The sequence below is a fragment of the Agromyces sp. NPDC058110 genome (genome assembly GCF_042884735.1).
Taxonomy (GTDB): domain Bacteria; phylum Actinomycetota; class Actinomycetes; order Actinomycetales; family Microbacteriaceae; genus Agromyces.
The window spans coordinates 554,699-668,368 of sequence record NZ_JBHVTI010000001.1 but is presented as its reverse complement, the minus strand read 5'-3'; the positions used below and the strand labels follow the sequence as shown (position 1 = coordinate 668,368).

Below are 113,670 nucleotides of genomic sequence, written 5' to 3'. Positions count from 1 at the left end.
GGACCTGGCGGAACGCGTCGCAGGCGTCGGGGTGAAGACCGCGTACGGCGACAAGATCGAGATCGACGGCGTCGAGGTGGTGCCCGTCGCCCTCGGGTACTACGGGTTCGGCGGCGGAACGGGCAGCGGCGACGCGACGTCGAACTTCACCGGCAGCGGAAGCGGCGGCGGGGGCGGCGGACTCTCGGTGCCGCTCGGCGCCTACGTGGGCGAGGGCGGCCGCGTGAAGTTCGAGGCGAACCTGATCGGGCTCGTGCTGGTCGCGACGCCGTTCGTCTTCGTCGTCGGCCACGCCCTCAAATCGGTGATCCGCGCCCTCAAGCGCTGAGCGGTCGCGCCGGCGTGTACGCTGGTGCACGAACACGGGAGTCCGGTGAGCCGGGCTGAGAGGAAGGTTCTCAACCTTCGACCGTCGAACCTGATCTGGATCATGCCAGCGCAGGGAGGCATTCACATCTCAACATCCCGTGCCGCTTTCCTCGATCGAAAGGGCACGCCAGTGCACAACACGTCCACCGAATCCGCCGCGACCGCCGCGGCATCCGGAACCACCGTCACGACCTCGCCGCGCCTGCGCTGGCGGGTTGTCGACATCGTCGTCGCGAGCGTCATCGGCGTGGCCGTCGGCGTCGTCTTCTGGGCGTGGGGGGTGGTGTGGGGGCCGATCTCGGCGCCGATCGAAGCGTTGCTCCCCGGTCTCCAAGCGGCCCCGGCCGCGCTCTGGGTCATCGCCGGCGTGCTCGGCGGCCTCGTCATCCGCAAGCCCGGCGCCGCGCTCTACACCGAGCTCGTCGCGGCCGTCGTCTCCGCGCTCATCGGCAGCCAGTGGGGTGGCCTGCTCACGATCGAGTCCGGCCTCGTGCAGGGCCTCGGCGCGGAACTCGTCTTCGCGATCTTCCTGTACCGCAACTGGCGGTTCCCCGTCGCGCTGCTCGCCGGCGCCGGCGCCGGACTCGCGATGGCGATCAACGATCTCGTGCTGTACTACGCGGGCGCGGCTCCCGCGTTCGCGACGATCTACACGGTCTCCGCGGTCGTGGGCGGTGCGCTCATCGCCGGCGGACTCTCGTGGCTCGCCGTGCGCGGGCTCGCCCGTGCCGGGGCACTCGACCGCTTCGCGGCCGGGCGCGAGCTCCGGGAGGTCTGAGCCGTCGTGCCCGGCGAGACATCATCGCCCGCCGCATCGGTCAGAGCGCGCGGCTGGGGGTGGCGCCACGGCGGTCGGCGTGCCCCCGCCGTGCGCGGCCTCGACCTCGATATCGCGCCCGGCGACCGCGTGCTGCTGCTCGGTGCCTCCGGCGCGGGCAAGTCCACCTTCCTCCACGGCCTGGCCGGCGTGCTCGGCGGCGACGACGACGGCGAGACGCTCGGCGAGCTGCTCGTCGACGGCCGCCACCCGGCCGCGGCTCGCGGCCGATCGGGGCTCGTGCTGCAGGACCCCGACTCGCAGATCGTGATGGCGCGCCTCGGCGACGACGTCGCGTTCGGACTCGAGAACCTCGGAGTCGCGCGCGAGCACATCTGGGCCCGTGTGCGCGCAGCCCTCGACGCCGTCGGACTGGGCCTGCCGCTCGACCACGCGACCGCAGAGCTCTCCGGCGGGCAGCGTCAGCGACTCGCGCTCGCGGGCGTGCTGGCCATGCGCCCCGGCCTGATCCTGCTCGACGAGCCGACCGCGAACCTCGACCCAGACGGGGTGCGCGAGGTCCGCGACGCCGTCGCCGCCGTCGCCGACTCGACCGGCGCCACGCTCGTGGTCGTCGAGCACCGCGTCGCGACCTGGCTGCCCGTCGTCGATCGCGTCGTGGTGCTCGATGCCGCGGGCGGCGTGCTCGCCGACGGACGCCCCGACGCGGTGCTCGCCGAGCGCGCCGACGAGCTCCGCGCGGCCGGCGTCTGGCTGCCCGACGAGGTGCCGTGGCGTGCACCGGAGCCGCTGGCCGGCCACCGGCATCCGCTGCTCGAGGCCGCGGGGCTCGACATCGCGCGCACCCCCGACGTGCCGGTGCAACGCGCGATCGACGTGCGGGTCGACGCCGGGCGGGTGCTCGCGATCTCGGGTCCGAACGGCGTCGGCAAGTCGACGCTCGCCCTCACGCTCGCGGGCCTGCTCCCACCGATCGGCGGGGCGCTCGCGGCGACCGAGCGGCTCGCGCAGGGTCTTCGCCGCGAACCGTCGCGGTGGCGCTCCCGCGACCTCCTCCGGCGCATCGGCACGGTGTTCCAGAGCCCGGAGCACCAGTTCCTCACCGGCTCCGTCCGCGCCGAGCTCGAAGTCGGACCGCGTGCGCTGAAGCTCGGGGAACGCGAACGCCGCGATCGCGTCGACGAGCTCCTCGCGTCGCTCCGCCTCGAGCACCTCGCCGGCGCGAACCCGTTCACGCTGAGCGGCGGCGAGAAGCGACGCCTGTCGGTGGCGACCGCGATCGCCACCCGGCCCCGCCTGCTCGTGCTCGACGAACCCACGTTCGGCCAAGACGCGACGACCTGGCGCGAGCTCGCGAAACTGCTCGTCGCACTCCGCGACGACGGGGTCGGCATCGTCGCGGTGACGCACGACGAAGCGTTCGTCGAGTCGATCGCCGACGACCGGTTCGCCCTGCGGCCCGGGCGCTTCGACGAGTCGACGCCGGCCGGTGCGCGTCGCTCCGGAGGCGCACGATGAGCATCGCGAGCGTCCGTCCGGGGCTTCCGCTCGGCGACGTCAACCCCGTCGCCAAGGTCGCCGCGACGGTGCCGCTCAGCATCGTGCTGATCCTCACGCTCGACGTGGTCTCGGCGAGCGTCGCGATCCTGTGCGAGATCGTGGTGTTCGCGCTCGTCGGGCTGGGCGGGCTGCTCTGGTCGCCGCGAACCCTGCCGGTGTGGATCGCCGCCCCGCTCACCGGGTTCAGCATGGTGCTCTACGGTGCGCCGTCGGGTGCGACGCTCTGGGACTTCGGCCTCATCCACGTGACCGAGGGGTCGGTGCAGATCGGCCTGGCGACGACGGCCAGGGTCATCGCCATCGCGCTCCCGGCCGTGGTGCTGTTCCTGACGATCGACCCCACCGACTTCGCCGACGGCCTGGCCCAGACCCTCCGATTGCCTGCACGCTTCGTACTCGGCGCACTGGCTGCGCTCCGGTTGGTCGGCTCGTCGATCGACGACTGGCGCACGCTCGACCTCGCGAGGCGTGCACGCGGCATCGCCGATCGTGGGCCGATCGTACGATTCGTCGGGCAGGCGTTCGCCCTGCTCGTGCTCTCGATCCGGCGCGGCAGCACGCTCGCGACCGCGATGGAGGCACGCGGCTTCGGCGCAGCCGGCGAGCGCACGTGGGCGAGGACCGCCCGCTTCGGGCGCGTCGAGTGGGGCGTCATCGGGGTCGGATGCCTCGTGGCGGCGCTGTCGGCCACGGTCGCCGTCGTGACCGGCAGCTGGAACGTGGTGTGGTCGTGACGCGGTGGGCATGACGACCCGCGTGCCCGCCGCTGCGCTCGCGCAGGTGCGCGCGGCGCTTCGCGGCATCCGCCGGCCTCTCGTGCTGATCGACGGACCGAGCGGCGCGGGCAAGTCGACCTTCGCCGACCTGCTCATCGCCGACTGGCCCGGTCGTGCGCCCGATCTCGTGCGCCTCGACGACGTCTACCCGGGCTGGCACGGGCTCGAGCCGGCGGTGCGGCACGTGGAGCGCGAGCTCGTTCGACCCTGGCTCAGCGGCGAACCCGGACGGCGGCAGGGCTGGGACTGGGTGCTCGGTCGCCCCTCGTCGATCACGCACGTGCTGCCGGGGCGGGCCCTCGTGATCGAGGGCTGCGGCGCGCACCGCACCGCCGGTTCGTCCGACGCGGTCGTGCGGGTCCGGCTCGAAGCGGCGTATGCGGAACGGCGCGACCGCGCGCTCACGAGGGATGCCGGGGCGTTCGACCCGTACTGGGAGCTCTGGGAGGGCCAGTGGCGCCGTTCCGAGCGTCGAGCCGGCGCCGTGCAGCGGCGTTCGATCACCGTGCGGTTGGGCTAGCGGGAGCGTTCCCGCACGCCCGCCAGTCGGCACCCTCGCGAGCCGGCACGCCCGCGAGCCCGCGTACAGCCCTCAGCGGCCCTGGGCCTCGATGAACGCGCCGATGACCGGGAACGGGTGCGTGAGGCGCCAGATCGGGCCGGGATCGCGGATGGCGCTGCTCAGCCGGAGGGGTGAGGAGACGTCGTCGGCACCGGTCGTGACCGTGACACTGCCGACGTCGCGCGAGTCCGACGAGGTCGTGAACGGATCGACGGTCACGTTCGGCCGTTCGAACGTCGCACCCCATGGCGATTCGGTCCGGGTCACGGTCGCGACGACGTCGGACGATGCGCCCCAGGCGGAGTGGACCTTGGCGTACGCCGTGCCCTCGGCGATGACCGTGACGGGCACCGCGGCAGCGGTCACCGACGCGACGGCGGCTTCGATGGCGGGGTCGAGCGTCTCGTAGTCGGGCATGAGCAGCATGACGCCGATGATCCGGCGCGTGCCCTCGTCGGCGCCCTCGAGCTCGACATCGGCGGTGAAGACCGAGGAGAGCCCCGCCTGATCGGTGTAGCTGCGCGTGATCTCGCGCACGCCGTCACTGCCGGAGCGGTCCACGAGGTCGGGTGCGTCGTGCGCTCCCAGCGGCGACTCGTCGGGGTCGTCGAGCATCGCCGCGAGGCTCGGGTCTGCGAGCAGCAGCGCCGTGAGCTTCGCGAGTTCGTCGGCGGTGCTGACGTTGTCGCCCGACAGGCCGGTGGCGTCAGACACGTGCGTCGCCGTGAACCCCTGGTCGGCGAGCCAGGCGTTCGCGCCGTCGACGTAGGCGTCGACACTGCCGAACGCCCAGCGTGCGAGGGTGTCGGCGTGGTTGTTGCTCGACGTCAGCAGGATGGCGCGTACGACATCGCGCTGGGTCCAGGAGTCGCCGGGGGAGACCCGCAGTGCGCGCGACCCGTCGGCCTCGTAGCGCAGGTAGTCGGTGTAGTCCGCCGCGGCGATCTTGATCCGAGGGCCCTCGCCCTCGCCCGGCGCGGGCAGGGGGAGTGACTCGAGCGTGGCGAGGATCGTGACGAGCTTCGCCGCGCCGCCCATGGGCACGGCGTCGGCGCTGCCGGCGGTCGCGAGCACGGTGCCGCTGCCGTCATCGCCGACGATCGCGAGCGAGGCCGCACCGTCGGCGGGCAGCGCGAGCGGCGTCGACTCGGGCGCATCGGCCGATGCGACCTGTTCGACGGTGACCGAGGGGAGCGGACCGAGCAGCATGACCGGCGCGTACACGCCGACGGCGAGGATCGCGACCGCTCCGACGACGATGCCGAGCACGCGAGCGGGGGAACTCATGCTCTCAGCGTATCCGGGCGGGGATCACGCCCAGCCCAACTCGTGCAGCCGGTCGTCGTCGATGCCGTAGAAATGCGCGATCTCGTGCACGAGCGTGACGTGGATCTCGTCGCGCAGCTCGTCTTCGTCTTCGCAGATGGCCAGCAGCGGCTCGCGGTAGAGGATGATCCGGTCGGGCATCTCGCCGAGACCGTAGCGATCGCGTTCGGTGAGCGCGTACCCGTCGTACAGGCCGAGCAGGTCGAGCGAGCCGTCTTCGGGGCGGTCCTCGACGACGAACACGATGTTCTCGAGACCGTCGATCATCTCATCGGGCAGTTGATCGAGCTCATCGACCACGATCGCCTCGAAGGCTTCGGCGTCGAGGTTCACGGACGGCTCCGATCGAACGAATTGGGGTGAGTAACGGGGCTTGAACCCGCGACCTCCTGGACCACAACCAGGCGCTCTACCAACTGAGCTATACCCACCATGCGCCTGTCCGTCATGCGATCAGGCAACTCGACGAGCTTACTACACCTTGACGTCGAATTCGTTCACGACCGCCTCTGCGATCTCGTGGAGCTCGGCGCTGGTGGGCCCGGGGTCTGCCACGAACACCGCGCGCCGGTAGTACCGGAGTTCGCGGATCGACTCGAGGATGTCGGCGAGGGCACGGTGTCCGCCGTTCTTGGCGGGGGACTGGAAGTACGCGCGGGGGTACCAGCGCCGCGCGAGCTCCTTGATGGAGGAGACATCGACGTTGCGGTAGTGGAGGTGGCCGTCGAGGCGGGGCATGTACTTCGCGAGGAACGCCCGGTCGGTGCCGATCGAGTTGCCGGCGAGCGGCGCCTTCTGCTCCTCGGGCACGTGCTTGAGCACGTACTCGAGCACCTGGTACTCGGCGTCGGCGACGGTCACGCCGTTGGGGATCTCTTCGATCAGGCCCGACTCGGTGTGCATGTTGCGCACGAACTCGCCCATGTTCTCGAGCGCGCTCGTGTCGGGGCGGATGACGATGTCGAGCCCCTCGTCGACGGGGTTCAGGTCGTAATCGGTGATCACGACGGCGATCTCGACGAGTTCGTCGACCTCGAGGTCGAGGCCGGTCATCTCGCAGTCGATCCAGACCAGTCGGTCGCTCGCGGTTGCCATGCCCGCGAGTCTACCGGTGCGCTCCGACACGGGCGGATGCCGCGGCTCGGCGGCGCCGGTGGGCGGGTCGGGTCGCGGGGTTCCGTCGACGGCTCCGCCACCTGGTCACCGCGCGCAGGTCACCGGGCGCCCGCGATGGCCTCGACGCGATCCGCTCCGTGGCTCGCGCCGTGCTGGCCCCGGAGCCGCTCGCCCGTGTCGGCGGCGCGGGCGCGGAGCGCGGAGTCGGCCAGCATCGCGGCGATCGTGTCGCGGAGCGTCTCGACCGGAGCATCGCGGGGCAGGGCCCGGCCGATCCCGGCCCGCTCGACGACGGCGCCCGTCATCCGCTGGTCCGAGGTCGGGTCGAGCGGGAGCACCAGGATCGGGAGGCCGTGCGCCAGGGCGCGCATCGTGGTGGAGTGGCCGCCGTGCCCGATCACGAGATCCGCGTGCGGCATGATCTCGGCGTGCGGCGCCCGGCCGCGGATCTCGACGTTCGGGGGCGGCGCGAGCTCGCCGTCGACGTCGGCACCGCCGGTCGTGACGACGGCCCGCACCCCGGGATCGTCCGCGAGCTCGCCGAGGGCGGCGATGAGCCGTCGGTACACGTCTCCCTGGCCGCGCTGCCATGCGGAACTGAGGCTCACGAGCACGAGTGACGGGGCATCGGGGGACCGCGGCGCCGGTGGTGAACCGGCCTCGGTGATGCCGAGCCAGTCGAACGCGAATCCGGTGCTCGTGCCGCCGGCGGGATCCAGCTCGGGGTCGGTCGGCAGCAGCAGGGCGTCCACCTCCCCGAGCAGGCGGCGCGGGGCCAGACCGAAGGGGCGGAGCGCCGCGTTGACCGCGACGTTGCCGAGTCCGCGGCTCCAGAACGCGCCGAAGGTGTGGAACAGGGCTGCGGTCGGTCGATCGGCACGAACCGATTCGCGGATCGACCCGAGCATGGTGCCGTCGACGACGACCACGTCGGCGGGGTGCTCGGCGATCAGCGCTCGAACCTCTCGTCCGACCTCGCGACCCAGCGCCATCCGGCGCAGGCTCGGCGCGTGTCCGGTCGGGCCGGCCGGGCGGGTGACGTCCAGGCCGTCGAGCGCGCGGATCGGCACCGTCTCGATCCCGTCCGCCCAGGCGTCGCCCGCGCGAGGAGCGAGCCCGGCGATCGTGACCCGGTGCGTCCGAGCTGCGAGCTCACGGGCGATCGCGATCGTCGGCGGCACGTTGCCGCCGATGTCACCGCTGATGAAGAGCACGTCGAGCGTTGGCATCCCGGCCTCCCGTCGGCACGCGGGCGGGTGCGTACGCGGGTGGAACGACCCGTCCGGCGGGTTCAGCATCGCACCGTCGGCAGTTCGCGCGCGACCGTGCCAGCACTGAACGAGTCAGCCCGAGCCCTGGTGAACGGGCTCGGGCTGCTGCGGCACCGGATGCCGCTTCGGTGCCCCCGGCAGGAATCGAACCTGCGACCGACAGATTAGAAGGCTGCTGCTCTATCCGCTGAGCTACGGGGGCCGGCTCGCCAAGCTTACCGGGATCGGGCCGTCAGCCCTCGACGGGCACTTCGGTGTCGTCGTCGAGCGAGCGGCCCGCGGCATCCGGAGAGCGCTTGCGGAGGGCGAGTCCGATGAGGGGGAAGAGGAGCACCGAGATCATGCCGGCGCCGACCAGGGCAGCCGCGGTACCGGTGCCGATGTCCCCGGTATCGGTGCCGATTCCCGTCACGGCGACGATGACCGGCAGGCCCGTGGCGCCGAACAGCCCGGTCGCGGCGACGGTCAGCCGATCGGCCCCAGGGGGGGCGGAGAGCAGTGACGGAATGCCGCGCACGACCAGCAGCAGGCCGACGAACACGGGAACCAGGGCGAGGGTCTGCGGGTTGGCGAGCGCCGCCAGATCGAAGGTCACCCCCGTCATGATGAAGAACACCGGCACGAGGAACCCGTACCCCAGTCCCTCGATCTTGTGCTCGAGCACCTCGCGGTCGTGCTCGGGCGCCCCCGAGATCAGCAACCGGTACAGCACGCCCGCGGTGAACGCCCCGAGCAGCATGTCGAGGTCGAGCACGATGCTGAGGGCGAGGAGCGATATGAGCACCAGCATGACGAGGCGCACGCCGAACTGCGCGCTCGTGTGCATGGTCGCCGTGATCACGACGTGCAGGCGCTTGCCGTGGCCCTTCGCGGCGAGGGTGATGGCGACTCCCGCGACGACCGCGAACACCAGCAGCACGATCGCCGCGAGGGCCGGCGAGCGCCCGGTCAGAAACAGGGAGATCGCCAGCAGCGGGCCGAACTCGCCGATGGCGCCGAGCGCGAGGACCGAGAGCCCGAACGGGGTCTTCAGGTCTCCGGCGTCGCGCAGGATCGGCATGATCGTGCCGAGCGCGGTCGAGGTGAGGGCGATGCCGATGAAGGCGGCCGACGGGATGTCGGGCGAGAACGCGACGGCGATGCCGAAGCCGGCCGCCAGCGAGATCGCCCAGCCGATCGCGGCGCGGTTCAGCGGGCGGCCGCGGATCGCGCGGAAGTCGATCTCGTTGCCGGCCAGGAAGAACAGCACGGCGAGGCCGAGGTCGGAGAGGAGGGAGATGAAGTCGTCGGGTTGGATCCACCCGAGCACCGAAGGTCCGAGCAGGATTCCGAGCAGGATCTCGAACACGACGAGGGGCACGGCGACCCAGTGGCCGATCGCTCGAACGAGGAGCGGCGCGGCGACCGCGATCACCGGGATGAGCACCATCGTGCCGATCGAGATCTCCATGTCCGCTCCCGCCCCGTGCAGCGAAGTGCGCACCCGGCCGATGCTACCGGGCGGTGACCGGATGCACGTCGGTCGCGTAGCCCGGTCGAAACACACGGGCGGTATCGTCGTCGCATGCGAGACCTGCAGGCGAGCATCGTCGCCGAACTCAACGTGAAGCCCGTCGTCGAACCCGCCGAGGAGGTCCGCGCCAGGGTCGAGTTCCTCAAGGACTACCTGCGGGTCACCGGGGCGTCCGGCCTGGTGCTCGGCATCTCAGGCGGCCAGGACTCGTCGCTCGCCGGGAGGCTCTGCCGGATCGCCGTCGACGAACTCGTCGCCGAGGGACTGCCCGCGCGGTTCATCGCGGTGCGACTGCCGTACGGCGTGCAGCACGACGAGGCGGATGCCGCGCTGGCGCTCGAGTTCATCGAGCCGCAGGAGACCGTCGTCTTCAACATCCGCACCGGCGTCGACGGGCTGGCGACCGACTTCGCCGACGCGGCGGGGCAGCCGATCAGCGACTTCGGCAAGGGCAACGTGAAGGCACGCATGCGCATGGTCGCCCAGTACGCGCTCGCGGGCGAGTCCGGACTCCTCGTGGTCGGCACCGACCACGCCGCCGAAGCGGTCACCGGGTTCTTCACCAAGTTCGGCGACGGCGGCGCCGACGTGCTGCCCCTCACTGGGCTCACGAAGCGGCAGGGCCGTGCGCTCCTGCAGTACCTCGGGGCTCCCGACCGGCTCTACCTGAAGACCCCGACCGCCGACCTGCTCGACGGCGACCCCGGCCAGGCCGACGAGGCGAACCTCGGACTCGCCTACTCCGACATCGACGCGTTCCTCGAGGGCGAGGAGATCGACGCCGCCGTCGCGGAGCGCATCGAGGCCAGGTTCCTCCAGACCCGGCACAAGCGGGCGGTGCCCGTCTCGATGTTCGACGACTGGTGGCGCTGAGCGCGCAGCCGTGAACGCGAGAGGCCCCGCCCGGATCGGGCGGGGCCTCTCGCGTGGTGTGCGTGGTCGGGCGTCAGGCGCGCGCGTCGTCGAGCGGCTGGGCCACCGGGGTGGTCGTCGCCTGCGTGGGCGTGGGGGCCGTGTCGCGGGCCGGTTCGGCGGGCGACACGATCTCGGTGGCCGAGCGGTAGCGGTCGTGGTGCTGATCCGCGACCCAGGCGTCCTGCGCGTCGAGCTCGGCCTGCTCGGGCTCCTGCCGCTGCGCACGCCAGCGCGCGAGGTCGTTCTGGAACTGCTTGCGGGCGCGCGCGGGGTGGCGCTGCCAGTCGAGCATGCGGTCGCGGAACTCGGCGACCGCCGGGTCGAGCTGGTAGCCGAACGTCGCAGACGCCCGCTTGAGCTCGTGGAGCTGGTGCGCAGCCCAGTTCGCCGCGACATCCGAACCGCGGATGGGCAGCAGCCGCACGTGGATGTCGGCCTGCCCGACGGTGCGGTCGGCGAGCACCTGCTCCTGCGGCGTGAGGGAGTTCCAGACCGACGCTTCGGTGGCCGCATCGACGAGCGCGGCGATCGCCGCCGTCTTCAGCTCGCGGTCGCGCTGGTCGACGATGCGCCGAACGGCGCCCGTCGCGATCCATGCGCCGAGCAACGCCGCGACCACGACCGCGACGAAGAGCACTCCGGCCGCGAAGACGGTCGGTTCCGCCTCGCTCGAGGTGAGCCATGAGATGAGATCGTTCCACCACTGCATGAGCGAAGGCTAACGGCTGGCGCGGCGTCCGCCGGGCAGGGTGCCCGGCGTGCCGACGGGTGCGCGCGGATCTCGTCGCGCGCACCCGTCGGCACAGTGCGGTGGTGGGATGCGGTGCCGGTCAGCCGAGGACGGTGCCGTGCGCGGCGAACGGCTCGATGCGGGCGATCTCCTCCTCGGTGAGGGCCGGGGCGTCGAGGGCCGCCACGTTCTGCTCGAGCTGGCCGACGCTCGATGCGCCGATCAGCGCGCTCGCGACGAGCGGCTGCCTGAGCACCCACGAGAGGGCGAGCTGGGCGATGCTCTGGCCGCGTTCCTCGGCGATCACCGCCAGCCCGCGCACGCGCTCGAGGTACTCGGGGCTGATGCGATCGGGCGAGAGGAACCGGCTCGTCGCGGCGCGCGAGTCGGCCGGCACGTCGCCCGAGAGGTACCGGTCGGTGAGCAGGCCCTGCGCGAGCGGCGAGAACACGATGCTCGCGGCTCCGACCTCGTCGAGCACGGGGAACAACCCGTCTTCGATGTGCCGGTCGAACATCGAGTAGCGCGGCTGGTGGATGAGCAGCGGCACCCCCTCGGCGGCGAGGGCCTCGGCGGCCGCGGCGGTCTGCTCGGGCGAGTAGTTCGAGATGCCGACGTAGAGGGCCTTGCCCTGGCGCACTGCCGAGACGAGGGCGCCCATCGTCTCCTCGATCGGCGTCTCGGGGTCGGGGCGGTGCGAGTAGAAGATGTCGACGTACTCGAGCCCGAGGCGCCCGAGGCTCTGGTCGAGCGAGGCGAGCAGGTACTTGCGGGAGCCGTGGTCGCCGTACGGGCCGGGCCACATGTCGTAGCCGGCCTTCGACGAGACGATGATCTCGTCGCGGTAGGGCGCGAGGTCGGTCGCGAGGATGCGGCCGAAGTTCTCCTCGGCGCTGCCGTAGGGCGGCCCGTAGTTGTTGGCGAGGTCGAAGTGGGTGATGCCGAGGTCGAACGCCCGGCGCACGATCGCGCGCTGGGTGTCGAGCGGCCGGTCGTGCCCGAAGTTGTGCCAGAGGCCGAGCGACAGCGCCGGGAGCTTCAGCCCGCTGCGGCCGATTCGGTTGTACTGCATGTCGTCGTAGCGCGTCGGGTCTGCCAGGTAGGTCATGCGTCGACTCTATTGCCGGCGTCCGACGTGGCGTCCCGCAGCTCCGGGGTCGGACTCGACTCGTCCTCCCCGGACCGCGGTCGGCGCCGGCACTGCACCGAACGCCGTGCGTCGCCCCGGCCGCCACGCGGGGCGACGAGAGTCGGAGCACGCGGCATCCGGTGCTGAAACGGCACGAGGCGCCGGATGCCGCGGCCACCACCCCTCGGCCGACGACCTCGGCCTCGACGACAAGGAGCAGCAATGACCGACAACATCACCGTGATCGGCGCAGTCGGCAGCGACCCGCGCGTGCACACGACCCCCCAGGGCCTCACGATCACCTCGTTCCGGCTGGCCTCGACCCGACGCGTGTTCGACCGCGCGAAGGGCGCCTGGGAGGACGGCGACACGAACTGGTACACCGTCTCGACCTTCCGACAGCTGGCGAAGAACGCCTCGACCTCGATCCGGCGCGGCGATCGCGTCGTGGTGCACGGGCGGCTGCGGCTGCGCGCGTGGGAGAGCGGCGAGAAGACCGGCACGGCCATCGAGATCGACGCCGAGGCGGTCGGCCACGACCTCACGTGGGGAACCACCACGCTCGCCAAGACGCGACCGGGTGCGGCGGCGTCGGGCGGGTCGGATGCCGCGGCCGGCGACCCGGCGTCCGCGACCGGCGCGGACTGGCCGGCCGAATCGGCCGACGGCGGCGACCTCGACCGGCGAGCGGCATCGGCGTTCGCAGGGGAGGCCGACGGTGGCGAAGACGCAGCCGATGACGCGGATCGCGCCGTCGACGAGCGCATCGACGACGACGAGGCCGTGGCGCTGCCCTTCTGACCGCGCCCCGAAGCCCGCAGCGCCTAGACTCGCCTTCGGATGCATCCGAAGGCGTCCCGATGGGGGAACGATGGCACGGCACAGCGCTTCAGCGGCCCTGGCGATCGCCGGGGCCGCGCTGTTCGTCGCCGTCCTGACGGGGTGCACGGGCACGCCCGCGCCCGCGCCGACCCCCAGCCCGAGCTCGCGACCGCAGCCGAGCGGCGAGGCGACCGCGGCGCCGGTCGGCCTGCACCCCGACCTCCCCGCTGCCGAGAACCTGCCGTACTTCGACCAGGTCAACCAGCAGGTCGTCGCCGCGAACGCTGAGGCGGGCGGTCGCGACTTCATCGACGCGCTCGTGGCCGCGGGCTTCGACAAGGCCGCCATGCAGCTCACGTCCGACCAGACCTCGCTCGGCGAGCCGGCCGACTCGGTGCAGTTCGCCGTGCTCTTCAACGACGAGTGCCTCGTCGGGCAGTACGGGCCGAAGTCGGGCGGCTACCACGGCGCCGTCCAACCGGCGCTCGGCACCGGCGGCTGTCTCATCGGGCAGACACGACCCATAGACTGGTAGGCGACATGGCGGATTACATTTACTCGATGGTGCGCGCCCGCAAGGCGGTCGGCGACAAGGTCATTCTCGACGACGTGACGATGGCGTTCCTCCCAGGGGCCAAGATCGGCGTCGTCGGCCCGAACGGGGCCGGCAAGTCCACGATCCTCAAGATCATGGCCGGACTCGACCAGCCGTCCAACGGCGAGGCCAAGCTCACCCCCGGCTACTCGGTCGGCATCCTGATGCAGGAGCCGGTGCTCGACGAGACGAAGACCGTGCTCGAGAACGTCCAGGAGGGCGTCGGCGAGATCAAGGCGAAGATCGACCGGTTCAACGCGATCTCGCTCGCGATGGCCGAGCCCGACGCCGACTTCGACGCGCTGCTCGCCGAGATGGGAACCCTGCAGGAGGCCATCGACGCCGCCGACGCGTGGGACCTCGACTCCCAGCTCGAGCAGGCGATGGACGCCCTGCGCTGCCCCCCGGGCGACGAGCAGATCTCGGTGCTCTCCGGCGGTGAGAAGCGCCGCGTCGCGCTCTGCAAGCTGCTGCTCCAGAAGCCCGACCTGCTCCTGCTCGACGAGCCCACCAACCACCTCGACGCCGAGAGCGTGCTCTGGCTCGAGCAGCACCTCGCCAAGTACCCCGGCGCCGTGCTCGCCGTGACCCACGACCGGTACTTCCTCGACCACGTCGCCGAGTGGATCTGCGAGGTCGACCGCGGGCGTCTCTATCCCTACGAGGGCAACTACTCGACCTACCTCGAGAAGAAGCAGGAGCGCCTCACCGTCCAGGGCAAGAAGGACGCGAAGCTCGCGAAGCGTCTCTCCGAGGAGCTCGACTGGGTCCGCTCGAACGCGAAGGGCCGCCAGGCGAAGTCCAAGGCGCGTCTCGCCCGCTACGAGGAGATGGCGGCCGAGGCCGAGCGCACGAGGAAGCTCGACTTCGAGGAGATCCAGATCCCCGCGGGTCCGCGTCTCGGTGACATCGTGCTCGAGGTGAAGAACCTGAAGAAGGGCTTCGGCGACCGCACCCTCATCGACGGCCTCAGCTTCTCGCTGCCGCGCAACGGCATCGTCGGCATCATCGGCCCCAACGGCGTCGGCAAGACCACGCTGTTCAAGACGATCGTCGGCCTCGAGCCGAGCGACGGCGGCAACGTCAAGATCGGCGAGACGGTCAAGATCTCGTACGTCGACCAGTCGCGCGGCGGCATCGATCCGAACAAGACGCTGTGGGAGGTCGTCTCCGACGGGCTCGACTACATCCAGGTCGGCAAGACCGAGGTGCCGAGCCGTGCATACGTGTCGACCTTCGGCTTCAAGGGGCCCGACCAGCAGAAGCGCGCCGGCATCCTCTCGGGCGGCGAGCGCAACCGCCTGAACCTCGCGCTCACGCTCAAGCAGGGCGGCAACCTGCTGCTCCTCGACGAGCCGACCAACGACCTCGACGTCGAGACCCTCTCGAGCCTCGAGAACGCGCTCCTCGAGTTCCCCGGCTGCGCCGTGGTCATCACCCACGACCGGTGGTTCCTCGACCGCATCGCGACCCACATCCTCGCCTACGAGGGCACCGAGGAGAACCCGTCGTACTGGCACTGGTTCGAGGGCAACTTCGAGTCCTACGAGGCGAACAAGATCGAGCGGCTCGGGCCCGATGCGGCGAAGCCGCACCGGTCGGCCTACCGCAAGCTCACGCGCGACTGACCATGCGGTTGCACGTGCCCACCCCGTTGCGTTGGGGAGACCTCGACGCCTACGGGCACGTCAACAACGCCCGGATGCTGAGCCTCCTCGAGGAGGCTCGCATCCAGGCGTTCTGGGTGAGCGACTCCACGGCCGAGCACGCGGTCGGAGCATCGACCGCGGTGATCGACGCGACGCCGGGCTCGAGCACGCTGTCGCTCATCGCGCGTCAGGAGGTCGAGTACCTCGCGCCGATCCCGTACCACCGCCTGCCGCTCGACATCGAACTGTGGCTCGGCACCCTCGGCGGGGCGAGCCTCGAGGTCTGCTACGAGGTGTACTCGCCGGTCGGCATCGATCCGCGCGTGCTGCACACGCGGGCGGCGACCACGATCGTGCTGGTCGACGCCGCATCCGAGCGGCCGCGCCGCATCTCGGAGCTCGAGCGTGCCGCATGGACGCCCTACGTCGAGGCACCGGTCGTGTTCCGCCGCCGCTGAGACCGGTCGTCGTACGGTCGGCGTCAGTCCTCGAGCGGGGTGTCGCTGAACGACCCCTCCCACACGGCGCGGCTGCCGGATTCGCCGATCTGCACGACCGTCCAGATCGATCCCGCCGCGACTCCGATGGCGATCGCGGTCAGCACGATGCCCACGATGAGCCGGACGGCGCGCGACGGGCGGGCTTCGGCGGAGGAATCGCCCCCGGGCTCCGTCGTGACCGGGGCCGCTCGCCGGCCCGCGACCAGGGTGACCACCTGCCACGCCGCGACGAGCACGGCGACCGCCAGCACGGCGTAGAGCCACGGCACGATGTCCTCGCCCTGCGCGGTGTGCGCCTGGATGAGCGGCGCCTCGGGCACGCGAGCCTCGAGCCACTTGCCGGCCTCGATCGTCACGAGGCCGAGCGGCAGGAGCAGGGCCGCGGCGACGAGCGCCGGGATCCACAGCACGCGCCGAGCCGCTGGCCAGGCCCCGAGCACGACCAGCAACAGTGCAACGACCGGAACGGCGATGACCACCGCGTGCACGAGCAGCACGTGCAGCGGCAGACCCTGGAAGACGTACTCGACGTCGTCCATGTCAGGACGCTGCGACGATGCGGTCGCCGGAGACGGCGACCGAGACGGGGGCGAGCGGATCGATCGCGGGGCCCTGCAGCACCTCACCGGTCGCCGCGTCGAACGTGGACCCGTGGCACGGGCAGTGCAGTTCCGCACCGTCGGGCGCGACGACGCAGCCCTGATGCGTGCAGATCGCGCTGAAGGCCACGACCTGGCCCGCGGTGGGCTGGGCGAGGAGCACCGGCGCACCGTCGATGGTCGCCGAGAAGCTGCCGCCGACCGGGACGTCCGCCAACGCGGTGACGTCGGCACCGGTGGCGGGCTCGTCGGGACCGGTCGACTCGGACGGCTGCTCCGCGGTCGGCTGCGGCGGCGTCGACGCCGGGGTCGTCGGCGACGGCGATCCGGACGGCGACGAGGGTGCGCATCCGGCGAGCACCAGTGCACCCCCGAACGCTCCGGTCGCCCCGAGAGTGAGGATCGTGCGCCGGGCAGGCTGGCTGACTTCCGCCATGGGATCTCCTCGTTCGCTCCGTGTCGCGCGCGAGCCGCGCTGCTGCCATTGTGCGACGGAACCGCTCGCGACGCGAGAGGCGCGCGTGGTCGCGGCGGGGCACGACCCGCGAGTTGCGCGCAGTCGCGGAGCGCGTCGAGGCGACAGGGCGGCCCCTGCGTCGGCGGGGCGGCGAAGCGCCACGGCCGCCCGCGGCATCCGTCGGCCGGGGTCAGCGGGCTCCGGGAACCCGCACCATGCCCTCCTGGGCGACGCTCGCGACGAGCACGCCGTCGCGCGAGTAGATGCGGCCGATGGACAGGCCGCGCCCGCCCTGGGCGGACGGCGACTCCTGCACGTAGAGCAGCCATTCGTCGACGCGCGCATCGCGGTGCCACCACATGGCGTGGTCGAGGCTGGCGACGCGCAGACCGGGCGTCGCCCACGGGGTGCCGTGCGCACGCAGCACGGGCTCGAGGATCGAGTAGTCGCTCGCGTAGGCGAGCGCGGCCCGGTGCTGCTTCGGGTCGTCGGGCAGCCGCCCGACCGCCTTCATCCAGACGGCCTGCCGCGGCACCTGCTCGCCCTCCACGCTCAGGTAGATCGGCGAGGGGATGTGGCGTACGTCGAACGCGCGCTCCGACGACCAGTACTGCGCCATCGCGTGGTCGAGGTGGCCGATCACCTCGGCGGTGGAGGGCAACGACTCGGGGTCGGGGATGTCGGTCGGCATGTCGACCTGGTGCTCGACGCCGTCGTCCTCGGTCTGGAAGGAGGCGATGAGCGAGAGGATCGGCTCGCCCTTCTGGTACGCGTGGGTGCGACGCGTCGAGAACGACCGGCCGTCGTGCAGGCGGTCGACCGAGAACGTGATCGGGTGGTCGACGTCACCCGGCCGCAGGAAGTAGCCGTGCATCGAATGCAGCACGCGTGCCTCGTCGACCGTGTGCATCGCCGCGATGAGCGACTGGGCGAGCACCTGCCCGCCGAACACGCGCCCCAGCGGCATCCACTGGGAGGGTCCGGTGTAGATGTCCTCGGTCGTGCGAGCACCCGTGTCGGTCAGGCGCAAGGTGCTCAGGAGGCCGTCGATGGGTCCGTTCATGCTGTCTCCGAATCGATCGAGGTCGGCCGCGGCTTCCGATGACCGCCGGAATCGGCACGCGGGCGCGCACTTGGTAGTTTAGACAGCAGATGGTCTCTCAATTCACGCTTGCCGACAGCCTCTCGCTCGGCGATCTGCACACCTACCTGCAACGCGCGGGCCGGGTCGAAGACGGGTCGGTTCGACTCATCGCAGGCTCGGGCATCCTCGCGGTCTATACGGCGATCCTGTATCCGCGCGGCATCCTCGATGAGAGCCCCACCGTGCTCGGCCTGCGCACGTTCTCGCTCGTCGACACCGAGGACTTCGACTCGGTCGTGCCGATGCGCTCCCTCGTCGACCGCATCGTGCGCGCCCGCGGCGACCTCGCCGAAGACGACGAATCTCGGCCCGTCACGATGTCGCGCCCGCCCGAAGTCAACACCGTCACCTGGGCGGGCATCTCCCCGCCCCGCGGCGGGTGGCGGCCTCTCGGGGAGACGGATGCCGCGACGCTCGAGTCCGCGGCCCGCGCCGGCATCGACGAGGTGGCGGCCGCCATTCCCGCAGGCACGGGCGAGCAGCTCGTGCAGCGCGTGCGCTCCGAGGTGTGGGGGCGCGGCGTCGAGGGCGTCGAGTACGTGCCGACCGGAGCGGCGTTCGCGGCGTTCAGCCTCGGGTTCCTCGGTGAAGACGAGGTCAAGCTCTTCGAGACCGGCCCGTGGACGCGCCTCAGCTCGCGGCGGGGTCACGTGCTCGTGCGCCGCAAGCCCTGGACGCTCAAGGCGTAGGCGGTCCGGCATCCCGAGCGCTCCGGGTTCGGCGCACGCAGGGCCCATCGCGCTGAGACCGGTGGCCTGCCCCGGAACGATTCTGCTCCGGGGCACGGCCCCGTTTCAGCCGCGGGCGATCGCGCGCCCGGCGGTGCGGCCGGTGAAGAGGCATCCGCCGAGGAATGTGCCCTCGAGCGCGCGGTACCCATGCACGCCGCCTCCGCCGAAGCCGGCCGCCTCGCCCACCGCGTAGAGGCCGGGCACGGGCGTGCCGGTCGCGTCGAGCGCCTGCGCATCGAGGTTGGTCTGGATGCCGCCGAGGCTCTTGCGGGTGAGGATATGCAGCTTCACCGCGATGAGCGGCCCGGCCTTCGGGTCGAGGATGCGGTGCGGCGTCGCCACGCGGATCAGCTTGTCGCCGCGGTACTTGCGGGCGCCGCGCACGGCGGTCAGCTGCAGGTCCTTGGTGAACTCGTTGTCGACCTCGCGGTCGCGGGCCAAGATCTCGCGTTCGATGTTCGCCGTGTCGAGCTCGACCTCGGGGGAGAGGGCGCGCATGCCCTCGAGCAGTTCGTCGAGCGAGTCGGCGACGACGAAGTCGGCTCCGTGCTCCTTGAACGCCTCGACCGGGCCGGTGGCGCCCGGTCGCACGCGCTGGGCGAGCAGCTTCACGTCCTTGCCGGTGAGGTCGGGGTTCTGCTCACTGCCGGAGAGCGCGAACTCCTTCTCGATGATCTTCTGCGTGAGCACGAACCAGGTGTGCTCATGTCCGGTGGTCTGGATGTGCTCGAGCGTGCCGAGGGTGTCGAAGCCGGGGAACAGCGGCACCGGCATCCGATTGCCCTCGGCGTCGAACCAGAGCGACGACGGGCCGGGCAGGATGCGGATGCCGTGCATCGGCCAGATCGGGTCCCAGTTGGTGATGCCCTCGGTGTAGTGCCACATGCGGTCGCCGTTCACGAGGCGGGCACCGGCCTGCTCGGAGATGGCCAGCATGCGTCCGTCGACGTGGGCGGGAACGCCGGAGAGCATGTGCTCGGGCGGCGTGCCGAGGCGCTCGGGCCACGACTGGCGCACGAGGTCGTGGTTGCCGCCGATGCCTCCCGAGGCGACGACCACGGCCGGTGCCCGCAGCTCGAACTCGCCGACGACGTCGCGGTTGCTCGACTCGCCCCGCCCCGCATCATCGGGAGCGAGCACTGCGCCGCGCACGCCGACGACCGCACCGTCTTCGACGATGAGCTCGTCGACTCGATGCCGATGCTTGAACTCGACGAGCCCGGCCGCTTCGCCCGCCTTCACGCGCGCGATGAACGGGGCGAGTACGCCGGGGCCGGTGCCCCAGGTGATGTGGAACCGCGGAACCGAGTTGCCGTGGCCGATGGCGTTGTAGCCGCCGCGTTCGGCCCAGCCGACGATGGGGAAGAAGCGCACGCCCTTGGCGTGCAGCCAGGCCCGCTTGTCGCCTGCGGCGAAGTCGAGGTAGGCCTCGGCCCACCTGCGCCCCCACTCGTCTTCGTCGCGGTCGAACCCGGCGGTGCCCTCCCAGTCCTGGCGCGCGAGGTCGAGGGAGTCCTTCACGCCCATGCGGCGCTGCTCGGGGGAGTCGATGAGGAACAGGCCGCCGAACGACCAGTGCGCCTGGCCGCCGAGGCTCGCCTCGGGCTCCTGGTCGACGATCAGCACGCGCTTGCCGGCGTCGACGAGCTCGGCGGCGGCGACGAGGCCGGACAGTCCGGCCCCGACGACGATCGCGGCGGGTTCGGGGCTCGCGTTGGGGGATGCGGGCACAGGGGACTCCTTCGTCACTCGTGTGCGGCTCGGGCACTCGAGGGTCGGGTCACTCCTCGAACGTGTTCACCATCGCGAACGCCGCACGCTGAAGATAATCCCACAGAGTCTCCTCGGTGAGCGGCGGGAGTTCGAGCGCGTCGACCGCGGTGCGCATGTGCGCGAGCCAGCGATCGCGCGCGTCGGGGTTGACCTTGAACCCGGCGTGGCGCATGCGGAGCCGCGGGTGGCCGCGCTGCTCGCTGTACGTGCCGGGCCCGCCCCAGTACTGCTCGAGGAAGAGCAGGAGGCGTTCCTCGGCCGGACCGAGGTCTGCTTCGGGGTACATGGGGCGCAGCACCGGGTCGTCGGCCACGCCGCGGTAGAACTCGTGCACGAGTCGTTCGAAGGTCGGCCGCCCGCCCACGGTCTCGTAGAACGACGCGCCGAGGGCCGAACCGTGCTCGCTGCCGCGCAGCGGGACGGATGCCGGCGGCACGGGGGTCAGGGGCACGGATGCCGGTGGCTGCTGGTCGTCGGTCACGAGGGGGCTCCGGTGGTCGGCGGATCGGTGGGGGGAACCGTGGGGGGCTTCGGCGCGGACCTCGCTCGCTGCGCCTTCTTCGCCTTGGCGGTCGATGCCTTGACGGCCTCGTTGGAGAGGACGGCGTTCGGCGAGGTCTTCGGCGGCTTGGCGCCCTTCACCCGGGTCGCGCCGTCGAATCCGGTGAGGACGACCGAGTTGAGGCTCGGCAGCTTGACACCCATGCCGTCGACGGCGTGCTTGAGCCGCATGCGGAGTTCGCGTGCGATGTCATCCTTCGACGACGTGCGCACCTTGAGCACGATGCGCACGACCATCGCGTCGTCGGAGATCGACTCGAGACCCCAGATCTCGGGCTTCTCGAGCACGCGCGAGCGCCACTTGCCCGAGTGGGCGAGCTCGTTCGCGGCCTTGAGCATCTCGGCCTCGACGGCTTCGACATCGGCTTCGTAGGGCACGGCCAGGTCGACGATGACGCGCGCCCAACCCTGCGACATGTTGCCGACGCGCAGGATCTCGCCGTTTCGCACGAACCAGAGCGTGCCGTTCACGTCGCGCACCTTCGTGATGCGGATCTGCACCTCCTCGACGATGCCCGTCGCCGGCCCCAGGTCGACGACGTCGCCGACGCCCAGCTGGTCCTCGACGACCATGAAGATGCCGTTCAGGGCATCTTTCACGATGTTCTGGGCTCCGAAACCGAGACCGGCGCCGATCGCTGCCGACAGCAGGGCGAACGAACCGAGGATGTCTCTGTTGATCGCGTTCACCACGAGCAGGGTCGCGATGATGAAGATCGTCACGTTCACGACGTTGCGGAACACCGAGCCCAGCGTGCGCGTGCGTTGCACGACGCGCACGGCCGCGAGGGGCGAGGCCTGCAGGGCCTGCGTGTCGGTCACGTCCTGCTTGCGCTTGACGCCGCTCACGATCTGCGTGACGACGCGGTCGATGCTGATCAGGAGCAGCCAGCGGATCAGCAGGGCGACGCCGACGATGATCGCGACCTGGATGATGGTCGCGAGGTATTCGTCCCAGGACTCCGTCCACCAGGTCACGAGTCGGTTCCAGAAATCGGGCACGGGCGGTTCACCTCGGTTCTGCGGTGGGTTCTGGTGCGGGTTCGGGGTCGTTCGTCGGCAACGTGGAGCATCGGTGCGAGTCTACGCAGCGTCGTCCGGGAGTCAGCCGAGCGCGTCGGCGTCGCGGGCCCGTGCCCGGAGCGCGCGCTCGAGCTCGTCGAGCTGCTCCGAGACGAGTCGGAGCAACGGAGCCGGGGCCGTCGCATTGTCGGAGAGCCAGGTGCGCGCGGCATCGGCGACCTCGTCGGTGACGAGCGGCGACGGGAACAACCGCTTCACGACCAACGAAGCCATCGTGAAGCTCCGCTCGGCCCAGACCTGCCGGAGGCCCGCGAAGTAGGGCTCGACGCTCGAGGCGAGCAGATCGGGCGACGACGTGCGACGCCATCCGTCGGCGATCGCGCGTGCCAGGTCGTTCGAGATGGCCGCGTCGGAGAAGACGCGCTGCCACGCGGCATCCTTCACCGCCTGATCGGGCCTGGCCGCCCGGGCGGTCTCGGCCAGGCGCCGCCCCTTCGCCGTGTCGTCGAGGGCGAGCGCCGCGTCGATCTCGTCGTCGACGACCGGGTCGGATGCCTCGACGAGCGCCGCGCGCGCGATCACCAGCTCCCATCGGAGGTCGGTGTCGACCTCGAGGCCCGCGAGCCTGATGGAGCCGTCGAGCACGCTGCCGAGCACATCGGCGTGCGCGGGGGAGCTCGCGAGCTGGGTGAACGCCTTCACGAACTGCAGCTGCGCGTCGGATCCGGCCTCGGCGAGCTCGGCGAGCGCCCAGACGGCGTCGCCGGCCTCGGCCGCGACCCGGTCGCGGTGCGCGTCGGCGAGGTAGCGCGAGAGCGCGGTCTCGAGCCGCGTGAGGGCGAGCCCCCGAGAGGAGGACTGCGTCTCGTGGCCGACGCTGCCGAGCACGAGCCGCACGAAGTCGCTCGCGGCGAACTCGGCGTCGCGCACCGCGTCCCACGCCGACCCCAGGATCACCGCGCGGGCGACGGGGTCGCCGAGGTCGCTGAGCCGGTCGACGGCGGTGCCGAACGAGACGTCGTCGAGTCGGACCTTGGCGTACGTGAGGTCGTCGTCGTTCACGAGCAGCAGATCGGGACGCACGAGGCCGATGAGTTCGGGCACCGACGTGCTCGGCCCGTCGACGTCGATCTCGAACCGCGCGGTGCGCGCGAGGGCGCCGGACTCGTCGAGCTCGTAGCAGCCGATCGCGAGCCGGTGCGGGCGAAGGGTGGGATGCGACGCGGCGGCGGTCTGCTCGATGACGGCCGAGGTGATGACCCCGTCGGCGCCGGTCTCGAGGTGTGCGCGCAGCGTGTTCACCCCTGCGGTCTCGAGCCACAGCTCGGACCACCGGGTGAGCCCCCGCCCGCTCGCGCGCTCGAGTTCGTCGAGGAGGTCGCGGAGCGTCGCGTTGCCGCCCGCGTGAGCGCGCAGGTAGGCGCCGACGCCCTGCTGGAACGCCTCGAGGCCGACCCACGCGACGAGCTGCTTCAGCACGGAGGCGCCCTTGTCGTAGGTGATGGCGTCGAAGTTGACCTCGACGTCGGCGAGGGACTCGATGGGCGCGACGATCGGGTGCGTCGAGGGCAGCTGGTCCTGTTCGGCGGCGTACGTCTTCTCGTCGCTCGCGAAGGTCGCCCAGACCCCGGTGAACTCCGTCACTCTGGAGGTCGCGAGCGTCGAGGCCCAGGTCGCGAACGACTCGTTGAGCCACAGGTCGTTCCACCAGCGCATCGTGACCGAGTCGCCGAACCACATGTGGCTGAGTTCGTGGAGCACGACGATCGCGCGCTGCTCGCGCCTCGCGTCGGAGACACGCGAGCGGAACAGGTAGTTCTCGTTGAACGTGACCGCGCCCACGTTCTCCATGGCGCCCCAGTTGTACTCGGGCACGAAGATCTGGTCGTACTTGCCGAACGGGTACGGCACGCCGAACGCCTGCTCGTAGAACGCGAGGCCGGCCTGCACGGTGTCGAACATGATGTCGGGCTCGGCGTACTGCGCGAGCGAGGCGCGCGTGAACAGCCCGAGCGGGATCTCGCGTCCGTCGGTGCTCGTGGCGCTGCCCTGCCACCGGGCGTAGGCGCCCGCGACGATGGCGACGATGTAGCTCGAGATGACGGGGCCCGTCTCGAACGCCCACACCGCGGCATCCGTCGTCGGATCGGTCGTCGCGACCGGCGTGGGCGTCGGGGCGTTGCTCAGCACGACCCAGTGCGACGGGGCCGTGATCGTGAAGCGCACGGCGGCCTTCAGATCGGGCTGGTCGAAGACCGCGTAGACGCGGTTCGCCTCGGCGACCGCGAACTCGGTGTACAGGTAGACCGCGTCGTCGACGGGATCGACGAAGCGGTGCAGCCCCTCGCCCGTGTTCGTGTAGGCGCAGGTGCTCGCCACGCGCAGCTCGTTGACCTCGTCGAGACCGTCGAGCACGATGCGCCGCCCGTCGGAGGCCGCCGCGGGGTCGATCGCGCGCCCGTTCAACGTGATGCCGTGCACCTCGCGCGTCGTCGCCTCGATGAACGTCGCGGCCCCCGGCGATGCGGCGAAGCGCACCACGGTCGTCGAGGCGAACGTCTCGCCGTCGCCGGTGAGGTCGAGCTCGACCTCGTACGACACGGCGGAGACGACCGCGGCGCGCTCCTCGGCTTCGATTCGGGTGAGATCGGCAGCGGGCATGGGCAGGGCCTCCGTTGGTCGTGGACAAGCCAGCCTATCGAGCCGCGCCGACACGTTCTCAGGGTGCGCGGGGCGGCGCGGCGGCCCGGGTTCCGCGGGGAGCGGATCCGAACGCGCAGGCGCGGATCGCCCCCGACCCGCAGGCCGCGGATCGGGGGCGAGGGCGGCGGGGCGCCCCGGCGGCGCTACGCGTCGCGGCGCTTCAGCAGCACCGAGCCGCCGATGGCTGCGGCCGCGACCCACCCGAGCACGATGAGCAGGTTCGCCCACGCGCCGAACTCGCCGTCGGTCGGCGTCGCGCTCGTCGACGTGAAGATGCCCATGCCCGCGTTCGAGAGCAGGTACGGGATGACCTCGCCCGCCCATTCGGCCGGGATCATCGCGAACACGGTCGGCACGAGCAGGATCAGGCCGAGCACCGCAGCGATGCCGCCGGCGCTGCTGCGGAGCATGGTGCCGACGCCGAGTGCGAAGACCGAGACCAGCGCGAGGTAGAGCGCGCCGCCGAGCAACGGGAGGAAGGCGGCCGGGTCTGCGAGGCTCGCGGACACGTCGATGCCGGCGAACACGATCGACGAGACGAGGAACGCGCCGAGGTTCGCGATGAGGCCGACGACGAAGGTGGCGACGAAGAGCACGACGGCCTTCGCGGCGAGCGCGGGCAGCCGCTTCGGCACCGCGGTGAGGGTCGAGCGGATCATGCCCGTGGTGTACTCGCCGCTGATGATGAGCACACCGAGCACCCCGGCGACGAGCTGCCCGAAGTAGACGCCGAAGACCGACGACTGCACGAGGAGCGACGCGCCCTGATCGGTGCCGACGGGGCCGCCGCCCTCGCTCATGCTCACCATGCTGAGCGACATGACGAGGGCCATGCCGAGCGAGATGGCGATGACGATGGCGTACGACCAGGCGGTCGATCGGAGGCTGCGGAGCTTGATCCACTCGGAGCGGAGGATGCCGCCGAACGTCAGCCGGGTCGTGGGCGCGGGCCGGGTGGTCGTGGTCTGAGGGGCGAGCGCGGTCATCGGACGGCCTCCGTGCGGTATTCGACGGCGTCTGCGGTGAGCGCCATGTAGGCGTCTTCGAGCGAGGCGCTGAGCGGGGTGAGTTCGTGGATGGCGAAGCCGTGCTGTGCGGCGAGGTCGCCGATGGCCGCGGCTTCGAGGCCGGTGACCTCGAGCGCGCCGCCCTCGGAGCGGATGACCGCGATCTCGGGGGCCGTGAGGAGGTCGGCGAGCTGCGAGGCGTGAGGCGTGCGCACGAGCACGCGCGCGCGGGTGCCACCGGCGATGATGTCGGCGACCGGGGCGTCGGCGATGATCTCGCCGCGGCCCAGCACGATGATGTGGTCGGCCGTGAGCGCCATCTCGCTCATGAGGTGCGACGAGAGGAACACCGTGCGGCCCTCGGATGCCAGGTGCCGCACGAACCGGCGCACCCAGAGCACGCCCTCGGGGTCGAGCCCGTTCACGGGCTCGTCGAGGATGAGGGTCGCGGGGTCGCCGAGCATGGCTGCGGCGATGCCGAGCCGCTGGCCCATGCCGAGCGAGAAGCCGCCGACGCGCTTGCGGGCGACCGACTCGAGCCCGGTGAGCTCGATGACCTCGCGCACGCGGCTCGCGCCGATGCCGTGCGTCGCGGCCATCGCGAGCAGGTGGTTGTACGCCGTGCGGCCGGTGTGCACGGCCTTGGCGTCGAGCAGTGCGCCGACCTCGTGCAGGGGCGCCCGGTGTTCGGCGTAGGGCTTGCCGTTGACCGTGACCGTGCCCGACGTGGGCCGGTCGAGGCCCACGATCATGCGCATGGTCGTGGACTTGCCCGCACCGTTCGGGCCGAGGAACCCGGTGACCTGGCCGGGGCGTACGGTGAAACTGAGGTCGTTGACGGCCGTCTTCGCGCCGTAGCGCTTGACGAGCCCTGCTGCGGTGATCATCCTTCGAGGCTATTGAGCGCGGGTGACCGGGGGCATCCGTCCGGAGGATGATTCGGGGCGGGCGCGCATCGACCGTGAGGACGATGCCCGCCCGCCCCGGTGGCGGTGCCGGAGGTCAGCCCTGCTGGGCGTCGCGCTCCTGCGCCACGAGTGCGCGGTCGACGCCGGCGAGCCGTTCGACGATCAGGCGGCGCAGGGCCGGCACGGCGGGGTGCGCCTCCAGCCACGCGCGGCTCGCGTCGGCGAGCGCCCGGTTCGCGAGCGGTGACGGGTAGAGGCCGTCGACGAGCTTCTCGGCGATGGCGTAGCTGCGCGCCTCCCACACGCCGTCGAGCATTCCGAAGTAGCGCTCGACGAACGCCTCGAGCAGCGCGGGGTCGGTCGCCCGGAGGAAGCCGGCCGCGGTCTCGCGCACCACGGTGTTCGTCGCGGTGTCGACGTCGACGAGCGACGCCCAGGCACGCTCCTTGCCCTCGAGGGTCTGGATCGCGGCACGGGCGTGCGCCGCCGACTGCTGGCCGGTGGCGGTGTTGTCGTCGGCCAGGCGGGCGTCGATCTCGGCGTCGCCCGCGCGACCCGAGGCGACGAGCGCGATGAGCAGCTTCCAGCCGAGGTCGGTGTCGATCTCGAGGCCGTCGAGCTTCAGCGAGCCGTCGAACAGCGCCGCGAGGTCGTCGACGTGCGAGCCGTGCTCGGCGAGACCGGCGAAGCTCGTCGTGAACTGGAACTGCGCGTCGCTGCCGGCCTCGGCCTCCTGCGCGAGGCGCCAGAAGCCGTCGGCGACGGCGCCCAGCGCCTCGGACTGACGGGCGGGCTCGGTGTACGCGCCCGCGGCGAGCGCGGCGTTCGCGAGCACGATGCGCAGGGTCGTCGACTCGGTCTCGCTCGCGATGTTGCCGAGCACGAGGGCGAGGTAGTCGCTCGCACGGGTCTCGCCGTCGCGAGTGGCGTCCCACACGGAGCTCCAGACGAGCGCGCGGGCCAGCGGGTCCTGGATCTCGCTGAGGTTCGCGAGCGCAACGCCGTGCGAGGCGTCGTCGAGGCGGATCTTCGCGTAGGCGAGGTCGTCGTCGTTCAGCAGCACGAGCGCTGGGCGTGCGAGGCCGACCAGCTCCGCGACATCCGTGCGCTCGCCGTCGACGTCGAGCTCGACGCGGTGCTCGCGCACGAGCTTGCCGTCGCGGAGGTTGTAGAACCCGATCGCGAGGCGGTGCGGACGGATCGTCGGGTAGTCGGCGGGAGCTGACTGCAGCACGGCGAATGAGGTGATGGCGCCATCGGCGTTGGTCTCGATCTCGGGGCGCAGCGTGTTGACGCCGGAGGTCTCGAGCCAGAGCTTCGACCACTCGGTCAGGTCGCGGCCGCTCGCGGCCTCGAGCTCGACGAGCAGGTCGGCCAGGGTCGTGTTGCCCCACTGGTGCTTCTGGAAGTAGGCGGAGACGCCCGCGAAGAACGCGTCGATGCCCACCCAGGCGACGAGCTGCTTCAGCACCGAGCCGCCCTTGGCGTACGTGATGCCGTCGAAGTTCACGAGCACGTCTTCGAGGTCGTTGATGGTCGCGACGATGGGGTGCGTCGAGGGCAGCTGGTCCTGGCGGTAGGCCCAGCTCTTCTCCATGGAGTTGAACGTGGTCCACGCCTCGGTCCACTCGGTGGCCTCTGCGGTGGCGATGGTCGAGGCCCACTCGGCGAACGACTCGTTCAGCCACAGGTCGTTCCACCACTTCATGGTCACGAGGTCGCCGAACCACATGTGGGCGAGCTCGTGCAGGATCGTGACGACGCGGCGCTCCTTGATGGCGTCGGTCACCTTGGAGCGGAAGACGTACGCCTCGGTGAAGGTGACGGCGCCCGCGTTCTCCATCGCGCCGGCGTTGTACTCGGGCACGAAGAGCTGGTCGTACTTCGGGAACGGATAGGGCACGCCGAACTTCGCCTCGAAGTACTCGAAGCCCTGCTTGGTCTTCTCGAAGACGTAGTCGGCGTCGAGGTACTGCGACAGGCTCTTGCGGCTGAACACCCCGAGCGGGATGACGCGGCCGTCGGCGCTCGTGAGCTCGTCGCGCACGACCGCGTACGGGCCGGCGATGAGCGCGGTGATGTAGCTCGAGATGCGCTGGGTGGGCTCGAACGCCCACGTCTTCGCGCCCTCGTGCGCGTCGACGGGCTCGGGCGTGTGCGAGTTCGACACGACCTCCCAGTGGGCGGGCGCGGTGACCGTGAAGCGGAAGGCGGCCTTGAGGTCGGGCTGCTCGAACACGGCGAACATGCGGCGCGAGTCGGGCACTTCGAACTGGGTGTAGAGGTAGACCTCGCCGTCGACGGGGTCGACGAAGCGGTGCAGGCCCTCGCCGGTGTTCATGTAGCGCCCGTCTGCGACGACGACGAGCTCGTTCTGCGCGGCGAGGTCCGGCAGCTGGATGCGCACGCCGTCGCTGACCTCGGCGGGGTCGAGCTCGACGCCGTTCAACGTGACCGAGTGCACCGCGGCCGTGATGGCGTCGATGAACGTCGAGGCGCCGGGCGTGGCGGCGTCGAACCGGACCGTCGTCGTGGTCTTGAAGACCTCTGGGCCGGTCGTCACGTCGAGCACGACGTCGTAGTCGTGCACCGTGACGAGCGCCGCGCGCTCCTCGGCTTCGGATCGGGTGAGGTTCTCTCCAGGCACGTGGGCTCCTTCGCGGAAATCTGCGCGGCTCGTGGCCGCGGGCAACGCGAACCAGCCTAGCCCTCGAGCCCGTCGTCGACACGGTGTGTTCGCCCGCAGCCGAGTACCGAGCGCCGAGCGCCGGGCGAGCGGATGCCGCGCCTCGCCCGCGCACGCCGCGGACCGTCGTCACCGCTGCACGATAGAGAACACCCCGCTCACGAACGTCGGCAGCGAGGCGAGCACGCCGAGACCGAGGAGCACGCGCCCGACGAGCACCCCTGCTCGTGACGCCCGCAGGTCGAGGAACCACGGCAGCACCCTCGGCGCCACGAAGGCGGCCAGCGCGCCGACCGCCAGGGCGACCCCGACGGGCAGCAGCACGATCGCCGCGAGGAGCGGCGAGAGCGGCCCGACCCACCGGCGCCGCGAGACGAGCGGCAGGCTCCGGCTCAGCCGACCGGCGACGGCCGCGAGGAATGCGCCGTGCAGCACCGCCAGAGTCGCGAAGGCGAGCACCGAGAGCCATCCGGGTCCGACGATGTCGAAGTCGACGTTGGCGGCCCTGAGCGGGTCGACGAACGGAGCGACGCAGACCAGCAGCACGAGGCCGAATGCGGCGCCGCCGAATCTGCCGCGCGGCAGCCACGGTTCGACGAGCAGGTAGAGGGCGGCCGAGGCGAACGCGAAGGGCAGTGCGCCGAAGACCAGGTAGGCGAGCGTGCCCTCCGGCGTGATCTCGCCGACGATCGCCTCGGCCTCGGTGCTGCGACCGGTCGCGCCGGGCGAGGTCGCGGCGAGCATGCGCATCACGAGGCGTCCGCCGGCGCCGGTCACGAGCAAGCCCGACAGCGTGCCGAGCACCGTGAGGACGGTCGCCCACCAGGCATACACCCGCAGCCCGGCCAGGTGGCGGGCCGACGGGCGCACGGCACCGGACGCCGCATCGGACTCCGCCTCGGATACCGCCTCGGATGCCGCGTCCGCACGTCGTGCGAGGGCCGCGGGTCGCTGCGGGGCGACGAACCGCTCGCCCGACCAGCGCACCGCGAGCACGATGCCTGTTGCGAGCAGTGCCCCGCACGCGAACATGAGCAGCACGGGCACCCACCTTCCTCGTGGATGCTCGGAGCCTAGCGCCGGGGGGCCGCCTGCCGCCCTCCCCAGCGATGGGGGTGCGTCACCAGCCCGAGGCCGCGTAGTCCTTGAGGAACACGCCCGTCACGTCTTCGCCGGCCTCGCCGCGCACGATGGGGTCGTACACCCGTGCCGCACCGTCGACGAGGTCGAGGGGCGCGTGGAACCCCTCTTCGGCGAGGCGCACCTTGGTGGGGTGCGGGCGCTCGTCGGTGATCCAGCCGGTGTCGACGCTCGTCATGAGGATCCCGTCGGCGAGCATCTCCTTCGCGCTCGTGCGGGTGAGCATGTTCACGGCCGCCTTGGCCATGTTCGTGTGCGGATGCCCCGGCCCCTTGTAGCCGCGGCTGAAGACGCCCTCCATGGCCGAGACGTTGACGATGTAGGTGCGTCGCGCCGACGATGCGGCGAGCGAGGCGCGCAGCCGGCTCACGAGGATGAACGGCGCCGTCGTGTTGCAGAGCTGCACCTCGAGCATCTCGAGGGGGTCGACCTCCTGCACGACCGCGCTCCAGCTGTTCTCGTGGTGCAGGTCGGGCACGAGCCCGCCCGCGTCGATGGCGGTGCGGTCGGCGAGCCTCGCGAGGGAGCTCGACCCGGGCGCGAGCGCGAGGGCGGTCAGGTCGTCGGCCGTCATGGTGCCGGCGAACAGCCCCGACGAGAGCACGGGGTGGCTCGAGACGGAGTCGGCGAGCGCGAGCGGGTGCGCGTCGTTGGTGTGGCCGAAGGTCACGAGCTCCGGCATCGGGCCGTCGGGCAGGGGCGAGGACTCGGCCTCGACGAGCGGCGAGTACGAGCCGGGGGAGCGTCGCACGGTCTGCGCCGCGTTGTTGATGAGGATGTCGAGCGGACCCTGCGCCGCGACGTCGTCGGCGAGGGCGATGACCTGGGCCGGGTCGCGCAGGTCGATGCCGACGATGCGCAGGCGGTGCAGCCAGTCGGAGGCGTCGGGCATCGCGGCGAAGCGTCGGGCGGCGTCGCGCGGGAACCGGGTCGTGATGGTGGTGTGCGCGCCGTCGCGCAGCAGCCGAAGGGCGATGTACATGCCGATCTTCGCCCGGCCGCCTGTGAGCAGCGCGCGCTTGCCGGTGAGGTCGGTGCGGGCGTCGCGCTTGGCGTGGCTCATGGCCGCGCACGTGGGGCAGAGCTGGTGGTAGAACGCGTCGACGAGCGTGTACCGCTGCTTGCAGATGTAGCAGGGGCGGGCCACGAGCAGCTCGCCCGCCGTGCGCGCCGCGGTGCCGCTCACGAGGTCGGCACCGCGGGCCTCGTCGTCGATGCGCGTCGGCGCGCCGGTCGCCGTCGCGGCGATGACGGCCTTGTCGGCCTCCTGGATCGCCTGGCGCTTGCGTGCGCGCCGTGCGAACTTGACGGCCTTGAACATCTTCGCCGTGGCGTGGCGCACGGTGTCGACGTCGGGGTCGTCCTCGTCGAGCTCGCTGAGCGCGGCGAGCACGCGCAGCGTCGTCTCGAGGTCGCGCGGGTCGATCGTGGGCGCGCTGGCGGGTTCGGGGGCGTCGGAGGGCATCCGTGGATTCTACGACGGCGCGACCGACGGCCGGCTGGGAGCCGTGCCGACCCCGAGGGGTAGCGTGACGACATGAGCACGAGCACCGACGCCACGGCCTCGACGGCCGACCGGTACCGCTCCTTCGCGGAGGTCGAGGCCAGGGGCATGTCCGCCGTCTACGAAGCGTGGGCCGAGGGCGTGGCGACGGATGCCGCGGCGCAGGCCCTCATCGACGAGCTTCCGCCGCCGAAGCGGCAGCCCAACCTGGTGTTCTCGGCCGCGCGCCTGCTCGGTGCGGAGGCCGGAACGTACCCGGAGTTCGCGGCGTGGCTCGCCGCCAACTGGAGCGCGGTGCGCGAGGTGGCGCTCACGCACGCGACGCAGACGAACGAGGCCGGCCGCTGCGCGCTGCACCTGCCGGTGCTGGGCGGCATCGAGGGGCCGATCGCGCTGCTGGAGGTCGGTGCGTCGGCCGGGCTCTGCCTCTACCCCGACCGCTACGGCTACCGGTACACCGGAACCGCGCACCCGGGCCACATGCTGCTCGAACCCGCCGACGGCGCGAGCCTCGTGCTGCTCGAGTGCGCCGTCAGGGGCCCGGACCCCGCGCCGGTGCCGAGCCGCATGCCCGACATCGTCTGGCGCGCGGGCATCGACCTCAACCCCCTCGACGTCCGATCGGAGTCGGACGTCGCATGGCTCGACGCCCTCGTCTGGCCCGAGCACGACGACCGGCGAGCGCGCCTGCGCGCGGCCGCGCGCATCGCGGCCGCGGACCCGCCCCACCTCGTCGCGGGCGACCTCAACGAACGGCTCGCCGCGCTCGCCGCAGAAGCCCCTCCGCACGCCACGCTCGTCGTCTTCCACACCGCCGTGCTCATGTACCTCGACGACGACGGGCGAAGGCGCTTCGCCCGTCAGGTGCGCGAACTGCCCGGGCACTGGCTCTCGGTCGAGGGGAGGCGGGTCGTCGACGGCATCCGGGTGCGCGACGACGTGCCCAACGAGTCCAGCGACCTCGTGCTCGCGCTCGACGGCGTGCAGCTCGCGTGGGCGCAGCCGCACGGGCGGGCCGTCACATGGGTGCCGGATCCCTAGAATCGACGCATGCGCATCCACATCGCGACCGACCACGCCGGCCTCGAATTCAGCCGTACCCTCGTCGACCACCTGACCAACGCCGGTCACGAGGTGCGCGACCACGGACCCACCGAGTACGACGCCCTCGACGACTACCCGGCCTTCTGCATCAACGCCGCGCTCGCCGTGGCCGCCGACCAGGCCTCGGGCGTGCACGCGCTCGGCGTCGTGTTCGGCGGCTCCGGCAACGGCGAGCAGATCGCCGCGAACAAGGTCGTCGGCATCCGGGCGGCCCTGGTGTGGAGCATGGACACCGCGATCCTCGCGCGCCAGCACAACGACGCGAACGTCATCTCGATCGGCGCGCGCCAGCACACCGTCGAGGAGGCGATCCGCTACATCGACGCGTTCATCGCCGAGCCGTTCTCGGGCGACGAGCGGCACGTGCGCCGCATCGCCCAGTTGGCGGAGTACGAGACCACCGGCGACATCGCAGGCAAGGGCGTCGACAAGCCCGCCGCGACCGAGGCGTAGGCGGCGGCGTGCCCGAGGGGCATTCCGTCCATCGCATCACCCGGCAGTTCGAGCGCAACTTCGTCGGGCACGTCGTGCGCGCCTCGAGCCCGCAGGGCCGGTTCGCGCAGGGCGCGGCCGACCTCGACGGGCGACGCGCGACCGACGCCCGCGCGGTCGGCAAGCAGATGTTCCTCGGGTTCGAGGGCGACCGCTGGCTTCGCGTGCACCTCGGCATGTACGGGGCGTGGGACTTCGCGGGCGACATCCTGATGGACGCCACGATCGCGTCGGCGAACGGCCGCATGGGGCAGACGAACCAGCGCGGCACGTTCCTCGACTCGGCCAACCCCGACGCGGTCGTGCTCGACTCCGCGGGCGAGAACTCGATCACCTCGATCGGGGCTCCCCGCAAGACCCGGCTGCGCATGTCGGAGTCCGAGAAGGAGGGCGCGACCCTCGACACGTTCCCGCCCGAGCCGATCGGCCAGGTGCGGGTGCGGCTGCTGACCGAGACGGTGTGCGCCGACCTGCGCGGGCCGACGGCGTGCGAGGTGCTCGATCCCGCCCAGGTCGAGGCGATCGTCGCCAAGCTCGGGCCCGATCCGCTGCTCGACCCGGGCCCGGCGGCCGAGGAGCGGTTCACGACGGTGGTGCGCAGGAAGCCGACCCCGATCGGGCTGCTCCTCATGGACCAGAACGTCGTTGCCGGCATCGGCAACGTGTATCGCGCCGAACTGCTCTTCCGTGCGCGACTGAACCCGCACACCCCGGGGCGGCTCGTGCCCGAGGAAGTCGTCCGCGACCTCTGGCGCGACTGGGCGAAGCTGCTCGCGATCGGCGTCGAGACCGGTCAGATGATGACCATGGACGACCTCGACCCCGAGGCCTACCGCGCGGCGATGGCCAGCCGCGACGACCGGCACTGGGTCTACAAGCGCGAGGGGCAGCCCTGCCGCGTCTGCGGCACGAACATCGTGCTCGAGGAGATGGGCGCCAGAAAGCTGTACTGGTGTCCGCGGTGCCAGGCATGACGGCCGGTCCAACGGCGGATGCCGCAGGGCCGCTGGTGCTCGTCGGCGCGCGGCTGCCCGGGCGCGAGGGGCTCGTCGACCTGCACGTCGCGCACGGCAGGGTCGCATCGATCCGGCCGACCCGAACCTCCGGCGGCACCGGCGAGGAGTCCGGGCCCGCCGCGCGGTCGGTCGACCTCGACGGGCGGTTCGTGGTGCCCGGCCTGCACGATCGGCACGTGCACGCCTCGCAGTGGGCGATGGTCTCGCGCCGACTCGACCTGGCCGCCGCCGCCTCGGCGGCCGAGGTCGCGGCGCTCGTCGCGGCATCCGTCGACGCCGGGTCGACCGAGGTCGTCGGCTTCGGCTACCGCGACGGGCTGTGGCCCGACGCGCCGTCGCTCGAGCGGCTCGACGCCGTCTCGGGCCAGGTGCCCGTGGTGCTCGTCGCCGCCGACCTGCACGCGTGCTGGGTGAACTCCTCGGCCGCCAGGCGTCACGGCGTGACGGTCGCCGCGGGGGAGTCCGGAGTGCTGCGCGAAGACGCGTGCTTCGCCCTCGTACGCGAGCTCGACGACATCGCCGACGACGTGCTCGACGCGTGGGTCGGCGAGGCGGCCGATCGGGCGGCTTCGCGCGGCGTCGTCGGCATCACCGACTACGAGATGCGGTGGAACCGCGACGACTGGGCCAGGCGGGCCGCCCGGGGCATCCGCTCGCTCCGGGTCTCGTTCGGCGTGTACACGCAGCACCTCGACCGGGCGATCGCCGAGGGGCTCCGCACGGGCGACCCGGTCGACGGCGCGCGCGGGCTCGTGACGGTCGGCGGCTACAAGGTCATCACCGACGGGTCGCTGAACACGCGCACCGCGTGGTGCTTCGACCCGTACCCGGGCCTCGAGGCGCACGCGCACCCCTACGGCCTGTCGACCGTGCCCTACGACGAACTCGTGCCCCTCATGCGCCGCGCGGTCGACGCCGGGCTCAGGCCGGCCGTGCACGCCATCGGAGATCGTGCGAACGCCCGCGTGCTCGACGCGTTCGAGGCGGTCGGGTGCAGCGGCTCGATCGAACACGCGCAACTGCTCCGTCATGACGACGTCGCCCGTTTCGCCGCGCTCGGGGTCGTCGCGAGCGTGCAGCCCGAGCACGCCATGGACGACCGCGACGTCGCCGAGCGGTACTGGGCGGGCCGAACCGACCGCGCGTTCATGCTCGCCGAGCTCGCGGCCGCGGGCGTCGAGCTCGCGCTCGGCTCCGACGCCCCGGTCGCCCCGCTCGACCCGTGGGTCGCGATCGCCGCGGCCGTGGGCCGCACCCGCGACGGCCGCGAGCCGTGGCATCCCGAACAGGCGATCGAGGCGAGGGTCGCGCTCGCGGCGTCGACGAACGGCGCCGGGGCCGAGGTGCGCGAGAGCGGTGCCGCAGACCTCGCGGTGCTCGAACTCGACCCGTACGCCGCCCACGCCGAGGAGCTCCGCGCCATGCCCGTCGCCGCCACGCTGCTCGGCGGCCGGTTCACCCATTCGACGATCGGATAGTCGCGCTCCGGGGGAAAACCCCCGGAGCGTTCGGGGCGCCCGCCGGCTGGGTCGGGCCCGCAGGCATCGCGAGGCTTGGACCATGCCCCAGAGCCTCCTCCGCAGACCGCGCGCCGCGATCGGCAGCGGCATCGCCGCCCTCGCCGCCGGCGCCCTCGTGGCCGTCTCGTTCGCCGGGTGCGGCATCGTCGCCCCCGCACAGGTCGACACGACCGGTGAGGTCGGGTTCGACACGCCGCTCGCGATCCCGCCGGTCGCCGAGTCCCACGTCGATGCCGACGGCACGCGGGTGTTCGCGCTCGACGCCCGGGCGGGCACCACTGAGTTCGCGCCCGGCGTGCCGAGCGAGACCTGGGGCTACGACGGCGCCCACCTCGGCCCGACCCTCGTCGCCGATCGCGGCGAGCGCGTGCGGGTCGACATCACGAACTCGCTCGACGAGGCGACGACCGTGCACTGGCACGGCATGCACCTCCCTGCGGCGATGGACGGCGGCCCGCACCAGGCGATCGAGCCGGGTGGGTCGTTCTCACCCGAGTGGGCGATCGACCAGCCCGCCGCGACCCTCTGGTACCACCCGCACCCGCACGGGGAGACCGAGGCGCAGGTGGCGATGGGGCTCGCGGGAATGTTCCTGCTGCACGACGACGCGGAACGAGCGCTGGGCCTGCCGTCGGAGTACGGGGTCGACGACGTGCCGGTCATCGTGCAGGACACCGGATTCTCGGCCGACGGCGTGCGCGAGGACCCGCAGCGCGGCTACGCCGGCGGCCTCGGCGACGAGCTCCTCGTCAACGGCACCAGGGGCCCGTACCTCGAGGTGTCCGACGAGCTCGTGCGGCTCCGCCTGCTCAACGCGTCGACCGCGCGAACCTACGCCTTCACGTGGAGCGACGCCCGCCCGATCGAGCTCATCGCGACCGACGGCGGGCTGCTCGAGGCATCCGTCGCCCTCGACCACGTGCGGCTCTCGCCCGGCGAGCGCGCCGACGTGCTGCTGCGCGTGACGCCGGGGGACCGCGTCGTGCTGCAGTCGCGCATGACGGCCGGGATCGCGGGCCTCGAGCCGGTCGTCGCCTCGATGAACGGAGGCACTGACGCGTTCGACGTGCTCGAGGTGCGCGCCGACGACGAACTCGCGCCCGCGGCATCCGTTTCCCCGGGATCCGGCGGGATGGCGCTCGCGAGCATCGAGGACTTCGACCCGGCCGAGGTCGCGACCACCCGCACCTTCGGCCTGGGCGACAGCTTCGAGATCAACGGCGAAGCCATGGACATGGGGCGCATCGACGAGACGGTGACGGTCGACACCCTCGAGCGCTGGATCGTCGAGAACTCGAACGCCGTACCGCACAGCTTCCACGTGCACGACGTGCAGTTCCGCATCGCCTCGATCGACGGCGAGGCGCCCCCGCCAGAGCTGGCGGGCTGGAAGGACACGATCTTCGCCGAGCCCGAGACGACCTACGAGCTGCTCATGCGGTTCGACGACTACGCCGACCCGGGCACGCCGTACATGTACCACTGCCACCTGCTGTGGCACGAGGACCAGGGCATGATGGGGCAGTTCGCCGTCGTCGAGCCCGGTCAGCGTGCGACGATGAGCGAAGGAACCCACCATGAGCACTGACACCATGCCAGCCGATCGCGCCGCCGCGGGCGAGGTCGAGACGACGGATGCCGCGCCGCGCCGTCGCGGCTACTGGCGCCTCTGGGCCGGCGTGCCGCGCGAGCTGGGGTTCCTCATCCTCACGATGCCGATCGCGATCCTGGCGCTCGTCGTCGTCTCGACCCTGTTCTTCACGGGCATCGGCACCATCGCGCTCGTCTTCGGCATCTTCCTCGTCGTCGCCGCGCTCGGCACGGCGCGAGGGTTCGGGGTGCTCGAGCTCGTCCGGCTCCGCTGGGCCGGCCGGCCCGAGATCACCCAGCCCGTCTGGGGCCGCAACAATCCCGAGGGCGGCTTCTGGCGGGCGCTCTTCACCCCGTTCGTCGACGGCCACTACTGGCTGTACCTGCTGCACACGCTGGTCATCAACCCGATCGTCAGCGTCGTCACGTGGAGCCTCACGATCGCGTGGCTGTCGACCGCGCTGGCCGGCACGACGAGCTGGATCTGGCGCGGGTTCATCCCCGACTACGAGACCGACCTCTGGGTGCACGACGTCGTGCTCGACTGGCTGTTCCCCGGCAACGCGTTCACGATCGACCCCGTCGTCGGCGAGACGGTCTTCGAGATCATCGTCGGCCTCCTCTTCCTCGCGACGCTGCCGTACGTGTTCCGCGGCCTCACCCTGCTCCACGACGTCATCGCCCGCGGAACCCTCGGCGCCTGGCGCAGCGAGGTGCTCCAGGCGGAGGTCTCGCGGCTGTCCGCCTCCCGCGGTGCCGCCGTGCAGGCCGAGGACGCGTCGCTGCGCCGCCTCGAGCGCGACATCCACGACGGCCCGCAGCAGCGGCTCGTGCGCCTGCAGATGGACCTCGCGAGCATCGAGCGAGCCATGGAGCGCGACCCCGAGCGCGCACGCGGCATGCTCGGCGAAGCACGCGAGCAGGCGCGCGAGACGCTCGACGAACTGCGCGCGCTCTCGCGGGGCTTCGCACCGCCCATCCTGCAGGACCGTGGCCTCGCGGTCGCCCTCGAGTCGCTCGCCGCGCGGAGCGCGATCCCGGTCACGGTCGAGATCGAGCTGCCGACGGATGCCGCGCTGCCCGCCTCGATCGAACGCAACGTGTACTTCGTGGCGGCCGAGCTGCTGACGAACGCGGTGAAGCACGCCGAGGCGAGCGGCATCCGCCTGCGCGTGGGCCTGCGCGACACGGGCGCCACCGGGCGCTGGATCGACCTCTGGGTCACCGACAACGGCCGCGGCGGCGCATCCCCGGTGGCCGGGCACGGACTCGCCGGCCTCGAGGAGCGCGTGCGCGGGCTCGACGGGGTGCTGGTCGTCGACAGCCCGATCGGCGGGCCGACCTCGATCGGCGCGCACATCCCGTACGTGGAGCTCGCGGCATCCGATCGGAGCTGACCTGGTCGGGCGTTCGCGACCACCGACGGATGCGGCCCTCGCTAGTGTGAGGGCATGACCGACCAGGCGGCCAGCCCCCTTCGCATCGTGCTCGCCGAGGACTCCGTGCTGCTGCGCGAGGGACTCGTGCGGCTGTTCGGCGAGGCCGGGTTCGAGACGGTCGCCGCGTACGGCGACGCCGACGCCCTGCTGGCCGAGCTCGACGCGACCTCGCCCGACGTCGCGGTGCTCGACGTGCGCATGCCGCCCACGTTCCGCGACGAGGGCGTGCGCGCCGCGATCGAGATCCGACGGCGGATGCCGCGGGCGGGCGTGCTGCTGCTCAGCCAGTACGTCGAGGGCACCTACGCCAACGAGCTGCTCTCGTCGGGCGACGGCGGCATGGGCTACCTGCTGAAGGACCGCGTCGCCTCGCTCGACGAGCTGCAGGACGCGGTCGAGCGCGTCAGCCAGGGCGGCACGGTGCTCGACCCGCAGGTCGTGCGCGAGCTGCTCGCCCGCCGCGGCGACCCGCTCGCCTCGCTCACGCCGCGCGAGCGCGAGGTGATGGCGCTCATGGCCGAGGGGCGCACGAACTCCGGCATCGCCAAGCAGCTGTTCATCGGCGTGGGCGCGGTCGAGAAGAACGTGACGTCGATCTTCCAGAAGCTCGCGCTCGAGGACTCGGGTACCGACCACCGCCGGGTGCTCGCGGTGCTCGCCTGGCTGCAGCGCTGACCGGTCCTCGCACGCTCGCGGCCGGGCCGGTCAGGCCTCGGGGGAGCGCCTGAGCGGCACGTGCACGCGCATGACCTCGGTGTACCCGCGGTACCCCCAGAGCATCCACAGCACGAACGCGGCCACCGCCACGACGGCGCCGCTCGCGAGCGACCACCCGGGCGAGGAGGTCGCCGCGAACACGAGCGAACCGACGAGGAGCCCGCCGAGCGCGGTGTTCACGACCAGCATCACCATCATCGAGCTGCCGAACACCTGCGTGCGGTCCCGCGGGGCGAAGGGGTAGTACGTGCGGTCGATCCCGGGGCCGTCGTCGGTGGTGCCCATCAGGAAGTACGGCTCGATGCCCGGGTCGAGGTCGAGGTAGGCGCCGCGGAGGCGGTTCATGGCGAGCACGTAGGCGAGGTCCTCGGTCGCGGTGTTGAACACGCGCACCTGCGTGATGACGCCGAGCAGCGTCAGCAGCACGATGACGCCGATCGCCGCGAGGCCGAACCACCCGCGGAACCCCGTCGCGTTGCCCAGCACGCCGAGCGTCACGAGGCCGGCCGAGACGAGCGTCAGGAAGATGGCGATGCGCGTCAGCACCTCGCTCTGGGTCGTGCTGCGGGAGGCGAGCAGGCTCCAGTGCTCGGTCGCGAGCATCTGCGCGCGCAACGACTTCTGCGCGTCGGTCAGGCCAGTCGCCCCGCGGAGGCGGTCGTCGGATGCCGCGGCGGAGCGATCGTCGTCACCCTCTCCGGGCGACGGAACGGGCCCGGGTGCGTCGGCCGCCATAGCGGCATTCTGCACCCGGGCCCGTGAACCCGCCAGCGTCGCGCGTTACGCGACCGCGACGTGGGAGGAGAGGAACCAGCGGTCCTTGTCGAGGCCGCGGCGGATCTCGATCACGACGTCCTGGCTGGCCGGGTCGAGCTCGGCCAGACCCTCGATCGCGTCGTTCACGCGCTGCGTCACGACGTCGATCTGCGCGACGACGTCGGCGATGGTCTCCTCGTAGCCGAGGAAGCCGAGGGCCGGGTTCGCGCCCGTGCTCTTCTCGGCGACGGTCGCGAGGCGTCCGTCGATCGGCAGGCCGAGGGCCACGACGCGCTCGGCGGCCGTGTCCGACCACTCCTGCGCGTGGGCCACCACGTCGTCGAGCAGCTCGTGCACGGCGATGAAGTTCGCTCCGCGCACGTGCCAGTGGGCCTGCTTGCCGTTCACGGCGAGCGCGATGAGCTCGTGCACGACTGGCGTGAGGAACTGCGAGGCTCCGGCGGCGACGTCGGCCGTGGATCCCGTCTGCGGTGCGGTCTGGATGTCGGTCATCTGGTCCACCTTCCCTGAAGCGTCTGATCGTCTGTCTGGTACAACGCTACGCGGGATCCCAGGTATTTCAAGGAAGGGAAGGCTGGGCTGATCTGGCCTTCCTGTTCGCTGAGAGCGGATGTCGCGGTCGCTGGAGCCGATCCGCGAGGGTCAGAGCGCCTTCGCGAGATACACGAGTTCGACGCCCTCGCGCAGGCGCTCGCGCCGGATCTCGGCGAACCCCTCGCGCACGTACAGCCGGAGGTTCGCCTCGCTCAGGTGACCCGTGAACAGCTCGGCGCTCGATGTGCCGGAGCGCGCCATGGCCTCGCGGAGCAGGAGCGTGCCGAGCCCGCGGCCCTGCTGGTCGGGCGCGACGGTCAGCCGGCCGATGTGCACCCGGTCGCCCGCGATGGTCCACCGGACCGCGGCCACGATGCGGTGACCGATCCCGGCCACCAGGCCGTCGCCGCCGGACAGCTCGATCCGCAGCTCGTCGAGGGTCTGCGTGAGCGCGGGCAGGAACGGGTCGCCGTAGATCTGCGCCTCGCTCGCGTACGCCGCCCGCTGGAGCGTCAGCACCTCGCCGGCGTCGTCGAGCCCGATGGGCCGGAGCAGGATGTCGGTCATGCCCGAAGTCTGCCAGCCGGAGACGACGAACGCCCCGCCGGCACAGGGCCGGACGGGGCGTGATGAGAGGGGATGACGGGAATCGAACCCGCGTGATCAGTTTGGAAGACTGAGGCTCTACCATTGAGCTACATCCCCGTGACCCGCTTGCGGGCACTTGGAACATGCTAGTACATCCCGGGCGGCCCGCCGTGCATCGCACGCGCAGGATCGCGGCCCGCGCGTGCAGTAGACTTTCGGGGGTCCACCCGTGCTCGTGCCCGCTTCGGCGTGCCTCGGGGCGTGTGGCCAGACGAGTTGAGTCAGCGACTCGGGGCGTAGCTCAGCTTGGCTAGAGCGCCCGCTTTGGGAGCGGGAGGTCGCAGGTTCGAATCCTGTCGCCCCGACGGGTCGTGAGACTCGACACGAACTTCCACCAAACAGGAGATCTTCACATGCCGACCACTTCGGTTGAGAAGCTGAGCCCCACTCGCGCCAAGCTCACCATCTCGGTGACGCCCGAGGAGCTGAAGCCCAGCATCGCCCACGCGTACGAGCACATCGCCGAGCAGGTCAACGTGCCCGGCTTCCGCAAGGGCAAGGTGCCGCCGCCCATCATCGACCAGCGCGTCGGCAAGGGCGCCGTGCTCGAGCACGCCGTCAACGAGGGCCTCGACGGCTTCTACCGTGCGGCCGTCACCGAGCACGAGCTGCGCCCCCTGGGCCGCCCCGAGGCCGACATCGTCGAGTGGCCGAGCGACAAGGACTTCTCGGGCGACCTCCTCCTCGCCATCGAGGTCGACGTGCGCCCCGAGATCGAGTTGCCCGCCTACGACGGCCTCGAGATCACGGTCGACTCGGTCGAGGTCGGCGACGACGAGGTCACCGAAGAGCTCGAGCGCCTGCGCACCCGGTTCGGCACGCTCGCGACCGTCGACCGCCCGGCCGCGAAGGGCGACTTCGTGACGCTCGACCTGGTCGCCACCATCGAGGGCGTCGAGGTCGACACCGCCAGCGGCATCTCCTACGAGCTCGGCTCGGGCGAGCTGCTCGAGGGCATCGACGAGGCGCTCGACTCGCTCACCGCGGGCGAGACCACCACGTTCGCCTCGAAGCTGCTCGGCGGCGAGCACGAGGGCCAGACCGCCGAGATCACCGTCACGGTCGGCGCCGTCAAGGAGCGCGAGCTCCCCGCGGCCGACGACGACTTCGCGCAGATCGCCAGCGAGTTCGACACGCTCGACGAGCTCACCGCGAGCCTCTCGGAGCAGGTCGCCCGCAACAAGTCGTTCGGCCAGGGCACGCAGGCCCGCGACCTCCTCGTCGACAAGCTCCTCGAGCTCGTCGAGGTCCCGGTCGCCGACGCGGTCATCGAAGACGAGGTGCACCGTCACCTCGAGGGCGAGAACCGCCTCGAAGACGACGAGCACCGCGCCGAGGTCACCGAGGCGAGCACCAAGGCCTTCAAGACCCAGATCGTGCTCGACGCCATCGCCGAGGCCGAGCAGGTCAAGGTCAGCCAGGAGGAGCTCTCGCAGTACCTCGTGCAGGGCGCCGCGCAGTACGGCATGGACCCCAACGAGTTCGTGCAGATCCTGAGCCAGCAGGGCCAGATCCCCGCCATGGTCGGCGAGGTCGCCCGCAACAAGGCGCTCGCGATCGCGCTCGGCAAGGCCAACGTGACGGATGCCGCAGGCAAGGCCGTCGACCTCTCGGAGTTCACGGCCGTGGCCGGCGACGACGAGGCCGCCGACGAGGCGCCCGCCGCAGAGGAGGCTCCCGCCCCCAAGAAGCGCGCGGCCAAGAAGAAGGCCGACGACGCCGAGGCCGAGGTCGCCGACGAGGCGCCTGCCGAGGAGAAGAAGCCGGCTCGTAAGCGCGCGCCGAAGAAGGCCGACGCGGAGTAATCCGCTCGATCGATCAGCACCGCAGGGCCGGGCGTCTCAGACGCCCGGCCCTGCGTCGTCTCCGAGGAGGACGCATGGACGACTGGCAGCAGCGCATCGACGCCGTCTGGAACGACGCATCGGGCACGATGGTCGGCGACGAGGTGATCGCGCGCATCGACGAGATCGCGGCCGAACGCGGCGACGACGATGCGCGGGCCGTCTTCGAACGCGCGGGAGCCCGCGACTCGGCCGGTCGCCCCGACGAGGCGGTGCCGCTCTACGAGCGGGCGCTCGCGCTCGGGCTCGACGACGAGCATCGCCCGCAGGCGGTCATCCAGATGGCGAGCAGCATCCGCAACCTCGGCGACGATGCGCGGGCGCTCGACCTGCTCGAGGCGGAGCTTCGCGACCATGCCGACGCCCCCTACCGCGACGAGGTCGCGGCGTTCCTCGCGCTCGCGCTGGTCAGCTCCGACGACGCCAGGCGCGCGGCATCCGTCGCCCTGCTCGCGCTCGCCCCGCACCTGCGGCGGTACACCCGGTCGGTGTCGAACTACGCCCGCGCGCTCCTCGACTGAGCGCGCCCCGAACGGCTGCCGCTCCGCTGTGGGCGAACCCGGTGCGACGCGGCATCCGCCGAGGGCGAACAGCCGCGATCCTGCGTGTTGCACCGGATAGATTCGACACAACGCGACAACGCAGAAGGAGCGACACATGGCCGAAGCGACACCCGGCACCGGAGTTTTCGATCGACTGCTGAAGGACCGCATCATCTGGCTCGGTTCCGAGGTCCGTGACGAGAACGCCAACGAGATCGCGGCGAAGCTGCTGCTGCTGGCGGCCGAAGACCCCAAGAAGGACATCTACCTCTACGTGAACTCGCCCGGCGGGTCGATCACGGCGGGCATGGCGATCTACGACACCATGCAGTTCGTGCCGAACGACATCGTCACCGTCGGCATCGGCATGGCCGCCTCGATGGGCCAGCTGCTCCTCACGGCCGGCACCAAGGGCAAGCGGTACATCACGCCCAACGCACGCGTGCTCCTGCACCAGCCGCACGGCGGCTTCGGCGGTACCGCGAGCGACATCCAGACGCAGGCCCAGCTCATCGTCTCGATGAAGAACCGCCTCGCCGAGATCACCGCGGCCCAGACGGGCAAGTCCGTCGAGCAGATCAACGCCGACGGCGACCGCGACCGCTGGTTCACCGCGCAGGAGGCCCTCGAGTACGGCTTCGTCGACCACATCCGCGAGTCGGCGCTCGACGTCGCCGGCGGCGGCGGAACCCAGGCGTAGGCATCCGAGAGAAGAGAGAACGAATGAACATCCCCGCTTTCGGTGGCACCGCCTTCAACGGCATCCAGGCCCCCGGCTCGCGCTACATCCTGCCGAGCTTCGAGGAGCGCACGGCATACGGGTACAAGCGCCAGGACCCCTACGCCAAGCTGTTCGAGGACCGCATCATCTTCCTCGGCGTGCAGGTCGACGACGCGTCGGCCGACGACATCATGGCCCAGCTGCTGGTGCTCGAGTCGATGGACCCCGACCGCGACATCATCATGTACATCAACTCGCCCGGCGGCTCGTTCACGGCTATGACGGCCATTTACGACACGATGCAGTACATCCGGCCCGAGATCATGACGGTCGTGCTCGGTCAGGCCGCCTCGGCGGCCGCGGTGCTCGCCGCCGCCGGCACGCCTGGCAAGCGCCTCGCACTGCCGAACGCCCGCGTGCTCATCCACCAGCCCGCCATGGGCGAGGCCGGGCACGGCCAGGCGTCCGACATCGAGATCCAGGCGAACGAGATCCTGCGCATGCGCACGTGGCTCGAGAGCACGCTGTCGCGTCACTCGAACCGCACGCCCGAGCAGGTCAACGCCGACATCGACCGCGACAAGATCCTGTCGGCGGCCGAGGCCCTCGAGTACGGCCTCATCGACCAGGTGCTGACCTCGCGCAAGTCGGTTCCCGCGATCACGCGCTGATCCGGGCGCGCGACAACGCATTGCACGACGGATGCCCCGGCGGTTCGCCGGGGCATCCGTCATGTCCGCGCCGCGACCGTCGGTGAAACCGGCGAGCACGTTCGCCCGGCGCGAAACGCACGCAAGCGGATTCCGGGCGCGTCTGGCCGTGGCGCGCCCATCTCGGGCTAGGCTCGGAGCAGACTCGTCGACAGGGAGGGTTCGATGGCACGCATCGGGGAGAGCGCCGATCTGCTCAAGTGCTCGTTCTGCGGAAAGAGCCAGAAGCAGGTCCAGCAGCTCATCGCCGGACCCGGCGTCTACATCTGCGACGAGTGCGTCGAACTCTGCAACGAGATCATCGAGGAGCGCCTCGCCGAATCGGGCGAGACCGAGGCCGGCGAGTTCGAGCTGCCGAAGCCGAAGGAGATCTTCGCCTTCCTCGAGGAGTACGTCATCGGGCAGGAGTCCGCGAAGAAGGCGCTGGCCGTCGCGGTCTACAACCACTACAAGCGCGTGCGCGCCAAGGCGACGCTCACCACGGCCGACCGGGCGCACGACGACGTCGAGATCGCCAAGTCGAACATCCTGCTCATCGGTCCCACGGGCTGCGGCAAGACCTACCTGGCGCAGACCCTCGCGAAGCAGCTGAACGTGCCGTTCGCCGTGGCCGACGCGACCGCGCTCACCGAGGCCGGCTACGTCGGCGAAGACGTCGAGAACATCCTCCTGAAGCTGATCCAGGCTGCCGACTACGACGTCAAGCGCGCCGAGACCGGCATCATCTACATCGACGAGGTCGACAAGATCGCGCGCAAGGCCGAGAACCCGTCGATCACCCGCGACGTGTCCGGCGAGGGCGTGCAGCAGGCGCTGCTCAAGATCCTCGAGGGCACGGTCGCCTCCGTGCCCCCGCAGGGCGGTCGCAAGCATCCGCACCAGGAGTTCATCCAGATCGACACGACGAACGTGCTGTTCATCGTCGCCGGCGCGTTCTCCGGACTCGAGAGCATCATCTCGTCGCGAGCGGGCAAGCGGGGCATCGGCTTCGGCGCCCCCCTGCACAACAAAGAGAGCGACGCGCAGCTCTTCAGCGAGGTGCTCCCCGAAGACCTGCACAAGTTCGGGCTCATCCCCGAGTTCATCGGCCGGCTCCCGGTCGTCGCCACGGTCACCCCGCTCGATCGCGAGGCGCTCATGGAGATCCTCACCGAGCCGAAGAACGCCCTGGTCAAGCAGTACCAGCGCATGTTCGAGATCGACGGCGTGCAGCTCGACTTCGAAGAGGCCGCGCTCGAGGCGATCGCCGATCTCGCCGTGCTCCGTCAGACCGGTGCCCGCGGCCTCCGCGCGATCATGGAGGAGGTGCTCGGGCCGATCATGTTCGAGGTGCCCTCGTCGACCGGCGTCGCGCGTGTGGTCGTGACGAAGGCCGCCGTGCTCGACAACGCCGCGCCGACCATCGTGCCGCACAAGCCGCGTCGCGCCGAGAAGTCCGCCTAAGCCGGCACGACCATCTTCCACACGGTCGTCGCGGGGATCATCGCCGCCATCACGGGGTTCGCGAGTTCGTTCGCGCTCGTCATCGCGGGCTTCGCCGCGGTCGGCGCGACCGACGCGCAGGCCGCATCCGGCCTCTTCGCCCTGTGCATCGCCACGGGCCTGCTCTGCGTCGCGCTGCCCATCGCCCTCCGGATGCCGGTCTCCTTCGCCTGGTCGACACCCGGAGCGGCCCTGCTCGTGTCGGCCTCGGCCACCACGCAGCAGTTCGGAGCGGCGATCGGCGCGTTCCTCGTGTGCGGCTCGCTCATCGTCGTCGCCGGACTCTGGCCGGCCTTCGGGCGCGCGATCACGTCGATCCCGAAGCCGCTCGCGAGCGCGATGCTCGCCGGCATCCTGTTCCCGATCTGCCTCGCGCCCGTCACGGCGACCGTTGAGCAGCCCGCCATCGCGGTTCCCATGGTGCTGGTCTGGCTGCTCCTCGCACGATTGGCCCCGAGGTGGGCGGTGCCGGCGGCCATGGGCGTCGCGGTCGTGGGCATCGCCGTCATCGCCGGGCCGGCGGTGCTCGCCGCGCCCACCGTGACGCCGTCGCTCGAGTTCGTGCCGCCCGTCCTCGACCCGGCGGTCATCGTGAGCCTCGGGCTGCCGCTGTTCGTGGTGACCATGGCCGGCCAGAACGTGCCAGGGTTCGCCGTGATGTCGACCTTCGGCTACGACGTGCCGCCGCGGCCCGTGCTCGTGGGCTCCGGAGCGGCCGGCATGGGTGCCGCGCTGTTCGGCGGACATGCCATCAACCTCGCGGCCATCACGGCCGCCATCATGGCCGGACCGGAGGCGAACCCCGATCCGGCGAGGCGATGGGTCGCGACGGTCTCGGCCGGCGTCTCCTACCTCGTGCTGGGTGCCGCGGCCGGGTTGGCGGCGGCGATCGTGCAGGCGTCACCGCCCATCATCATCACCGCCGTCGCCGGGCTCGCGCTGCTCGGGGCCCTCGTCGCCGCGGTCACGGCCGCGCTCGAGTCCGTCGACTCCCGCATCGCCGCGATCGGCACGTTCCTCGTGACGGCGTCGGGCATCGCCGTGGCCGGAATCGGCTCCGCCTTCTGGGGCCTGCTCGTCGGGGGACTGCTGCTGGTCTGGCTGCGACCGCGCCGACGCGTCGCCTGAGGCGCCCGCAGCGCCGCTCAGCCGAGGATCAAGACCGATCGACTGAGGAGTCGGTGGAGCGGACGGGCTCAGGCGAGGTCGTCGTCGGTACGTGCGCCGAAGACGATCTCGTCCCAGCTCGGCATCGACGCCCGCCCCTTCTTGGCGCCGCGCGGCGTGCCGGAGGAGCCGTTGTTCGTGGCGCCGGTCGTCGCCTTGGTGCCCCAGATGGAGCGGGAGGGGCTGGCGGGCCGCTCTTCGGGGGTCTCGTCGTCGGCCGACTGCGACGGGGGAGCGGGCGTCGTCTCGACGGGCAGCGGGAGTTCGGGCTGCTCCGCCTCGGTCGTGGCGGCCTCGCGCTCGCCCCGGCGACGGCGGAGCGCCTCGAGCAGGTCGGCCGTCTCCCCGAGCGCCTGCGTGGGCTCGTCGGCGCGCTTGATCGCCGCGCGCGAGGCGGCCGGGCTCGAGACGGCCGGAGTCGTGCGCGAGTACGGGAGCGGTTCGAGATGGGGTGCGGTGTCGAGCGCGGTGTCGACCGGCTCCTCGAACGTGAAGGCGCCGCTGTCGAAGCGGGAGTCCTCGGTGTCGGGGCCGACGGCTCGCAGGCGCGGCATGAGCCCGCCCTTCAGCTCGCCCTGCTGGGAGAGCGTCGTGGCCTCGGAGTTGAGCGGATGCAGCGACTGCTTGCGCGGCTCGAACCCCCACCGTGCGTCGTGGTCGATGCTGTCGGCCGTGAACTCGAGCTTGACGATCCAGCCGCGCTCCTCGTCCTTCCAGCTGGCCCAGCGTTCGCCGAGCGCACCCAGCTTGGCGAGGCGGTCGCGGATCGCGAGTCCGAACGTCACCGGTTCGTCGGAGTCCTGCTCGATGACCGCGTGCACGGGAACGGCCAGCGCGCTCGTGACCATGTGCTCGCGCTCGGCGACCACGGGGCCCTCGAAGCGGCGCACGTAGTCGACGGATGCCCCGGTGACCTGTGCGACGTCCTCGGCGGAGAGGCCGGAGCGGATGAGCGCCTGCACCTCGCGCGGGGAGGGCTTCGGTCCCGTGTGGATCTCGGGCTGCGCCTGGCGGATCCGGGACTGCAGCACGTCGTCGATCTCGATCCGGAAACGCGCTCCATCGTCGGATGCGGCGACCAGGGCGCCGTTCTCGACTCCGATTACTTTCAGTTCCTGCATCTCGACAAGCCCTTCCGTGCTTCAGTCTCCGCACAAGGATGCCATGTCGCAGGTGCCCGTTCTGGGAATACGCCGGGCGCGCCGGAAGTTGAACGGGGCAAATGGTAGACCAGTCCGAAAGGTTTGCCAATGATGACGTTTTGATGCAGACTATGGCCGCCGAATCTTCGGCGCTGACGGAAATGGATGGGAATGGCAACGGATTACGACGCACCACGGAAGACCGAAGACGACTCCGAGTCGATCGAGGCCCTCAAGGAGCGCGTGCCTGACAAGATGTCCGGAGTGGTCGACGTCGAGGACGCCGACAACCCCGGTGGTTTCGACCTGCCCGGTGCCGACCTCTCAGACGTCGAGCTCGACGTCGTCGTGCTGCCGCCGCAGGCTGACGAGTTCACGTGCGTGAACTGCTTCCTGGTGAAGCACCGTTCGCAGATCGACCACGAGTCCAAGCTCGGACCGATCTGCCTGGAGTGCGCCGCCTAGTCTGCGCTCTCCCCGTGCTCTGGCCGTCGCGATCCGTTGATCGCGGCGGCCAATTCGTTCGCCCGGCGGCTCGAGACGAGCCAGTACGGCACCGGGTCCGCCGCGTCTTCGATCGGAACGCGGACGAGCGTCTTCACCCACCCCCGCGTCACGAGGTATGCCCGGGCGTCCAGACCCGTGCCCATCTCGACGCGCGCCCGAACCTCGTCGGCGGCGACGGCCTCGCCGGTCTGGCCGAGCTCGATCTCGGCGCGCCCCGCGCGGAGCATCCCGTCCGCGACCTCGACCACCGGCGACGTGACCGACAGCACCCCGATGCATGCGCCGTACAGCACGATGCCGGTGACGATCCCCGCGGGCATCGATACGGGTGCGAGCACCAGGATGCTCGCGGGCACGAGCAGCAGGGTGGCGATGTAGATCCACGGGGTGGGCCAGAGGCGTTCGCGATACACGGGCATGGCTCTATTCGATCAGACTTCTGCACTACCCTCGAACGGTGACCGATTCCGTCGAGGTGCTCATCACCGCAGACCGTGTGCCCGCCTACGCCCATGCCGGCGACGCGGGGGCCGACCTCCACGCCGCCGAGGCGCTCGTGCTCCAGCCGGGCCAACGTGCGACCGTGGGCACCGGCGTCGCGATCGCCCTGCCCGACGGCCACGTCGGCTTCGTCGTGCCGCGATCCGGGCTGGCCTTCAAGCACGGGATCACCATCGTGAACGCGCCCGGCACGGTCGACGCCGGGTACCGCGGCGAGATCAAGGTCGCACTGTTGAACACCGATGCGAGCGAGCCGCACACGATCGAGGTCGGCGACCGCATCGCCCAGCTCGTCGTCATGCCGGTGAGCCGCGCGAGGTTCATCGAAGTCGAGCAGCTCCCCGGGAGCCAGCGAGGCGAGGGGGGATTCGGCTCCACCGGATTCGGTGAGCACAAGTCAGGAGTGAACGCGTGAGCGATATCGAGAACGTCGACGAGGTCCCCGTCGACCACCCCAAGTCCGCACCCGACGACCGAGCTTCGGCCGGCCCGTTCGACGAGTCCGAGGCGAACCCCGTCCGCCCCTATGTCGATCTCGGCGGCCTGAAGGTCCTTCCCCGCGAGGGCCTGCACGTGCGCCTCGAGGTCGAGGAGGGCACCAAGCGCGTCGTCGCGATCGGCCTCGACTACGCCAACTCGACACTGCAGGTGCAGCCCTTCGCGGCGCCGCGCAACAGCGGGCTCTGGCACGAGATCCGCGAGCAGATCGCCGACCAGATCGCGCGCCAGGGCGGCACCACCACGGTGCGCGAGGGCGCGTTCGGCCCCGAGGTGCTCGCCCAGATCCCCGTCGCCGCAGCCGAGGGCCAGACCGGCCACCAGCGCCTGGCCCGGTTCATCGGCGTCGACGGCCCGCGGTGGTTCCTCCGCGGCGTCATCGCGGGCGAGGCGGCGGTCGACCCGACCGCCGCGGCGAAGGTCGAAGACCTCTTCCGCTCGATCGTGGTCGTGCGCGGCTCCACGCCGATGCCGCCGCGCGACTTGATCCCGCTCCGCATGCCGAGCACCTCGGCCGGCGCGCCCACCGCGTAGCGATGGCCGAACCCGACGCACGCAGGCCCGCCGACGAGGAGCGATCGGATGCCGCTGCCGACGTGTCGACCTCGGCCGAGTTCGCGCGGCAGATGGCCGCGGCTGCCGAGCGCAGCGGCCTCGGGGCGCTCGCGCGCGACGAGAAGCTCAGCGGCGGCGACCTGCTGAAGGCGGTCGGCGGCGTCAGGGGACTCCTCGAGGCGCTGCTGCCCGGACTCGTGTTCCTCGTGACCTACGCGGTGCTCACGAGCCTCTCCGGCTGGGCCACGCAGGATGCGCTGGTGCCGGCCCTCGCGGCATCCGTCGGTCTCGCGGTCGTGTTCACGGTCGTGCGCATCGCGACCAAGGGCCAGCCCACGCAGGCGATCGCCGGCCTGATCGGCGTGCTCGCGTCGGCGGCGCTCTCGCTCTGGACGGGCGACGCCCGCGACAACTACGTGCTGGGCTTCTTCACGAACGCGGCGTACGCGCTCGCCCTGCTCGTCTCGCTGCTCGTGCGCTGGCCGGCCATCGGCATCATCGTCGGGTTCCTCATGGGCGACGGCACTGCCTGGCGCCAGGACCGCCGCAAGATGCGCGCCGCCCAGTTCCTCACGGTCGTCTGGATCGGCCTGTTCGCCGCTCGGCTGCTCGTGCAGGTTCCGTTCTACTTCGTCGAGAACGTCGCGGCGCTCGGCCTCTCGCGACTGCTCATGGGCGTGCCCCTCTACGCGCTCGTGCTCGTGTTCACGTGGCTCGTGGTTCGAGCCGTCTACCCGTCCTCCGCCCGCGCCTCCGAGTGATACAGTTATCTCGACGTCGAGATAAATTCCGCGGTCGCGCGGAGCCTGTCGGGCACGGTGGCGCTTAGGTTACCCTTGCTGGAACAGCCCCATGTTCGACGGTGATGATGGAGTGTTGCGCGTGCTTCGCGCCGCATCCGTGAAGGAGAGGACATCGTGTCTGCAGTGAACAGTTTCGGGGCGAAGGACACGCTCCGCGTCGGCGACGAGACCTACGAGGTCTTCCGCATCGATACGGTGCCCGGCTACGAGAAGCTCCCGTTCAGCCTGAAGGTCCTCCTCGAGAACCTCCTGCGCACCGAGGACGGCGCGAACGTCACCAAGGCGCAGATCGAGGCCCTGGGGTCGTGGAAGCCAGACGCCGAGCCCGACACCGAGATCCAGTTCACCCCCGCGCGCGTGGTGATGCAGGACTTCACGGGCGTGCCGTGCATCGTCGACCTCGCGACCATGCGCGAGGCCGTAACCGCGCTCGGCGGCGACCCCGACAAGATCAACCCGCTCTCGCCGGCCGAGATGGTCATCGACCACTCGGTCATCGCCGACCTCTTCGGCACCGAGAACGCGCTCGAGCGCAACGTCGAGATCGAGTACGAGCGCAACGGCGAGCGCTACCAGTTCCTCCGCTGGGGCCAGACGGCATTCCAGGACTTCAAGGTCGTGCCGCCCGGAACGGGCATCGTCCACCAGGTGAACATCGAGCACCTGGCCAAGGTCATCTACGACCGCAACGTCGACGGCGTGCTGCGCGCCTACCCCGACACCTGCGTCGGCACCGACTCGCACACCACCATGGTGAACGGCCTCGGCGTGCTCGGCTGGGGCGTCGGCGGCATCGAGGCCGAGGCCGCGATGCTCGGCCAGCCCGTGTCGATGCTCATCCCGCGCGTCGTGGGCTTCAAGCTCACGGGCGAGATCCCCGCCGGCGTCACCGCCACCGACGTCGTGCTCACCATCACCGACATGCTGCGCAAGCACGGCGTCGTGGGCAAGTTCGTCGAGTTCTACGGCGCCGGCGTCGGCTCGGTGCCCCTGGCCAACCGCGCCACGATCGGCAACATGAGCCCCGAGTTCGGCTCGACCGCCGCGATGTTCCCCATCGACGACGTCACGATCGACTACCTGCGCCTCACGGGCCGCGACGAGCAGACGCTCGCCCTGGTCGAGGCCTACGCCAAGCAGCAGTCGCTGTGGCACGACGCCGACAACGAGCCGAACTTCAGCGAGTACATGGAGCTCGACCTCTCGACGGTCGTGCCCTCGATCGCCGGCCCGAAGCGCCCGCAGGACCGCATCCTGCTCTCCGACGCCAAGTCGCAGTTCGAGACCGACATCCTGAACTACGCGACGCCGCTGACGTCGGCCGACATCGTCGACCTCGAGTCCAAGCACTCGTTCCCGGCATCTGACCCGGGCGCGGCGCCCGGCGACGAGCACGAGGAGACGCGCGTCGTGCACATCTCGAGCGGCGGGCCGGCGGCGGCGTCCAAGCCTGTCAAGGTCACGACCCCCGACGGCACGTCGTACATCCTCGACAACGGTGCCGTGACCCTCGCGGCCATCACCTCGTGCACGAACACCTCGAACCCGTCCGTCATGCTGGCGGCCGGCCTGCTCGCGCGCAATGCGCTGAACAAGGGCCTGAAGCAGAAGCCGTGGGTCAAGACCACCCTCGGCCCGGGCTCGAAGGTCGTCACCGATTACTACGAGAAGTCCGGACTCGACAAGGCGCTCGAGGGCCTCGGCTTCTACACGGTCGGCTACGGCTGCACGATCTGCATCGGCAACTCCGGACCGCTCATCGAGGAGGTCTCGGCCGCGGTCAACGACCACGACCTCGCCGTCACGGCGGTGCTCTCGGGCAACCGCAACTTCGAGGGTCGGATCAGCCCCGACGTCAAGATGAACTACCTCGCGTCGCCGCCGCTGGTCGTCGCCTACGCACTCGCCGGCTCGATGCACTTCGACTTCGAGACCGATGCCCTCGGCACCGACCACGACGGCAACGACGTGTTCCTGCGCGACATCTGGCCCTCGACCGACGAGGTGCAGGCGACGATCGACTCCTCGATCTCCCGCGAGCAGTTCATCAAGCAGTACGCGACGGTGTTCGAAGGCGATGACCGCTGGAAGAACCTCCCGACGCCCGACGACTCGATCTTCCAGTGGGACGAGCAGTCGACCTACGTGCGCAAGGCGCCGTACTTCGACGGCATGAAGATGGAGCTGACGCCCGTCACCGACATCACGGGCGCCCGCGTCATGGCCACGCTCGGCGACTCGGTCACGACCGACCACATCAGCCCCGCAGGCAACATCAAGGCCGGCACCCCCGCGGCGAAGTACCTGACGGAGCACGGCGTCGCCCAGCGCGACTTCAACTCCTTCGGTTCGCGTCGCGGCAACCACGAGGTCATGATCCGCGGCACGTTCGCGAACATCCGCCTGAAGAACGAGCTCGTCGCGGCCGTCAACGACGGCCAGATCGTCGAGGGCGGCTTCACGCGCGACTTCACGGTCGAGGGCGGCCCGCAGTCGTTCATCTACGACGCCAGCCAGAACTACCAGGCCGCCGGCACCCCGCTCGTCATCTTCGGCGGCAAGGAGTACGGCTCCGGCTCGTCGCGCGACTGGGCGGCCAAGGGCACGAGCCTGCTGGGCGTCAAGGCGGTCATCACCGAGAGCTTCGAGCGCATCCACCGCTCCAACCTCATCGGCATGGGCGTCGTCCCGCTGCAGTTCCCGGCGGGCGAGAGCTGGAAGTCGCTCGGCCTCGACGGCACCGAGATCGTCTCGATCGCCGGTCTCGAGGCGCTGAACGAGGGCACCACGCCCAAGACCGTTCGCGTCACGGCGGCACCGAGCGAGTTCTCCGCCGAGGGCAAGCAGACCGTGGAGTTCGACGCGGTAGTTCGCATCGACACGCCCGGTGAGGCCGACTACTACCGCAACGGCGGCATCCTGCAGTACGTGCTCCGTTCGCTCGTCTGAGCGCAGCGACACCAGACGCCCGCTCCTCCGCCCGGACCAGTGTCCGGCCCAGGGGAGCGGGCGTCCGCCGTCTCCCTGCGGCGCCGGGGCGGCGCCGATCCGGTCCCGTGGCGTCGGGGTTCGGCGGGAGCCGACCGCGTAGAATGGCGTGATGCCCCGGGCCTCCCGGTGCAGAATCGAAAGGTGGTCTCGATGTCCCTTCTGGAGTCGATCAGGGGTCCCCGAGACCTCGACGCTCTCTCGAAGGAGCAGCTCGAACAGCTGGCCGCCGAGATCCGCGAGTACCTGGTCGCGAACGTCGCGAAGACGGGCGGGCACCTCGGTCCGAACCTGGGCGTCGTCGAGCTCACCATCGCGATGCACCGCGTGTTCGACTCCCCGCGAGACGCGATCGTCTTCGACACGGGGCATCAGTCCTACGTGCACAAGCTGCTGACCGGGCGCCAGGACTTCTCGACGCTCCGGCAGCAGGGCGGCCTCGCCGGCTACCCGCAGCGATCCGAGTCCGAGCACGACATCGTCGAGAGCTCCCATGCGTCGAGCTCCCTGTCGTGGGCCGACGGCATCTCCAGGGCCTTCTCCATGACCGGTCAGAACGACCGCTACGTGGTCGCCGTCGTCGGTGACGGCGCGCTCACCGGCGGCATGACGTGGGAGGCGCTGAACAACATCAGCGACGACAACAACCGTCGGCTGATCATCGTCGTGAACGACAACGGGCGCTCCTACGCGCCGACGATCGGCGGCATGGCCCGCTTCCTGAACGGCGTGCGCACGCGCCGCAGCTACCGCAACCTCTACCTCACATCCCGTCGCGCCTTCGATCGCATGGGCGGCGCGGGTCGCGCGATCTACCGCGGCGTGCGAGGCGGCACGCACGGGTTCCTCGCCCGCTTCTCGAACAACGAGGCCCTCTACTCGAACCTCGACATCAAGTACATCGGACCGGTCCACGGTCACGACGTCGGAGCGATGATCGAAGCCTTCGAACAGGCGAAGAACTACGACGCGCCGGTCATCGTGCACGCGATCACCGAGAAGGGCCGGGGCTACGAACCCGCCCTGAAAGACGTCGCCGACCAGTTCCACGCCGTCGGCCAGATCGACCCCGAGACCGGTGAATCCCTCGAGACCAGCGGCGCTGCGAGCTGGACGAGCGTCTTCGGCGACAAGCTGGTAGAGCTCGCCGCCGAGAACGACCGCATCGTCGGCATCACCGCCGCCATGCTCCGCCCCACCGGCCTGCACAAGATGGCCGAGCGCTTCCCCGACCGCGTCATCGACGTCGGCATCGCCGAGCAGCACGCGGCGACATCCGCGGCCGGTCTGGCGTACGGGGGCATGCACCCGGTCGTCGCGATCTACGCGACGTTCGTCAACCGCGCGTTCGACCAGGTGCTGATGGATGTCGCGCTGCACAAGGCCGGTGTCACGTTCGTGCTCGACCGGGCCGGCGTGACCGGCCCCGACGGGCCCAGCCACCACGGCGTCTGGGACCTCGCGATCCTCCAGGTCGTGCCCGGCATCCGCCTGGCGGCGCCGCGCGACTCCGCCCGGCTCGAGGAGGAACTTGCGGAGGCGGTCGCGGTCGACGACGGGCCGACCGTGGTGCGGTTCCCGAAGGGCAGTGTCGGCGCGTTCACCGACGCGGTGCGTCGCACCGACGACGGCGTCGACGTGCTGCGGGAGGCGCCGACCAAGGACGTGCTCATCGTGACGGTCGGCCCGATGGCCGGCACCGGGCTCGAAGTCGCCGAGCGGCTCGCCGCCCAGGGCATCGGCGCGACCGTCGTCGACCCCCGCTGGGTGGTGCCGGTTCCCGCCAGCGTGGTCGCGATGTCGGCCGAGCACCGTCTCGTGGTGTGCATCGAAGACGGCATCCGCGTCGGCGGCATCGGCACGCGCATCCGGCAGGACCTGCGCGAGGCGGGCGTCGACACGGCGGTCACCGAGATCGGCCTGCCCGACGAGTTCCTCGATCACGCCTCGCGCGCGCAGATCCTCGAACGCACGCGCCTGACGCCGCAGCACATCGCCCAAGACGTCATGGGCATGGTGCTCGGCTCGAAGCTCCCGCACGCGCGCGGCGTCTCGAGCGACACGGGCTCGACCGCAATCGTCGCCGGCGACCGCTGACGGCAGACCCCGAGCGGCAGGACCCGGACGGCCGACCTGGGCGGCCGCCCGGGCGGCAGGCTGCCGGAAGGCGTCGGTCGGCGCGCGGCTCGCCTGCCGCCCGCTGATCCGCCCGACCGTCGGCCGAATGCGCAAGGGCCGGATCCGCACTGCGGATCCGGCCCTGTACCGCTTCGCGGCCGACTAGGCGTCGACGCCGCGGATCGGCGGGGTGTGGAAGGTACCGCCGAAGACGCGCTCCGACGCACCGACTCGATCGAGGTACGGCGTCACGCCGCCCATCTGGAACGGGAAGCCCGCCCCGAGGATCATGCAGAGGTCGATGTCCTCGGCTGCGGCCACCACGGCGTCGTCGAGCATGAGCTTGACCTCGCGGGCGAGCCCGTCTTCGAGGGCGACGAGGATCTCCTCGGCCGTGCGCGGGTTCTTGCCTCCGGCGACGAGCTTCAGCGCACCCTTGTCGAAGCCCTTGACCCGGCCCTTGTCGTCCTTCTCGAGCAGCGTGCCGTAGTCGGCGAGCTTGTGGAGGTTCTCCGAGCGGTAGAAGCGGTCGGGGAACGCGTCGTGGTGCGTGTCGAGCACGTGCGCGCCGACCTTGAGCCCCACGAGGTCGAGCAGCGCCGACGGAGCCATCGGCAGGCCGAGCGGTGCGATCGCCTGGTCGACGGTCTCGAACGAGGTGCCCTCATCGACGGCCTTCATGGCCTCGCCGAGGAGCACCGCGAGCAGCCGGTTGACCACGAACCCCGGGGTGTCGGCCGTGATGACGGCGTTCTTCTTGAGGTTCTTCGCGGCGACCATGGCCGTCGAGAGCGTGGCCTCGTCGGTGTGCGACGTCTTCACGACCTCGATGAGCGGCATGAGCGCGACGGGCGTGAAGAAGTGGAAGCCGACCAGACGTTCGGGGTGGGCCAGCTTCGCGCCGATCTGCTCGACCGAGAGCGACGAGGTGTTCGTCGCGAGCACTGCTTCGGGCGAGATGAACTGCTCGACCTCGGCGAAGACGTTCTGCTTGATCTCGAGCTCCTCGAACACGGCCTCGATGACCCAGTCGCAGTCGGCGAAGTCGGCCTTGTCGGTGGTGCCCGTGACGAGCGCCTTGAGCCGGTTCGCCTCGTCGGGGGAGATGCGACCCTTGCCGAGCAGCGTGTCGATCTCACCGGCGATGTACGCGACGCCCTTGTCGACGCGCGCCTGGTCGATGTCGGTGATCACGACGGGAACCTGCAGGCGACGCACGAAGAGCAGCGCCAGCTGGCTCGCCATGTAGCCGGCGCCCAGCACGCCCACCTTGGTGACCTTCTTGGCGAGCGCCTTGTCGGGCGCGCCTGCCGGCCGCTTCGCGCGCTTCTGCACGAGGTTGAACGAGTAGATCGACGCCTGCAGCTGGTCGCCCGCGATGAGGTCGGCGAGCACCTCGTCTTCGCGCTGGAAGCCGTCGGCGCGCGTGCCGCTCTTGGCCGCCTTCATGAGGTCGAGGGCGGCGTACGGAGCCTGCGGCACCGTGCCGATGCGCTTGGCGAGCGTGTCGCGCGCGATCTTGATCGCGATGTCCCACTTGGCGAGCTTCTCGAGCTTGCCCGGCTCGTTGGGGCGCTTGACCTTGATCGTGCCGTTGATCACGCCGTCGGCCCACTTGAGGGAGTCCTCGAGATAGTTGACCGACGGGAAGATCGCGTCGGCGATGCCGAGCTCGAAGGCGTCCTTCGCCTTGAGCGTGCGGTTCTGCTTCAGCGGGTTCTCGATGATCACCTTGAGGGCGTTCTCGATGCCGATCAGGTTCGGCAGGATCGTCGCGCCGCCCCAGCCGGGGATGAGGCCGAGGAAGACCTCCGGCAGTGCGAGCGCGGGCGCGGAGGCGTCGACCGTGCGGTAGTCGGCGTGCAGGCCGATCTCGAGCCCGCCGCCGAGCGCGAGGCCGTTGGTGAACGCGAACGACGGCACGCCGACCTCGCCGAGCTTGGCGAGCGCGTAGTGGCCGAGCTGCACGAACTTCTTCGCGGTCTCCTTGTCGGGGATCTCGGCGACCTTCGAGAGGTCGGCGCCCGCTGCGAGGATGAACGGCTTGCCGGTCACGGCGACGGCGTCGATCTCGCCGGCGGCCGCGCGCGCCTTGAGCGCGTCGAGCGTCGCCGCATACTCGAGCAGCGTCGCGGCACCGAGCGTGTTCGGCCGCGTGTGGTCGCGGCCGTTGTCGAGCGTCACGAGCGCGAGGGTCTTGCCCGAGGCGAGTCGGATGTCGCGCACGTACGAGCGCGTGACGACCTCGTCGTCGCCGGCGAGGGCGACGAGCGAGTCGAAGTCGATGGTCGAGTAGTCGGTCATGCGCGCTTCTTCGCCTTCTTGTCGAAGTTCGGGTTCTCCCAGATCATCGTGCCGCCCTGGCCGAGGCCGACGCACATGCTCGTGATGCCGTAGCGGAGTTCGGGGCGCTCGGCGAACTGGCTCGCGAGCTGGTTCATGAGACGGACTCCGGATGACGCGAGCGGGTGCCCGACGGCGATGGCGCCGCCCCACGGGTTGACCCGGGGGTCGGCGTCGTCGATGCCGTAGTGGTCCATGAAGGAGAGCACCTGCACGGCGAACGCCTCGTTCATCTCGAAGAGGTCGATGTCGTCGATCGTGAGGCCGGCCTTGCGCAGCGCCTTCTCGGTCGCGGGGATCGGGCCGATGCCCATGATCTCGGGGTCGACCCCGGCGAAGGCGTAGCTGACGAGCTTCATCTTCGGTGCCAGGCCGAGCTCCTTCGCGGCGTCGCCCGACGCGAGCAGGGCGGCGGTCGCACCGTCGTTCAGGCCCGACGCGTTGCCCGCGGTGACGCGGCCGTGCGGGCGGAACGGCGTCTTCAGGCCGGCGAGACCCTCGAGGGTCGTCTCGGGACGCATCACCTCGTCGTGCGTGGCGAGGCCCCAGCCCTGCTCGGTGCGGATCGCGACCGGCACGAGGTCCTGCTGGATCTTGCCCGCGGCGTAGGCCGCGGCGGTCTTCTGCTGGCTGGCGAGGGCGAAGCGGTCGCTGCGCTCCTTCGTGAGCTGCGGGAAGCGGTCGTGGATGCGCTCCGCGGTGGCGCCCATCACGAGGGCGTCCTCGCCGACGAGGCGTTCGCTGAGGAACCGGGGGTTGGGGTCGACGCCCGACCCCATCGGGTGGTGGCCCATGTGCTCGACGCCGCCGGCGATCGCCAGGTCGTACATGCCGAACCCGATGGAGCCGGAGACCATCGCGGCGGCGGTCATCGCGCCGGCGCACATGCGGTCGATCGAGAATCCGGGCACCGTCTTCGGCAGGCCCGCGAGGATGGCCGCGGTGCGGCCGAGGGTGAGGCCCTGATCGCCCGTCTGCGTCGTCGCGGCGATGGCCACGTCGTCGATGCGATCCTTCGGGACGTTCGGGTTGCGCTCGAGCAGCCCGACGATCGCCTTCACGACGAGGTCATCGGCCCGAGTGTTCCAATACATGCCCTTTTCACCGGCCTTGCCGAACGGAGTCCGGACTCCGTCGACGAAGACGACATCAGCTTGATGTGCCACGCTGCAGCTCACTTTCGATCTGGATTACGTCGATCCTACGAAGCGGCTGCAGGAGGCCTGCATCGCTTGACGGTTCCTACGAAGCGGGCTTCTCGGCGTCGTGAACGCCTTGTGACGCCTCGACAAATGCGAGGGCGATCTTCTGTGCTGTTGCTTCAACCTGCCACGGGCGCGCGCCGAGCTCGGCGAGCGCGTCTCCGATGGCTTCCGCGTCGACCGACGTCGGCGGCTGCCAGGCGACGCGACGCAGGTGGTCGGGGGTGAGGAGGTTCTCGACCGGCATCTGCATCGACTCCGCGACGTCGGCCACGGCGGCCTTCGCCACCCGAAGCCGGGCATCGGCTTCTGGGTTGCGCATCGCCCAGGCGCGCGGAGGTGGGGGAGCGTCGGACGGCACCCGTGTGGCGGGCAGGTCGTCGGTCGCGAGGCCGCGCTCGACCGCGGCCCACCAGCGGTCCAGCTCGGTGCGGCTGGCGCGCCCGTTGAACGAACGGAGGTCTGCGAGCGCCTTGCGCGTGCGCGGCAGGTCCTTGGTCACCGCGAGGATCGAGGCGTCGGGGATCAGGCGGCCGGGTGCGACATCCGTCTCGGCGGCGAACGCGTCGCGCGCGAGCCAGAGCTCGCGCGCCACCGCGAGGTTGCGCGGCGAACGCACGCCGTGGATGCCCGACAGGCGGCGCCAGGGCTCCGCGCTGGCCGGCTTGGGCTCGCGCGTGCGCACGGCCTCGAACTCCTCGGCGGCGAGCTCGGTCTTGCCCGCATCGGCGAGCCGCTGCACGAGTCCGTCGCGGACGTCGACGAGCAGGTCGACGTCGAGGGCCGCGTAGGTGAGCCACGACTGCGGCAGCGGGCGGGTCGACCAGTCGGCCGCCGAGTGCTCCTTCGCGAGGTGCACGCCGAGCAGGTCCTCGACGACGGCGGCGAGGCCGACCCGGGGCATGCCGAGCAGGCGGGCTGCGAGCTCGGTGTCGAAGATCACCGAGGGGTCGAGGCCCACCTCGCGCAGGCACGCCAGGTCTTGGCTGGCCGCGTGCAGCACCCACTCGGCATCGACGATGGCCGCCTGGAGCGACGCGAAGTCGGGGATCCGCGGCGGGTCGAAGAGGAAGGTGCCGGAGCCGCGTCGGTGCATCTGGATGAGGTACGCGCGCTGGGAGTACTTGAACCCGCTCGCCCGTTCGGCGTCGACGGCGACGGGGCCCTCGCCGTCGAGGAGACGACGGACCGCCTCGTCGAACTCGGCGGGTGTCTCGATCACCCGCAATTCATCCACGATTCGTCCTCCGTCTTGGCAGGGGCGTCACCCCCTCGGATCGGGGAGGCAGGCCTGCCAACATGCACAACAGTTCGCTCCAGCCTTCCACATGCGGGCCGATCTGCGCGTCGAGCGGGGTCCACGAGGCGCGCAGTTCGATCTGGGCGCCGTCGCCCTGGCGTGCGAGTTCGCCGAATCCGGTGGAGAGGATCTTCGTGGCGGTGCCGGATGCCGCGATGTACGCCGCCCCGCGGGCGTCGAGTGCGTCGACGAGCCACGACCACGCGACATCCGCGAGGAACGGGTCGAGGCCGATGTCGGTCTCGAGGGGGGCCTGCGCGAAGCAGACGATGCGGAATCGACCGCCCCACGCCTCCGGCTCGGCGGGGTCGTAGAGCAGTACGAGGCGGCCGGTGCCGAGATCGGAATCGTCGCCGTGACCGGTCGCGGCGGGGGAGACGTCGGCCGAGAGGGCGATGGCGAACGGGGCGAGCGAACCCGGGGCAGGGATCTCCTGCACGCGCAGTTCGGCGCGGGGCGAGGCCGCACGCAGGGACGCGATCGCGGCCTCGAACTCTGGGGGGAGATGCGTCGAGGAGTCGGGCACGAGTGCAGACTAGAGTCTCCGATGGGGTGCGCCGCGGCGGCACGCCGCCCCCGGCGACACCTGTACTGCTACGGCGGCTGCGGGAGGGTGACGATGGGTCGAGGATCGAGTGCGACGAGGGTGGTCGGGGCGCTGATCGGGTTCGCGGCGATCACCGGTGCGGTGGTCGCCGCCCTCACGGCGGCGCTCGCGGTCGTGTTCGCGAGACGTGTCGTGACGCCCGAACCGCCCAAGCGCGGCGACGAGCGCATCCTCGGCGTCGACCTGGCGCGGGCGACCATCAGCCTGGCCTCGACCGACGAGACGCGCATGGACGGCACGTACGGGTTCTGGTTCGACACGGATGCCGGGCATGCGCGCCTCGGCGAGGTGCTCGCCGATGACGGCCGCGTCGTGCGGCGGCGCATCCTGTCGGTCGACTTCGGCCGACTCGATCGTGCGACCCACGGTCGCATGAGCGGATGGGTGCACCTCGGACCGTGGGAGCTCGACCGGCCCTACCGCGACGTCGTGGTGCCGACGGCGCTCGGCCCGGCGCCGGCCTGGTTGGTGCCGGCGGTCGACGCCGACGATGCCGAGTCCGCCGACTGGGTGATCCAGGTGCACGGGCGCGGAACGAAGCGCCACGAGGGCCTGCGCGCCGTCCGGCCGATCACGGATGTGGGCTGGACCGCGCTGCTCATCAGCTACCGCAACGACGGCGAGGCGCCCGAGAGCGTCGATCGGCGCTACGGCCTCGGGGGCACCGAGTGGGCGGATGTCGAGGCCGCCGTGCGGTTCGCGACCGACCGGGGCGCCCGGCGGATCGTGCTCATGGGGTGGTCGATGGGCGGCGCGATCGCGCTGCAGGCGGTGCTCCGCTCGACCGAGGTGCGAGCGCGGCTCGTCGGCGTGATCCTCGATTCGCCGGCCATCGACTGGGTGGACATCCTCCGGTTCCAGGGCCGTGCGCTCGGGCTGCCGACGGGGCTGGGCGACGCGGTCGCGCACGTGCTCGGCGAGCCGTGGAGCGGTGGGCTCACCGGACTCGCCGCGCCGGTCGCCGTCGAGGAGCTCGACCCGGTCGCCCGGGCGGGCGAGTTCGAGGTGCCGATGCTCCTCATGCACAGCGTCGACGACGGGTTCGTGCCGATCGACGGCTCACGACGGCTCGCGGCAGCTCGGCCCGACCTGATCCGGTTCGAGGAGTTCACGGGCGCCAGGCACACGAAGCTCTGGAACCATGATCCCGAGCGCTGGACCGCGCTTATCACGGGGTGGCTCGCGGAGGTGTCCGCGTCGAGCGGCGCGGCCGGGGCTCCGGCCGAGCCCGCTGAGGGCGGATCCGAGGGTGCGGAGCCTGTGCACGACGCCCGGGCGGACGACCCGTCGCCTACTCGCTGAGACGTGCCCGGACCTGGCGCTTGATGCGCCCCAGCATGCCGGTCATGCCGCGCACGCGCAGCGGCGACACGGCCTCGCCGAGGCCGAGCGACTGGGGGTAGTCGTCGGGGATCGCGAGCACCTCCTCGGCCGTGAGGCCGTCGATGCCCTGCACGAGGATGGAGGCGAACCCGCGGGTCGTCGGTGATTCCGCCGGAGCCGTGGCGAACAGATGCGCGCGGCCCTCGACGACCTCGGTGAAGATGAACACCGGCGACTGGCACTCGAGCACCCGCTCGAGCAGGTCGGGGTGCTCTGCATACCGCTCCGGCAGCTCTGGCAGCTCGTTCGAGAACTCGAGCAGCAGTTGCAGGCGGTCTTTCACGCCGAGCGCGAGGAAGTCCTCGCGGGTCTCGGCGAGGCGTGGGGGCAGGGCCGTGGCATCCATCCCGGTCATTCTCCCATTCGCAGCCGCACGCGCACCCGACCCCGTCGACGCGGGCCGGGATGCCGCGACGCCGGTCGATCTGCACGCCGGCCGCGACGCGGCATCCGCTCGCTCAGCGCGTGGGCGCCTCGCCGCGCTCGGCGCCGGTGGCGATCGGCACGCGGACGGCGCTGCCCCACTCGGTCCACGAACCGTCGTAGTTGCGCACGTGCTCGAAGCCGAGCAGGTGGGTCAGCACGAACCAGGTGTGGCTCGAGCGCTCGCCGATGCGGCAGTACGCGATGACCTCGGCGCCGTCCTGCAGGCCGACCTCGTCTCGGTAGATCGCGTCGAGCTCGGCACGGTCTTTGAAGGTGCCGTCGCCGGCGGCCGCCCTCGCCCAGGGCACGGATGCCGCGGTCGGGATGTGCCCGGCGCGGAGGGCGCCCTCCTCGGGATAGGCCGGGGCGCTGGTGCGTTCGCCGGTGTACTCCTCGGGGGAGCGCACGTCGATGAGCGCCTTCCGGCCGACCGACGACTGCCCGAGGTGGGCGAGCACGTCGTCCTTGAACGCGCGCACCTCGACGTCGGAACGCTCGACCACGGGATACTCGACCGGCACGACGCTCGAGGGGGCGGTCGTGAGTTCGCGGCCCTCGGCGATCCAGAGGTCGCGACCGCCGTCGAGCAGGCGCACGTCTTCATGGCCGAAGAGCGTGAAGACCCAGAGCGCGTACGCCGCCCACCAGTTGTTCTTGTCGCCGTAGATGACCACGGTGGAGTCGCGCGCGATGCCCTTCGACCCGAGGAGGGCGGCGAACTGCTCGCCGTCGAGGTAGTCGCGCACGACGGGATCGTTGAGCTCGGTGTGCCAGTCGACCTTCACGGCGCCCGGGATGTGGCCGGTCTCGTAGAGCAGCACATCTTCATCGGACTCGACGACGACGAGTCCGGGCTCGCCGAGGTGCTCGGCGAGCCACTGCGTGGAGACGAGGCGTTCGGGGTGGGCGTACTCGGCGAACTTCGGGGATGCATCGAGCTCGGCGGACATGTGTACCTCCTGTGGTCGTCCGGTCGGACGGGGGCGCGGGGCGGGCGGTCTAGGCTGTTGACCTGATCCACGTCGAATCTACGCGGCGTGCATGTCGAAGACAGCGCCCCGGTCATCCGGTGCAACACGGGAGCCATTCACGCATGACCACGGCAGCGAGCCACGACCTCATCCGCCTCGTCGACCGGAATCCGTCGATCTCGGGCGCCGAGATCGCCTCGGAGCTCGTGCCGCCCCCGCAGTTCGCGCACGCGTCGTTCGACTCGTACCGGCCCGACCACGACTTCGCGTCGCAGCAGGCGGCCCTCGATCGGCTCAACCAGTTCGCGGGAGCCTGGCGTGCGGCCCAGCGACCTGGCGGCTTCTTCTCGCGCAAGCGCCCTGCGCGCATCGAGCTCCCGGGCGTCTACCTCGACGGCGGCTTCGGCGTCGGCAAGACGCACCTGCTCGCCTCGCTCTGGCACGTCGCGCACGGACCGAAGTACTTCGGCACCTTCATCGAGTACACGGCGCTCGTCGGGGCGCTCGGCTACGCGCAGGCGGTCGACCTGCTGCGCGGGGCGAAGCTCATCTGCATCGACGAGTTCGAGCTCGACGACCCGGGCGACACCATGCTCATGACCCGCTTCCTCGGCGAGCTCATGGCGAGCGGCACGCGGGTGGCGGCCACCAGCAACACTCCGCCGAACGCGCTCGGCGAGGGCCGGTTCGCGGCCGCCGACTTCCTCCGCGAGATCCAGGCGCTCTCGTCGAACTTCGAGACCCTCCGCATCGACGGGCTCGACTACCGTCGGCGCGACACCGAGGGCCGCTCGACCACGCTCGACTCCGAGGCGGATGTCGCCGCCAAGGCGGCCGCGCTCGCGGCGAGGGGGCACGGCGTCTCGCTCGACACGTTCGACGGGCTGATCTCGCACCTCGCGACCGTGCACCCCTCGAAGTACGTGAAGCTGCTCGACGGCGTGGAGTTCATCGCGCTGAGCGGCGTGCACGAGCTCTCCGACCAGAACGCGGCGCTGCGGCTCGTGGCGTTCATCGACCGCGTCTACGACGCGGAGGTCCCGATCATCGCGAGCGGGCTCGCCCTCGACCAGGTCTTCGACGCCGACATGATGGCCGGCGGGTATCGCAAGAAGTACCTGCGCGCCATGAGCCGCATGATCGCCCTGACCACGGGCGAGCTCCCCCCGCACGACTGATCCCGGGCGCCGCGGTCCCGGCGGTTTCCGTGCGGTCTCACATCGTTCGGCGAGCGCCGCGAAACGCGCTGTTTACGCACGGCCCCAGCACGTAACACCCTCGAAACAGAACGCGGTCCCGCTCGAAACGTCCTCTCGTGAAACTTGGCGACACAGGTTCCCCGGCCTGTTATCCCCGAGAGAGGTTCGAGATGGATCAAGGCAACACCGCGTTCCTGTTGATCATGGCGGCACTGGTGCTGCTCATGACCCCCGGACTCGCGTTCTTCTACGGCGGTCTGGTGAAGGCGAAGAGCGTCATCAGCATGATGATGATGAGCTTCGGCGCGATCGGCCTCATCGGCGTGCTGTGGGTGCTCTACGGCTACGCGATCGCATTCCCCGGCTCGGAGGGCCTCGTCGCCCCCTGGTCCATCGACTGGTCGGCCATCGGCCTCACCAGCCTCCTCGAGACGCCTGAGGACGCGGCCTTCCCGCCGCTCGCCTTCGTCGGCTTCCAGGCGACGTTCGCGATCATCACGGTCGCGCTCGTCTCCGGCGCCATCGCCGACCGCGCCAAGTTCGGCGCGTGGATGATCTTCGCGGCCGTCTGGGCGACCATCGTCTACTTCCCGGTCGCGAGCTGGGTCTTCAACTTCGGCCTCGCCGACGACGGCTCCTTCGCGTACGGCGGCTGGACCACCTTCGGCCTGCAGGAGGCCTTCGGCGTCGGCGTCATCGACTTCGCCGGCGGCACCGCGGTGCACATCAACGCCGGTGCGGCTGCGCTCGCCCTGGCGCTCGTGCTCGGAAAGCGCGTCGGCTTCTCGAAGGGCGCGCACGTCCCTCACAACCCGCCCTTCGTGCTCCTCGGCGCCGGCCTCCTGTGGTTCGGCTGGTTCGGCTTCAACTCGGGTTCCGAGCTCGCCGCCGACGGCACCGCCGCACTCGCCTGGATCAACACGCTCGCAGCCCCCGCTGCGGCGCTGCTCGCCTGGCTCCTCGTCGAGAAGCTCAAGGACGGCAAGCCGACCTCGGTCGGTGCGGCATCCGGTGCCGTCGCGGGCCTCGTCGCCATCACCCCCGCCTGCGCGTCGCTGACGCCCGGCTGGGCGATCGTCCTCGGCCTCGTCGCCGGTGCGGTCTGCGCCCTGGCGATCGACCTGAAGTTCAAGTTCGGCTTCGACGACTCGCTCGACGTCGTGGGCATCCACCTCGTCGGCGGCCTCATCGGAACGCTGTACCTCGGCTTCTTCGCCAACGGCACCGGCCTCATCTACAGCGGTGACGGCACGCAGCTCCTGGTGCAGGCGATCGCAGCCTTCACGGTGCTCGTCTACTCGTTCGTGCTGGCCTTCGGCATCGGCTGGGTGATCGAGAAGACGATCGGCTTCCGCGTGAAGAACGAGGACGAGATCGCGGGCATCGACACCGCGGTCCACGGCGAGGACGCGTACAAGCTCGAGACCGTCTGACTCCTCTGAATCACCGCGAGGGCGGTGGGGTAGTGTGCGGGTGTGACTGACACCGGCCGCTTCCTCACCGCCCTTCGTCGTGCCATCCGCGGCCTCTTCGGAGCGTCGACGGGCAGTTCCACGAGAGCGGATGCCTCAGGGCGAGGGTCGGTCGCATCCGTTCGCACGTCGATCTCGACGGGGCTGCTCTCGCCGGGTCAGGCCGGCCCGTCGGCCACGGTCGAGGTGGACCCGAAGGGGCTCCGCGGCGTCGACCTCTCGTACGCCCCGTCGCCCGACGGACAGCCCGATCCGGGTGAGATCGTGTGGACCTGGGTGCCCTACGAGGAGCGCGATGGGCGTGGCAAGGACCGCCCGGTCGTGGTGGTCGCCGCATCCGGCCGGGACACGTTCCTGGCCGTGCAGCTGACGAGCAAGGCGCACGAGGGTTCACGCGACTTCGTGGCGCTCGGTGCCGGCGCCTGGGACGCCGCAGGGCGCCCGAGCTGGGCCAACATCGACCGGGTCTTCGAGGTGCACTCCGGCGGCATGCGCCGGGAGGCGGCATCGCTGGATTCCGAGCGCTACCTGAAGGTCGCGAAGGCGTTGAACGCCAGGTACGGCTGGCGCTGAGAGCGCCTCGCCGGGGCGCGGCCGTCGGCGGAGCATCTGCGTGTTAACTGAAGAAGGCCCCCAGTGGAGTGGGGGCCTTCGTGGGCGATGCCGGGCTCGAACCGACGACCTCTTCCGTGTGAAGGAAGCGCGCTACCAGCTGCGCCAATCGCCCATGTGGGATTCGCGGCTCACCGTGGTGACCGCGCGGAATCGATACTAGCGACGAACGCGCGCAATTGCACATCGAGCTGATAGTGGCGTGTCGGAGGGCCGCCGGGGTCCCTTCGGAGGCGGCCGACGAGCCGTTCGAAGCGTCCCCCCGAAGCGCTCGAAGGGGCGACACGCCCGGGTTGCGCGGCTGGATTCCGCCTGTCACCGGGTTGAACGCCGGGTGAACCCGGCTCAGTTTGTGAATCGATCGGAGTATCGGTTAGAGTCTCTCTGCACGCAGAAATGCGCAGCAACGCGGATGTGGCGCAGTGGTAGCGCATCACCTTGCCAAGGTGAGGGTCGCGAGTTCGAATCTCGTCATCCGCTCTGATCAGGATCAAGGCACCGCCTCGATCCTGTTCTTTGGTGGAGAACCCAGACGCGGTGGATTGGCCGAGAGGCGAGGCAGCGGCCTGCAAAGCCGTATACACGGGTTCGAATCCCGTATCCACCTCCAAAACCGAGACGCAGTGTCGGTTTCGGGCGATTGGCGCAGCGGTAGCGCGCTTCCCTGACACGGAAGAGGTCACTGGTTCGATCCCAGTATCGCCCACCGAAACGATGCCCCCGGTTCGCGCCGGGGGTTTTCGCTTTCGCGCGATTGGCGCAGCGGTAGCGCGCTTCCCTGACACGGAAGAGGTCACTGGTTCGATCCCAGTATCGCGCACAGACGAATGAACGCCCCGGCTCGCATGAGCCGGGGCGTTCGTCGTTCCTGCGGTCAGTGAGCGACTCGGGGCGGGCTCACCAGGTCGATGGTGCCGGGGGAGCGACGACCGGCGGACGGTCGTTGCAGGTGATCAGGTTCGGCAGGTACGGGGCGAGCCACGGGGTGCCGGGGTGGTACTCGTTCGCATCCACGCCGTCGTTGCCGCCGAGGTCGGCCAGCGCGAACTCCGATCCGTTCGCCCAGTCCCAGTTGAACGCGCCGCAGTTGTTCACGCCCCAGTGCCCGACTCCGCGCACGTCGACGTTCTCGAAGCTCGCGGACCCGGCCGTCCTGGCGCTGACGACGTTCGTGCCGGTGCCGTCGACGCGGATGTCGCGGAACTGGACTCCGTCGATGCGGTACACGTCCTTCACGCCCCACTCCGTGACCAGCATCATCGCGCTGTACGTGCTGTCGAGGAAGTGGTCGCCGCTCACGACGATGTCGGCCTGGTCGATGGAGCGGTCGAGCGCGTAGAACCAGATCGCGCCGAGCCCGATGTTCCAGTTGAGCTCGTAGGTGCCCGAGCGCACGGTCGTGTTGTCGGCGATCGACAGCGTGCCGGTGAACGGCTCGGCGCCGAAACGGGACCCCACGTGGATGCCGCTGCCCTCGCGCACGGGGTCGGCGACGAGGTTGTTCGACACGGTCGTGTCGGTTCCGCCGTAGATCGCGATGCCGTTCGCGAGCGACGGCGACTGCACCGTGTTGCGATCGAAGGCGTTCCCGGAGTTCGCGATGTGCTCCGACCACATCGCCAGACCGTCGTCGCCCGTGTTCCGGATGAAGTTGTTCGAGACCGTCGAGCCGGTGACGCCGGTGTGGAAGTTCAGCGCGTCCGCGATCTGGTTCACGATGATGTTGTCCTCGACGACCAGATCGTGCATCGGTCCGTCGAACCACATGCCGACCTTCGTGTGGCTGAGGTGCAGGCCGCGGATGCTCGACGAGCTCATCGCGCCGCCGATGCCGTTCACCTGGTCGGTGTCGATGCGCTCGCGCACATCGCCCTCGATCGCGAAGCCCGAGAGGTGCACGTTCGTGCTGCCGCCGTCCGCGGCCTCCTTGCCGTAGAAGCCGACGCCCGTGTGCACGGAGCCGTCGGGCGCGGGCGTGTCGAGGGCAACCTCGCGCCCTCGGATGATCGTGTACCAGTTGCCTGCGCCCTCGATCGTCACGTCGTCGACGATGATGTGCCGGCTGATCGAGTAGATGCCGGGCGGCACGTAGACGGGCAGGCGATGCGACTTCGCGAAGGCGATCGCGCGGTCGAACGCGGCAGACGCATCGCGCTTGCCGAACGGGTCGGCGCCGAAGAGGAGCACGTTCGCCGCCTTCAGCCGCACGTGCGGCGCCGCGACCCGCTCGGTATCGACGACGTCGATCGTGGTGACGACGGCGGGCGAGTCCTTCGGGGCGGTGAGGCGCACCACGTCGCCGGCGCGATGGGTCTTGCCGAGGAGCATCCGCTGCTCGTCGTAGAAGTGCATGGGGCGGAACGGCTTGGCGACGGCGTATCCGGCGCCCGGCACGCAGCCGCACTCCGTGATCCACCAGTCGGGGTGCAGCAGGTCGGCGTTCGGGTCGTTCGTGAAGGGGTACTGGTTGTAGAGCCACGAGTACTCCGACGTGAGCGTCATCGTCTGCGCGCGCCCGCCGTTCACCGAGACCGCGAGCGGCGCCTGGATGCCGCCGCCGTCGGCGGAGTCGGGGATGCTGTACCGCACGGTGATCGCGTTCGCGGCGGCCGGGAGCGTGAACTCGACGTACTCGCCGGGATCGAGCTGCACCGCACTGCGCCCCGAGGCCTCGGCGGGCAGCGTGTACGCGTCGCGCGCGGGGCCGATGACCGAGCCGGTGGTCTTCGCGTTCTCGGCCTCCTGCTCGAGGAACGGCACGTCGGCGCCCCTGCCCTGCACGAGCGCCGGGTCGAGCGCGGCCCTGGTCACGACGGGTGCCGGCTTCGGCGGAGCGGCGGAGGCCGCGAGCGGTCCCGACACGGCCCCTCCGACGGCGAGGGCGAGGATCGCGACGGCGGCGGCGGTGCGCCGTCGGCGCGAGGCGGGCGGTCGCGGGTGCATCGGCACGGCTTCGGAACTGGCGCGGGTCGTCATCGACTCGATTCCTCTCGTGGTGTACGTCATCGGACACGGGTGCGATCCCGTCGAGTGAGGCGAATGTACGGCCCGGCGTTCGCTGCTCACAAGGCGTGATCGGTGATTGTCGAGAGAATGTCGAGTTCTTGCGCGATGGCACGCAAGCGATCGCAAGCGGAGCGGGCCGAACCGGCCTCTCGCTGCAAGATTCGGCGCAAGCGGTGCGCGCGGCCCCGCGTCCGATCGCGTGCTCCCGGCGGGCGATTCGCCCGTCCGCGCCCGACTACAGTTGAAGGGTTCATCTCAACTCACAGGGAGTGGTTCACAGTGGCCGACGGTTTCGAGCTCTTCACCGATCGCTCCGTTGTCGCGATGCGCGTCAACGGCGAGCTCAAGGATCTGGCCACGACGGTGACGGACGCCGACGAGGTCGAGCCCGTGAGCATCGACTCGCCCGACGGGCTGAGCATCCTCCGCCACTCCGCCGCCCACGTGCTGGCGCAGGCCGTGCAGTCGATCAACCCCGAGGCGAAGCTCGGCATCGGCCCGCCCGTGGCCGACGGCTTCTACTACGACTTCGACGTCGCAGCGGCGTTCAGCCCCGAAGACCTGAAGGCGCTCGAAAAGGAGATGGGTCGCATCATCCGTGCGGGTCAGCGCTTCGTGCGACGCGTCGTCACCGACGACGAGGCCCGCGCCGAACTCGCGAACGAGCCCTACAAGGTGGAGCTCATCGGGCTGAAGGGCGCCGGTGGGCACGGCAAGGGCTCGGGCGACGACCACGAGTCCGTCGAGGTCGGCGCGGGCGAGCTCACCATCTACGACAACGTCGACCCGAAGACCGGCGAGGTCGCCTGGAAGGACCTCTGCCGCGGTCCGCACCTGCCGAACACCCGCATGATCGGCAACGGCTGGGCGCTGCAGCGCGTCGCGGGCGCGTACTGGCGGGGGAGCGAGAAGAACCCGCAGCTCCAGCGCATCTACGGCACCGCGTGGCCCACGAAGGACGAGCTGCGTGCCTACCAGCACCGCCTCGAGGAGGCCGCCAAGCGCGACCACCGCAAGCTCGGCAAGGACCTCGACCTCTTCTCGTTCCCCGACGAGATCGGCTCGGGCCTCTCGGTCTGGCACCCCAAGGGCGGCATCATCCGCGGTGAGATGGAGCAGCACGCGCGTCGTCGGCACATCGAGGGCGGCTACACCTACGTCTACACGCCGCACATCTCGAAGGAAGACCTCTTCCTCACCTCGAACCACCTCGTCACCTACAAGGACGGCATGTTCCCGCCCATCGTGATGGACGAGGAGCGCGACGCGGAGGGCAACGTCACCAAGCAGGGCCAGGACTACTACCTGAAGCCCATGAACTGCCCGATGCACATCCTCATCTACAAGGAGCGCGGGCGCAGCTACCGCGACCTGCCGATGCGGCTCGCCGAGAACGGCACGGTCTACCGCAACGAGCTCTCGGGGGCACTGCACGGCCTCACGCGCGTGCGCGGCTTCACCCAGGACGACTCGCACCTGTTCGTGACCCCCGAGCAGCTCGAGACCGAGGCGACCCGGGTGCTCGAGTTCGTGATCTCGATGCTCCGCGACTTCGGCCTCGAGGACTTCGAGCTCGAGCTGTCGATGCGCGACGACGAGAAGTCGAAGTGGATCGGCTCCGACGAGTTCTGGGAGTACTCCACCAACGCGCTGCGCAACGTCGCGGTCGCGAGCGGGCTGAAGCTCACCGAGGTGCCGGGCGAGGCCGCGTTCTACGGGCCGAAGATCGACCTCAAGACCCGTGACGCGATCGGCCGCACCTGGCAGCTCTCGACCGTGCAGGTCGACCCGAACCTGCCGGAGCGCTTCGGCCTCGAGTACACGGGCCCCGACGGCGAGCGGCACCGCCCGATCATGATCCACCGCGCGCTCTTCGGCTCGATCGAACGGTTCTTCGCGATCCTGCTCGAGCACTACGCGGGCGCGTTCCCGGTGTGGCTCTCGCCCGTGCAGGTCGTCGGCATCCCGGTGGCCGAGCAGTACGCGGACTACCTCGACGAGATCATCGCGAAGCTCCGCGCGCAGGGCGTGCGCGCCGAGGTCGACCACTCCGACGACCGCATGCAGAAGAAGATCCGCACCCACACGACACAGAAGGTGCCGCTGCAGCTCATCGCGGGCGAACAGGACCGCTCGGGCGGCACGGTGTCGTTCCGGTTCCGCGACGGCACCCAGACGAACGGCGTGCCGGTCGACGACGCGATCGCCCTCGTGCTCGGCGCGATCTCCGGCCGCAAGCTCGTGAACACGGCCGAGGACCTCGCGTGACCGACCGCTCGACGAGCCCCGAACCCGCGGACGACGCGGCGCAGGGGCTCGTCGATGCGGCGACCCTGCCGGGCGTGCCCGACGCGTTCCAGCGCCTCTGGACGCCGCATCGCATGGCGTACATCAACGCCGGCGCCGACGCGATGCGGGCGGCCTGCCCGTTCTGCGCGGCACCCGACCTGTCCGACGCAGACGGGCTCATCGTGCACCGCGGGCGCACCGCCTACGTGCTGCTGAACCTGTTCCCGTACAACTCCGGACACCTGCTCGTGTGCCCGTACCGCCACATCGCGACCTACGACCAGGCGACGCCCGAGGAGGTCGCCGAGATCGGCGAGCTGACCCAGACCGGCATGCGCGTGCTCCGAGAGGTCTCGCGCTGCGACGGGTTCAACATCGGCATGAACCAGGGCGCGGTCGCCGGGGCCGGAGTCGACGAGCACCTGCACCAGCACATCGTGCCCAGGTGGGCGTCGGACGCGAACTTCTTCCCGATCATCGCCCGCACCAAGGCGCTTCCGCAGTTGCTCGGCGAGGTTCGCACGGCGGTGTCCGAGGCCTGGCCGGCGACGACGGCCTGACGCCCGGCCGGTCTGCACGGGGTGCCGACGACGGGAATCGGTCGACGGACGCCGACCCGCGGCATCCGCCCGATCGATGCGACCGAGCGGATGCCGGTGGTCAGCGCACCTTGCGGACGGTGAACTGCATGCGCGGGTTGGCGTAGGCCTCCTGGGACCCGACGAGCTGCAGCTCGCGCTCGCCCGACTCGTAGGTGCGCTCGAGCAGGTCGAACACGCTCGACGTGGTGCGCGCGAGGGCGTCTGCGGCGTCGCGGGTGCGCAGGTAGTGCGCCGTGAAGAGGGCGGCGCTGACGTCGCCCGAGCCGTTGGCCTTCATGGGCAGCAGGGGAGTCTGCACGATCCATGCGCCGTGGTCGTCGACGGCGAGCATCTCGATCGTGCCCGCTTCACGGTCGGGGCGCTCGACGCTCGTGACGAGCACGATCGACGGGCCGGTCGCGCGGATCAGGTCGACCGAGGCGAGCGTCGACTCGAGGGTGTCGGGTTCGGTGTCGGTCAGGAAGCCGAGCTCGAACTGGTTCGGCGTGATGAGGTCGGCGGCGGGGACCACGCGCTCGCGGAGCAGGATCGGGATGGCCGGCGCCACGAAGCATCCGGATTTCGCGTTGCCCATGACGGGGTCGCACGCGTAGATCGCCTCGGGGTTCGCGGCCTTGACCCGCGCGACGGCGTCGAGGATGACGTCGGCGATGCCCTCGCCGCCCTGATAGCCCGAGAGCACGGCGTCGGTGCTCGGGAAGGCGCCGCGCTCCTCGATGCCGGTGATGACCTCGCGGACGTCGTCGGGCGAGATGAGCGGCCCGCGCCAGGCGCCGTAGCCCGTGTGGTTCGAGAAGTTGACCGTGTAGACCGGCATCACCTCGACGCCGATGCGCTGCAGGGGGAAGACGGCGGCTGAGTTGCCGACGTGGCCGTAGGCGACCGCCGACTGGATCGAGAGAATCTTCACCGATCGATCATCGCACCTTCGGCGGGTGCGCTCAGCCCGGGAGACGGTGCTGGTCGCGCACCGCCCGGACCGCGAGCACCGACGCGCCGATGTCGGCCGCGAGCTTCGCCAGGTCGACGTCGGGAAGCTCGTGCACCGTGAGGCGCAGGCGCTCGGAAGGCGATCTGTCGCCCAGCGCGAATTCGTCGCCGGGGCGGACGAGCCATCCGCGACGCATGAGCTGCTCGGAGACGTCGCGCGCGGGCACGCCCAGCGGGACCCAGACGTTGAGACCGTCGCCGGGATCGGCCTGCATTCCCTCGTGCGCGAGCAGGCCGGCGAACCGCGCGTTTCGCTCGGCGTAGTGCTCGCCAGCCCGTTCGATGCGCTCGCGCACGTCGGGGTCGCCGAGGAGTGCGTGCACGAGGCGCTGCAGCAGGTGGCTGACCCAGGTCGTGCCGGGTGTCAGCCGCATCGCGAGCCGGTCGGCCGTCTCGGGGTCGGATGCAGTGACGGCGAGGCACATGTCGGGACCGAGGAACTTCGACACCGAGCGCACCAGGGCCCATCGTCGGTGGCCCGGGCCGATCATCGAGTGATGGGGGCGCCTCGAGAGCAGCGAGTAGTGGTCGTCCTCGATGACGAGCACGTACGGATGCTCCGCGAGCACGGCTCGCAGGTCGGCCGCGCGCTGCGCCGACAGGCTCGCACCCGTCGGGTTCTGCGCGCGGGGCGTGCAGATGACGGCCCGCACACCCTGCTCGAGCGCGGCGCGGAGCCCCTCGACGGTCATGCCCTCGTCGTCGACCGGCACGGGCACAGGGCGGTATCCGGCGACGCGCACGGTGTGGATGCTGGTGAGGAAGCACGGGTCCTCGAGGGCGACCGCGTCGTCGCGGGTCAGGGCCTGGGCGAGCAGGCGCTCGACGGCGTCGGCCGCGCCGCTCGTGACGGTGATGCGCATCGGCGTGCCGTCGGGGAGGTCGGTGCTCATCCACTCCTGCGCCGCCCCCTCGAGGCCGGGGTCGATGACGGGCTCGCCGTAGAGCACCGGTCGGCGGGCGATGCCGGCGAGGGCGGCGGACGGATCGGGGATGCGGGAGGCGTCGGGGTTGCCCGTGGCGAGGTCGCGGAGCGCGGTGTCGGCGGCGAAGCCCTCCTGCGCGACGGGCGACGCGGCAGCGACGCGCGTGCCGCCGCGGCCTAGGGTGACGACCACGCCCGCGTTCGTGAGCTGCCGGTACGCCGAAACCGCGGTGTTGCGGTTGACGCCGAGCTGCTCGGCGAGGGCGCGCACGGGCGGCAGCGCGTCGCCCGGGCGCAGTGCGCCGCGCTCGATGAGCGTGCGGAGGCTTTCGGCGATCTCGGACGCCGAGCGGCCTTCGATGTCGACGATCACGTCACCGTCCTTCTTCTCGTCTGCGGTCGCTTGTCGCCCATGCTACCTTTTGGCCTAGGACAAACATCCTCTTTGTCTGAACTGCTGCGCGTCGTCGGCGCGCACCTCCGAAGGGATCCCCAGTGACCGTACCCGAGACGGGCTCCAGCCGCGTGAAGCGCGGCCTCGCCGAGATGCTGAAGGGCGGCGTGATCATGGACGTCGTCACCCCCGAGCAGGCCCGCATCGCCGAGGACGCCGGTGCCGTCGCCGTCATGGCGCTCGAGCGCGTGCCCGCCGACATCCGCGCCCAGGGCGGTGTCGCCCGCATGAGCGACCCCGACCTCATCGAGGCGATCATCGCCGAGGTCTCGATCCCCGTCATGGCGAAGGCCCGCATCGGCCACTTCGTCGAGGCGCAGGTGCTGCAGGCGCTCGACGTCGACTACATCGACGAGTCCGAGGTGCTCTCGCCGGCCGACTACGTGAACCACATCGACAAGTGGGCGTTCAACACGCCGTTCGTGTGCGGTGCGACCAACCTGGGCGAGGCGCTCCGTCGCATCAACGAGGGTGCGGCCATGATCCGCTCCAAGGGCGAGGCCGGCACCGGCGACGTGTCCGAGGCGACCAAGCACATCCGCAAGATCACGTCCGAGATCAACGTGCTGCGCTCCATGACGAAGGACGAGCTCTACGTCGCGGCGAAGGAACTGCAGGCGCCGTACGAACTCGTGGTCGAGATCGCCGAGACGGGCAAGCTGCCCGTCGTGCTCTTCACCGCGGGCGGCGTCGCGACGCCAGCCGACGCAGCGATGATGATGCAGCTCGGCGCCGACGGCGTCTTCGTCGGCTCCGGCATCTTCAAGTCGGGCAACCCCGAGGCGCGCGCCGCAGCCGTTGTCAAGGCGACCGCGTTCTACGACGACCCCGCCGTCATCGCGGAGGTGTCGCGCGGTCTCGGCGAGGCCATGGTCGGCATCAACGTCGCCGACCTCGCCGCACCGCACCGGCTCGCCGAGCGCGGCTGGTGACGACCCTCCACCGGGCGTCGCTCGACGCGGGGGAGTCGGCCTCGGCCGACGCCCCCCGCGTCGGCGTGCTCGCGCTGCAGGGCGACTTCCGCGAGCACGCGCGCGTGCTCGCCGGTCTCGGCGCGAACGTGTCGCTCGTGCGCCGGCCGACCGACGTCGACGCGATCGACGGGCTCGTGATCCCCGGCGGCGAGTCGAGCGTCATGGACAAGCTCTCGCGCATGTTCGGCCTCGCCCGGCCGCTCCGGACGGCGATCGCCGGCGGCCTGCCCATCTACGGCACCTGCGCCGGCCTGATCATGCTCGCCGACACAGTCCTCGACGCCATCGAGGGTCAGGAGTCCCTCGGTGGCCTCGACGTCGAGGTTCGCCGCAACGCCTTCGGCTCGCAGAACCAGTCGTTCGAGACCGACCTCGAGGTGCCCGCGCTCGGCCACGCGCCGGTGCACGCGGTGTTCATCCGCGGCCCGGTCGTTGAGTCGGTCGGCGCTCGGGCGACCCCGCTCGCGACGCTCGCCGACGGCCGCGTCGTCGCCGTCGAGCAGGGCAACCTGCTCGGCACGAGCTTCCACCCCGAGATCACGGGGGAGCACCGCTTCCACGAGTACTTCCTCGACAAGGTGCGAGCCCGCGCGCTGGCGGCGTAACCGAAGGTCAGGGCTCACCCGGGCGGGGCACGCGGGGCGACCCCGATCAGATCATGGGGTTGTCCCCGGTGCGGCGGTGCCCGTGCCGCGGTTGGGTGGCCGCATGACCACACGCCTTCCCAGCACCGGTGCGCCCGATCCCGCCGCCGCCCCCAGCACGACCTGTCGCAGCGACGAGGTCGTCGTCATCCACCGGCTCTTCCGCCGGCTGTTCGCCGAGGCGCCGTCGCTCGTGCGGGGCGTCGCCCCCGACGACACGGCGCACGCCAGGCGCGTGGCCAAGCACCTGCACGGCATCATCGCGCTCCTGCACGTGCACCACCGCACCGAGGACGCCTACTTCTGGGACGTGATGACCGACCGGGCCCCGGCCTGCGGGCTGCACGTCGAGCTCATGCGGCGTCAGCACGGAGCGGTCTCCGACCGGCTCGACGTCGCGGACGCGCTCGTCGACCGGTGGGCGCACCGGGCCGACGCGCGGACGGCCGCCAGGATCGCATCCGAGCTCGAGGAGGTCGACCGGCTGCTCGTCGAGCACCTCGCCGACGAGGAGCGCGACGCGTTCCCCGTGCTCGACGCGATCCTCTCGGACGCCGAGTGGGACGACATCCACAGGCACGCCCAGCGGCACAAGCCGCCGATGCCCATCTTCGTGCTGCTCGGCCTCATGATCGAGAGCGTGCCCGAGGCCGAGCGCGAGCAGTGGCTGGCGAAGGAGATGCCTGCCCCGGTGCGACTCGCGTACCGCGCGGTCGGCCGCCGCCAGTACGAGCGCGCGGTCGAGCGCCTGCGCTCGCACGGCCGCGAGCCCCGCGGATCCACGGGCGCGGCTCCCGCGTTCGCCTGAGGCCGGGAGGGCGATCGGCTCCCGCGTTCGCCTGAGGCCGGGAGGGCGATCGGCTCCCGCGTTCGCCTGAGGCCGGGAGGGCGATCGGCTCCCACTTGCGGCTGCGGCGTCGTACGCTCGGCCCATGACCTCGTACATCGCCCTCCTCCGAGGGGTGAACGTCGGCGGCATCACCGTCAAGTCCGCCGACCTCAAGGCACTCTTCGAGTCGCTCGGGTTCAGCGGCGTGCGAACGGTGCTCGCCAGCGGGAACGTCGCGTTCGACGACGGCGATCCCGACGACGAGGGGCCGGCCGCGGCATCCGTCGCCCTGAAGGCCCGGATCGAGCGAGCGCTCGGCGAACGCTTCGGGTACGAGGCGTGGATCGTGCTGCTCACCCGCGAGGAGCTGGAGCGCGTCGTCGCGGCGTTCCCCTTCGACCCCGAGCGCGAGGGCTGGCATCCCTACGTGCTGTTCGGGTCGGATGCCGCACATCTCGCCGAGCTGCAGGAGGCGAGCAGCGATCTCGACGCGGCCGACGACGTCGTGCAGGCGGGAGACGGGGTGCTGTACTGGCACAACCGGCGCGAGCGCGGAGTCGACAGCGCCTTCTCCAAGCTCACCGCGAAGGCGCGGTTCAAGCCGACGACCACGAATCGCAATCTGCGGACCCTGGTCAAGCTGCTCGCTTGAACCCCTCCTGAACGCGCGCTGGCTAGACTGGTCTGGCGCGAACCGGAACGCATCGGTCGCGGAGGATTCGATTCAGGAGACGCATGTCCGGGCATTCCAAGTGGGCGACGACCAAGCACAAGAAGGCGATCATCGACTCGCGCCGTGCCAAGTCGTTCGCGAAGCTCATCAAGAACATCGAGGTCGCCGCCAAGATGGGCGGGGCCGACATGAACGGCAACCCCACCCTGTACGACGCCGTGCAGAAGGCCAAGAAGACCTCGGTGCCGAACGACAACATCGACCGTGCCATCAAGCGCGGCGCCGGCATCGGCGGCGAGGCCGTCGAGTACCAGAGCATCACGTACGAGGCGTACGGCCCGGCGGGCGTGGCCCTCATGATCGAGGTGCTCACCGACAACAAGAACCGTGCCGCCGCCGAGGTGCGCACCGGCCTGAACCGCAACAACGGCACGCTCGCCGACCCCGGTTCGGTCGCCTACAACTTCTCGCGCAAGGGCGTCATCGTCGTCTCGGGCGAGGGCACGACCGAAGACGACGTCATGATGGCGGCCCTCGAGGCCGGCGCAGAAGAGATCGAGCCGCACGCGCAGGGCTTCGAGGTCGTCACCGACCCGTCGGCCATGGTCGACGTGCGCAAGGCGCTGCAGGAGGCCGGACTCGACTACGAGTCCGCCGACATCGAGTTCGTGCCGAACCTCAAGGTCGAGATCGACGCCGACGCCGCGCGCAAGGTCTTCCGCCTCATCGACGCCCTCGAAGACAGCGACGACGTGCAGAACGTGTACGCGAACTTCGACCTCACCGCCGAGGTGCAGGCCGAGCTCGAGTCCGACGAGTAGGCCGACCTCCGTGCGGGTGCTCGGCATCGACCCCGGCCTCACCAGATGCGGCGTGGGCGTGGTCGACGTCGAGGCGAACCGCACGGCGCGGCTCGTCGACGTGGTCGTGCTGCGCACACCGGCCGACCTCGACACGCCGAACCGCCTCGTGCGCATCGCCGAGGGGCTCGAGGCGATCCTCGACGAGCACCGGCCGCAGGCCGTCGCGCTCGAGCGGGTGTTCGCTCGCAGCGACGTCTCGACGATCATGGGAACGGCGCAGATCTCGGGCGTCGCGATGCTGCTCGCGGCCCGGCGCAGGCTGCCCGTCGCCCTCCACACGCCGAGCGAGGTGAAAGCGGCGATCACGGGCTACGGTCGCGCCGACAAGGCCCAGGTCGGCGCGATGGTCGCGCGCATCCTCGGGCTCGAGTCGGTGCCCAAGCCCGCGGATGCCGCGGACTCGCTCGCGCTGGCCATCTGCCACGCCTGGCGCACGGGCGGGGTCGCAGGTGCCGCCGTCGCCGACTCGTCGAACCCCGACGCGGCATCCGCGAGCACCCTCACCCCCGCGCAGCGGGCGTGGCTCGCCGCGGAGCGTTCCGCGGCCGTGTCGGGGGCCGCCCGTAGGGTGAAGGAGTGATCTCCTCCCTCCGCGGCCAGGTGCTCGTCGCCGCAGGCACCACGCTCGTCCTCGAGGTCGGCGGTGTCGGCATGCAGGTGCACACCACCCCCGCACTCGTGCTCGCCGCCCGCGAGGGCCATGAGCTGTTCGTGCACACGAGCCTCATCGTCCGCGAAGACGCCCTGACCCTGTTCGGGTTCGGCACGCGCGACGAGCTCGACGTGTTCGAACTCCTCATCGGCGTGACCGGCGTCGGTCCGCGCTCGGCGCTCGGAGTGCTCTCGGCGATGTCGCCGTCGCAGATCGCCACGGCCATCGCCGGCGACGACGACGCCGCCTTCCGCAAGGTCTCGGGCATCGGGCCCAAAACGGCGAAGCTCATCACGGTCTCGCTCGCCGGCAAGCTCGTCGCCCCGGCCGCCGCCGAGGCGTCGGCGGGCGCGACCCACATCCCGCGCGGCGTCGCCGACAGCGTGCTCGCGGCACTCACCGGCCTGGGCTGGTCCGAGCGCGCGGCGGTCGAGGCCGTCGACGAGGTCATGGCCGAGGCGACCGCCGCCGATGCCGCATCGGTGCCGGCGGTGCTGCGACTCTCGCTCGCCCGGCTCGGTCCGTCGCAGGCCTCCGGGAGGGCCCGATGAGCGACGCCGGGGGAGCAGACCTCGATCTGACCGACCCCGTGCTCGCATCCGAGGCGGAGCTGGCGTTCGAGGGCGCCCTCCGTCCGCGCAGCCTCGCGGAGTTCGTGGGCCAGACCCGCGTGCGCGGGCAGCTGCAACTGCTGCTCACCGCGGCGACCCTGCAGCAGCGCACGCCAGACCACATCCTGCTCGCCGGCCCGCCCGGCCTCGGCAAGACGACCCTCGCGATGATCGTCGCGCACGAGAGCGGTCGTCCGCTGCGCATGTCGAGCGGTCCCGCGATCCAGCACGCGGGCGACCTCGCCGCGATCCTGAGCTCGCTCGTTCCGGGCGAGGTGCTCTTCATCGACGAGATCCACCGCATGGCGCGTTCGGCAGAGGAGATGCTCTACCTCGCCATGGAGGACTTCCGCATCGACATCATGGTCGGCAAGGGCGCCGGAGCGACCTCCGTGCCTCTCGACCTCGCGCCGTTCACCCTCGTCGGGGCGACGACGCGCGCCGGACTGCTGCCGAACCCGCTGCGCGACCGGTTCGGCTTCACGGCCCATCTCGAGTTCTACGACGACGCCGAGCTCGAGCAGGTGCTGGCGCGTGCCGCCGCGATGCTCGGTCTCGACATCGATCGCGCGGCCCTCGTCGAGATCTCCGGGCGGTGCCGCGGCACGCCGCGCATCGCGAACCGCCTGCTCCGGCGCGTGCGCGACTACGCGCTCGTGCACACGGGGCGCGCAGACGTCGCCACGGTGCAGGCCGCGCTCGACCTCTACGACGTCGACGCGCTCGGGCTCGATCGACTCGACCGCGCCGTGATGCAGACGATCCTGACGCGGTTCGGCGGCGGACCGGTCGGCCTGAACACCCTCGCGGTATCGGTCGGCGAGGAGTCCGAGACCATCGAGGCCGTCGTCGAGCCGTTCCTCGTGCGCATCGGTTTGATCACGCGAACGCCTCGCGGGCGCGTCGCGACGCCTGCCGCATGGCGGCATTTCGGGCTCGCGAACGGCGACACGGCTCTTCCGATCGATGACCTATAATCCATTGAGGCTCAGTCCTCACCGCCGTCGACTTCGTGCGGTTCACCGCACTCCGGAAGGTTCTCCCCCCAAATGACGCTCGATCCGTTCACCATCATCATGCTCGCCGTCCTGGCGGTCCTGATCTTCTTCATGTTCCGCAACTCGCGCAAGCGTCAGGCCGAGGCCCAGAAGCTGCAGTCGAGCGTGGTTCCCGGTGCCCGGGTCATGACGAACTTCGGCGTGTTCGGCACGATCGTCTCGATCGACGAAGAGGAGAACCAGGTGCAGCTCGAGGCCGCACCCGGCACCGTGCTCACCGTGCACCGCCAGACCATCGCCCGCGTGGTCGAGCCCGCCGCCGTCGAAGACGAGGCCGGCGCCCACGAGGCGATCGAGGGCGAGCCCGAGTTCGGCGAGCGCGATGAGGCGCACCGTGCCGAGAACCCCAACGACACGACGCCCGACACCAAGAAGTCGGAAGACTAAACCCCTACACCCGAGGAACGGCCCACGCCGCTTCGGCGTGGGCTCCTGCAAAGAAAGCAGAACCTGTGGCTGCACCCTCCAAGCGGTCGTCGCGTCCGGCGTCCGTTCGCAAGGCCTGGCGATCCCTCACCTGGCTGGGCGTGATCATCGTCGGCCTCTTCGCCGTCAACGCTGCCGGTGTGATCTGGGGCGGCGGCTCCTGGACGCCGAAACTCGCCCTCGACCTCGAGGGCGGCACGCAGATCATCCTCGAGCCGCAGCTCGAGAGCGGCGAGACCGCGACGCAGGAGCAGCTCGACCAGGCGGTGTCGATCATCCGCCAGCGCGTCGACGCCTCGGGCGTCGCCGAGCCCGAGATCAACACCGAGGGGTCGAACGTCGTCGTCCGCATCCCGGGTGAACTCGACGACCAGACGCGTGCGCGCATCGAGTCGTCGGCGAAGCTCGAGCTGCGTGCGGTGCTCCTGTCGGATGCCGCGACGAACCAGCAGATCAGCCCGTCCGACGACCCCGCCGCCACGGAGCCCGCCGAGGAGCTCTCGTCGACGCCGACGACCGAGCCGACCGACGGCAGCGACCCGGCCTGGGTGACTCCCGCCCTGCAGGAGGAGTTCGACACGTTCGACTGCTCGACGCTCGACGACGCCGAGACCAACGTGGCCCCGGCCGACGAGCCGCTCGTCACGTGCGACCAGTCGCGACAGGTCAAGTACCTGCTCGGCCCGGTCGAGGCGAGCGGCGAGAACATCGTCGACGCCACCAACGGCCAGGTGCAGACCCAGACGGGTGCGAGCACGGGGCAGTGGGCCGTCAACATCCAGTTCGACGACCAGGGCACCAAGGACTTCGCGTCGGTCAGCACGCGCCTTTACGGCCTCTCAGGCCAGACGCCGCGCGACCAGTTCGCGTTCGTGCTCGACGGTGCGGTGCTCACCGCCCCGTCGATGAACGGCGCGATCACCGACGGTCGCCCGCAGATCACCGGCAACTTCACGCAGGAGTCCTCGAAGGCCCTCGCCGACCAGCTCAAGTTCGGCGCGCTGCCGCTGAGCTTCACCGTCGAGTCGTCCGAGACGATCTCGCCCACGCTCGGCACCTCGCAGCTCCAGGCGGGTCTGCTGGCGGGCATCATCGGCCTGATCCTGGTCATGATCTACACGCTGTTCCAATACCGGGCGCTCGGGTCGGTGACGATCGCCTCGCTCGTGATCGCCGGCATCATCACGTACCTGATGATCACGATCCTGTCGTGGCGCGAAGGCTATCGCCTCTCGCTCGCCGGTATCGCCGGTCTGATCGTGGCGATCGGCTTCACGGCCGACTCGTTCATCGTGTACTTCGAGCGCGTGCGCGACGAGCTCCGAGACGGGCGTCCGCTCGTCGGCGCCGTCGAAGCCGGCTGGAAGCGCGCGTTCCGCACCGTGCTCGCGTCGAAGGGCGTGAACCTGCTCGCCGCCGTGGTGCTCTTCATCCTCGCGGTCGGCAGTGTGAAGGGCTTCGCCTACACGCTCGGTCTCACGACGATCATCGACGTCATCGTCGTCATCCTGTTCACGCACCCCATGCTGCAGCTGCTCGCGCAGACGAAGTTCTTCTCGAGCGGCAACCCGTGGTCCGGTCTCGACCCGACCGCGCTCGGTGCGGTCTACCGGGGCCGCGCGGAGTTCCGCAAGCCGGTCGCGGTGCCCGCCGGCAAGGTGGCGTCCAGTTCGAAGGAAGCACAGCGTCGTCAGACCATCGCGGAGCGCAAGGCGAACGCGACCGTCGGCGCAGGTTCGAGTGAAGGCAAGGAGTCCTGATGGCGAGCCGTCTGACCACGTTCGGCAACGACCTCTACACGGGCAAGCGCTCGTTCAACTTCGTCGGCGGCCGCAAGACCTGGTACGTCATCGCCGCAGTGCTGATCGTGCTCACGATCGCGATCCCCGCGATCCGCGGCGTGCACTTCAGCATCGAGTTCCGCGGCGGCTCGCAGTTCCAGATCGCCGACGTCTCGAACCCCGATCCCGCGATCGCGCAAGACGCCGTGGCGTCGGTCGTCCCCGAGGCAACCACGACCGTACAGGTCGTCGGCCAAGACGGCATCCGCGTGCAGACCGACCAGCTCGAGCAGGCCGACTCGCTCGCGGTGAGCAAGGCCCTGGCCGAGGCGTACGAGGTGCCCGCGTCGGAGGTCACCTCCTCGTTCATCGGTCCGAGCTGGGGTGCGGATGTCACCAGGCAGGCCCTCGTCGGCCTCGGCGCGTTCCTGCTGCTCGCCGGCATCATCATGGCGATCTACTTCCGCACCTGGAAGATGTCGCTCGCCGCGATCCTCGCGCTCATCGCCGACCTGATCGTGACCGTGGGGCTCTACGCCGCAGTCGGGTTCGAGATCAGCCCGGCCGCGACCATCGGTATCCTCACGATCCTCAGCTACTCGCTGTACGACACCGTCGTCGTGTTCGACAAGATCCGTGAGAACACGGCCGAAGACGGGCAGGAGTCGCGGCGCACGTTCGCCGAGTCCGTCAACCTCGCGGTCAACCAGACCCTCGTGCGCTCGATCAACACGAGCGTCGTCGCGGCGCTGCCCGTCGCGTCGATCCTCTTCATCGGCGCCGGCGCCCTCGGTGCCGACACGCTGCGCGACATCTCGCTCGCACTGCTCATCGGCATCCTCGTCGGCACCTGGTCGACCGTCTTCCTCGCCGCACCGCTCTACTCGCAGCTCCGCGAGGGTGAGCCGGCGATCAAGCGGCACGACCTGAAGGTGCTGAAGGATCGCGAGCGCGCAGGCGAGACGGCCGGTACCGATGCGGAGCCCGCGCACGCGTGATGTCCGCCCTCGGCGAGATCGGCATGTGCACGCCTCCGGAGCGACGATAATTGAGTTCCGGAGGTGTGCGCATGACTGAGACTGGGGTCAACTCGACCGCATCGCTGCGACGGCTCGTGCCGCGCATCTTCTCGAAGGCCACGCCCTCAGGGGCGGTCGACACCCTGCTCCGCACGGTGCGCATGCACCACCCGAAGGCCGACCTCGCGCTCGTCGAGCGCGCATATACGGTCGCCGAGCGCGCCCATGAGGGCCAGAAGCGCAAGAGCGGCGAGCCCTACATCACGCACCCGGTCGCGGTCGCGCAGATCCTCGCCGATCTCGGCATCGGCTCGAAGACCGTCGCCGCGGCGCTGCTGCACGACACGGTCGAAGACACGGCGTACACCCTCGACCAGGTGCGCGCCGATTTCGGCGACGAGATCGCGATGCTCGTCGACGGCGTCACGAAGCTCGACAAGGTCAAGTACGGCGACTCCACTCAGGCCGAGACCGTTCGCAAGATGATCGTCGCGATGTCGAAGGACATCCGGGTGCTGATCATCAAGCTGGCGGACCGACTGCACAACGCCCGGACCTGGGGCTTCGTGCCCGCCGAGTCCGCGACGCGCAAGGCGACCGAGACGCTCGAGATCTACGCACCGCTCGCTCACCGCCTCGGTATCCAGACGATCAAGTGGGAGCTCGAGGACCTCTCGTTCGCCGTGCTCTACCCGAAGCTCTACGCCGAGATCGAGAGCCTCGTCAAGCAGCGGACCCCGCAGCGCGAGGAGTTCGTGCAGCAGGTCATCGACCTGGTCAACGACGACCTCAAGAGCGCCCGCATCCGGGGCAAGGTCGCCGGGCGCCCGAAGCAGTACTACTCGATCTACCAGAAGATGATCGTGCGCGGGCGCGACTTCGACGAGATCTACGACCTCGTCGGCATCCGGGTGCTCGTCAACTCGGTTCGCGACTGCTATGCGGTTCTCGGTTCGATCCACGCGAGGTGGACGCCGGTGCCGGGCCGGTTCAAGGACTACATCGCGACGCCGAAGTTCAACCTCTACCAGTCGCTGCATACGACCGTCATCGGCCCGAAGGGCCGTGCGGTCGAGATCCAGATCCGAACGCACGACATGCACCAGCGTGCCGAGTACGGTGTCGCCGCGCACTGGAAGTACAAGGAGCGCATGGCCACGGGCCGCGCCGACTCCGCGAACGCGAGTGCCAACGAGACCGACATGGCGTGGCTCGCACACATCTCCGACTGGCAGGCCGAGACGGCCGATCCGGGGGAGTTCCTCGATTCGCTCCGATACGAGATCGGCGCGAAGGAGGTCTACGTGTTTACGCCCAAGGGGCGCGTGATCGGGCTTCCGGCCGGGGCGACTCCCGTCGACTTCGCTTATGCGGTGCACACCGAGGTCGGCCATCGCACGATGGGCGCCAAGGTGAACGGTCGCCTGGTTCCGCTCGAGAGCACGCTCGCGAGCGGCGACGTCGTCGAGGTGTTCACCTCGAAGAACCCCGACTCCGGTCCGAGCCAGGACTGGCTCGGCTTCGTCAAGAGTCCCCGCGCGCGCAACAAGATCCGTCAGTGGTTCACCAAGGAGCGGCGCGACGAGGCCATCGAGCAGGGCCGCGACGCGATCGCGCGGGCGATGCGCAAGCAGAACCTGCCACTGCAGAAGCTCATGAGCCAGGACTCGTTCGCCGAGGTCGCGGCGCAGCTCCGCTACGAAGACGTCTCGGCGTTGTACGCGGCCGTCGGCGAGGGCCATATCTCCACCCAGTCGGTGCTCGAGAAGGTCGTCGCGCTCGTGCGCGACGTGCAGGAGGGCGACGAGGCCGAACTGCCGATCCCGACCCGCTCGCGGACCACGCAGCGGCACTCCGACTCGGGGGTGCTCGTGCGCGGAGCGCCCGACATCCTCGTCAAGCTGGCCCGATGCTGCACCCCGGTGCCGGGCGACGAGATCGTCGGCTTCATCACCCGCGGTTCGGGGGTCTCGGTGCACCAGTCGACCTGCCACAACGTGCAGTCCTTGATGCGCGAGTCGGAGCGCATGATCGACGTCGAGTGGGCGCCGAGCTCGAAGAGCGTGTTCCTGGTGCAGATCCAGATCGAGGCCCTCGATCGCGCCGGCCTGCTGTCGGACGTCACCCGGGTGCTCTCGGAGCACCACGTGAACATCCTCTCGGCGAACGTCTCGACCTCGACCGACCGGCTCGCGCTCAGCAAGTTCGTCTTCGAGATGGGCGACACCACGCACCTCGACCGCGTGCTGAACGCCGTGCGCCGTATCGACGCGGTGTACGACGTGTACCGCGTCAGCGACGGCTGAAGCCCGAAACACCCCTCCGACGGGCATCCGACGCACGGTCGAGCCTCGACGATGCGCGCGCGGTGAAGGGCACGCGGGTGGTCGTGTCGAGTCGCTCCCGGACCTCGGCCTCGAGCGCGGGGTGCTCCGTGAGGAGCATCGCGACCGCGTCGATCGCCTCGAGATCGTCGGTCGTCGGATCACGCAGCAGGTCGAACGCCGTGCGCACGACGGTGGTGCACCGCACCCCTCCGATCAGCGTCACCTCGTCGTCCGACAGGCGCACCTCGCGCACGACGATGCCCGGATCGGAGATGATCGAGATCCGGGCATCGGCCGGCACGCAGAACTGCGCTCGTCTCGGCAGCGATACGCAGGCGCCATGAACCCAAGCGGCAGACATCCGCTCGACGATGAGGTCGCGGCGAGCACCGTGGGCGACCGCGAGCGCGCGGAGGGCCGGAAGATCGGGTTCGTCGATCGGCGCCCAGGCGTCTGCGAGGGCGAACAGGTCGCCGTCGATGCGGGCGGCGCACAGTTCCGCGATCGAGAGGTCGTCGGTTCCGAGCACCGAGGGAAGTCTGGTCATGCCCTCATCTTGGACGCGGCGCTCGGTCCTGCGCACTGAGAACAGTCGACTGTGGAGAACTCGCGCCGGCTGACGCGAACGCCCCCCGGCTCGATCCGAACCAGGGGGCGCTTCGACGTTCTCTCAGCGGTGATCAGCCGCCGACGGCCTTGAGCCAGGCGCGGCGAGCCTCGAGCGCCTCGCGGGCCTCGGCGATGGCCCGGGCATCGCCCGCCGCCTCCGCTGCGGCGAGCTCGGCCTCGAGCTTCGCGATGGCGTCGTGGAGCTGGCCGAGCATGCCCTCCGAGCGGGCCTTCTTCTCGGGGTCCTCGCGCTCCCAGCGCTCGTCTTCAAGCGAGCGGACGTGGTTCTCGACCTTGCGAAGGCGGTCTTCGACCGTGCGGACCTGATCGCGCGGCACGCGGCCGATCTCGTCCCATTCGCGCTGCACCTTGTTGAGGGCGGCTCGAGCCGGTTTCGGATCCTTCTCGCCGAGGATCTTGTCGGCTTCGTCGAGCAGCGCGAGCTTGGCCGTGAGGTTCGCCCGGTACTCCTCGTCGTCGCGCGCGTCGATCTCGGCCTTGGCGCCGAACAGCACGTCGCCCGCGGCCTTGAACTTCGCCCACAGCGCATCGTCGAGCTTCTTGCCTGCGCGGCCGGCCTGCTTCCACTCGTCGAGCAGCTGCCGGTATTCGCCGATGCCGTCGGCGCCGCGGGGGGCGAGGGCCTCTGCGCGCTCGATGAGTCGCTGCTTGCGCGTGCGGACGTCGCGGTGCGCGGCGTCGAGATCGGCGAAGAAGGCCTTGCGGTGCGTCTCGATGGTCGAGCGGGCCGCGCGGAATCGCTTCCAGAGGTCGTTCGCATCGTTCTTCGGCAGGCGGGGGCCGTCCTGCTGGTGGCGCTGCCAGGCGGCGAAGAGCCCGTCGAGTTCGGCGGTGGTCTGCTTCCACTGGGTCTTCGCCGGGTCTTGCGCGGCGAGCGCCTCGGCCTGCTCGACGATGCGCGTGCGCTCGGCGATGGCATCGGCCAGGGCCGCCTTCGCCTCTGCCTGCTGCTGCTCCGTGAGCTCCTTGGTGGTGCCCGAGAGCGCCTCGAGGCGCGTCGACAGGGCGTCGAGGTCGCCGACGGCGTGTGCCGCGGCCACGGACTCCTTGAGCGTGTTGACCGCCTTCGCGACGTCGGCCGCCGGTGCGCCGCGTCGGACGCGCTGCTCGAGCAGGGTGACCTGCCCGGCGAGATCTGCGTACTTCCGCTCGAAGTAGGCGAGCGCCTCTTCGGGGGTCGCGTCGGGGTACTGCCCGACTTCGCGCTCACCGTCGTTGGTGCGAACGAAGACGGTGCCCGTCTCGTCGACGCGGCCCCACGGCTGCTGTGCTGAATCGGTCACGGCCTCACCCTGTCGTGCTCGGAAGCCGCCCTTCGGCGGCGTTGTCGGTTCAACCCTATTGCACCGCCGGAAGGGTGCGCGGGCGTGGTCGGTTACTGGACGGTCACGGAGGTCATGGTGACGGGCACGACAGGGGCGCCGTCGGTGGCGCCGTCGACGACCCCGGCGTCGATGACGCCGGACTGGAGCTGGTCGAGCCCGCTCGTGACCTTGCCGATCACGGTGTAGCCGCCGACGCCGTCTTCGGCCGGAAGCGTGGTGTCGGCGTAGACGATGAAGAACTGGCTGCCCTGGCTGTACCCGTTGCCGCTCTGGCGGGCCATCGCGATCGTGCCCGCCGGGTACACGCCGTCGTCGGGGTCGTTCTCGACCGGGCCGTAGCTGTAGCCGGGGCCGCCGCTGCCGTCGCCGTTCGGGTCGCCGCACTGGAGCACGAAGATGCCCTCCGTCGTCAGGCGGTGGCATCCGACGCCGTCGTAGAAGCCGGACTGGATCAGGCTGATCTCGCTGGAGACCGCCTGCGGCGCGGCCGCACCGTCGAGCTCGATGCCGAGGGGGATGTCGTTGAGCGTGAGCGTGCCCGTCCAGGTGCGCCCCTCGGCGAGGTCGGACGAGGGCACGTCGCCGGTGTTCTGACCCGTCGCGTCGGTCGGGGGAGCGGTCGTGGCCTCGGGGCTCGCGACCGGCTCCGGGGTGCCGGGGCCTCCGCCGAAGTAGAAGAGCTGCGCGGCGGTCGCGAGCACGAGCACCACGACGAGCGCGACGGCGGCGATCACGTTGTCGCGCGTGCGTCGCCGCTGCTTGCCCTCGTGCACCCGCTGACGGGCCTGGTAGGTGCGAAGTCGCGCTCGTTCCTCGCGCGCCTGACGGTCGTTGGATGCCACGCATGCTCCTTCTGGGGGACTCCTGCGTGCAGACTCTACGCAAGCGCGGGTCCCGGCACCAATCGCCCATGGCTCGTCGATTCGCGCGGCCTGCGCGCGTCATCGGTGTCGGATGCCGCGGCTACGCTGGATCGCATGGTGAACTCCGCGCAGGGCCTGCGCGCCGGCGCGACGCCGTTGGCCGTGCGCATGCGCCCGACGAGCCTCGACGAGGTCGCCGGGCAGCGTCATCTGCTCTCTCCCGGTTCGCCGCTGGTGGCGCTCGCGGGCGACCGCACCGGCGAGTCCGGCTCGGTGTCGGTGATCCTCTGGGGTCCGCCCGGCACGGGCAAGACGACGCTCGCGCAGGCGATCGCCCGCTCATCGGGCCGCAAGTTCGTCGAACTGTCGGCGGTGACCGCGGGCGTTCGCGATGTGCGGCAGGTCATGGACGAGGCGCGCGCGAGCCGCGACCTCTACGGCGTCTCGACCGTGCTCTTCCTCGACGAGATCCACCGGTTCACCAAAGCGCAGCAGGACGCGCTGCTGCCCGGCGTCGAGAACGGCTGGGTGATCCTCGTGGCCGCGACGACCGAGAACCCGTCGTTCTCGGTCATCTCGCCCCTGCTGTCGCGATCGCTGCTGCTCACGCTCGAACTCCTCTCCGACGACGACCTCGGCGTGCTCGTCGATCGTGCCGTCGCCGACCCCAGGGGGTTGGCGGGCGGGGTCGACCTCGAGCCCGACGCCCGCGCGGCGATCGTCCGCCTCGCGTCCGGCGACGCCCGTCGTGCGCTCACGGCGCTCGAGGCCGCCTCCGTCGCCGCGGCGGGCGTCGCCGCCGAGGCGGCCGCATCCGATCGGGCGGAGCAGGTCGGCGACGGCGCGGCCGGTGGCTACGAGGCCGACGACGATGCGACCGACGCTGCGGCCGACGACCGCGCGGCCAACGATCGCGCTCCGAGTTCCGGGGCCGCGCCCGACGCGGAGGCGCCCGCGGAGGCCGCCTCCGCGCCTCGCGCAGTCATCACCGCCGAACTCGTGGCGCGTGCCGTCGACCGGGCGCTGCTCCGGTACGACCGCAACGGCGACGAGCACTACGACGTCATCAGCGCGTTCATCAAGTCGGTGCGGGGCAGCGACGTCGACGCCGCACTGCACTATCTCGCGCGCATGATCGAGGCCGGCGAAGACGCCCGATTCATCGCCCGGCGCATCATCGTGCTCGCCTCCGAAGACATCGGGCTCGCCGACCCGACCGCGCTCGGGGTCGCCGTCGCTGCCGCCGACGCGGTGCAGTTCATCGGCATGCCCGAGGGCCGCATCCCGCTCGCCCAGGCCGTCGTGCACCTCGCGACCGCCCCCAAGTCGAACGCCGCGTACCTCGGCATCGACAAGGCCATCGCCGACGTGCGGGCCGGCAAGGCGGGCCGGGTGCCGAAGCATCTGCGCGATGCGCACTACCCCGGGGCCAAGCGGCTCGGTCACGGCAAGGGCTACCTCTACCCGCACGACGACCCGATCGGCGTCGTCGGCCAGGAGTACCTGCCCGACGAGCTCCGCGGTGCGGTGTACTACGAGCCGACGGAGCACGGAAACGAGCGCGAGGTCTCGGCCCGGCTGGCGAAGCTGCGGCGCATCGTGCGCGGGGGAGCGAAGGGCCGCTGACGGCGCAGCTCGGTCAAGGGCCTCCGTCGTGTTATGATGGTCGCTGGCCTGAAGCCTGATCCTCGAGCGCGGCTGCGAGGGGATCACCGGCGAACGGGTGCGATCTGTAGCCGATCCACCCTTGGCGAATCCCTCTGACACAGATTCCGGCGCACGTTCGCGCCGTGATTCCACTTGAGATTCTTCCGAAAGGACATTCGTGTCGAACCAGTCACGTAGCAAGACCCGCCTCTCCCGCGCCCTCGGTGTCGCCCTGACCCCGAAGGCCGCGCGCTACATGGAGAAGCGCCCCTATGCTCCCGGCGAGCACGGTCGCACCAAGCGCAAGCAGGACAGCGACTACGCCGTGCGTCTGCGCGAGAAGCAGCGTCTGCGCGCCCAGTACGGCATCCGCGAGAAGCAGCTGAAGATCGCCTACGTCGAGGCCAAGCGCACCTCCGGCCAGACCGGTGAAAACCTGGTCGAGCTGCTCGAGATGCGTCTCGACGCGCTCGTGCTGCGCGCCGGCTTCGCCCGCACCATCACGCAGGCCCGCCAGTTCGTGGTGCACCGCCACATCCTCGTCGACGGCCAGCTCGTCGACCGCCCGTCGTTCCGCGTGAAGCCGGGTCAGCTCATCCACGTCAAGTCGCGCTCCGAGGGCACCGAGCCGTTCCAGGTCGCCGCTGCCGGCGGTCACGTCGACGTGCTCCCCAAGACCCCGGGCTACCTCGAGGTCGAGCTCGACAAGCTCCAGGCGAAGCTCGTTCGTCGCCCGAAGCGCTCCGAGGTCCCCGTGACCTGCGAAGTGCAGCTCGTCGTCGAGTACTACGCCGCTCGCTGATCCAGCGTTCGTCGAGGCAGGGGTCGCGGAGTTCTCTCCGCGGCCCCTGCGTCGTCTCCACGGTGCCGCGGCCGCCCCGCGGCATCCGATGCCGCCACTAGACTGATGCGAAGACTCGGCGGCGCACGTCGGCGCCATGCGCACGTGCGGCCGGCCGGAACGACAACACGCTGAGGGAGCACTTCGTGAAGAGCATTCTGTGGTTCACGGCCGGGATCGTCGCCGGCTTCGTGGTCGCGCACCAGGTGAACCAGACCTCGCAGGGCCGTGAGTTCTTCTCGTCGGTCGACGCCAAGGCCAAGGCCTTCGGGCGCGCCGTGGCCGACGGGTACCACGAGCGCGAGGCCGAGCTCAAGGCCGCGGTCGACGACCTGGTCGACTGACCGGCACCCTCTCCACCACCCGCCGGAGCGAGCCTCCGGAAGCAGAACCAGAACGGAATCATGCAGACCGCAGACATCCGCCAGCGCTGGCTGGACTTCTTCGCACGCCGCGGCCACACGGTCGTGCCTTCGGCCTCGCTCGTGTCGGACGATCCGACCCTGCTCTTCACCGTCGCCGGCATGGTGCCGTTCGTGCCCTACCTCACCGGCATCGTCCCTGCGCCGTTCCCGCGCGCGACCAGCGTGCAGAAGTGCATCCGCACGAACGACATCGAAGAGGTCGGTAAGACGCCGCGCCACGGCACGTTCTTCCAGATGAACGGCAACTTCTCGTTCGGCGACTACTTCAAGGAAGGCGCGATCACCAACGCGTGGGAGCTCCTGACCACGTCCGAGGACGACGGCGGATACGGCTTCAAGCCCGAAGACCTCTGGGTGACCGTCTACGAAGACGACGACGAGGCGATCGAGCTCTGGAAGCGCATCGCCGGACTGCCCGAGGAGCGCATCCAGCGCCTCGGCAAGGACACGAACTACTGGCACACCGGCCAGCCCGGCCCCGCCGGCCCGTGCTCGGAGATCTTCTTCGACCGCGGTCCCGCGTACGGCATCGACGGCGGCCCCGCCACCGACGACGACCGCTACGTCGAGATCTGGAACCTCGTGTTCATGCAGTACCTCATCGACGACGTGAAGTCGAAGACCGACTTCCGCATCGTGAAGGAACTGCCCAAGAAGAACATCGACACCGGCATGGGCCTCGAGCGCGTCGCGTTCATCAAGCAGGGCGTCGAGAACATGTACGAGATCGACCAGGTTCGCCCGGTGCTCGACCGCGCCGCCGAGCTGTCGGGCCGCACCTACGGGGCGAACCACGACGACGACGTGCGGATGCGGGTCATCGCCGACCACGTGCGCTCGGCGCTCATGCTCATGAGCGACGGCGTCGCACCGTCGAACGAGGGCCGCGGCTACATCCTGCGCCGACTGCTGCGACGGAGCATCCGGGCGATGCGCCTGCTCGGCGTCGACGGACCGACCTTCCGCGAGCTCTTCGCGGCGTCGCGCGACGCGATGAAGGCCGCCTACCCCGAGGTGGAGCGAGACTACGCGCACATCGAACAGCTCGCGCTCGGCGAGGAGGCGATCTTCCTCCGCACGCTCGAGTCCGGAACGTCGATCCTCGACGCCGCGGTGGGCGAGACGAAGGCGGCCGGCAAGGCCGAACTCGCCGGCAACACCGCGTTCCTCCTGCACGACACCTACGGATTCCCGATCGAGCTGACCCTCGAGATGGCCGACGAGGCGGGCCTCGCGGTCGACCGCGCGGCCTTCGACGAGCTGATGACCGCGCAGCGCACGCGCGCCAAGGCCGATGCGAAGTCGAAGAAGAAGGTGCTCGCCGACCTCTCGGTGTACGCCGACTTCCGCGCCAAGGGCGAGACGGTGTTCACGGGGTACACCGACCTCATGACCGAGTCCAGCGTGCTCGGCATCCTCGTCGACGGGCAGCCCGCCGCTGCGGCGATCGCCGGCCAGACCGCCGAGGTGATCCTCGCCGAGACCTCGCTCTACGCCGAGTCCGGCGGTCAGGCGCCCGACCAGGGGCGCATCGTCGGCGACGGGTTCGAACTCGAGGTGCTCGACGTGCAGAAGCCGGTCAAGGGCCTCATCAGCCACACCGTCAAGGTGCTCTCGGGCGAGGTCGGCGTCGGCGTGCCCGCGACGAGCGTCGTCGACGAGCAGTACCGCCGCGGGGCGACGCAGGCGCACTCGGGAACGCACCTCGTGCACGCTGCGCTTCGCGAGGTGCTCGGCCCGAACGCCCACCAGTCGGGCTCGTTCAACAAGGCCGGGTACCTCCGCCTCGACTACGGGTGGAACCAGGCCCTCTCTGCCGAGACCCGCACCGAGATCGAGGAGATCTCGAACAACGCGGTGCGCGACAACCTCGAGGTGGTCACGCGCGAGCTCCCGCTCGACGAGGCCAAGGCGCTCGGGGCCATGGCGCTCTTCGGCGAGAAGTACGGCGATGTCGTGCGCGTGGTCGACATCGGCGGCCCCTGGTCGCGCGAGCTCTGCGCCGGCACGCACGTGCGGTCGAGCGCCGAGATCGGCATGATCAACATCATCGGCGAGTCGTCGGTGGGCGCCTCGAACCGACGCGTGGAGTCCCTCGTCGGCCTCGACGCCTTCCGCCGGTTCGCCGCGGAGCGTGCGCTCGTCTCCGAGCTGAGCACGAACCTGAAGACCCGCCCCGACCAGCTCGTCGAGCGCATCGGCGACCTCGTCTCCAACCTCAAGGCCGCCGAGAAGCGCATCGCCCAGTTCGAGGCGAAGGCGCTCACCGACCGGGTTCCCGCCCTCGCGGCGAACGCGGTGCGCACGGGCGAGGTGCTCCTCGTGGCCGAGACGGTCGGATCGCTCGGCTCGGGCGACGAACTGCGCTCGCTCGCGACCGCCGTTCGGGGCAAGCTCGGCGACGCGGCATCCGTCGTCGCCCTGACCGCCGAGGTCGGCGGCAGGCCCGTCGCGATCGTCGCGACGTCTCCCGCAGCGCGCGACGCCGGGGCGAACGCCGGCGCACTCGCGAAGACGATGGCCGGCGTGCTCGGCGGCGGAGGCGGCGGCAAGCCCGACCTCGCCCAGGGCGGCGGCAGCGACCTCTCGGCGATCCCGGCGGCGCTCGACGCGGTGCGCCGGGCGTTCGCGGGCTAGCCGATGCGCTCCGGGGCACGGCTCGGCATCGACGTCGGTCGGGCGCGCATCGGCGTCGCACGGAGCGACACCGCCGGCATGCTCGCGGTGCCGATCGAGACGGTGCCCCGGGCGGCCGACGGCGACGCCGACATCCGGCGCGTGCTCGAGCTCGCCGAGGAGTACTCGGCGTTCGAGCTCGTCGTCGGACATCCGCTCTCGATGTCGGGCGCCTCGACGCCGTCGACCGACGACGCGGTCGCCTTCGCACGACGCCTCGTCGAGGCCGGCGCGACCGTGCGCCTTGTCGATGAGCGGCTGTCGACCGTGAGCGCCCAGCAGGCGCTCCGTGCGGCCGGACGATCGACTCGCACGCAACGTCCGGTCGTGGATCAGGTCGCGGCCGTTATCATTTTGCAACATGCACTCGACAGCGAACGCGCCTCGGGCAATCCGCCCGGGCGGCCGCTGACCCCCGACGAAGGGCCGTCCACCCTGTGACTCAGCTCCCCCCAGAGCGCCGAGACCCCGATTCCGAGCGTGCCGCATCCGACTGGCACGCCCTGCTCAACGGCGAGGCACCGAAGCCTCCGACCAGACCGGCCCGACCGGCCGCACCGGCCGGGCCCGGAGGTTCGCCCGCCGACGCCGCGCAGGCCGGTGGCGTGCCGAACGGTGCTGCCCCGACGGGCGGCGTGCCGACCGCGGCAGCGGGTGCCGCGGCGTCGAACGAGCCGGGTCGTCCGCTCACCCGCCGTGAACTGCGAGAGCGGGAGCAGGCCGCAGCCGCCTCCGGATCCGCCGACGCCGTGAGCGCAGCCGACGGGTTCGGGACTCCGGGGGTGCCGCTCACGCCGATCGCCGCCGAGGGTGCTGCCCCGGATGAGCGCCGGGTGGTCGACCCCATCACCGCGAGCCTCGCCGTGCGGGCATCGACCGGGCCGCAGCCGGCACCGCAGAACGGACAGCCTCTGCCCGGCGGCTCGCCGTCGGCGCCCGCCGAGCGGATGACGGGTCCGCAGCCGACGCAGCCAACCGATCCGTTCGTCGCCTCGCGCGTCGACCGACGTGCCGATGCGTTCGACGAGTACCACGAGCCGAAGAAGAAGCGCCGGGGGCCATGGGGATGCCTCATCGGCCTGCTCATCGTCGGCGCCCTCATCGCGGGCGCGGTGTTCTTCCTGCAGGGGCCGATCGCCGCGCTCGTGGCGCAGTTCACACCGGCGGAGGATTACGACGGGGCGGGCACCGGCGAGGTCGTGTTCATGATCCACGACGGCGACACGGGCTCGAGCATCGCCGAGAACCTCGCCGATCAAGACATCGTCGCCTCGTACGACGCGTTCTACGACCTCCTGCTCGAGCAGTCGCCCGAGCCCGAGTTCCACCCCGGCGCCTATCAGATGGCGAACCAGATGAGTGCGCAGGCCGCACTCGACGCGCTCACCGATCCCGCCAACAAGCTCGAGAACACCTTCGTGATCCCGGAGGGCACAGCCACCGTCGACGCACTGCCGACGATCGCCGAGGGCACGGGCGTGCCGCTCGAGGAACTCCAGGCCGCGGCCGCCGAGTCGCCCCAGTCGTACGGCCTTCCCGCCGAGGCGACGAACCTCGAGGGCTTCCTGTTTCCCGCCACTTACACGCTCGATCCCGGACTCGACGCGCACGCCGTGCTGCAGACCCTCGTCGATCGGCAGTTCCAGGCGCTCGACGAGGCCGGGGTCGCGCCCGCCGACCGATGGAAGACGATCGTGCTCGCGGCGCTCGTGCAGCGCGAGGCCGGACTCCGCGACGACTTCTACAAGGTCTCGCGGGTGTTCCAGAACCGCCTCGATCCGAACCAGTGGCCGAGCGGCCTGCTGCAGTCCGACGCCACCGTCGCCTACGGCACCGGCAACACCCACCTGGTCACGACGACCGACGAGGAGCGGGCCGACGCCGGCAACCCCTACAACACGTACGTGCACCCGGGTCTGCCCGTCGGACCGATCTCGAACCCGGGCGACCTGGCGATCGACGCGGCACTGCACCCGGCCGACGGACCGTGGCTGTTCTTCGTGACGTGGAACCTCGACACCGGGGAGACGATCTTCTCCGCGACGGTCGAGGAGCACGAGGCCGCGGTCGCGAAGTGGCTCGCGTGGATGGACGAGCACCCCGAGTACGGGTGAGGCGTCGATGACGACCATCAGACTGGCCGTGCTCGGCAAACCGATCGCGCACTCGAAGAGCCCGGGACTCCACCTCGCGGCGTACCGGCGTCTCGGCCTGCCTTGGGAGTACGAGCGCATCGAGGTCGACGGCGCCGAGGTCGGCGAGTTCGTGACCGGCCGTGACGCCTCGTGGCGCGGGCTCTCGCTCACCATGCCGCTGAAGTACGACGTCGTGCCCGTGCTCGACGAGGTCGACGTGATCGCACGGCTGACGGGAGCTGCGAACACCGTGCTCTTCGACGGCGGCCGCCGCCTGGGCTTCAACACCGACGTCGGCGGCATCGTGCGCTCGCTCGGCGAGGCCGGAGTCGAGCAGGCGCGCACGGCGATCGTCGTCGGCGGGGGAGCGACCGCGGCATCGGCCATCGTCGCGCTGGCCGAGCTCGGCGTCGCCACCGTGCGCCTGCTGCTCCGACGTCCCGAGGCCGGCACCGCGCTCGTCGAGCTGGGGCGTTCGGCCGGGGCCCGGGTCACGCCCGAGCACATCGGCGGCCTCGGCGATCGGCGCGAGGAGCCGGTCGACGTGGTCGTCAGCACGCTGCCGGGCGGCACGGACGCCGGCGTCGAGGCATCCGACTCCCTCGTCGCGAACGCGCTGCTGCTCGATGTCGCCTACGCGCCCTGGCCGACCCCGCTCGCGTCGCAGTGGCTGGCCGCGGGTGGCCGGGTCATCGACGGCCGCGGGATGCTGCTGCACCAGGCGCTCCTGCAGGTGCGCGTCTTCGTCGGCGGCGACCCGACAGTTCCGCTGCCCGACGAGCACGACGTGCTCGCCGTCATGCGCGAAACGCTCTGACGCGGCTGTGGAAGGATAGAACCCATGCTCCGTTGGCTCACTGCCGGAGAATCGCACGGCCCAGAGCTGGTCGCGATCCTCGAGGGTCTTCCCGCCGGTATCCCCGTTTCACTCGATGACCTCCGCGCCGATCTCGCGCGCCGCAAACTCGGCTACGGCCGTGGAGCGCGCATGAAGTTCGAACAGGACGAACTGGCGATCTCCGGCGGCGTGCGCCACGGGCTCAGCCTCGGCAGCCCGATCGCCGTGCGCGTGGGCAACACCGAATGGCCGAAGTGGCAGGAGGTGATGAGCCCCGAGCCCATCGACCCCGCACGTCTCGGCCGCGGCCGCGGTGCAGCGCTCACGCGCCCGCGACCCGGGCACGCCGACCTGGTGGGCATGCAGAAGTACGACTTCGACGAGGCGCGCCCGGTGCTCGAGCGGGCCAGCGCCCGCGAGACGGCCGCGCGGGTCGCGCTCGGCGCGATCGCCCGCAGCTTCCTCTCGGAGCTCGGCATCGAGCTCGTCGCCCACACCATCGCCATCGGGCCGGTGCGAGTGCCAGAGGGCCGCCCGCTGCCGCGCCCGTCCGACGTCGACGCGCTCGACGCCGACCCGCTGCGCTGCTTCGACGACGAGACGTCGGCGCTCATGGTCGCCGAGGTCGACTCGGCCCACAAGGACGGCGACACGCTCGGCGGCGTCGTCGAGGTGCTGGCGTACGGCGTGCCGCCGGGGCTCGGCTCGCACGTGCACTGGGACCGACGCCTCGACTCGCAGCTCGCGGCGGCGCTCATGGGCATCCAGGCCATCAAGGGCGTCGAGGTCGGCGACGGCTTCGAGACGACCCGCCGTCGCGGCTCGGCCGCGCACGACGAGCTGCACCTCAGCGACGGCCGCATCGTGCGCGCGAGCGATCGCGCCGGCGGCACCGAGGGCGGCATGTCGACCGGCACGGTGCTCCGCGTCCGGGCGGGCATGAAGCCCATCGCGACGGTGCCGCACGCGCTGCCCACGGTCGATGTCGCCACCGGCGAGGCCGCTGCCGCCCACCACCAGCGTTCCGACGTCTGCGCGGTGCCCGCCGCCGGCGTCGTCGCCGAGGCCATGGTCGCGCTCACGCTCGCGAACGCCGTGCTCGAGAAGTTCGGCGGCGACTCCGTCGGCGAGACCCGCCGCAACCTCGAGTCGTACCTCGCGGCCATCCCCGACGCGCTCCGCACGGAGATCGCGACGGCGGATGCCGCGTCCGCACGTGTCTGAGTCGGGCCCCACGCCCGGCGCGAGGCCTGCCGATGGGGGGCTTGAGCCCGCGGCATCCGTCGTGCTCCCGATCGTGCTCATCGGTCCGATGGGCGCCGGCAAGTCGCGCGTCGGCGCACGCCTCGCGTCGACGCTCGGCGTGCCGTTCGTCGACACCGACGCGCGCATCGAGGAGCGGTACGGCGAGATCGCCGCGATCTTCGCCCGCGACGGCGAGCCGGGCTTCCGGGCGGTCGAGCGTGAGATCGTCGCCGAGGCCCTGGCCGAGCAGGCCGTCGTCTCGCTCGGCGGGGGAGCGGTGCTCCACCCCGAGACGCGCACGCAACTGGCCGACACCGCGGTGGTGCTGCTGACGGTCACGGCCGAGGCGGTCGAGGCGCGCCTCGTCGGCGGCAACCGTCCGCTGCTCGCCGAGGGCGGACTCGACCGGTGGAAGGCGATCCTCGCCGAGCGCACGCCGGTCTACGCCGCGCTCGCAGACCTCGAGATCGACACGTCGCGGCGTTCCGTCGGACGTATCGTCGAACAGATCACCCACCGATTCGGAGGAGAACGATGACCGCAGGCGACCCGACCACGAGCATCCGGGTGGGCGGCGACGAGGGCTACGACGTCGTCGTCGGCAACGGCGTGCTCGCCAGCCTCGGCGATGCGCTCGGCCCGGCGGTGAAGAAGGTGCTCGTCGTGCACCCCGCGACCCTGGGCGCCCGCGCCGCAGCACTGCGCGAGTCGCTGTCCGACCGGTTCGAGGTGCTGCTCGCCGAGATCCCCGATGCCGAGGCCGGCAAGCGCATCGAGGTCGCGGCGTTCTGCTGGCAGGTGCTCGGCCAGGCCGACTTCACCCGCTCCGACGCCGTCGTGGGGCTGGGCGGCGGCGCCGTGACCGACCTCGCCGGGTTCGTCGCGGCCACCTGGCTACGCGGCGTGCGGGTCGTGCAGATCCCGACGACCGTGCTCGGCATGGTCGATGCGGCCGTCGGCGGCAAGACCGGCATCAACACGAACGAGGGCAAGAACCTGGTCGGGGCGTTCCACCCGCCCGCCGCCGTGCTCTGCGACCTCGACCTGCTCGACACGCTGCCGCGCAACGAGATCCTCGCGGGCTTCGCCGAGATCGTGAAGGCCGGGTTCATCAAGTACCCCGAGATCCTCGACGTCATCGAGGCCGACCCCGACGTCGCGACCGACCCGACGACGCCGCAGTTCCGCCGCGTGGTCGAGCTCGCGATCCAGATGAAGGCCGACGTCGTCTCGGAGGACCTCACCGAGCAGGGACTCCGCGAGATCCTGAACTACGGGCACACCCTCGGACACGCGGTCGAGCACGCCGAGCGCTACCAGTGGCGGCACGGTGCGGCCATCTCGGTCGGCATGGCGTTCGCCGCCGAGCTCGGGCGGCTCTCGGGCCGGCTCTCCGACGAGGTCGCCGACCGGCACCGCAGCATCCTCGAACTGCTCGGGCTCCCGACGAGCTACCCGGCGGGTCGCTGGCCGACGCTGCTCGCGACCATGCAGCGCGACAAGAAGTCGCGCGGCGGGCAGCTCCGCTTCATCGTGCTCGACGACCTCGCGAAGCCGACCGTCATGCAGGCGCCAGACCAGTCGCTGCTGTTCGCGGCCTACCAGGAGATCGGCTCGTGAGCGAGCGCAGGCTGCTGCTCGTCAACGGCCCGAACCTGAACCTGCTCGGCACGCGCGAGCCCGAGATCTACGGAACCGAGACGCTGGCCGACGTCGAGCGCATCGTCACGGATGCCGCGGCCGCACGCGGGTTCGAGGTGCGCGCCGTGCAGTCCAACCACGAGGGCGTGCTGCTCGACGCGATCCACGAGGCCCGGCTGGACTGCGCCGGCATCGTGATCAACCCCGGCGGCCTCACGCACACGTCGGTCGTGCTTCGCGACGCGCTCTCGGGCGTGGCGCTGCCGGTCGCCGAGGTGCACATCTCCGACGTGATGGCGCGCGAGTCGTTCCGCCACCACTCCTACGTGGCGGATGTCGCGGCCGTGCACGTCATCGGCGAGGGCGTCGGGGGCTACGCGACCGCGGTCGCCCGCCTCCTCGACGTGATCACCGGGCAGGCCGAGGGCTGACGTGCGCCGCCCGCCCGCGGCATCCGCTCGCATTGGCTCTCTCCGAGTCGAGCGACTACACTCGATCGACTGAAACTTTCTCAGGCCGACTCCGGCCGAGCCTCTTCGCAACTGAATGGATCGTATTTCGCATGGCAAGCACCGCTGACATCAAGAACGGCGTCGTCCTCTCGATCGACGGGCAGCTCTGGAGCGTCATCGAGTTCCAGCACGTCAAGCCGGGCAAGGGCGGTGCGTTCGTGCGCACCAAGCTGAAGAACGTCGTGTCGGGCAAGGTCGTCGACCGCACGTACAACGCGGGCGCCAAGATCGAGATCGAGAACGTCGACCGCCGCGACTTCACCTACCTGTACGCCGACGGCGACGGCTTCGTGTTCATGGACACCAGCGACTACGACCAGATCACCGTGCCGGGCACGGTCGTCGGCGACGCCAAGAACTTCATGCTCGAGAACCAGGCCGTCACCATCGCCCTGAACAACGGCAACCCGCTCTACGTCGACCTGCCCGCGTCGGTCGTGCTCGAGATCACCTACACCGAGCCCGGCCTGCAGGGCGACCGCTCGACCGGCGGCACCAAGCCCGCCACCGTCGAGACCGGCTACGAGATCCAGGTTCCGCTGTTCCTCGAGACCGGCACCAAGGTCAAGGTCGACACGCGCGACGGTTCCTACCTCGGGCGCGTGAACGACTAGTGAGCGCCCGTACGAAGGCGCGCAAGCGCGCCCTCGACCTGCTCTACTCCGCCGACATGCGGCAGGTGCCGGTCGAGCAGTTGCTCGTGACCGAGGCCGAGCGCGCTGCGGGCGAGCCCGAGCGGCAGGCCTCATGGCTCTACGCCCGCGAGATCGTCGACGGCGTCGTCGATCACCGCGACGAGATCGACGAACTCATCACGACGCACTCGCGCGGATGGACGCTCGAGCGCATGCCCGCAGTCGACCGTGCGCTGCTGCGCATCGGCGCGTGGGAGATCCTCTACAACGACTCGGTGCCCGACCCCGTGGCGATCTCCGAGGCCGTCGAGGCGGCCACGGTGCTCTCGACCGACGACTCGGCCGGCTTCGTCAACGGCCTGCTCGCGGCGATCTCGCACTCGAAGGGCTGACGCCCGACCCGACCAGCCCGACGGCCCGCGCGACGACCTCGCGCGGGCCGTCGTGCTGTGCGAGGGCGGCCGCGAGGCGACCGGCCGCGGCCCGGTAGCCCGGTTCGTCGCGCAGCCGCCTCCACGCCTCGAGCACCGCGGTGGCACGCGGCCGGCCCGTTCGGAGCGAGATGCCGGCTCCCGAGGCGTGCACGCGTGCCGCGACCTCGGGCTTGTCGAGGTCGCCGCCGGCGACGACGAGGGGGATGCCGCGCGCGAGCGCCGATAGCACGCCGCCCCACCCGCCGTTCGTGACGACGGCCGAGGCGCGGTCGAGCACCGGCCCGAAGGGCACGCGGTCCGCGATGCGGGCGTTCGGCGGCGCCGGGAACGGGAAGACGTCGACGCCCGTGCGGCCCGTGACCGCGATGATCTGCACCGTGGCGTCCGAGCGCCGCGAACGCCGGCTCGACGAGGTCGTGCGGGTCGGTGTTCTGCGTGCCCTGCGTGACGAGCACGAGCGGGCGCGGGTCGGCGAGCACCTCGGTCCACCACGCGGGCATGCCGGCGTCGGGGGAGCCCTCCAGGGCCAGCGCGCCGACGTAGTGCACGGTCTTGGGCAGGTCCGATCGCGGCCAGTCGAGTTCAGGGATGCCGGACACGCAGGTCAGCGCGGGCGAATAGGTCGACTGGTCGAACCCGAGCTCGCCGGCGGGCAGTCCGGCGAGCACGCGCTGCCTGCGGTAGGCGGCCGTCAGCGGCGCCACGAGCAGGCCGCTCGCACGCCTCAGGCCCGCATCCCTCGTGCGCCCGAGCGGCGATCGGCCCGGGCGCAGGCCGAGGCCGACGGGCGGCAGGTCGCGGCTCGCCATCGTGAGCGGGGTGACGGCGATCGTGCCCCACGGCGTGCCCGCGCGTTCGGCGGCGAAGCGCGCGCCGAGGCTCAGCTCGTCGCCGAGGATCACGTCCCACGGGCGATCGGACCAGGCGGTCGCGAGGTCGTCGGCCTGCCTGGCGGCGGTGCCGATGAAGAGGTCGCGCACATTCACGAGCATCTGCGCCGTGCCCTTGCGCCCGCGGAGGTTCGGGAAGGTCGCGGCCTGATCGTGCTCGTCGAAGTCGGGCGCCGAACGCCAGGCGACCACCTCGGCCCCGGTGCCCGCGAAGAGCGGCGCCTGGGCCGCCCCCGTGTAGACGCGCACCCGATGCCCCGCCTCCGTGAAGGCCGCGGCGACGGCCGCGATCGGCACGGCGTGGCCGTGGAAGGGCATCGCCTCGAGCACGACGTCGACCATGCGGCATCCTCTCTGCCGGTTCCGCGAACCGCGCGTGCCTCGACCGTATCGGCCCCTGATCAGGTGCGCATCCGTGAGCGCACGGACGCCGTGCTCATATGAGCAGCTCCGTGCTCGCACCGAGAACGCGCTCAGCCGTCGCACTGAGCGGGAATCAGCGCCCCTCCTGACGATGCGGAGCCCGGGCTCCGATGTGATGGTCTCCGTCGCCGACTCCGGCTGCGAACCATCCGAACCAGATCTCGAAGGGATCCTCCATGTCCACCACCGCCATCGGAAGCGGCCGCACCTCCACGGCGGCCGGTCTCGACTCGATCCTCGACCAGGCGAACCGCGCCCAGGCCGTGCTCCAGCGCTTCTTCGCCCGCACCGGCGTGCCGACGCTCCGCGTCGCGCTCGGCCTCGTGTTCCTCGTCTTCGGCGCACTCAAGTTCCTGCCGGGCGTGAGCCCCGTCGAGGACCTCGTCGCCGCCACGTGGAGCGCGCTGACCTTCGGGATCGTCGGGCCGCAGCTCGCCATGATCCTCACCGCCTCGATGGAGGTCGTGGTCGGACTCTCGCTCGTGACCGGCGTGTTCCTGCGCATCGGCCTGCTCGTGCTCGCCGGCACGTTCGTCGGCATCTTCTCGCCGCTCGTGTTCTTCGCCGGCGACCTGTTCACGACCGCCGGACCCACGCTCACCGCCCAGTACGTGCTGAAGGACGTCGTGCTCGTCGGCGCCGCCATGGTCGTGGCCGCCAAGGCCCTCCAGCGCCCCATCGGCCGCAGGTGACCCCGCCCCGGCTCCGCAGCGAACGGCCCCCGCAGTGCGGGGGCCGTTCGTGCGTCGAGCGAGGCCGCGCAGCGGTGAGCGTCGGGGCGCTGGGCGTCAGGGGCGCGGATCGGTCGCGTCGTAGCCGCGGAAGCTCGGCTGGAGCCGCATCACGACCGCGACGAGCGCGACGACGAGCAGGCCGCCGGCGAGCGGCGGGAACCACAGCGCGATCGACGTCGCGAGGATGCCGACCCAGAGATCGCCGAGCCGGGGACCGCCCGCGACCACCACGACGAAGACCCCCTGCATGCGCCCGAGCATCTCGTCGGGAACCGCGGTCATGAGCATCGTGCTGCGGAAGATCGCGCTGACCTCGTCGGACGCCCCCGCCCCGGCCAGCAGGAGCGCGGCGGCCGCGAGCGCGAGCGGGTTCGCCTCGCCGATCGACGCGCCTCCGCCGCCCTGCAGGAGCGACACCGCGACGACCGCCCCGAACCCGGCGATGCACGCGCCGTAGACCATGACCGCGCGGCCGATCGCGACGCCGTAGCGGTGCACGTGCGCGACCGGCCCGCTCAGCAGGCTCGTCGTGAACGTGCCGACCGCGAAGGCCGCCGTGAGGATGCCGACGGTCACCGCGCCGCCGCCGATCGCGAGCGCGCCCACCGCGGGCAGCAGCGCGTAGGGCCGGCCGAACGTCATCGCGATGAGGTCGATCACGAACCCCGCGCGGATGTTGGGCGCGCGCTTCAGGAACGCCAGGCCGTCGACGAGCGTGCTGAGGCTCGCCCGCCTCGGGTCGCCCTCGGGGGCGATGCGCGGGAGCATGAAGATGCCGAGGAACCCGAACGCGAACAGCACCAGGTCGATGCCGAACGTGATCGGGAAGCCGACCGTCGCGACGAGCACGCCGCCGAGCGCCGGCCCGACCGTGAGCTGCACGCCGACGCCGATGCCCGACAGCGCCGCGGCGCGCGACACGAGCTCCGGCGGCAGGATCCTGGGCGTGACGGCCATGTGCGCGGTGCCCGAGACCGTGCCGGCGACCGTGATGATCGTGGTGAGCACGTAGAACGGCCACACCTCGACGCGGCCGCCGGAGGCCCGCACCGCGACATCCGCCGCCGAGAGCGCGAGGAGACCCGCGGTCGCGACCCACGTGACCGTCGCGCTCGTGATGAGCACGCGTCGCCGGTCGAACACGTCGGCGAGCACGCCGCCCCAGAGGCCCGCGATGATCATGGGGATGAGCGCGATGCCGCCCACGAGGCCGACCGCCAGCGTAGAACGCGTGATCTCGTAGACCTGCAGGCCGACCGCGAGCACCGTGAGCTGCGCGCCCACGCCCGAGATGACGCCGCCGACCCAGAGCCGGGCGAACGCGGGCGACGCCTTCAGGGGCGCGAAGTCGACGAACCGGCGGCGCTTGCCCGCGGTCGGGTCGTCGACGAGGTCGACGGGGCTGGGCTGGGCGGAGTCGGGCACCGGACGATGGTACGCGCTGCCGGGGGCGCCGCCTGCGTCAGGCCCGATCGGGCGGCTGATAGGCTGGTCGGGTTGGCAACCTTTAAGGCCGTCCCGTGAGGCGGAGAAGGGAGTCGGTCTGATGGCGCGCACTGTGCTCAATCACGCTGACATATCGCGGGCGTTGACCCGCATCGCCCACGAGATCCTCGAGTCCAATCGCGGCGCAGAGCATCTCGTCATCCTCGGCATCCCGACGCGCGGCACCGTTCTGGCCAGGCGCATCGCCGAGATCATCCAGCGCATCGAGCCCTCGGCTCCGGTGCAGCTCGCCGGGTCGCTCGACGTGACCATGTACCGCGACGACCTCTCGCGCAGCGGCGTCCGCATGCCCTCGCCGACCGAGCTGCCGCCGGGCGGCATCGACGGCCGCACGGTCGTGCTCGTCGACGACGTGCTCTACTCCGGACGCACGATCCGTTCGGCCTTCGACGCGCTGAGCGACCTCGGGCGGGCGAGGGCCGTGCGCCTCGCCGTGCTCGTCGACCGCGGCCACCGCGAGTTCCCGATCCGCGCCGACTTCGTGGGCAAGAACCTGCCGAGCGCGGCCAGCGAGCGCATCAACGTGCGACTGCACGAGATCGACGGCGGCGACGACCACGTCTCGATCGACGGGGGCGACGAATGAGGAACCTCCTGAGCACCCGCGAACTGGGCCGCGACGACGCGATCGCCCTGCTCGACATCGCGGAGGACATGGCGGCCGTGCAGCACCGAGAGGTGAAGAAGCTGCCGACCCTGCGCGGCAAGACGGTCGTGAACCTCTTCTTCGAGGACTCCACCCGCACGCGCATCTCGTTCGAGGCGGCCGCCAAGCGGCTCTCGGCCGACGTCATCAACTTCAGCGCCAAGGGCTCGAGCGTCTCGAAGGGCGAGAGCCTCAAGGACACCGCGCAGACCCTGCAGGCCATGGGCGCCGACGGCGTCGTCATCCGCCATCACGCGTCGGGCGCCCCCTACACCCTCGCCACGAGCGGATGGATCGACGCGGGCGTCGTCAACGCCGGCGACGGCACGCACGAGCACCCGACGCAGGCCCTGCTCGACGCCTTCACCATGCGCAGCCGCCTGCACGGCGGGGCGAGTCGCGGCAGAGGCCTCGACGGCGTGCGCGTCGTGATCGTCGGCGACATCCTGCACTCCCGCGTCGCACGGTCGAACGTGTGGCTGCTCTCGACGCTCGGCGCGGAGGTCGTGCTCGTCGCCCCGCCGACGCTCGTGCCCGTCGACACGGCCGGCTGGCCGGCATCCGTCGTCTTCGACCTCGACGAGGCGCTGGCGACGAAGCCCGACGTGGTCATGATGCTCCGCATCCAGGCGGAGCGCATGCACGGCTCGTTCTTCCCGAACAGCCGCGAGTACGCACGGACCTGGGGTCTCGACGATGCCAGGTTCTCCCAGTTGCCCCCGACTACGATGGTCATGCATCCCGGGCCGATGAACCGAGGGCTGGAGATCTCCGCCCTCGCGGCGGACTCCGCGCAGTCCACGGTCAGGGAGCAGGTCGCGAACGGAGTATCAGTGAGAATGGCCGCCCTCTATCTGCTGCTGTCGGGCGAGCGGGGTGACGCCTGATGACCGAGTCGTTCCTCATCACCGGTGCGACGCTGCCGACGGGCGAGCGCGCCGACATCCGCCTCGAGAGCGGCATCATCGCCGAGGTCGGGCGCATCTCGGATGCCGCGGGCGCGACGGTCGTCGACGCCGACGGCCTCATCGCGCTGCCGGGCCTCGTCGACCTGCACACCCACCTGCGCGAGCCGGGCTACGAGCAGAGCGAGAGCGTGCTCACGGGCACGCAGGCCGCCGCGGCCGGCGGCTTCACCGCCGTGTTCGCGATGGCCAACACGTCGCCCGTGGCCGACACGGCCGGCGTCGTCGAGCAGGAGCTCAGCCTCGGGCGCGCCGCGGGCTACGCGACCGTGCAGCCGATCGGCGCCGTGACCGTGGGCCTCAAGGGCGAGCAGCTCGCCGAGCTGGGGGCCATGGCGCGCTCGCGCGCCGAGGTGCGCGTGTTCAGCGACGACGGCTTCTGCGTCTTCGACCCGCTGCTCATGCGCCGGGCGCTCGAGTACGTCAAGGCCTTCGACGGCGTGATCGCGCAGCACGCGCAGGAGCCGCGGCTCACGCAGGGCGCGCAGATGAACGAGGGAGCCCTGTCGGGCGAACTCGGACTCGCCGGCTGGCCGGCGGTCGCCGAGGAGTCGATCATCGCGCGCGACGTGCTCCTCGCCGAGCACGTCGGCAGCCGCCTGCACGTGTGCCACGTCTCGACGGCCGGATCGGTCGAGGTCATCCGCTGGGCGAAGGCGCGCGGCATCGACGTGACCGCCGAGGTCACCCCCCACCACCTGCTGCTCACCGAAGACCTGGTCTCGAGCTACGACCCGCGGTACAAGGTGAACCCGCCGCTGCGTCGCTCCGAAGACGTCGAGGCGCTGCGCGCGGCGCTCGCCGACGGCACGATCGACATCGTCGCCACCGACCACGCCCCGCACCCGATCGAGGCGAAGCAGAGCGAATGGGATGCCGCGGCGAACGGCATGGTCGGGCTCGAGTCCGCCCTGTCGGTCGTGCACGCCGCGGTCGTCGACAACGGCATGCTCGACTGGTCGGACGTCGCCCGGGTGCTGTCGCACGCGCCCGCCCGCATCGGCCGCCTGCGCGGTCAGGGCGAGGCCGTCGAGGCCGGAGCGGCGCCCGAGCTGACGCTCTACGACCCGAACGCGGCCTCCGAGTTCGCGCTCGATCGCCTCGCCGGCCGCAGCATCAACTCGCCGTACCTCGGTCGCACGCTGCCCGGACGCGTCGTGGCGACCTTCCACGCCGGCTACGCGACGCTGCTCGACGGCGTCGTGCAGCCCGCCGACGAGATCGCGCGCCGCGCCGCCTCCGTCGGAGGTGCGCGTGGATAAGTGGATCGGCGCGCTCGTCGCGCTCGTCGTGGTGGGCGGCCTGCTCTGGCTCGCCTTCCGCGCCTGGCGCAAGCGCGAGAAGCGCGACGCGACCCTCGCGGCGTATCCGCTGCCCGCGCTCTCGGGCGCACCGACGCTCGAGACCGAGGTGCTCTACGTCGCGACCACCCCGATCGGCTCGCCGCTGGACCGCCTCGCCGTGCAGGGGCTCGCGTTCCGCGGCGCCGGTCGCATCGAGGTCTTCCCCGAAGGCGTCGTGCTCCGGATCGCGGGGGAGCAGCCCTCGTTCGTGCCGGCGGCGCGAATCGTCTCGGCGGGCGAGGCCACCTATGCGATCGACCGCGGCGTCGAGCCGGGCGGACTCGTCGCGCTCAGCTGGATCGTCGATCTCCGCGACGCCGAGCCCGACCAGGTCGCGCCCTACGTCGACAGCTACCTCAGAGCCCGGCACCCGGGCGATTCGGCGCGCATCATCGTCGCCGTCAACGACATCGCTGCGGCACGCACCGTGACGCAGCCCCACCATGAGAGCGAGGCCTCGGATGACTGAGACCACCACCCGCCTGCACGAGCCCGCGGTGCTCGTGCTCGAAGACGGCACGCGCTACGAGGGCCGTGCCTACGGCGCCCGCGGGCGCACCCTGGGCGAAGCGGTCTTCGCGACCGGCATGACCGGCTACCAGGAGACCCTCACCGACCCGTCGTACGCGGGCCAGATCGTCATGATGACGGCTCCGCACATCGGCAACACCGGCATGAACGACGAAGACATGGAGTCGGCGCGCATCTGGGTCGCCGGCTTCATCGTGCGCGACCCCTCCCGCGTCGTGTCGAACTTCCGTTCGCAGCGGAGCCTCGACGACGACCTCGCCTCGGCGGGCGTCGTCGGCATCAGCGGCATCGACACCCGCGCGCTGACCCGCCACCTGCGGTCAGCCGGTTCGATGCGCGCCGGCGTCTTCTCGGGCGAGGCGTTCGCGCTCACCCACGGCGAGCAGCTCGAGCTCGTGCAGGGCGCCGCGGAGATGAGCGGCCAGAACCTCTCGGGCTCGGTCTCGACGAGCGAGCCGTACCGGCTGCCCGCCACCGGTGAGCGCGTCGGATCGGTCGCGGTCCTCGACCTCGGCGTCAAGACGTCGACCCTGAACTTCCTCGCCGAGCGCGGCTTCGACGTGCACGTGCTGCCGCAGTCCGTCACCGCCGAGGAGGTGCTCGCCACCTCGCCCGACGCGCTGTTCTTCTCGAACGGCCCGGGCGACCCCGCGGCATCCGACCGCCACGTCGACATCCTCCGCAGCGCCCTGCGGGCGGGCGTGCCGTACTTCGGCATCTGCTTCGGCAACCAGCTGCTCGGGCGTGCGCTTGGCTACGGCACCTACAAGCTGCCCTTCGGCCACCGAGGCATCAACCAGCCGGTCGTCGACCGGTCCACCGGTCGCGTCGAGATCACCGCCCACAACCACGGCTTCGCCGTCGACGCCCCGATCGACCGCGTCAGCGAGTCGAGCCAGGGCTTCGGGCGCGTCGAGGTCAGCCACGTCGACCTCAACGACAACGTCGTCGAGGGCCTGAACTGTCTCGACATCCCCGCCTTCTCGGTGCAGTACCACCCGGAGTCCGCGGCCGGCCCGCACGACGCCAACTACCTCTTCGACCGGTTCCGCGACATGGTCATCGCGAGCAAGGAGAACCAGGCCTGATGCCCAAGCGCGACGACATCAACAGCGTCCTCGTCATCGGATCCGGTCCGATCGTCATCGGACAGGCTGCCGAGTTCGACTACTCCGGCACCCAGGCGTGCCGGGTGCTCCGCTCCGAGGGGGTGCGCGTCATCCTCGTCAACCCCAACCCGGCGACGATCATGACCGACCCCGACTTCGCCGACGCGACCTACGTCGAACCCATCACCCCCGAGATCATCGAGTCGATCATCATCAAGGAGCGGCCCGACGCCGTGCTGCCGACGCTCGGCGGCCAGACGGCGCTCAACGCCGCGATCGCCCTCGAAGAGGCCGGCATCCTCGCCAAGCACGGCGTGGAGCTCATCGGCGCCAAGGTCGACGCGATCCGCAAGGGCGAGGACCGGCAGCTCTTCAAGGACCTCGTGATCGAGGCCGGCGCCGGCGTCGCCCGTTCGCACGTCGCGAAGACGCTCGACGAGGCGAAGACGTTCGCCGAAGACCTCGGTTACCCGCTCGTGGTGCGTCCGTCGTTCACCATGGGCGGTCTCGGATCGGGCTTCGCGTACACCGAGGAAGACCTCGTGCGCATCGTCACGCAGGGCCTGCACGACTCGCCCACGACCGAGGTGCTCCTCGAGGAGTCGATCCTCGGCTGGAAGGAGTACGAGCTCGAGCTCATGCGCGACACGGCCGACAACACGGTCGTCGTCTGCTCGATCGAGAACGTCGACCCGGTCGGCGTGCACACGGGCGACTCGATCACCGTCGCCCCGGCGCTCACGCTGACCGACCGCGAGTACCAGAACCTGCGCGAC

Annotated in this window: 107 protein-coding genes, 9 tRNA genes and 1 riboswitch (2 of these 117 only partly in view); of the genes, 74 read left to right on the top strand and 42 right to left on the bottom strand. The window is 70.8% G+C overall.

Annotated features, from left to right (window positions below):
• From ACFVS8_RS03260 to ACFVS8_RS03240, 5 genes are all read left to right on the top strand, one after another.
• A protein-coding gene (locus tag ACFVS8_RS03260) for a hypothetical protein (protein ID WP_387057508.1) crosses the window boundary here: on the top strand, positions 1-328 show its 3' portion. It extends 17 nt beyond the left edge of the window; 328 of the gene's 345 nt are visible here — the last part of the coding sequence; the start codon falls outside the window, past its left edge; it ends in the stop codon at positions 326-328.
• A 25-nt stretch (positions 329-353) separates the two neighbouring features.
• Positions 354-464, top strand: a riboswitch (TPP riboswitch).
• A 35-nt stretch (positions 465-499) separates the two neighbouring features.
• Complete coding sequence (locus ACFVS8_RS03255) at positions 500-1,147, top strand: ECF transporter S component (protein ID WP_387057506.1); 648 nt, start codon at positions 500-502, stop codon at positions 1,145-1,147.
• Between the two features lie 90 nt (positions 1,148-1,237).
• Complete coding sequence (locus ACFVS8_RS03250) at positions 1,238-2,665, top strand: ABC transporter ATP-binding protein (RefSeq protein WP_387057504.1); 1,428 nt, start codon at positions 1,238-1,240, stop codon at positions 2,663-2,665.
• A complete protein-coding gene (locus ACFVS8_RS03245; protein WP_387057502.1) occupies positions 2,662-3,441 on the top strand; it encodes an energy-coupling factor transporter transmembrane component T family protein in 780 nt (259 codons plus the stop codon). Before ACFVS8_RS03250 ends, ACFVS8_RS03245 begins: the two co-directional genes overlap by 4 nt.
• Positions 3,442-3,451: 10 nt before the next feature.
• Positions 3,452-4,003, top strand: a complete 552-nt coding sequence (locus tag ACFVS8_RS03240; protein WP_387057500.1) for an ATP-binding protein — start codon at positions 3,452-3,454, stop codon at positions 4,001-4,003.
• 72 nt (positions 4,004-4,075) lie between these two features.
• Here ACFVS8_RS03240 and ACFVS8_RS03235 read toward each other — a convergent pair whose 3' ends face one another.
• The 7 genes from ACFVS8_RS03235 to ACFVS8_RS03205 form a co-directional block, all read right to left on the bottom strand.
• The gene (locus ACFVS8_RS03235; protein WP_387057498.1) at positions 4,076-5,332 is read right to left on the bottom strand and encodes a hypothetical protein; all 1,257 of its coding nucleotides are present in this window, start codon (positions 5,330-5,332) and stop codon (positions 4,076-4,078) included.
• 24 nt (positions 5,333-5,356) lie between these two features.
• A complete protein-coding gene (locus ACFVS8_RS03230; protein ID WP_387057496.1) occupies positions 5,357-5,704 on the bottom strand; it encodes a metallopeptidase family protein in 348 nt (115 codons plus the stop codon).
• A 22-nt stretch (positions 5,705-5,726) separates the two neighbouring features.
• Positions 5,727-5,802: transfer RNA gene (locus ACFVS8_RS03225), tRNA-His, on the bottom strand.
• Between the two features lie 43 nt (positions 5,803-5,845).
• Positions 5,846-6,466: an oligoribonuclease gene (orn, locus tag ACFVS8_RS03220; RefSeq protein WP_387057494.1), complete on the bottom strand. Its 621-nt coding sequence runs from the start codon at positions 6,464-6,466 to the stop codon at positions 5,846-5,848.
• Between the two features lie 119 nt (positions 6,467-6,585).
• The gene (locus ACFVS8_RS03215; RefSeq protein WP_387057492.1) at positions 6,586-7,716 is read right to left on the bottom strand and encodes a glycosyltransferase; all 1,131 of its coding nucleotides are present in this window, start codon (positions 7,714-7,716) and stop codon (positions 6,586-6,588) included.
• A 171-nt stretch (positions 7,717-7,887) separates the two neighbouring features.
• Positions 7,888-7,960, bottom strand: a tRNA-Arg gene (locus ACFVS8_RS03210).
• Positions 7,961-7,990: 30 nt separating this feature from the next.
• On the bottom strand, positions 7,991-9,241 hold the full coding sequence (locus ACFVS8_RS03205) for a cation:proton antiporter (protein ID WP_387057490.1): 1,251 nt from the start codon (positions 9,239-9,241) through the stop codon (positions 7,991-7,993).
• Positions 9,242-9,322: 81 nt separating this feature from the next.
• On the opposite strand from ACFVS8_RS03205, the gene nadE reads away from it, so the two are divergent.
• Positions 9,323-10,144 (top strand): ammonia-dependent NAD(+) synthetase, encoded by an 822-nt coding sequence (gene nadE / locus ACFVS8_RS03200; RefSeq protein WP_387057488.1) that lies wholly within the window; start codon positions 9,323-9,325, stop codon positions 10,142-10,144.
• 73 nt (positions 10,145-10,217) lie between these two features.
• Here nadE and ACFVS8_RS03195 read toward each other — a convergent pair whose 3' ends face one another.
• Both ACFVS8_RS03195 and ACFVS8_RS03190 read right to left on the bottom strand, forming a co-directional pair.
• Positions 10,218-10,895 (bottom strand): hypothetical protein, encoded by a 678-nt coding sequence (locus ACFVS8_RS03195; RefSeq protein ID WP_387057486.1) that lies wholly within the window; start codon positions 10,893-10,895, stop codon positions 10,218-10,220.
• 121 nt (positions 10,896-11,016) lie between these two features.
• Positions 11,017-12,024: an aldo/keto reductase gene (locus ACFVS8_RS03190; protein WP_387057484.1), complete on the bottom strand. Its 1,008-nt coding sequence runs from the start codon at positions 12,022-12,024 to the stop codon at positions 11,017-11,019.
• A 243-nt stretch (positions 12,025-12,267) separates the two neighbouring features.
• Here ACFVS8_RS03190 and ssb point away from each other — a divergent pair, with 243 nt between their 5' ends.
• From ssb to ACFVS8_RS03170, 4 genes are all read left to right on the top strand, one after another.
• Positions 12,268-12,846: a single-stranded DNA-binding protein gene (ssb, locus tag ACFVS8_RS03185; RefSeq protein WP_387057482.1), complete on the top strand. Its 579-nt coding sequence runs from the start codon at positions 12,268-12,270 to the stop codon at positions 12,844-12,846.
• A 70-nt stretch (positions 12,847-12,916) separates the two neighbouring features.
• Positions 12,917-13,402 (top strand): DUF6993 domain-containing protein, encoded by a 486-nt coding sequence (locus ACFVS8_RS03180; protein WP_387057480.1) that lies wholly within the window; start codon positions 12,917-12,919, stop codon positions 13,400-13,402.
• A 5-nt stretch (positions 13,403-13,407) separates the two neighbouring features.
• Positions 13,408-15,090 carry an energy-dependent translational throttle protein EttA gene (gene ettA / locus ACFVS8_RS03175; protein WP_387057478.1) on the top strand — a complete coding sequence of 561 codons (1,683 nt, stop codon included), beginning with the start codon at positions 13,408-13,410 and terminating at the stop codon, positions 15,088-15,090.
• Positions 15,091-15,092: 2 nt separating this feature from the next.
• The gene (locus ACFVS8_RS03170; RefSeq protein ID WP_387057476.1) at positions 15,093-15,569 is read left to right on the top strand and encodes an acyl-CoA thioesterase; all 477 of its coding nucleotides are present in this window, start codon (positions 15,093-15,095) and stop codon (positions 15,567-15,569) included.
• Between the two features lie 23 nt (positions 15,570-15,592).
• Here the strand turns inward: ACFVS8_RS03170 and ACFVS8_RS03165 are convergent, their stop codons facing one another.
• The 3 genes from ACFVS8_RS03165 to ACFVS8_RS03155 form a co-directional block, all read right to left on the bottom strand.
• Complete coding sequence (locus ACFVS8_RS03165; RefSeq protein WP_387057474.1) at positions 15,593-16,150, bottom strand: hypothetical protein; 558 nt, start codon at positions 16,148-16,150, stop codon at positions 15,593-15,595.
• Between the two features lies 1 nt (position 16,151).
• Complete coding sequence (locus ACFVS8_RS03160; protein ID WP_387057472.1) at positions 16,152-16,646, bottom strand: ubiquinol-cytochrome c reductase iron-sulfur subunit; 495 nt, start codon at positions 16,644-16,646, stop codon at positions 16,152-16,154.
• Positions 16,647-16,857: 211 nt separating this feature from the next.
• On the bottom strand, positions 16,858-17,730 hold the full coding sequence (locus ACFVS8_RS03155; protein WP_387057470.1) for an acyl-CoA thioesterase: 873 nt from the start codon (positions 17,728-17,730) through the stop codon (positions 16,858-16,860).
• An 89-nt stretch (positions 17,731-17,819) separates the two neighbouring features.
• Between ACFVS8_RS03155 and ACFVS8_RS03150 the strand changes: the two genes are divergently transcribed.
• Positions 17,820-18,500, top strand: a complete 681-nt coding sequence (locus tag ACFVS8_RS03150) for a hypothetical protein (protein ID WP_387057468.1) — start codon at positions 17,820-17,822, stop codon at positions 18,498-18,500.
• A gap of 105 nt (positions 18,501-18,605) precedes the next feature.
• On the opposite strand, the gene ACFVS8_RS03145 is transcribed toward ACFVS8_RS03150, so the two are convergent.
• The 9 genes from ACFVS8_RS03145 to ACFVS8_RS03105 all read right to left on the bottom strand — a co-directional run bounded on the left by ACFVS8_RS03145 (position 18,606) and on the right by ACFVS8_RS03105 (position 31,808).
• Positions 18,606-20,273: an FAD-binding dehydrogenase gene (locus ACFVS8_RS03145; protein ID WP_387057466.1), complete on the bottom strand. Its 1,668-nt coding sequence runs from the start codon at positions 20,271-20,273 to the stop codon at positions 18,606-18,608.
• A gap of 49 nt (positions 20,274-20,322) precedes the next feature.
• Positions 20,323-20,730: a globin gene (locus tag ACFVS8_RS03140; RefSeq protein WP_387058165.1), complete on the bottom strand. Its 408-nt coding sequence runs from the start codon at positions 20,728-20,730 to the stop codon at positions 20,323-20,325.
• A 62-nt stretch (positions 20,731-20,792) separates the two neighbouring features.
• Positions 20,793-21,878 (bottom strand): mechanosensitive ion channel family protein, encoded by a 1,086-nt coding sequence (locus ACFVS8_RS03135; RefSeq protein WP_387057464.1) that lies wholly within the window; start codon positions 21,876-21,878, stop codon positions 20,793-20,795.
• Positions 21,879-21,980: 102 nt separating this feature from the next.
• A complete protein-coding gene (gene pepN / locus ACFVS8_RS03130) occupies positions 21,981-24,560 on the bottom strand; it encodes an aminopeptidase N (protein WP_387057461.1) in 2,580 nt (859 codons plus the stop codon).
• A gap of 185 nt (positions 24,561-24,745) precedes the next feature.
• Complete coding sequence (locus ACFVS8_RS03125; protein ID WP_387057459.1) at positions 24,746-25,588, bottom strand: ABC transporter permease; 843 nt, start codon at positions 25,586-25,588, stop codon at positions 24,746-24,748.
• A complete protein-coding gene (locus ACFVS8_RS03120; protein WP_387057457.1) occupies positions 25,585-26,496 on the bottom strand; it encodes an ABC transporter ATP-binding protein in 912 nt (303 codons plus the stop codon). The genes ACFVS8_RS03125 and ACFVS8_RS03120 overlap by 4 nt, the downstream gene beginning before the upstream one ends.
• Positions 26,497-26,611: 115 nt before the next feature.
• Complete coding sequence (gene pepN, locus ACFVS8_RS03115; protein ID WP_387057455.1) at positions 26,612-29,164, bottom strand: aminopeptidase N; 2,553 nt, start codon at positions 29,162-29,164, stop codon at positions 26,612-26,614.
• 168 nt (positions 29,165-29,332) lie between these two features.
• Entirely contained in the window at positions 29,333-30,250 is a 918-nt protein-coding gene (locus ACFVS8_RS03110) for a hypothetical protein (protein WP_387057453.1), read from the bottom strand.
• Between the two features lie 73 nt (positions 30,251-30,323).
• Positions 30,324-31,808: an SDR family NAD(P)-dependent oxidoreductase gene (locus ACFVS8_RS03105; protein WP_387057451.1), complete on the bottom strand. Its 1,485-nt coding sequence runs from the start codon at positions 31,806-31,808 to the stop codon at positions 30,324-30,326.
• Between the two features lie 72 nt (positions 31,809-31,880).
• Here ACFVS8_RS03105 and ACFVS8_RS03100 point away from each other — a divergent pair, with 72 nt between their 5' ends.
• The 7 genes from ACFVS8_RS03100 to ACFVS8_RS03070 all read left to right on the top strand — a co-directional run bounded on the left by ACFVS8_RS03100 (position 31,881) and on the right by ACFVS8_RS03070 (position 39,683).
• Positions 31,881-32,888, top strand: coding sequence for a DUF2332 domain-containing protein (locus ACFVS8_RS03100; RefSeq protein WP_387057449.1), 1,008 nt, complete (start codon positions 31,881-31,883; stop codon positions 32,886-32,888).
• 9 nt (positions 32,889-32,897) lie between these two features.
• Positions 32,898-33,404 carry a ribose-5-phosphate isomerase gene (locus ACFVS8_RS03095; RefSeq protein WP_387057447.1) on the top strand — a complete coding sequence of 169 codons (507 nt, stop codon included), beginning with the start codon at positions 32,898-32,900 and terminating at the stop codon, positions 33,402-33,404.
• An 8-nt stretch (positions 33,405-33,412) separates the two neighbouring features.
• Positions 33,413-34,417, top strand: coding sequence for an Fpg/Nei family DNA glycosylase (locus ACFVS8_RS03090; RefSeq protein ID WP_387057445.1), 1,005 nt, complete (start codon positions 33,413-33,415; stop codon positions 34,415-34,417).
• The gene (locus ACFVS8_RS03085; protein WP_387057443.1) at positions 34,414-35,937 is read left to right on the top strand and encodes an amidohydrolase family protein; all 1,524 of its coding nucleotides are present in this window, start codon (positions 34,414-34,416) and stop codon (positions 35,935-35,937) included. Before ACFVS8_RS03090 ends, ACFVS8_RS03085 begins: the two co-directional genes overlap by 4 nt.
• An 82-nt stretch (positions 35,938-36,019) precedes the next feature.
• Entirely contained in the window at positions 36,020-37,567 is a 1,548-nt protein-coding gene (locus ACFVS8_RS03080; RefSeq protein ID WP_387057441.1) for a multicopper oxidase family protein, read from the top strand.
• Positions 37,557-38,966, top strand: a complete 1,410-nt coding sequence (locus tag ACFVS8_RS03075) for a sensor histidine kinase (RefSeq protein WP_387057439.1) — start codon at positions 37,557-37,559, stop codon at positions 38,964-38,966. Before ACFVS8_RS03080 ends, ACFVS8_RS03075 begins: the two co-directional genes overlap by 11 nt.
• 54 nt (positions 38,967-39,020) lie before the next feature.
• A complete protein-coding gene (locus tag ACFVS8_RS03070; protein ID WP_387057437.1) occupies positions 39,021-39,683 on the top strand; it encodes a response regulator in 663 nt (220 codons plus the stop codon).
• Positions 39,684-39,713: 30 nt separating this feature from the next.
• Here the strand turns inward: ACFVS8_RS03070 and ACFVS8_RS03065 are convergent, their stop codons facing one another.
• The 4 genes from ACFVS8_RS03065 to ACFVS8_RS03050 all read right to left on the bottom strand — a co-directional run bounded on the left by ACFVS8_RS03065 (position 39,714) and on the right by ACFVS8_RS03050 (position 41,741).
• On the bottom strand, positions 39,714-40,460 hold the full coding sequence (locus tag ACFVS8_RS03065) for a hypothetical protein (protein ID WP_387057435.1): 747 nt from the start codon (positions 40,458-40,460) through the stop codon (positions 39,714-39,716).
• A gap of 45 nt (positions 40,461-40,505) precedes the next feature.
• A complete protein-coding gene (locus tag ACFVS8_RS03060) occupies positions 40,506-40,994 on the bottom strand; it encodes a Dps family protein (protein ID WP_387057433.1) in 489 nt (162 codons plus the stop codon).
• Positions 40,995-41,144: 150 nt separating this feature from the next.
• A complete protein-coding gene (locus ACFVS8_RS03055; protein ID WP_387057431.1) occupies positions 41,145-41,603 on the bottom strand; it encodes a GNAT family N-acetyltransferase in 459 nt (152 codons plus the stop codon).
• Positions 41,604-41,670: 67 nt separating this feature from the next.
• Positions 41,671-41,741: transfer RNA gene (locus ACFVS8_RS03050), tRNA-Gly, on the bottom strand.
• Between the two features lie 173 nt (positions 41,742-41,914).
• On the opposite strand from ACFVS8_RS03050, the gene ACFVS8_RS03045 reads away from it, so the two are divergent.
• The 7 genes from ACFVS8_RS03045 (at position 41,915) to ACFVS8_RS03015 (ending at position 48,111) form a co-directional block, all read left to right on the top strand.
• A tRNA-Pro gene (locus ACFVS8_RS03045) sits at positions 41,915-41,989 on the top strand.
• A 48-nt stretch (positions 41,990-42,037) separates the two neighbouring features.
• Positions 42,038-43,489 (top strand): trigger factor, encoded by a 1,452-nt coding sequence (gene tig, locus ACFVS8_RS03040; protein WP_387057429.1) that lies wholly within the window; start codon positions 42,038-42,040, stop codon positions 43,487-43,489.
• 74 nt (positions 43,490-43,563) lie between these two features.
• The gene (locus ACFVS8_RS03035; protein ID WP_387057427.1) at positions 43,564-44,049 is read left to right on the top strand and encodes a tetratricopeptide repeat protein; all 486 of its coding nucleotides are present in this window, start codon (positions 43,564-43,566) and stop codon (positions 44,047-44,049) included.
• A 100-nt stretch (positions 44,050-44,149) separates the two neighbouring features.
• Positions 44,150-44,770, top strand: coding sequence for an ATP-dependent Clp protease proteolytic subunit (locus ACFVS8_RS03030; protein WP_255368772.1), 621 nt, complete (start codon positions 44,150-44,152; stop codon positions 44,768-44,770).
• A gap of 23 nt (positions 44,771-44,793) precedes the next feature.
• Positions 44,794-45,462, top strand: coding sequence for an ATP-dependent Clp protease proteolytic subunit (locus tag ACFVS8_RS03025; RefSeq protein WP_387057425.1), 669 nt, complete (start codon positions 44,794-44,796; stop codon positions 45,460-45,462).
• Positions 45,463-45,666: 204 nt separating this feature from the next.
• The gene (clpX, locus tag ACFVS8_RS03020) at positions 45,667-46,944 is read left to right on the top strand and encodes an ATP-dependent Clp protease ATP-binding subunit ClpX (protein ID WP_387057423.1); all 1,278 of its coding nucleotides are present in this window, start codon (positions 45,667-45,669) and stop codon (positions 46,942-46,944) included.
• A 12-nt stretch (positions 46,945-46,956) separates the two neighbouring features.
• Positions 46,957-48,111 carry a benzoate/H(+) symporter BenE family transporter gene (locus ACFVS8_RS03015; RefSeq protein ID WP_387058163.1) on the top strand — a complete coding sequence of 385 codons (1,155 nt, stop codon included), beginning with the start codon at positions 46,957-46,959 and terminating at the stop codon, positions 48,109-48,111.
• Positions 48,112-48,179: 68 nt separating this feature from the next.
• On the opposite strand, the gene sepH is transcribed toward ACFVS8_RS03015, so the two are convergent.
• A complete protein-coding gene (gene sepH, locus ACFVS8_RS03010) occupies positions 48,180-49,271 on the bottom strand; it encodes a septation protein SepH (RefSeq protein WP_387057421.1) in 1,092 nt (363 codons plus the stop codon).
• Between the two features lie 192 nt (positions 49,272-49,463).
• Here sepH and ACFVS8_RS03005 point away from each other — a divergent pair, with 192 nt between their 5' ends.
• The gene (locus ACFVS8_RS03005) at positions 49,464-49,757 is read left to right on the top strand and encodes a DUF4193 domain-containing protein (RefSeq protein ID WP_092965404.1); all 294 of its coding nucleotides are present in this window, start codon (positions 49,464-49,466) and stop codon (positions 49,755-49,757) included.
• Here ACFVS8_RS03005 and ACFVS8_RS03000 read toward each other — a convergent pair.
• Positions 49,754-50,218 (bottom strand): DUF3093 domain-containing protein, encoded by a 465-nt coding sequence (locus ACFVS8_RS03000; protein WP_387057418.1) that lies wholly within the window; start codon positions 50,216-50,218, stop codon positions 49,754-49,756. The genes ACFVS8_RS03005 and ACFVS8_RS03000 overlap by 4 nt on opposite strands.
• Positions 50,219-50,256: 38 nt before the next feature.
• Between ACFVS8_RS03000 and dut the strand changes: the two genes are divergently transcribed.
• The 5 genes from dut to dxs all read left to right on the top strand — a co-directional run bounded on the left by dut (position 50,257) and on the right by dxs (position 57,241).
• Positions 50,257-50,715 carry a dUTP diphosphatase gene (gene dut / locus ACFVS8_RS02995; RefSeq protein WP_387057416.1) on the top strand — a complete coding sequence of 153 codons (459 nt, stop codon included), beginning with the start codon at positions 50,257-50,259 and terminating at the stop codon, positions 50,713-50,715.
• Positions 50,712-51,332, top strand: coding sequence for a DUF3710 domain-containing protein (locus ACFVS8_RS02990; RefSeq protein WP_387057414.1), 621 nt, complete (start codon positions 50,712-50,714; stop codon positions 51,330-51,332). The genes dut and ACFVS8_RS02990 overlap by 4 nt, the downstream gene beginning before the upstream one ends.
• 2 nt (positions 51,333-51,334) lie before the next feature.
• Complete coding sequence (locus tag ACFVS8_RS02985) at positions 51,335-52,114, top strand: DUF3159 domain-containing protein (RefSeq protein ID WP_387057412.1); 780 nt, start codon at positions 51,335-51,337, stop codon at positions 52,112-52,114.
• 156 nt (positions 52,115-52,270) lie between these two features.
• Positions 52,271-55,105 (top strand): aconitate hydratase, encoded by a 2,835-nt coding sequence (locus ACFVS8_RS02980; RefSeq protein ID WP_387057410.1) that lies wholly within the window; start codon positions 52,271-52,273, stop codon positions 55,103-55,105.
• 192 nt (positions 55,106-55,297) lie between these two features.
• Positions 55,298-57,241: a 1-deoxy-D-xylulose-5-phosphate synthase gene (gene dxs / locus ACFVS8_RS02975; protein WP_387057408.1), complete on the top strand. Its 1,944-nt coding sequence runs from the start codon at positions 55,298-55,300 to the stop codon at positions 57,239-57,241.
• A 183-nt stretch (positions 57,242-57,424) separates the two neighbouring features.
• Here the strand turns inward: dxs and ACFVS8_RS02970 are convergent, their stop codons facing one another.
• From ACFVS8_RS02970 to ACFVS8_RS02955, 4 genes are all read right to left on the bottom strand, one after another.
• The gene (locus tag ACFVS8_RS02970; RefSeq protein WP_387057406.1) at positions 57,425-59,566 is read right to left on the bottom strand and encodes a 3-hydroxyacyl-CoA dehydrogenase NAD-binding domain-containing protein; all 2,142 of its coding nucleotides are present in this window, start codon (positions 59,564-59,566) and stop codon (positions 57,425-57,427) included.
• The gene (locus tag ACFVS8_RS02965) at positions 59,563-60,771 is read right to left on the bottom strand and encodes a thiolase family protein (protein ID WP_387057404.1); all 1,209 of its coding nucleotides are present in this window, start codon (positions 60,769-60,771) and stop codon (positions 59,563-59,565) included. Before ACFVS8_RS02965 ends, ACFVS8_RS02970 begins: the two co-directional genes overlap by 4 nt.
• A 76-nt stretch (positions 60,772-60,847) precedes the next feature.
• Complete coding sequence (locus ACFVS8_RS02960; protein WP_387057402.1) at positions 60,848-62,029, bottom strand: HRDC domain-containing protein; 1,182 nt, start codon at positions 62,027-62,029, stop codon at positions 60,848-60,850.
• Between the two features lie 7 nt (positions 62,030-62,036).
• Positions 62,037-62,633, bottom strand: a complete 597-nt coding sequence (locus ACFVS8_RS02955) for a DUF3000 domain-containing protein (protein WP_387057400.1) — start codon at positions 62,631-62,633, stop codon at positions 62,037-62,039.
• A 93-nt stretch (positions 62,634-62,726) separates the two neighbouring features.
• Between ACFVS8_RS02955 and ACFVS8_RS02950 the strand changes: the two genes are divergently transcribed.
• Complete coding sequence (locus ACFVS8_RS02950; protein WP_387057398.1) at positions 62,727-64,016, top strand: alpha/beta hydrolase family protein; 1,290 nt, start codon at positions 62,727-62,729, stop codon at positions 64,014-64,016.
• Here the strand turns inward: ACFVS8_RS02950 and ACFVS8_RS02945 are convergent.
• Together ACFVS8_RS02945 and ACFVS8_RS02940 are read right to left on the bottom strand one after the other, a co-directional pair.
• Entirely contained in the window at positions 64,006-64,443 is a 438-nt protein-coding gene (locus ACFVS8_RS02945) for a SufE family protein (protein ID WP_387057396.1), read from the bottom strand. The genes ACFVS8_RS02950 and ACFVS8_RS02945 overlap by 11 nt on opposite strands.
• A gap of 112 nt (positions 64,444-64,555) precedes the next feature.
• Positions 64,556-65,473, bottom strand: a complete 918-nt coding sequence (locus ACFVS8_RS02940; protein WP_387057394.1) for a sulfurtransferase — start codon at positions 65,471-65,473, stop codon at positions 64,556-64,558.
• 143 nt (positions 65,474-65,616) lie between these two features.
• Between ACFVS8_RS02940 and zapE the strand changes: the two genes are divergently transcribed.
• The 3 genes from zapE (at position 65,617) to ACFVS8_RS02925 (ending at position 68,738) form a co-directional block, all read left to right on the top strand.
• The gene (gene zapE / locus ACFVS8_RS02935) at positions 65,617-66,672 is read left to right on the top strand and encodes a cell division protein ZapE (RefSeq protein WP_387057392.1); all 1,056 of its coding nucleotides are present in this window, start codon (positions 65,617-65,619) and stop codon (positions 66,670-66,672) included.
• A gap of 191 nt (positions 66,673-66,863) precedes the next feature.
• On the top strand, positions 66,864-68,126 hold the full coding sequence (locus ACFVS8_RS02930) for an ammonium transporter (RefSeq protein WP_387057390.1): 1,263 nt from the start codon (positions 66,864-66,866) through the stop codon (positions 68,124-68,126).
• 42 nt (positions 68,127-68,168) lie between these two features.
• Positions 68,169-68,738, top strand: coding sequence for a type II toxin-antitoxin system PemK/MazF family toxin (locus ACFVS8_RS02925; RefSeq protein ID WP_387057388.1), 570 nt, complete (start codon positions 68,169-68,171; stop codon positions 68,736-68,738).
• An 81-nt stretch (positions 68,739-68,819) separates the two neighbouring features.
• Here the strand turns inward: ACFVS8_RS02925 and ACFVS8_RS02920 are convergent.
• Positions 68,820-68,892: transfer RNA gene (locus tag ACFVS8_RS02920), tRNA-Val, on the bottom strand.
• Between the two features lie 293 nt (positions 68,893-69,185).
• Between ACFVS8_RS02920 and ACFVS8_RS02915 the strand changes: the two genes are divergently transcribed.
• The 4 genes from ACFVS8_RS02915 (at position 69,186) to ACFVS8_RS02900 (ending at position 69,597) form a co-directional block, all read left to right on the top strand.
• Positions 69,186-69,257: transfer RNA gene (locus ACFVS8_RS02915), tRNA-Gly, on the top strand.
• 56 nt (positions 69,258-69,313) lie between these two features.
• Positions 69,314-69,387 (top strand) — tRNA-Cys (locus ACFVS8_RS02910).
• 24 nt (positions 69,388-69,411) lie between these two features.
• Positions 69,412-69,483 (top strand) — tRNA-Val (locus ACFVS8_RS02905).
• 42 nt (positions 69,484-69,525) lie between these two features.
• Positions 69,526-69,597, top strand: a tRNA-Val gene (locus ACFVS8_RS02900).
• 77 nt (positions 69,598-69,674) lie between these two features.
• Here ACFVS8_RS02900 and ACFVS8_RS02895 read toward each other — a convergent pair.
• Positions 69,675-71,753 carry a glycosyl hydrolase family 28-related protein gene (locus ACFVS8_RS02895; RefSeq protein WP_387057386.1) on the bottom strand — a complete coding sequence of 693 codons (2,079 nt, stop codon included), beginning with the start codon at positions 71,751-71,753 and terminating at the stop codon, positions 69,675-69,677.
• Positions 71,754-72,107: 354 nt separating this feature from the next.
• Here ACFVS8_RS02895 and thrS point away from each other — a divergent pair, with 354 nt between their 5' ends.
• Together thrS and ACFVS8_RS02885 are read left to right on the top strand one after the other, a co-directional pair.
• The gene (thrS, locus tag ACFVS8_RS02890) at positions 72,108-74,051 is read left to right on the top strand and encodes a threonine--tRNA ligase (RefSeq protein ID WP_387058161.1); all 1,944 of its coding nucleotides are present in this window, start codon (positions 72,108-72,110) and stop codon (positions 74,049-74,051) included.
• A complete protein-coding gene (locus ACFVS8_RS02885; protein WP_387057384.1) occupies positions 74,048-74,632 on the top strand; it encodes an HIT family protein in 585 nt (194 codons plus the stop codon). The genes thrS and ACFVS8_RS02885 overlap by 4 nt, the downstream gene beginning before the upstream one ends.
• A gap of 100 nt (positions 74,633-74,732) precedes the next feature.
• On the opposite strand, the gene pdxY is transcribed toward ACFVS8_RS02885, so the two are convergent.
• Entirely contained in the window at positions 74,733-75,584 is an 852-nt protein-coding gene (pdxY, locus tag ACFVS8_RS02880; protein WP_387057382.1) for a pyridoxal kinase PdxY, read from the bottom strand.
• Between the two features lie 31 nt (positions 75,585-75,615).
• Complete coding sequence (locus ACFVS8_RS02875) at positions 75,616-76,962, bottom strand: aminotransferase class I/II-fold pyridoxal phosphate-dependent enzyme (protein ID WP_387057380.1); 1,347 nt, start codon at positions 76,960-76,962, stop codon at positions 75,616-75,618.
• 122 nt (positions 76,963-77,084) lie between these two features.
• On the opposite strand from ACFVS8_RS02875, the gene pdxS reads away from it, so the two are divergent.
• From pdxS to ACFVS8_RS02815, 12 genes are all read left to right on the top strand, one after another.
• Positions 77,085-77,975 (top strand): pyridoxal 5'-phosphate synthase lyase subunit PdxS, encoded by an 891-nt coding sequence (pdxS, locus tag ACFVS8_RS02870; RefSeq protein WP_387057378.1) that lies wholly within the window; start codon positions 77,085-77,087, stop codon positions 77,973-77,975.
• Complete coding sequence (gene pdxT, locus ACFVS8_RS02865) at positions 77,972-78,622, top strand: pyridoxal 5'-phosphate synthase glutaminase subunit PdxT (protein ID WP_387057377.1); 651 nt, start codon at positions 77,972-77,974, stop codon at positions 78,620-78,622. Before pdxS ends, pdxT begins: the two co-directional genes overlap by 4 nt.
• Before the next feature lie 103 nt (positions 78,623-78,725).
• The gene (locus tag ACFVS8_RS02860) at positions 78,726-79,469 is read left to right on the top strand and encodes a hemerythrin domain-containing protein (protein ID WP_387057375.1); all 744 of its coding nucleotides are present in this window, start codon (positions 78,726-78,728) and stop codon (positions 79,467-79,469) included.
• 124 nt (positions 79,470-79,593) lie between these two features.
• Positions 79,594-80,142, top strand: coding sequence for a DUF1697 domain-containing protein (locus ACFVS8_RS02855; RefSeq protein WP_387057373.1), 549 nt, complete (start codon positions 79,594-79,596; stop codon positions 80,140-80,142).
• Positions 80,143-80,225: 83 nt separating this feature from the next.
• The gene (locus ACFVS8_RS02850) at positions 80,226-80,984 is read left to right on the top strand and encodes a YebC/PmpR family DNA-binding transcriptional regulator (RefSeq protein WP_387057371.1); all 759 of its coding nucleotides are present in this window, start codon (positions 80,226-80,228) and stop codon (positions 80,982-80,984) included.
• Between the two features lie 10 nt (positions 80,985-80,994).
• On the top strand, positions 80,995-81,606 hold the full coding sequence (gene ruvC, locus ACFVS8_RS02845) for a crossover junction endodeoxyribonuclease RuvC (RefSeq protein WP_387057369.1): 612 nt from the start codon (positions 80,995-80,997) through the stop codon (positions 81,604-81,606).
• Entirely contained in the window at positions 81,603-82,229 is a 627-nt protein-coding gene (gene ruvA / locus ACFVS8_RS02840; protein ID WP_387057367.1) for a Holliday junction branch migration protein RuvA, read from the top strand. Before ruvC ends, ruvA begins: the two co-directional genes overlap by 4 nt.
• Positions 82,226-83,266 carry a Holliday junction branch migration DNA helicase RuvB gene (gene ruvB / locus ACFVS8_RS02835; protein ID WP_387057365.1) on the top strand — a complete coding sequence of 347 codons (1,041 nt, stop codon included), beginning with the start codon at positions 82,226-82,228 and terminating at the stop codon, positions 83,264-83,266. The genes ruvA and ruvB overlap by 4 nt, the downstream gene beginning before the upstream one ends.
• Positions 83,267-83,338: 72 nt before the next feature.
• Complete coding sequence (yajC, locus tag ACFVS8_RS02830; protein WP_387057363.1) at positions 83,339-83,734, top strand: preprotein translocase subunit YajC; 396 nt, start codon at positions 83,339-83,341, stop codon at positions 83,732-83,734.
• Between the two features lie 65 nt (positions 83,735-83,799).
• Positions 83,800-85,533 carry a protein translocase subunit SecD gene (secD, locus tag ACFVS8_RS02825; protein ID WP_387057361.1) on the top strand — a complete coding sequence of 578 codons (1,734 nt, stop codon included), beginning with the start codon at positions 83,800-83,802 and terminating at the stop codon, positions 85,531-85,533.
• Positions 85,533-86,552: a protein translocase subunit SecF gene (secF, locus tag ACFVS8_RS02820; RefSeq protein WP_387057359.1), complete on the top strand. Its 1,020-nt coding sequence runs from the start codon at positions 85,533-85,535 to the stop codon at positions 86,550-86,552. Before secD ends, secF begins: the two co-directional genes overlap by 1 nt.
• 71 nt (positions 86,553-86,623) lie before the next feature.
• On the top strand, positions 86,624-88,879 hold the full coding sequence (locus tag ACFVS8_RS02815; RefSeq protein ID WP_387057357.1) for a RelA/SpoT family protein: 2,256 nt from the start codon (positions 86,624-86,626) through the stop codon (positions 88,877-88,879).
• Here ACFVS8_RS02815 and ACFVS8_RS02810 read toward each other — a convergent pair.
• The 3 genes from ACFVS8_RS02810 to ACFVS8_RS02800 form a co-directional block, all read right to left on the bottom strand.
• Positions 88,866-89,447 (bottom strand): hypothetical protein, encoded by a 582-nt coding sequence (locus tag ACFVS8_RS02810; protein WP_387057355.1) that lies wholly within the window; start codon positions 89,445-89,447, stop codon positions 88,866-88,868. The genes ACFVS8_RS02815 and ACFVS8_RS02810 overlap by 14 nt on opposite strands.
• Positions 89,448-89,580: 133 nt before the next feature.
• On the bottom strand, positions 89,581-90,813 hold the full coding sequence (locus ACFVS8_RS02805; protein ID WP_387057353.1) for a DUF349 domain-containing protein: 1,233 nt from the start codon (positions 90,811-90,813) through the stop codon (positions 89,581-89,583).
• 92 nt (positions 90,814-90,905) lie between these two features.
• Entirely contained in the window at positions 90,906-91,697 is a 792-nt protein-coding gene (locus ACFVS8_RS02800; RefSeq protein WP_387057351.1) for a peptidylprolyl isomerase, read from the bottom strand.
• A gap of 135 nt (positions 91,698-91,832) precedes the next feature.
• Between ACFVS8_RS02800 and ACFVS8_RS02795 the strand changes: the two genes are divergently transcribed.
• The 13 genes from ACFVS8_RS02795 (at position 91,833) to nusB (ending at position 104,705) form a co-directional block, all read left to right on the top strand.
• Positions 91,833-93,344 carry a replication-associated recombination protein A gene (locus ACFVS8_RS02795; protein WP_387057349.1) on the top strand — a complete coding sequence of 504 codons (1,512 nt, stop codon included), beginning with the start codon at positions 91,833-91,835 and terminating at the stop codon, positions 93,342-93,344.
• Between the two features lie 199 nt (positions 93,345-93,543).
• The gene (gene rpsD, locus ACFVS8_RS02790; protein ID WP_387057347.1) at positions 93,544-94,167 is read left to right on the top strand and encodes a 30S ribosomal protein S4; all 624 of its coding nucleotides are present in this window, start codon (positions 93,544-93,546) and stop codon (positions 94,165-94,167) included.
• A 185-nt stretch (positions 94,168-94,352) separates the two neighbouring features.
• Positions 94,353-94,550, top strand: a complete 198-nt coding sequence (locus ACFVS8_RS02785; protein WP_387057345.1) for a hypothetical protein — start codon at positions 94,353-94,355, stop codon at positions 94,548-94,550.
• Between the two features lie 60 nt (positions 94,551-94,610).
• Entirely contained in the window at positions 94,611-97,268 is a 2,658-nt protein-coding gene (gene alaS, locus ACFVS8_RS02780) for an alanine--tRNA ligase (RefSeq protein ID WP_387057343.1), read from the top strand.
• Positions 97,269-97,271: 3 nt separating this feature from the next.
• Positions 97,272-97,748 (top strand): Holliday junction resolvase RuvX, encoded by a 477-nt coding sequence (gene ruvX / locus ACFVS8_RS02775; protein ID WP_387057341.1) that lies wholly within the window; start codon positions 97,272-97,274, stop codon positions 97,746-97,748.
• Positions 97,745-99,421, top strand: a complete 1,677-nt coding sequence (gene mltG, locus ACFVS8_RS02770) for an endolytic transglycosylase MltG (RefSeq protein WP_387057339.1) — start codon at positions 97,745-97,747, stop codon at positions 99,419-99,421. The genes ruvX and mltG overlap by 4 nt, the downstream gene beginning before the upstream one ends.
• Positions 99,422-99,428: 7 nt before the next feature.
• Positions 99,429-100,259: a shikimate dehydrogenase gene (locus ACFVS8_RS02765; protein ID WP_387057338.1), complete on the top strand. Its 831-nt coding sequence runs from the start codon at positions 99,429-99,431 to the stop codon at positions 100,257-100,259.
• A gap of 24 nt (positions 100,260-100,283) precedes the next feature.
• Positions 100,284-101,504: a chorismate synthase gene (gene aroC, locus ACFVS8_RS02760; RefSeq protein WP_387057336.1), complete on the top strand. Its 1,221-nt coding sequence runs from the start codon at positions 100,284-100,286 to the stop codon at positions 101,502-101,504.
• On the top strand, positions 101,497-102,063 hold the full coding sequence (locus ACFVS8_RS02755; protein ID WP_387057334.1) for a shikimate kinase: 567 nt from the start codon (positions 101,497-101,499) through the stop codon (positions 102,061-102,063). Before aroC ends, ACFVS8_RS02755 begins: the two co-directional genes overlap by 8 nt.
• Positions 102,060-103,145 carry a 3-dehydroquinate synthase gene (aroB, locus tag ACFVS8_RS02750; RefSeq protein ID WP_387057332.1) on the top strand — a complete coding sequence of 362 codons (1,086 nt, stop codon included), beginning with the start codon at positions 102,060-102,062 and terminating at the stop codon, positions 103,143-103,145. The genes ACFVS8_RS02755 and aroB overlap by 4 nt, the downstream gene beginning before the upstream one ends.
• The gene (gene aroQ, locus ACFVS8_RS02745; RefSeq protein WP_387057330.1) at positions 103,142-103,597 is read left to right on the top strand and encodes a type II 3-dehydroquinate dehydratase; all 456 of its coding nucleotides are present in this window, start codon (positions 103,142-103,144) and stop codon (positions 103,595-103,597) included. The genes aroB and aroQ overlap by 4 nt, the downstream gene beginning before the upstream one ends.
• A 131-nt stretch (positions 103,598-103,728) precedes the next feature.
• Positions 103,729-104,292, top strand: a complete 564-nt coding sequence (gene efp, locus ACFVS8_RS02740) for an elongation factor P (RefSeq protein WP_387057328.1) — start codon at positions 103,729-103,731, stop codon at positions 104,290-104,292.
• Positions 104,292-104,705, top strand: a complete 414-nt coding sequence (gene nusB / locus ACFVS8_RS02735; RefSeq protein WP_387057326.1) for a transcription antitermination factor NusB — start codon at positions 104,292-104,294, stop codon at positions 104,703-104,705. The genes efp and nusB overlap by 1 nt, the downstream gene beginning before the upstream one ends.
• Here the strand turns inward: nusB and ACFVS8_RS02730 are convergent.
• Positions 104,665-105,123, bottom strand: coding sequence for a glycosyltransferase (locus ACFVS8_RS02730; protein WP_387057324.1), 459 nt, complete (start codon positions 105,121-105,123; stop codon positions 104,665-104,667). The two genes, nusB and ACFVS8_RS02730, sit on opposite strands and share 41 nt — an antisense overlap.
• Here ACFVS8_RS02730 and ACFVS8_RS02725 point away from each other — a divergent pair.
• Positions 105,104-106,081: a hypothetical protein gene (locus ACFVS8_RS02725; RefSeq protein WP_387057322.1), complete on the top strand. Its 978-nt coding sequence runs from the start codon at positions 105,104-105,106 to the stop codon at positions 106,079-106,081. The genes ACFVS8_RS02730 and ACFVS8_RS02725 overlap by 20 nt on opposite strands.
• 155 nt (positions 106,082-106,236) lie before the next feature.
• Positions 106,237-106,752, top strand: a complete 516-nt coding sequence (locus ACFVS8_RS02720) for a DoxX family membrane protein (protein WP_387057320.1) — start codon at positions 106,237-106,239, stop codon at positions 106,750-106,752.
• A 96-nt stretch (positions 106,753-106,848) separates the two neighbouring features.
• On the opposite strand, the gene ACFVS8_RS02715 is transcribed toward ACFVS8_RS02720, so the two are convergent.
• On the bottom strand, positions 106,849-108,219 hold the full coding sequence (locus tag ACFVS8_RS02715; protein WP_387057318.1) for an MFS transporter: 1,371 nt from the start codon (positions 108,217-108,219) through the stop codon (positions 106,849-106,851).
• Between the two features lie 118 nt (positions 108,220-108,337).
• On the opposite strand from ACFVS8_RS02715, the gene pyrR reads away from it, so the two are divergent.
• The 6 genes in view from pyrR to carB are tightly spaced (each overlapping or abutting the next) and all read left to right on the top strand, a layout consistent with a single transcriptional unit that may run on beyond the window.
• Positions 108,338-108,886 carry a bifunctional pyr operon transcriptional regulator/uracil phosphoribosyltransferase PyrR gene (gene pyrR / locus ACFVS8_RS02710; RefSeq protein WP_387058158.1) on the top strand — a complete coding sequence of 183 codons (549 nt, stop codon included), beginning with the start codon at positions 108,338-108,340 and terminating at the stop codon, positions 108,884-108,886.
• A complete protein-coding gene (locus tag ACFVS8_RS02705; RefSeq protein WP_387057316.1) occupies positions 108,883-109,833 on the top strand; it encodes an aspartate carbamoyltransferase catalytic subunit in 951 nt (316 codons plus the stop codon). Before pyrR ends, ACFVS8_RS02705 begins: the two co-directional genes overlap by 4 nt.
• Positions 109,833-111,173 carry a dihydroorotase gene (locus ACFVS8_RS02700; protein ID WP_387057314.1) on the top strand — a complete coding sequence of 447 codons (1,341 nt, stop codon included), beginning with the start codon at positions 109,833-109,835 and terminating at the stop codon, positions 111,171-111,173. The genes ACFVS8_RS02705 and ACFVS8_RS02700 overlap by 1 nt, the downstream gene beginning before the upstream one ends.
• Complete coding sequence (locus ACFVS8_RS02695; protein ID WP_387057312.1) at positions 111,166-111,723, top strand: hypothetical protein; 558 nt, start codon at positions 111,166-111,168, stop codon at positions 111,721-111,723. The genes ACFVS8_RS02700 and ACFVS8_RS02695 overlap by 8 nt, the downstream gene beginning before the upstream one ends.
• On the top strand, positions 111,716-112,873 hold the full coding sequence (gene carA, locus ACFVS8_RS02690) for a glutamine-hydrolyzing carbamoyl-phosphate synthase small subunit (protein ID WP_387057310.1): 1,158 nt from the start codon (positions 111,716-111,718) through the stop codon (positions 112,871-112,873). The genes ACFVS8_RS02695 and carA overlap by 8 nt, the downstream gene beginning before the upstream one ends.
• On the top strand, positions 112,873-113,670 hold the beginning of the coding sequence (carB, locus tag ACFVS8_RS02685; protein WP_387057308.1) for a carbamoyl-phosphate synthase large subunit. Its footprint extends 2,490 nt past the window's final position; only the first 798 of its 3,288 coding nucleotides appear in the window; the start codon lies at positions 112,873-112,875; its stop codon lies off the right edge, out of view. The genes carA and carB overlap by 1 nt, the downstream gene beginning before the upstream one ends.

Bases quoted from the DNA above. Each gene is read 5' to 3' on its own strand.
- ACFVS8_RS03055 (WP_387057431.1), bottom strand. From the start codon at position 41,603: ATGACCGACATCCTGCTCCGGCCCATCGGGCTCGACGACGCCGGCGAG.
- ACFVS8_RS03070 (WP_387057437.1), top strand. From the start codon at position 39,021: ATGACCGACCAGGCGGCCAGCCCCCTTCGCATCGTGCTCGCCGAGGAC.
- ACFVS8_RS02815 (WP_387057357.1), top strand. From the start codon at position 86,624: ATGACTGAGACTGGGGTCAACTCGACCGCATCGCTGCGACGGCTCGTG.
- ACFVS8_RS03095 (WP_387057447.1), top strand. From the start codon at position 32,898: ATGCGCATCCACATCGCGACCGACCACGCCGGCCTCGAATTCAGCCGT.
- carA (WP_387057310.1), top strand. From the start codon at position 111,716: ATGACTGAGACCACCACCCGCCTGCACGAGCCCGCGGTGCTCGTGCTC.
- aroC (WP_387057336.1), top strand. From the start codon at position 100,284: ATGCTCCGTTGGCTCACTGCCGGAGAATCGCACGGCCCAGAGCTGGTC.
- ACFVS8_RS03005 (WP_092965404.1), top strand. From the start codon at position 49,464: ATGGCAACGGATTACGACGCACCACGGAAGACCGAAGACGACTCCGAG.
- ACFVS8_RS03100 (WP_387057449.1), top strand. From the start codon at position 31,881: ATGAGCACGAGCACCGACGCCACGGCCTCGACGGCCGACCGGTACCGC.
- ACFVS8_RS03195 (WP_387057486.1), bottom strand. From the start codon at position 10,895: ATGCAGTGGTGGAACGATCTCATCTCATGGCTCACCTCGAGCGAGGCG.
- ACFVS8_RS02705 (WP_387057316.1), top strand. From the start codon at position 108,883: ATGAGGAACCTCCTGAGCACCCGCGAACTGGGCCGCGACGACGCGATC.
- ACFVS8_RS03235 (WP_387057498.1), bottom strand. From the start codon at position 5,332: ATGAGTTCCCCCGCTCGCGTGCTCGGCATCGTCGTCGGAGCGGTCGCG.
- ACFVS8_RS02940 (WP_387057394.1), bottom strand. From the start codon at position 65,473: ATGTCCGCCGAGCTCGATGCATCCCCGAAGTTCGCCGAGTACGCCCAC.
- ACFVS8_RS02795 (WP_387057349.1), top strand. From the start codon at position 91,833: ATGGTGAACTCCGCGCAGGGCCTGCGCGCCGGCGCGACGCCGTTGGCC.
- ettA (WP_387057478.1), top strand. From the start codon at position 13,408: ATGGCGGATTACATTTACTCGATGGTGCGCGCCCGCAAGGCGGTCGGC.
- nadE (WP_387057488.1), top strand. From the start codon at position 9,323: ATGCGAGACCTGCAGGCGAGCATCGTCGCCGAACTCAACGTGAAGCCC.
- efp (WP_387057328.1), top strand. From the start codon at position 103,729: ATGGCAAGCACCGCTGACATCAAGAACGGCGTCGTCCTCTCGATCGAC.
- secF (WP_387057359.1), top strand. From the start codon at position 85,533: ATGGCGAGCCGTCTGACCACGTTCGGCAACGACCTCTACACGGGCAAG.
- ACFVS8_RS03160 (WP_387057472.1), bottom strand. From the start codon at position 16,646: ATGGCGGAAGTCAGCCAGCCTGCCCGGCGCACGATCCTCACTCTCGGG.
- ACFVS8_RS03190 (WP_387057484.1), bottom strand. From the start codon at position 12,024: ATGACCTACCTGGCAGACCCGACGCGCTACGACGACATGCAGTACAAC.
- ACFVS8_RS03120 (WP_387057457.1), bottom strand. From the start codon at position 26,496: ATGATCACCGCAGCAGGGCTCGTCAAGCGCTACGGCGCGAAGACGGCC.
- ACFVS8_RS02765 (WP_387057338.1), top strand. From the start codon at position 99,429: ATGACGACCATCAGACTGGCCGTGCTCGGCAAACCGATCGCGCACTCG.
- clpX (WP_387057423.1), top strand. From the start codon at position 45,667: ATGGCACGCATCGGGGAGAGCGCCGATCTGCTCAAGTGCTCGTTCTGC.
- ACFVS8_RS02985 (WP_387057412.1), top strand. From the start codon at position 51,335: ATGGCCGAACCCGACGCACGCAGGCCCGCCGACGAGGAGCGATCGGAT.
- ACFVS8_RS02970 (WP_387057406.1), bottom strand. From the start codon at position 59,566: ATGACCGACTACTCGACCATCGACTTCGACTCGCTCGTCGCCCTCGCC.
- ACFVS8_RS02810 (WP_387057355.1), bottom strand. From the start codon at position 89,447: ATGACCAGACTTCCCTCGGTGCTCGGAACCGACGACCTCTCGATCGCG.
- ACFVS8_RS02930 (WP_387057390.1), top strand. From the start codon at position 66,864: ATGGATCAAGGCAACACCGCGTTCCTGTTGATCATGGCGGCACTGGTG.
- yajC (WP_387057363.1), top strand. From the start codon at position 83,339: ATGACGCTCGATCCGTTCACCATCATCATGCTCGCCGTCCTGGCGGTC.
- pepN (WP_387057461.1), bottom strand. From the start codon at position 24,560: ATGCCCGCTGCCGATCTCACCCGAATCGAAGCCGAGGAGCGCGCCGCG.
- ACFVS8_RS03245 (WP_387057502.1), top strand. From the start codon at position 2,662: ATGAGCATCGCGAGCGTCCGTCCGGGGCTTCCGCTCGGCGACGTCAAC.
- ACFVS8_RS02850 (WP_387057371.1), top strand. From the start codon at position 80,226: ATGTCCGGGCATTCCAAGTGGGCGACGACCAAGCACAAGAAGGCGATC.
- ruvB (WP_387057365.1), top strand. From the start codon at position 82,226: ATGAGCGACGCCGGGGGAGCAGACCTCGATCTGACCGACCCCGTGCTC.
- tig (WP_387057429.1), top strand. From the start codon at position 42,038: ATGCCGACCACTTCGGTTGAGAAGCTGAGCCCCACTCGCGCCAAGCTC.
- ACFVS8_RS02720 (WP_387057320.1), top strand. From the start codon at position 106,237: ATGTCCACCACCGCCATCGGAAGCGGCCGCACCTCCACGGCGGCCGGT.
- ACFVS8_RS03125 (WP_387057459.1), bottom strand. From the start codon at position 25,588: ATGACCGCGCTCGCCCCTCAGACCACGACCACCCGGCCCGCGCCCACG.
- ACFVS8_RS03170 (WP_387057476.1), top strand. From the start codon at position 15,093: ATGCGGTTGCACGTGCCCACCCCGTTGCGTTGGGGAGACCTCGACGCC.
- ACFVS8_RS03155 (WP_387057470.1), bottom strand. From the start codon at position 17,730: ATGAACGGACCCATCGACGGCCTCCTGAGCACCTTGCGCCTGACCGAC.
- ruvX (WP_387057341.1), top strand. From the start codon at position 97,272: ATGCGCTCCGGGGCACGGCTCGGCATCGACGTCGGTCGGGCGCGCATC.
- zapE (WP_387057392.1), top strand. From the start codon at position 65,617: ATGACCACGGCAGCGAGCCACGACCTCATCCGCCTCGTCGACCGGAAT.
- ACFVS8_RS03165 (WP_387057474.1), bottom strand. From the start codon at position 16,150: ATGGACGACGTCGAGTACGTCTTCCAGGGTCTGCCGCTGCACGTGCTG.
- orn (WP_387057494.1), bottom strand. From the start codon at position 6,466: ATGGCAACCGCGAGCGACCGACTGGTCTGGATCGACTGCGAGATGACC.
- ACFVS8_RS03180 (WP_387057480.1), top strand. From the start codon at position 12,917: ATGGCACGGCACAGCGCTTCAGCGGCCCTGGCGATCGCCGGGGCCGCG.
- ACFVS8_RS02945 (WP_387057396.1), bottom strand. From the start codon at position 64,443: ATGGATGCCACGGCCCTGCCCCCACGCCTCGCCGAGACCCGCGAGGAC.
- aroB (WP_387057332.1), top strand. From the start codon at position 102,060: ATGACCGCAGGCGACCCGACCACGAGCATCCGGGTGGGCGGCGACGAG.
- ACFVS8_RS03240 (WP_387057500.1), top strand. From the start codon at position 3,452: ATGACGACCCGCGTGCCCGCCGCTGCGCTCGCGCAGGTGCGCGCGGCG.
- ACFVS8_RS03075 (WP_387057439.1), top strand. From the start codon at position 37,557: ATGAGCACTGACACCATGCCAGCCGATCGCGCCGCCGCGGGCGAGGTC.
- ACFVS8_RS03035 (WP_387057427.1), top strand. From the start codon at position 43,564: ATGGACGACTGGCAGCAGCGCATCGACGCCGTCTGGAACGACGCATCG.
- ACFVS8_RS02950 (WP_387057398.1), top strand. From the start codon at position 62,727: ATGGGTCGAGGATCGAGTGCGACGAGGGTGGTCGGGGCGCTGATCGGG.
- ACFVS8_RS03000 (WP_387057418.1), bottom strand. From the start codon at position 50,218: ATGCCCGTGTATCGCGAACGCCTCTGGCCCACCCCGTGGATCTACATC.
- ACFVS8_RS03105 (WP_387057451.1), bottom strand. From the start codon at position 31,808: ATGCCCTCCGACGCCCCCGAACCCGCCAGCGCGCCCACGATCGACCCG.
- ACFVS8_RS03025 (WP_387057425.1), top strand. From the start codon at position 44,794: ATGAACATCCCCGCTTTCGGTGGCACCGCCTTCAACGGCATCCAGGCC.
- ACFVS8_RS02700 (WP_387057314.1), top strand. From the start codon at position 109,833: ATGACCGAGTCGTTCCTCATCACCGGTGCGACGCTGCCGACGGGCGAG.
- ACFVS8_RS02855 (WP_387057373.1), top strand. From the start codon at position 79,594: ATGACCTCGTACATCGCCCTCCTCCGAGGGGTGAACGTCGGCGGCATC.
- ACFVS8_RS03215 (WP_387057492.1), bottom strand. From the start codon at position 7,716: ATGCCAACGCTCGACGTGCTCTTCATCAGCGGTGACATCGGCGGCAAC.
- ACFVS8_RS02895 (WP_387057386.1), bottom strand. From the start codon at position 71,753: ATGACGACCCGCGCCAGTTCCGAAGCCGTGCCGATGCACCCGCGACCG.
- sepH (WP_387057421.1), bottom strand. From the start codon at position 49,271: ATGCAGGAACTGAAAGTAATCGGAGTCGAGAACGGCGCCCTGGTCGCC.
- ACFVS8_RS03085 (WP_387057443.1), top strand. From the start codon at position 34,414: ATGACGGCCGGTCCAACGGCGGATGCCGCAGGGCCGCTGGTGCTCGTC.
- thrS (WP_387058161.1), top strand. From the start codon at position 72,108: ATGCGCGTCAACGGCGAGCTCAAGGATCTGGCCACGACGGTGACGGAC.
- dxs (WP_387057408.1), top strand. From the start codon at position 55,298: ATGTCCCTTCTGGAGTCGATCAGGGGTCCCCGAGACCTCGACGCTCTC.
- ACFVS8_RS02860 (WP_387057375.1), top strand. From the start codon at position 78,726: ATGACCACACGCCTTCCCAGCACCGGTGCGCCCGATCCCGCCGCCGCC.
- ACFVS8_RS03060 (WP_387057433.1), bottom strand. From the start codon at position 40,994: ATGACCGACATCCAGACCGCACCGCAGACGGGATCCACGGCCGACGTC.
- alaS (WP_387057343.1), top strand. From the start codon at position 94,611: ATGCAGACCGCAGACATCCGCCAGCGCTGGCTGGACTTCTTCGCACGC.
- ACFVS8_RS03065 (WP_387057435.1), bottom strand. From the start codon at position 40,460: ATGGCGGCCGACGCACCCGGGCCCGTTCCGTCGCCCGGAGAGGGTGAC.
- ACFVS8_RS03080 (WP_387057441.1), top strand. From the start codon at position 36,020: ATGCCCCAGAGCCTCCTCCGCAGACCGCGCGCCGCGATCGGCAGCGGC.
- ssb (WP_387057482.1), top strand. From the start codon at position 12,268: ATGACCGACAACATCACCGTGATCGGCGCAGTCGGCAGCGACCCGCGC.
- ACFVS8_RS03150 (WP_387057468.1), top strand. From the start codon at position 17,820: ATGGTCTCTCAATTCACGCTTGCCGACAGCCTCTCGCTCGGCGATCTG.